This window comes from Zongyangia acetica (genome assembly GCF_038739695.1).
GTDB lineage: Bacteria > Bacillota > Clostridia > Oscillospirales > Ruminococcaceae > Zongyangia > Zongyangia gallinarum.
Genome location: NZ_JBBEWN010000006.1, coordinates 57,672 through 173,014 on the forward strand (window position 1 = coordinate 57,672; position 115,343 = coordinate 173,014).

Sequence of the window (115,343 nt, forward strand, 5' to 3'; positions counted from 1 at the left end):
GGAAACGGCCCTGTCCATGCCTTGGACAAGGCCATGCGCAAGGCCTTAGAGGTTTTCTATCCCGCCCTTTCCCACATGCGCCTTATCGACTATAAGGTCCGTGTCATGGAAACCCACCAGGCCACCGCCGCCAAAGTCCGGGTTCTCATCGAGTCTACCGACGGGCAGAATGTCTGGACCACCATCGGCGTATCGACCGACGTCATTAACGCCAGTGCTACCGCCTTGTCTGATTCCATCGAATACAAACTTTACAAGGACGCTCATCCTGACAAATGAGAAAAAATCTGTTATAATAAATTTTTAGAATTGGTTATTAGTTGCAAGTTTATCTGATAAAAATTGCAGAAGCTATGTTTTCTGTTCAAAGAAAGGAAGGATTTTACTCATGGGTATGACAATGACACAAAAAATCCTCGCCGCTCACGCCGGCAAAGAACGGGTGCGAGCCGGAGAACTTATCAGTGCAAAGCTGGATATGGTACTCGGCAATGACATCACTTCTCCCGTCGCCATTAACGAATTTTATAAGTACGGCTTTGAGCAGGTATTTGATAAGGAAAAAATCTCCCTGGTCATGGATCATTTTACTCCAAATAAGGACATCAAAGCCGCAACACAGGCAAAGCAATGCCGCGATTTTGCAGCAAAGATGGAAATCGTCAACTATTATGATGTGGGACAAATGGGGGTAGAGCATGCGCTTTTACCGGAAAAAGGCTTGGTTGCTCCAGGAGAACTGGTCATCGGTGCTGATTCCCACACCTGCACCTACGGCGCGCTGGGTGCTTTCTCCACCGGCGTCGGCTCCACCGATATGGCCGCCGGTATGGCACAAGGTGTCGCCTGGTTTAAAGTCCCCTCTGCCATTAAATTTAATCTCAAAGGCAAACTGACCGGTTATGCCAGCGGCAAAGACGTCATCCTGCATATTATCGGTATGATCGGCGTAGATGGGGCCCTCTACAAATCTATGGAATTTAGTGGAGAAGGCCTCTCCTCCCTCTCCATGGACGATCGGCTCTGTATGGCCAATATGGCCATTGAGGCAGGAGCCAAAAATGGCATTTTCCAGGTAGATGATGTGGTTCTTGATTATGTCAAAGACAAAGTTCACCGGGATTTTCAGGTCTATGAAGCTGAACCCGATGCAGAGTATGAAAAAGTCTATGACATCGATCTAAGTCAGATCAAGCCCACGGTGGCCTTCCCCCATCTCCCCGAAAACACAAAGACTGTAGAAGAAATCAAAGAGCCTGTCGCCATCGATCAGGTGGTCATCGGCTCCTGCACCAACGGCCGTCTCAGCGACCTTGTAGCCGCCGCCCAGGTGCTCAAGGGCAGAAAGGTAAAGAAGGGTGTACGGGCCATTATCATTCCAGCCACCCAGAAAATCTATCTGGAGGCCATGAAAATGGGACTTCTGGAAACCTTCATCGAGTCTGGTTGCGTTGTCTCCACCCCTACCTGCGGTCCCTGCCTCGGCGGATATATGGGTATCCTCGCCAAAGGGGAAAGAGCCGTCGCCACCACCAACCGCAACTTTGTAGGCCGGATGGGACATCCGGAATCAGAGGTCTATCTTGCAAGTCCGGCTGTGGCTGCCGCCAGCGCTGTGGCAGGCGTTATCGCTACCCCAGACCAGCTGTAATCGACAAAGGAGGTTAGGAACAATGAATGCACACGGCAAAGTATTAAAATATGGTGACAACGTGGATACCGACGTCATTATTCCAGCGCGGTATCTCAACTCCGCAGATCCCAAGGAGCTAGCCTCCCACTGTATGGAAGATCTGGACAAAGATTTTACAAATAAGGTTCATCCCGGCGACATCATTGTAGCAGGCTATAACTTCGGCTGCGGCTCCTCCCGGGAACACGCCCCTATTGCAATCAAGGAAAGCGGCATTTCCTGTGTCATTGCCCGCTCCTTCGCCCGCATTTTTTACCGCAACTCTATCAATATTGGGCTGGCAATTCTGGAGTGCGAGGAAGCCTGTGACAAAATTTCCGATGGTGATGAGGTGGAAATCGACTTTGACACTGGTATCATCAAGAATCTAACAAAAAATGAAGGCTATCAGGCTCAGCCCTTCCCAGATTTTATCAAAGGGATTATCAATTTCAACGGGCTGCTCAATTATCTAAAAAACAACAAATAGAAGGGAGCACCCTACTATGAATAAGAATATTGCGCTGATCAAGGGTGACGGCATTGGACCTGAAATCGTCGGTGAGGCTGTCAAGGTCCTGGACAAAATTGCGCAAACCTATGGCCACCATTTTTCCTACACTGAGGTACTGGCCGGTGGCTGCGCCATTGACGCAACCGGTCATCCCCTGCCCCAGGAATCCATTGAGAAATGCAGGCAAAGCGACAGTGTGCTGTTGGGAGCTGTGGGCGGTCCCAAATGGGATCAGCTAGACGGCAACCTCCGCCCAGAAAAGGCTCTTCTCGGCATCCGCAGCGCTTTGGGTCTTTTCTCCAACATTCGTCCTGCTAAACTCTTCCCTCCGCTGGCTCACGCTTGTCCCCTGCGCCCTGACATTAGTGGCGGCGGACTGGATCTGGTCATCGTTCGTGAGCTTATTGGCGGCGTATATTTTGGCGAGCGGGGCACCACAGTGAAAAACGGGGAAAAATACGCCTATGATACGATGGGTTATTCCGAGCACGAAATTGAACGGATTGGCCGGGTAGCCTTTGAAATGGCAAGGAAGCGCCGGAAAAAGGTGACCAGTGTCGATAAGGCCAATGTGTTGGACAGTTCCCGGCTTTGGCGGGAGGTCATGCATCGTCTGGCCCGGGAATACGGCGATGTGGAATACGCTGATATGCTGGTGGATAACACCGCCATGCAGCTGGTGCGCAATCCCGGCCAGTTTGACGTCATCGTTACCGAAAACATGTTTGGCGACATTCTCTCCGATGAGGCTAGTATGATTACCGGTTCTATCGGGATGATTCCCTCCTCTAGCTTAGGAGCAGGGACTCTGGGCATGTATGAGCCCATCCATGGATCCGCTCCGGATATTGCCGGGAAAAATATCGCCAATCCCATTGCTACCATTCTTTCCGCTGCGATGATGCTGAAATACTCCTTCGATATGGCAAAAGAAAGCGATGCTATTGAAGATGCAGTAGCTACAGTCCTTTCGCAGGGATATCGAACCAGTGATATTATGAGTGAAGGTTGTACCCTGCTCTCCTGCACTGAGATGGGAGATCAGATAGCTTCCCTGATCTAGCTAAAAAATAAAGGGACCAAGGAAATATTTCCTCGGTCCCTTTATTTTTTAGCTAGATTCTTCCTCGCATAAATACCATCCAACCAGTGAATTCTATAGTAGAGCGCTTTTTATATCATCATATTAGATCACTCTCCGCCCACTGAAACACGGAGGTGTTTGGAGGTGCAATATGGAAAAGAAATTGAATTGGTTTCGACCTGCATTCACAGCGATTGTATTGACCTTGGCGGGCATCTTTGTCATCTATCTTGTCTATGATATGCTATTTCTGCCTAAGTTACAGATTTCACAGCGCCAGGTTCTCCACAATTACGCATATAATACCCCTTACTATATCGGCAACATCGCTACAAAAGAAGGATTTCTTTCCCCCACCATTGAAAAAGTCAGCTTTTATGGTGGGACCAACCTATTAAGCTCCCAAGATATTTCGCTTTACCTCTATAAAGGGCAGGAAACTACCCCCTTTCTGACAAGTTCCACTGATGATTTTGGTGGAAATTTGGTCAGCGCAGAGGGAGAGAAGCTTCCTTCTACCCCCTTTCAGCTGATCTATCTTGTTCGCATATCTCCTGAAAATGAAGGCCGCCTGAAAACCATCAACATGCGGATCACCTTCTCTTACTTTGGCATTATTAAAAGAGACCAACACTATACCATCTCTTTTTTCCTCTGACTTTTATTTTTAGGGCAGCCACCATAGCTGTTTTTATTATTTTTAGAACATGAATTTCTTTTCGCGGGTAAAATTGACAGGAAATTTTATCCTGTGCTATGCTATAACAACAAAGCAAAACTTCAAATGAGGCATTGTTATAAAGTCCGATGCTGTCTGAGAATGGAAAGGATCCTGTATGATTACCAATTTTTTTACGTTGGCCTATCTTAACTATGATAGTCCCGACATTATGCGGGATGAAATCATGTGGCATTCCAACGATTCCTCTTGTTCCCACTACCACGATTTTTTCGAAATCACCCTCATCATTCGAGGGAATATGTCTTACGAAACACCCAATTTCAATACCATTCTAGATGAGGGAACCCTGATTATTATCCGTCCTGGAGAAATTCATTATAAGAAATCACTGGACGAGGATATTCTTGCTCATCATTGGGGCTTCTCCTCCTCTATGATGCACTCTATTTTCCAATATCTTTGCAGTCAAGACAAATTGGAATGGCTGCTCCAACAGGGAGAAAACCCTCCTCTCATCCATTTAGATATAGCAACCCTGCGGTATTTTGACCAAAAACTTGGGAATATATCTTCTATGTTCAGTCGCAGCGAGCCCTACGCTATCTTTGAACTTAAGATGGTATTGATGGAAATTATGGCCCGGTTTCTGCCCGCCTTTTCGGTTCGGCAGAAGAGCCCCGTCCCTCCTTGGCTGGAAAAACTGGTTATCAGCATGAATGAAAAGGAAAACTTCGTAGAGGGCATGGACGCTATGCTCGAAATTTCGCAAAAGAGCTCAGCCTATCTCAGTCGTATGTTTAAAAAGCACTATCATACAACACCGACAAAATTCATCACTTCCCTGCGGCTCAATTACGCTGCCCAAATGCTGCTTAACTCAGACTGGAATATTCTGAAAATTTCCATCGAATCCGGCTTCGAAAGCCTGAGTAATTTTTACCACTGTTTTTCAGAGGTGTTCCATATGTCCCCTAAAAAATATCGCAGCACTCATGGTATGATCTGTTGTTCATCATGGCCTTCCAGCTTGAAGGACAAGGAGTAAAAAATATCATCTTTCTGTTTTGAAAAGCAGACCTGTTTTATAGGTCTGCTTTTTTATTTGCGTAAAAAATAGTAAATGTCAAAAATCAACAAAAAAAGGGCAACAGAATGGAAGATTTCGATTTTATGGTCAGTTATACTAAAAAAAACAAAGAAAAGAGAAAACTAACATGAAAAATGACGATTTCTTTCTTTTAATTGGCAGTTATTGCAGTAAAAATGATCCCGGACTATTCTTGCTCTCTCTCCATGACGAGACTCTTTCCGCCCAGATCATTGACACTTTTCAAGGGGTAGAAAATCCCTCCTACCTGATCGGTAACGATCAGAAAGTTTATGCCATCCTCGAAACTGAATGCTTTGATGGAAAGCCTGGTGGGGGTGTCGCTTCCTTTTATATTGAAAAAAACACTATTCAGCTAAAGACCGCGATGTCTACAGGAAGCCCTGGCCCCTGCCATCTTTCTATCGACGACCGGCACAGGTTCCTTTTTGCATCAAACTACCTTGGCGGCAGCCTTTCTATGTTTTCTCTGACAGAAGATGAGAAATTACTTCTCTGCGACCAGAAACAGCATTGTGGACATGGTTCCCATCCTCTGCGGCAGGAAGCTCCGCATGTCCATTGCTGTGTTGTCTCACCGGATCAAACCTTTGTCATGACCGCCGATTTGGGGCTGGATCGGATCTTCTGCTATAAAATTGATGCCCCAAACCGCAAATTAATCCATGACCCATTACGGGATATAGATTTCCCATCTGGCTGTGGAATCCGGCATCTTTTATTTTCCATCCTGGATTCCAAGATCATCTATGCTGTGTCGGAATTAAGTTCCCAGGTTTTTGCCCTAAGGGAAACAGGCGGAAAATATCAAATTTTTCAAACGCTCTCTACTCTGCCCCCAGGCGTACAAAACAGCACCTGTGCTGCCATTCGTCTTTCCCCAGATGGCCGCTTCCTGTATATCTCCAACAGGGGGCACGACAGTATCGCTGTCTTTCGGATTTTGCCTTCCGGCATATTACAGCCGGTCGAAATCGTTCCCAGTCATGGAAAAACACCCCGGGATCTCCATGTTTCCCATAGTTTTGTGGCTGTCGCCAACCAAGATTCTAACAAAGTTAGCTTTTTCCTCCGGGACAAGCATACCGGAGCCTTGACTTTTCAGAAACAGGAAGTCCAAATCCATTCGCCTTCCTGCATCATAGAGCTCACAAAAAGGAGGAATCAAACATGATAAGAATCTCTGAACAGCTTCCCAACACCCCTGACATCGTCTGGAAATATTCTCGTCAATTGGGCGTCAAATACGCCGGTACCCCTTTTCCAGAACTCAACCATAAAGAAGGTTGGGCCTGTCTGTTACGGCAGATGTCGACATTCCGTCATCGCTTCGAAAGCCAGGGATATACCCTAGAAGTCTTTGAGTCTGGGCCTCCAGACGAACTCATCAAGCTCGGGCTCCCTGGACGGGATCAACAGATCGAGGAATATATTACTGATATCCGCCTTGCAGGGGCAATTGGTGTTCCCGTTATCTGTAATAACTTTATGCCTGTCCTGGGATGGACCCGGACCAATCTTACAATTCCAGCCCGAGGCGGTTCCATGGTGACAGGATATGACCATGAAGATATGAGCCATGGGGATTTGACAGAATACGGAGAGGTCACCCAAGAAATGCTCTGGGATAATTTGGCCTATTTCTTAGACGCCGTTCGTCCCGAGTTGGAAAAGAATAACGTAAAGCTAGCCTTTCATCCTGATGATCCTCCTGTGGACTCCATTCTGGGTATCAGCCGTATCCTGACAGGGCAGAAAAATATTCTTCGTCTTCTAGAGCTGGGAAATAGCCCCAACATCGGGATTACCCTCTGTATGGGTACATACGGTGCTATGGATGAGCCTCTTCCAGAAAATATCGAAGTCCTCACCAAAACCGGAAAGGTATTCTTTGCCCATTTTCGTGACATTGTCGGAAATAAATATAAGTTCCGGGAGGCATGGCATGACGAGGGACAAAATGATATGGTCCAATGCTTAAGCCTCTTTGAAGAAAACGGTTTTAACGGGTGCATGCGGGTTGATCATGTGGCCACTATGGAGGGGGAGGATCCCACATTAGCCGGCTACAGCGCTATGGGGCGGCTCTACGCCACCGGGTATCTGCGGGGAATCCTAGATGCCCTGGGATGTGCCCATGAATAAATCAGAAATAAAGGAAGGGCAATATTATGACTTTTTATAATCGAGAGGATGTCATCGCCCTCTCTCCTCACTGGAAAGGCGAACGATTTGACGATGGGCGTCCCCGGGTAAGTGACCAAATCCTGGATCGTTTGCGGGATGCTACCATCGAAGAAGTATGGGCGCCAATGTGGGATCTTGGCTTTAAATACCAATTCGAAGGCAGTCTCAATCGGACCAATCAGAATCGGAAAATGATCGGACGGGCTCTGACCACTGTTATGCTTCCCTCCCGCCCTGATGTCCATATGCAGCTTCTGCGCCATGGACAGAACGAGGAAGGTAGGAGAGGTTTCTTCAACCAATGGGTTGTGGATGAGCTCCAGGAGGGTGATATCCTCGTTGTGGACATGTGCGACAAGGTCTATCAAGGCACATTTGTCGGGGGCAATCTCTCCACCGCCATCAAATCACGGACCAAGAACGGCGGAGCTATCGTTTGGGGAGGCATCCGCGATCTATCCCAAATCATTTCTATTGAAGATTTTCAGCTCTATTACCGCGGCATCGATCCCACTCCCATCGGCGATGTAATGCTGGGTGGGATCAACGTGCCCTGCCGTATTGGAAATGCTATCTGCATGCCGGGAGATGTCGTCATCGGCACAGAAAGCGGCGTCATCTTTATCCCCGCTCACCTGGCAGAGGACGTGGCTGTCCGTTGCGAAAAAACTAAGGTAAAAGATATGTTTGGGTTTGAGAGGCTACAAAGCGGCACCTATAGATCCGCGGATATTGATAGAAATATCTGGAGCAAGGCCGTGTTTGACGATTTTCTCCATTGGTTTTCCACCTCTCCCCTAGCCCAGGATTATCAATATCTGGACTGGACTGCTGAAAAAGAGGAAGTAGAATCGGGGAAAGACGGAGAATTTACCGGCATTGTCACTGTAAAAACCACTGTAGTTTAAAGGGAGGGACAGCATGAAACTGGCACTTAACCTCACCAGAGAGAAACTCAACCGGGAAAATTACCGTTTTGCACGGCAAGCCAGTGCCTCCGGCATTATCGCCCACTTAACTTCCTACAACGGCGCTTGGTCCGGAGCGACGAGCCAAGGCGTTCCCATTACTCGGGGTGGTGATCCTATTTGGAACCTAGACTCACTGCTGTCTATCAAAAAGGAAATGGCCCAGGAGGGATTGGAATGGTATGGCGTTGAAAATTTTGATCCCGGCGATTGGTACGACATCTTACTCGATGGGCCAAAAAAGAACCGTCAGCTCGACCGCATTAAATACATCATCCAGAACATGGGAAAAGCCGGCATTCGGTATATGGGATATAACTTCAGCCTCACTGGCGTATATGGCAGAAAGTTTGAGCCCCTGGCCCGTGGCAAGGCCATGACGCCTCATTTTCTCGCCTCCGATCCAGACAACGATATCCCTATTCCAAAGGGTGAAGTGTGGAATATGGTATATGATCCCGATGCTCCTCAGGGGGTGCAGGAATCCATCTCCAATGAAGAGCTATGGGAAAGATGCCGATTTTTTCTGGAACAAATCCTACCTGTAGCCGGTGAATCCGGTGTCATATTAGCGGCACATCCCGACGATCCCCCTGTGCCCCGGCTCCGTCAAAACGCTAGATTGATCCATACCCACGATATGTTCCAAAAACTCATTGACCTTGTCCCCCATCCCTCCAACGCGCTGGAGCTGTGTATCGGCACTATGGCTGAAATGGATGCCAATGTCTATGATGCTGTCACCTCTTTTGCACAACAGGGCAAAATCGGATATGCTCATCTGCGCAATGTGGTGGGTCAGGTACCAGATTACTACGAAGTCTTTGTAGATGAAGGAGATCTGGACATTTTCCAGGTACTAACCGCACTCAAAAAGGGCGGCTACGACGGAGTTCTGGTTCCTGATCACGCCCCAGCCATGGATTGTAGTGCTCCCTGGCACTGCGCAATGGCCTATCAAATGGGGTACATCAAGGCTGCCATGCAGGCGGCCGGAGTCTATGAACCATAAGAAAAGGAGGTAATAAAATGGATGCCCCACAAGGAAAATTTTCCGGCAAAATTGCGGTAGTCACCGGCTCCAGCTTCGGTATTGGCCGCGCAATCGCTTTAGAGCTGGCGGCCGAGGGCGCTACCGTTGTCGTTACAGGCCGCAACGAAGCCCGAGTCGGAGAAACCGTTCAAATGATTGAAGACGCTGGAGGCAAAGCTATTGGCCGCTGCTTTGACATCAAAGAAAAAAGTGAAATCGACGCCTTTTTTCAGTTTGTCAAAGAGCTGGGCGGTGTGGACATCTTTGTCAGCAATGCCGGCGTCACCAAAGTCTGCCGTTTTCTAGAAAATACGGAGGAAGACTTGGAAAATATACTTCGCACCAACTTTATGGGGGCTGTTTACTGTGTCCAGGCAGCGGGCCGTTTGATGCGTGATCAAAAGAGGGGAGGCAATATCCTCCTGGTCACCTCTGTCAACGCTTATCATCCCCTTCCTACCCAGAGTTTTTATTCCAGTCTCAAGGCGGGATTAGAGGCGCTTTGCAAGGCCCTGGCTTATGAGTTTTATCCCTATGGCATCCGGTTTAATTGTGTCGCTCCCGGCGCTACTTTGACGGGCATGTCCAAGGATATGACGGAAGAGGACTTTTCCAACCTCAACCAAACAGTGCCTTTGGGACGTATCGGTTATCCGGAGGATATGGCCAAAGCAGTGTCTTTCATGGTATCTGAGGACGCTTCTTATATTACCGGTGCTTCTCTGATTGTCGATGGTGGCCTTTGCCTTCGCAAAGATGTCTGATGTGAGGTGAAGATATGAACTCCGGGCTCGAAATTTATGAATATCACGATGAAGGCTTCCAGGTTCTCATGTCCTATGGCAGTTGGAGGATCGCTGCTCTCAACTTCACTCCCGACGCCACCGTTGACCACAGCGATCATATGGAGCGTCATCTGCAAACCGATGAGGTATTCCTCCTGCTCAAAGGCAATGCCTATCTTATTCTTGGCGGATGCGGCGACGAAATTGGTGGCCTAGAGATCATTCGAATGGAACCATATAAGCTTTACAATGTCAAACAGTATCACTGGCACCATACCATCATGGATGAGGGATGCGCAATCCTTCTCGTGGAGGAAAAAAACACCTTTCCTCAGAATACTCCCTACTGCCCTCTCTCGCCTGCTATGATCCAGCAGATCAAGCAAACCGCCGTATTTTAATAATTCTGTCCCATAGTCGGTCCCAGAATGACTGACCAATTTATAAAAAATGGAGGTATGAATCATGAAACTCTCGAAAAGAATCCTGAGCGTAATTCTGGCACTGGTCCTTTTGTTCACACTGGCCGCCTGCTCATCTGGTGGAGGGGAAAGCGCTTCCAATGGAAGCGGCACATCCGGTGACAGCTCTGCCGGCGGGGATGACAGCCTTAAGATTGGCTGCTTGGTCTTCCAAGAAGATATGTTCATGTCCCTGTTTGACGCAGGCGCCCAGGCAGCCGCTGCAGACTATGGCGTAGAAATTAATTCCGCCAACTCCAGCAACGATGCTACCAGAGAATCCGAAATCATCCGTACCTGGACAGAACAAGGGCTTGATGGCGCTGTGGTAATGTCTCCGGATATGTCTACCAGCCTTCAGACCTTCTCCACCGCCATTGATTCCGGTATGACCATCGTCACTGCCGACGATCAATACGAAAAGAACGGCTCCATCGACAAAGGTGTGCTTGCTTCTGTCACTACCATGCCTGAGGGTCTAGGACGTGCCTCTGGTGAAGCTGCCGTTAAATATATTCAGGAAAACATGCAGGGTCAGGATGTAAAGATTGGCATTATCCAGTTTAAATCCCAGGCTGCTATTGCCAGCGAAGGACGTTCCAACGGTTTCCTTGCTGCACTGGATGACGCGGGAATCGAGTACGAAGTTGTTGCTGATCAGGATGCTTGGCTTCAGGATACTGCTGTCACCACAGCAACTGATATGCTGACTGCTAACCCTGACATCAATATCCTGTATGCCGCCAATGACGGCGGAACTGTAGGAACCACCATGGCAGTCCGCAACCTGGGACTAGGGGATAAGGTCGCTGTCTTTGGTACCGATGCTTCCGAGCAGATTTGTGACATGGTCCTTGATGAAAGCTATCGCCTCATTGCCACTACAGGCCAGGACGCCTATCAAAACGGTTATACTTGTGCGGAAATTCTCATCAAAAGCCTGTTGGGAGAGGATGTCAGCGAATATGAAGGAAAACTGACCGCCCTTGAGGGTCTTCCCCTCAGCCGCGATGACCTTGCCAAGGTAGAAGAATACAAAGCGAAATTAGAAGAATTAACCTAAGATAGGCATCCGCTGTAATCAACTGAGGACCGATTCGTCCTCCCATCATGCAACTGCCGGTTATGCCGCCCCTTTTCTGGGGCGGCTTCCATCGGCGGAAAGGGGGAAATTATGGGAAATGTCCTAGAAGCTCGCCATATTGTAAAACAATATCCAGGAACCGTAGCACTGGATGATGTCAGCGTTTCCTTTGATTCTGGCAGGATCCACGCTCTCATCGGGAAAAACGGTTCCGGCAAATCCACCCTACTGAAAATTTTTTCTGGCGCTGAGAAGAAGACCTCTGGAACCGTCAGCCTTGGAGGAAAACAACTCGACATCAAAACTCCCTCTGAGGCCTTTCAAATGGGAATCGCCACCGTCTATCAAGAAATGAGCCTGATCCCCGAATTATCCGTGGCGGAAAATATCTGTATTGGTAACCTTCCCTCCAAAGGTATTATCGTTGACTGGAAGGCCACCCGGGCAAGGGCAGCATCTTTGCTCAAAGAGTTGGAAATTGAAATCGATCCTGATGCCTTGGTTTCCGATCTTAGCGTTGGCGAACGACAAATGGTAGAAATCGCTAAAGCCATCAACTTTGATCCATTAGTTCTCCAATTGGACGAGCCCACCTCAGCGGTAACCCAGGCAGAAGTTCAAACTATTTTTAAGCTTGTCAAACGTCTAAAAGACCGAGGGCTTATTATCATTTACGTGTCTCACCGGCTTCACGAGCTGTGGGAAATTGCTGATACCTGTACTGTACTCCGTGATGGCAAGCTGATCGGCGTCCGGGATATGCAGCAATTGAGTCGTCCGGAATTAGTCCATATGATGTTTGGTGATGTGGAGATCAACTCCCGTCCCGCTGATCTCACAGTGGAAGAAGAAGTGGTTCTAGAGGTAAAGCATCTTTCCTGCAAACACAAATTCAGTGATGTCAGCTTTCAGCTGAAAAAGGGAGAGATTTTAGGAATTGCAGGCATGCTGGGCTCTGGTCGAACCGAACTTCTGCAAGCAATTTTTGGCGCCGCTCCTTTTGACAGCGGTGAAATCTATGTAAGTTCGAAAAAGGTTGAACATCCTACTCCCAATGCAATGAAAAAGCTAGGGGTCACATATACACCTGAAGACCGGCAGGAACAGGGCTTAATTGATATCCACAGTATAGAATCCAACCTGACCCTTGCCAGCTACAGTATGTTGGGCAAACACATAACATTAGAAAACAAAGCTCTTTCCCGCTTGTCTAACAAGCTGATCCACGATCTGCAGATCAAACTCGCCAGCAGTAGTGATCCTGTCTCCTCCCTCTCGGGAGGAAACCAGCAAAAAATTGTGGTTGGCAACTGGATCGGCACCAATCCAAAAATCATGATGTTTGACGAACCTTCTCGCGGTATAGATGTGAGCGCCAAACAACAGATTTTCCAGATTATGTGGGATCAATCTCGAAAAGGCATCAGCAGCATCATGGTTTCTACCGAACTCGAAGAGCTGCTGGAAGTCTGTCACCGGATTCTCATCATCAAAGGCGGCCGGATCATTGGAGAAGTCAAAAATCCAGAAACGGTGACTGTTGAACAACTTTACACAATGAGTATGGGGGGAACTGCAGATGAATAACCTCAAAATTGATAAGCAAAATGTTACTTCCTTTATTTTAAATCACATATTCGAATTTTTGGTCATTGTGATGATTATTACCCTTTCATTTACCGCCAGCGGTTTCCTTTCCACTACCAATATCCTGGGCATTTTTAGGAATATGGCTTTGGCAGGTGTTATCGCCTACGGTATGATGATGGCCATTATTTGTGGCGAAATCGACCTTTCCGTCCCGTCCACCGTAGCGCTAACAGGTATTGTCATCGGCCTGTTCTGTGAATACCTCCCTGCCTACGGTATTCCGGAATGGCTCTGTGTGGTTCTCGGTATCCTGACCATGCTGATTTTTGCGGCTCTGATTGGCACCTTCATCAACTTCCTGGTCTATCGCTTTAAAATGCCCGCTTTTGTCGCTTCCATGGCCGTCATGTATATCATCTATGGCTTTGCGGCCGTAATTTCCAACGGATTCCCCGTCACCACCTTTCCCTCTTGGTATAACGCCATCGGTGCAGGACTGATCTTAGGCATCCCTGTTCCCGCCATTATTACTTTAGTCATGTTTGGCGTCACCCTCTTTTTGCTCAAATACACTAAATTTGGCCGTAGCATCTATGCCATCGGCGGAAATAGCGAAGCCGCACGGCTCAATGGTACTAATATCGTCCGTACAAAAAGATTTGTTTTTATCTATGTTCAAATCTGTGCCGTTCTCAGCGGCATCATGGCCTCTTCCCAGGTCATGTCCGGTAACTTTAACTTTGGCAAAGGCTGGGAGTTTACCGCTATTTCCTGCGTCGTCATCGGCGGCACTGCTTTTACCGGTGGAAAAGGTCGTGTTTGGGGCACCTTCGTAGGCCTATTCTTCTATGGAATCATTACCAACGCCATGACCCTGCTCAATATTAACCAGTACATGCAGTATATTGTCAGAGGCGCATTAATCCTCATCGCTGTTATCATCAATTCCTATAATCCCAAGCACAAGTAGCTTTTTCTGATCTTCCTCTGAGGGCAGGGCGGGTTTCTCTCACCTTTCACCCGCCCTTTTCTCCTCTCTGGGCTACTCTCAGTTTTTTAAAAATGAGGTGTTAACTTGAAATATACTGAACGCTTATCATCCGTACCCGTCATTCCTGTTGTCGTTTTGGAAAACGCAGCAGACGCGGTCCAGACAGCCAAAGCTCTGCTTGCCGGCGGCATTGATGTCATGGAAATCACTCTGCGCACAGCGGCCGCTCTGGATGCAATCCGCTTTGTCTCCAAAGAAGTGCCCGAAATGCTGGTGGGTGCCGGCACCGTGCTTTCTCAAAAGCAAGCACAGGAGGCTGTAGAAGCTGGAGCACAGTTTATTGTTTCCCCAGGATTTGACCGTTCCCTTGTTCAGTGGTGTGTGGAACAGGATATCACCGTGACACCTGGATGCGTTACCCCCACAGAAATCACCTCTGCCCTATCCCTAGGGGTGGATGTTATCAAATTTTTCCCCGCTGGCGTCTATGGCGGACTCAGCGCTATGAAAAGCCTGGCCGGTCCTTTTCCCGGTGTTAAATTTATCCCCACCGGCGGGGTCAACCTTCAAAACATTGCCGAATTACTTCAGTCCCCCTTCATTCTGACTGTAGGGGGCTCCTGGCTCTGCCCGAAACAGGAGATTGCAGCAGGTAATTTTGACTCCATTACGCAGCTGACAAAACAGGCCGTCTCCACCGCTATGGGCTTTGAAATTGCCCACATTGGCATTAATGCCTCCCAGGAAAAAGAGGCGCTGGAAATCGCCCAGACCTTTGCAGATGCCTTTGGTTTTCCTGTAAAAAACGGCAACAGTTCGATATTTTCTGGATCTAAAATAGAGATAATGAAATCCGCCTCGTTAGGACATTATGGCCACATTGCCGTATCCACCAATGATATTTCCAAGGCTCTTTCCTACCTGGAAAAGAAGGGATTTGGCGCCGACCTGTCAACAGCTAAATATAAGGGAAATCGTATGAATGCTGTCTATCTGTCCAAGGAAATCGGCGGATTCGCTATACACCTTCTGCAAAGATAAGGAGGAATCATCCATGAAAGTGCTCACCATCGGAGAAATTATGCTCCGCTTGAAATCCCCAGGTATGGAACGCCTTTTTCAATCCCCCTATTTAGAGGCCACCTTTGGCGGTGGAGAATCCAATGTAGCGGTGTCCCTGTCAAACTACGGTATACAGGCACAGTTTTTAACCGCTCTACCGGAAAATGCTGTTGGAGAGGAATGCATCAAAGAACTGCGCAAATTAGGGGTAGATGTAAGCAAAATTGTGCGCAGCAAAGGCCGTATGGGCGTCTATTACCTGGAAAGCGGCGCCAACCAGCGGGCAAGCAAGGTAATTTATGATAGGGAGGGTTCGGCCTTTTCCCTCATGACTCCTGAAGATGTAGATTGGGATCAGGTTTTTGACGATGTGGGTTGGCTGCACATCACCGGTATCACCCCCGCTATCTCTGAAAACACCATGCGTCTGTCCTTAGAAAGCTGTAAAGAGGCTAAAAAGCGGGGAATTACCGTCTCCTGCGATCTCAACTTCCGCAAAAAACTCTGGAATTACGGTAAAACTGCCCCTGAAGTGATGACAGAATTGATCGAGTATGTAGATATTGCTGTCGGCAACGAAGAAGACTGTCAAAAATCCCTGGGCATTACCGCTGATGTGCAGGTAGAAAGCGGTCAGCTGGATCTGTCCCAGTATAAGGCACTGACCCAGGCAGTATTGGATACCTATCCCAAAATGAAGATGATCGCCATTACCCTGCGGGAATCCAAAAGCGCGGACAGCAACGGTTGGAGTGCCTGTCTCAACGATCGCAATCATTTTTATACCAGCCGTCATTATCTCATCCAGGATATCGTCGACCGCGTTGGTGGCGGGGATAGCTTCGCCGGCGGACTCATTTATGGGCTCAATCACTATGAAGCGCACGACAAAGCCCTGGAATTCGCCGTTGCTGCCAGCTGTCTCAAACATTCCATTCCCGGCGACTTCAACCGGGTCAGTGTGGACGAGGTAGAAAAGCTGATGTCCGGAGATGGTTCCGGCCGTGTGCAGCGCTGATATGGAAAAATTCACACCGATTGCTCTGGTTTTATCTCATGAAGAAGGACCGCTTTGGGAAAAGCGGTCCTTCTTCATGAGACTTCTTTACTTTTTTCGTGCAGAAACTATGAGCATCATGGGTCTTCGCATCTCATCCTTCATTCCCGGTACCGTATCCAGCATAGAAGCCGGCGGCTTTGGTTCCACTATCCGGATCAGTTCAAAGCCATGGTTACATAGGCCTTCTAGGTAGGTCGTCAAGGTCCTATGATACTTGATGACTTTTTCGCCGAGAAAGACCGCTTCCCTCTTTCCCTCCTCATAATAGTGATCCACAGGAAAGTGGAGAATATTCCCCGCATCATCATAAATCCAGTCCTGGTTGCCATATGCTGTAAACACCGGATGCTCCACCGAAAATACAAAGGAGCCTCCCGGACAAAGATAAGCATTCACCTTGCGAACAATTTCTTCATAATCAGCTACATAATGAAGCGCAAGGGAACTGAGCACAATGTCAAAGCTGTCGTTGGGAAATTTCATGTCTTCCATGGTCAAACAATGGTAGACAACCTGGGAAAAATGTGTCTTTTTTCTGGCAATGTCCAGCATCCGTTGAGAAATGTCAATTCCAACTACAGAGTCTGCTCCCTGCTCCATGGCATAAATACAATGCCATCCATATCCGCATCCCAGATCCAATACCTTCTTTCCACGAAAATCCGGCAACAACTCTTTGAGCGTCTCCCATTCCCCTGCTCCCTGAAGTCCCTGTTTGGAGCGGCTCATTTGGCTGTATTTTTCAAAAAATATAGGATCGTCATATTTATTTTCTTTCATTTGTCATTCTCCAATCTTTCATGTAAAATACTTTTATATGGAATATGTTTGTGATGAGGAAGAATTTTTCCGTCTACGTTTCCCCATATATTGACTTGGACCTATACGACATGATATTCTATATTTACACAAAATAATATGTTTTTCGACTTTTGTTATTCTATGAAGGCTACAGACATAAACATCCGTTTCCTTTTATTTTATAACACATTCCAATAAATTTTGTCAATCTGCACAACCTGCACTATTAGTTCGTGGTTTTCTGAAGGAACGTGGTATATTCTTCCTTCTGAGGAGGATTGTACTATGTCCCTGAAATCCATTTTTTCTCACGAGGTATATCGAGCCCGCTCTGAACTGGGTTTAACCCAGCAGGAAGTTGCTGACGCCATTTCTATTTCAGTACGGTGGTATCAATATATTGAAAAGGGTGCATCCATTCCTGGATCTATTGTCATGCTTCGGCTGATCTTGTTCCTCAATCTAGATGTCAACACATTTTGGGATGAATCTGAAATTTGTGTTCCTATACGCTATCGATACAGATATGCTCCTGTAAAAGAGTCCCTGTCTTCTCCTGAACTTGGTTCCTATCATTCGGTGGGACTATCTGCCTATCGTTATTCCGATCACGGGACTTGGGATCATGTCTCTCATATTTCTGATATTTCCACACGGAATACCTTTGTGGCGGATCTTGCTCGGCGTTGTACCTTGGCGCAGCTGGATCCGATCCATTTGCTGGATGTGGTGATGGACTCTATTTAACTTTCTCACTGACGAAGTATTGTCTAAAAGAAACTTAAAAGCGGGGATTGAACAATCCCCGCTTTTTTATTACTTTTTTATTTTTCTGCCGAACGGAAAAGATTTATCATCCAGTTCCAAAAACCATCTACATCGACCTCAACGGCACAGTCCACATTGGGCTTTTTATCCGGGCAGACATTGCGAAAGTCTGCTACTGTCATTCCACGCGTGATCTCCCCTTCTGTCTCCACATCTACATAATAGGCTTTTGTCTGGATGACATCTGGGTAGACGATGGTACAAAATGCTAAGGCGTCGTGGATATTGGCCACATCAAATCCAAATTCCTTATTACGCCGCAAGCTGAAATCCATAATCCGTACCGCCAGTTTGGCATAAGGATTGGATAGTTTCTTTAACTCTTCTATGACCCACAGTGGCAATTCTGTTTTCAGGGTAACATCCAGCCCCACCATGGTCATTGGTATTCCCGCATTGACAACAATACGCAATGCATCAGGATCCACATATGCGTTAAATTCCGATGCCTGGGTCATGTTCCCGCCAATAAGGCAACCGCCCATAATAACCACACGTTTAATTTTGTCCTTAAGATCCGGATATTTCTTCAGCGCCAACGCCAGGTTAGTCTGAGGGCCCACACCAAGATAGACCAGTTCTCCCGGGGCGTCACATGCCGTTTCATAAATGGCATCCTCAATCGTCCTTTTGTCAAACTCCCGATCAGCCGGGGGGATTACCACATCTCCTAAACCGGATTTCCCATGGGATATGGCGCAGTGTAATGGCCTCCGCAGCGGTTTATCAGCGCCCTTGATCACCGGAATATCCTGGCCCATAGCACAGACGATATCAAGCGTATTTTTCGCAGTCAGCTCCAATGGGACGTTTCCAGCTACGGCAGAGATGGATCGGATATCCACCTTGTTCTGGCTCAACAGCGCGCATAAAAGGGCAATTGCATCGTCAATTCCGGTATCAAAATCCAGATGAACTGGTATTCTGTTCATGACTCCATTCCTTTCTTTTTCTCAACTACGGGCCGGTTGGGCTATATCATCCTGTTTTCCAGTAGATTTCACCACTTTTTTCTTTTTGTTGGTTTTATCAAAAATGAAAGCCAAGATAAATCCGACCAGCGCTAAGCCAATCATAATACCAAAGATGTACTTGTATCCAGCTTCAACCGCATCGACATTGGCATCCAAAATTTTCCCGTAAATTGTAAGGATGAATGCATCCGGCACATAAGCCATGACTCCCAGCATACCAATGGCCGTGCCCATATATTTTTCCGGGATATCCAGCAGAGGCAAGGAGGCCCAATAAATGCCGCGGAATGCCTGAATAAACAGAGACGCTAACAACACGACTGTAATCACTAAGTAGAGCAGAGACTGCTGTGCAGGAATCAAAATAAGTACCAGCAAGAGTGCTGCACAGATGAGGAAGTTATACTTCATGGTGCTGACGGCTGATCCCAGCTTATCCACCACAAAGCCTCCGCCAATATTTCCTATGTACTGGATACCATAGGTGCGCACCGAGCCGATAAATGCTGCAATGCCTGCTGCAACCGCAAAGTTGGATGTCAGATAAGGTACCATACGGGCCGCGGAAACCGTCAGGGCATAGGCACAGAACATCATGAAGCCCAGCAGCCAGAATCCCGGCTGTTTCAAAACCGCCTTGATTCCCATCCATAGGGAATCGCCGGAATCCCTTTTCTGCTTTCCATGCACCACGTTTTCGTCTTTGGGAAGGAATATCCAGGACAGGATTCCAATTACTACATAAAGGATGCTATAGAAAATCAGCAGCGCGTTAATATCATCTCCGGCAGCGGTAAAAATCGCGATACCCACTGACGAGAAGATAAACGCCAACAGGCTAAATCCCGCTTCCTTCAGTCCAAAAATACGTCCTTGCTCCTCATCTGCACCTAGCTGTTTTACCGCTTTGGTCATAGCCGGGAAATAGGTCAACACCGTAGTAACCGCCCACAAAACATGGATGATCATCAGTTCTGTATAGGACGGAGATGCCGCAAACCAGAAGCCCAGTACTCCCGTAAGGACTAAGGAAATCGGTATCAGCGCTTTATAGGATATACGGTCAGCCACAATACCGCCAAAGAGATATCCTAACAGGTTGAGCAGGCCATAAACTGACATGAGATTGCCCATTTGCTCATTGGATATTCCAAAGTCAGCCAGCATAACATCATAGAACGAGTACTGCAAATAGGGCAGGATGTATATGATGCCACCGCCCAGGCAGATCACAAATAACAACAGCCATCGCTTTTTATTTTTAGCCATAAAAAAATCCCTCCATACAAATTTACCCATACCTAGCGCCACAAGGCGACAAGGCATTTCTGCATAAAAATGTATTGAGAGATGTGGGATTTTTATTGTCATTTACACTATAAGACAGTTTTTCCCTTTTGTCAACAGTTTTTTATGGATTTGATCCAGTCTCACCTAAACTGCTCATATCTGTGATGTCTCGGCTGATCCCCACCAGACCTATAATTTTGCCCTCTTTGTTATAATATGGCGCCTTGAAGACTTGGAAACGGCGGGCTACTCCATCCGGATAGCGCATCCATTCTATATTGCGTTGAGGCTTGCCTGTTTTAAGCACAAAGCTATCCTTCTGATAGTAAAACGCCGCCTCTTCTTTTGGGAATAGCATCCAGTCCGTTTTCCCGATAATTTGGCTTTTTTCCAATCCCATAATGTTGCAAAACGCTTGGTTGCACCCCTGAAGGATTCTATCCCTGTCTTTATAAAAGATAAGATCAGGCGAAGCGTCGATGATCGTTTCCAGCAGGTTATAAGAATCTTCTTTATACTCCTTGCTTTTGCATCGGAATTCCTCGTAGGAGTAAAGATACTGCTGGCGATATTTTGCCGGAGTCAGTGCGGTCAATTTTTTGAACATTCGTATAAAATGAGAGGCATCACTAAAGGCCAAGCTGTCAGCAATTTCATTGACAGACAGATTGGTGGATATCAAAAGGATACAAGCCCGATTGACCCGCAGACGATTGTAGTAGACAAATGGCGTCAGCCCGGTGATTTGTTTAAATATGCGGATGAGGTGATGCTCTCCTAAACAAAGGCGGTCCGCTACATCCTCCAAATGAAGATGCTCATAAAGGTGAGAGGAAATATATTCAATAGCTTCTTTGACATAGGTGAGATTGCGTTGATTGACCTCATCACTTTTGGGCCCAGCAACAGGCATTCGCTGGACAGACTGAAAAAAAGCAGTCAAAATATGGTTCTCGGCCCCAAAATGTTGATCCGGGGCAGTACGGCGCATTTCCCGCATACTGTCCAAAAGCTTTCCTTGCACAAAGCTGATGGGAAAAGGTCTGCCAAATGAAAAAGCATCACGAAAAATACGATAGGATTCACTGCCCTTGGCAAAGGAAAATACCGTTTTAAATCCATCGATATGTTCCCCGTACATCATAAGTGTGAACTGGGTTCCTCCAGCGAGAAATAACCCCTGGTTCTCTTCGACAATGACATCCTCCTGAGAAAAACTAAAATTAACTTTTCCTTCAAAAATGACATACAGGGTTATCTGCTGTTGTGCCGTGGTATACATACGGTATTGGGTTTCATGGAGCAGTTGATAACTCAGCGGTTCAATACTTTGAATTTTCATCTTCTTCCCTCCCATGGTCCCAACATAGCATGGGATAAAGAAAATGTCAATATTATTCTATTTTAGGTCGATTTCTTCAATAGGCGCTATTTTTCGGCCATGTTAAAATAAAACCAACAAAATGTAAGGGAGAAAGTGGGAAATTATTGTCGTATTGCTCTGTAATTTGTGGCAAACTAATTCAAAAAGGGGGGATGCAACCTTTGTTTTGACTTATTTCAAGAAAGAATCATCAATTGTGGAAGAAAAAAACCGCTGATACGAGGAGAAGAATCCATGAACAAGACTCTAAAAGTTGCCGTTATCGGACTTGGGTTTGGTGCAGAATTTGTTCCTATTTATCAGGACTACAGCTTAACCCAGTGCTATGCTGTCTGTCGCCGTGACCGCCAAAAGTTGGAGGCCTTTGCCGATGAGTTTCAAATTGAAAAAAGATATACCGATTATGACCAGCTTCTCCAGGACCCAGAAATTGACGCTGTACATATCAACACTGCCATTGCAGACCACGCCTCCATGTCCATCAAGGCATTAAAAGCGGGCAAACATGTGGCCTGTACCGTTCCCATGGGTCTAACAGTGGATGAATGCGCGCAAATTGTCCAATTGGAGCGGGAAACTGGTAAGGTTTACATGATGATGGAGACATCAGTTTATACCCGGGAATATCTGTTTGCCAAAGAAATGGTCCAAAACGGGAAGATTGGACGAATCCAATTCGTCCGCGGCTCCCATCAGCAAAATATGGGCCTACCTGGATGGCCGGACTATTGGTACGGATTCCCGCCTATGTATTATGGCACCCACGCTATTGCCCCCGTCGCCGATCTTATTGGCAAACCCATCCGCTCAGTGCGCTGCTATGGCTCTGGAAGAATCAGGGAGGATTATATTCCAAAGTATGGTTCCCCCTATGCGGTGGAAACCTCACAGTTATTGTTTGATACCAGTGATGTTGCCGCTGAAGTGACCCGTTCCCTATTTGATACCATCCGTCAATACCGCGAAAGTTTCGATCTCTATGGTTCCAATATGTCTTTTGAGTGGGAACAATTAGCCGATGAAAACCCTGTAGTTTATAGCGGTATTGAAGATGCCCAGCGGGTCATAGTGCCAGATACAGATCATCTCCTGCCCCCGGAAATCGCAAAATACGCGCTGCGCAACCAGATCATTGATAAGGACCACGTCTCCTTTGTGCAGGGCGCGGGCCATGGTGGTTCCCATCCTCATTTGGTGAAGGAATTTGTTTCCGCAATCCTAGAAGGGCGTCACGCAAAGGTAGATGCAGCTACAGCCGCCAACTGGACCTTGGCCGGAATTTTATCCCATCAGTCCGCCATGGAGGGCGGGAAAGAGATCGTCTTGCCACAATTCTAAATAAGGAGGCTACGCTATGCCATTACAACAAGATTTTTTTGATACAAGTTGGAGCATGGAGCATAAAGATTGGGCGCCTGTTAAGCTTGGCTTTATCGGCGCTGGGGAAATGGCCGAATTTGCCGTGTTACCCGCTTTATACATTACAGAATTTGATTTAAAAGCGATCTGCGATCTGGACGAAAAACGCGCAAAGCTCATGGCCGACAAATTCTGTGGTGGGAACTATTATACTGACTATCAGGAAATGTTTGAAAAAGAGGATCTAGAGGCTGTCAGCATCCAGTTACAACCCGGTGAGGCTCGCCAACGCATTGCCATCCAAGCCATGGAACGGGGGCTGGACGTATTCATGCCCAAGCCTCCCACCCGGACCTATGCAGAAGCACAGCAGTTAGCAGAAGTTGCCCAGCGGACAGGTCGAAGGCTCATGGTCAATTTTGAATCTCGGTTTAGTTATGCTGTGCGGATGGCCAAAAAGATCATGTCCCGCCCGGAGTTCGGAAAGTTAACCCAGGGTTCTTTTTCATTCTGTACCGGGACATACAAAGACCGCATTTCTTATCGCCATGGTAGTCCTTATAAGGACACGGTTCATGCCTATCTGTTAGATTTCACTCCCCATCATCTTGATTTGGCCCGTTATCTGTGCGGTGAGGTAAAACAGATGGCACTCTTCCACAATGAGTGGGAGGGGGAAAGCACCAACGCCGTAGCGCTCCAATTCGCATCAGGTGCTGTTGGAACTCTGCAACTTAACAGCAACCGAATCTGGTGGCGCAACTACGATCATATTGAACTGACCGGACAGGGAGAATATGCGGTACTGGAAAGCCTCTGGAACATTAAACATTATACCTTAGGACAAAATACATTTACAGAAAATTACCGTGATGAACGCAGTGTAGAACTTACCGGAGACGGCTTTGCCATGCGGGAATTTGTCGCATCCATCCGAGAAAACCGGCAACCTATCGCCAATATCGCCGACTGCGCCAAGACCATGGAGCTATATCAGGCGATTTATGATGCGGTTTGTGAGGGACGGGATGGAATAATTCTACAAAAATAATTTTATTCATAGTCTATTTCAGGTGAACGGAGTATTCCGTTCACCTGAACGTGCTTATCAAAGGATGGGAGGAGAGGCTTATGCTTCAGGATATCATCGCCTATTTGGGAGAACATTGGGGAGAATTTGGAGATGCGGTGATCCGTCACATACTTTTGAGCGTCACTTCTCTGGCCGCAGCTTGTCTTATTGCTATCCCTTTGGGAATTCTCTGTGCAAAAAAGAAGCGGCTTTGTGGGCCACTTATCTCCATTTTAACTATATTACGTGTCATTCCCAGCATCGGCCTGCTGATTTTAATTCTGCCCTTGGTTGAAACCGGATTTACATCCACCTGTTTTGCCCTAACGGTGTTGGCATTGCCCATGATTAGCATCCACACCTATGGTGGTTACAGTGAAATTTCTCCATCCATCTTGGAAGCGGCAGAGGGGATGGGCTTGTCAAAAGGCCAGGTATTCCGCAAAATCGAGACGCCGCTCGCCCTTCCTCAAATCTTCACCGGTATCCGCAGTGCTTCGGTGGACATTATTTCCAGTGCTACTGTGGCTGCTCTCATGGGCTCAGGTGGACTTGGGCAATATGTATTTGTTGGAATGCAGATCAATAGTTACACCCAGCTTTTGATTGGCGGCATTAGTGTTGCCGCGATTGCACTGGTCAATGAAGTGATCCTATGGTTTCTCCAAAAAGAATCCATTGGGAATCGTTTACATGGATAAAAGGAGGGATTTCCCCTATGAAGCATAGAAGAAAATGGGTGACAATCCTGCTTGCCGCTATGATGGTAATGACCTGTTTTCCCTCATGTTCCGGCAATCAGAATGTAATACAGGTCGGCTCCAAAGATTTCACCGAGTCGTTTTTAATGGCCGAACTTTACAGCCTTGCTTTGGAAGATCACGGTTTCACAGTGGACCGCCGCTTTAATCTAGGCGGCAGTCCGGTGGCGCAAGCCGCTCTAGAAAAAGGGGATATTGATGTATATCCTGAATATACTGGGACGGCACTGCTTCAAATTCTGAACCTTCCCATCGACACCGATCCCCAAAAGGTTTATGAAACGGTAAAAGAAGAATATAAAACACGCTTTGGTCTTACCTGGCTTAACTACACCCAAGCCAGCAATTCTCAGGGGCTAGCGATGACCAAGGAGGCCTCTGAAAAGTACGGCATAAAAACCATTTCCGACCTACAGAAAAACGCCTCTGAGATCCGCTTTGCTTCTACCACCGCCTTTGCAGAAATTGCAGATGGCCTTCCTCTGCTGGAGGAACATTATGGCGAATTTAATTTTAAAGAGACCCGAGTATTTGATGTTTCCTTAAAATATCAGGTTCTTCTCAACGGGGAAATGGATCTAACTGTGGCGTTTCTGACAGATGGGCAGCTGGCCGATGACCGCTTTGTCGTCCTGGAAGACGACAAGCATGTGTGGCCTCCCTATAATATCGCCCCCATTGTGCGGGATGAAGCATTAGAACAGTATCCAGAAATTGAGGAGATTCTCAATAATGTATCCCAAGCTCTGGACAACGAAACCATGCGTTCCCTCAATTCCCAGGTGGATATCGAACAAAAAGACTATGAAGCGGTAGCAAGGGAATTTTACGAAAGCCATATCAAAGAATAACGTGCAAGGGGGCGAAAGCAATGCAGCCATTTATTGAGTTTCAGCATGTGCGAAAGCAATATGAAAAAGCCGCAAATCCGATCATCGAGGATCTCAGCTTTACCGTGAAAAAACATGATTTTGTTACCGTTCTGGGAAGCTCCGGATCCGGAAAGACCACCATTCTGAAAATGATCAACCGGTTAATTGAACCAACAGATGGGAAGATTTTGCTGGATGGGCAGGATATCATGAAAGCGGAAGTAAATGCACTGCGGCGCAGAATCGGATATGTAATTCAACAGATCGGATTGTTTCCCCACCTGACAGCTAAGGAGAATATCGCCCTGCTTCCCCGTTGCCTGAAGCAGAATAAAGATCAAACAGACAAAAGGGTTGATGAGCTCCTCTCCCTAGTCCAGTTGGAGCCCAAAATATTCAGAGATCGGTATCCCCGCCAGCTTTCCGGCGGACAACAGCAGCGAGTTGGTATTGCAAGAGCACTCATCAACCGTCCGGATCTTCTCCTCTTTGATGAACCCTTTGGCGCCCTGGATGTCAACACCCGCAGCCAGCTTCAGAAAGAAATTCTTGAGATTCACCGTCAACTGGGGACCACTGTCCTTTTTGTCACCCACGATCTTCAGGAAGCTTTTTCCCTGGGGGATAAAGTTATGATCGTGGAAAAGGGAAAAATTCAACGGTATGATTCCCCCCAAAAAATCCTTCTCGATCCATCCACCAATACCGTTGGTACCTTTGCATTTGGGAGTACAGTACAGCGAATGATGATGCTCAAGCCCCTGGACATTGCAGATTCCTTTGTCTCCGGAGACAAAGGCCCTTCCCTTGCTGTCGAAGGAATTACCATGGATCACATTATCTCCATTTTTATCCAGCAAGAGGATGTTTCAACCATCATCCTGACACAAGACGGACTTCCCACATACACCATCCGACGGTCCAAAATATTGGGAGGGGAGAAACCATGATCTCCTTTATTAGCATCTATTATCAGCGGGTGCTCAACATGCTGTTGGAGCATTTTCTTCTGGTGTTTCTCAGTGTATTGATTTCCTTTCTGTTGGCCATTGGAATCAGCGCTTTGATCCGAAAACGCAAAAAAATAACAGCGGCTGTATTGATCCTTTTCATTGCAATCTATTGCATTCCTAGCCTGGCACTTTTTTCTTTTCTCATTCCACTGCTTGGTCTTGGCAAGGTAACGGCTGTGACTGCATTAATTCTTTACAACCAGGCATACCTGATCCGCAGTATCCTGTCCGGTTTTGATTCCATTTCTCCCTCTGTCCGTGAAATTTCCCACAGTATGGGGCTTGGGAGATTCTATTCCCTTTGGTATGTAGAGATTCCTTTGGCTCTCCCTCTGATTCTCAACGGGCTGAAGGTTGCCACAGTATCTACATCAGGTATCGCTGTGATCGCCTCACTTGTGGATGCCGGTGGGCTTGGTGTACTGCTGTTCGAAGGAATGCGCACTCACAACTTTGTCAAAATCGTCTGGGGCATTCTTCTCATTGCATCTTTTTCCTTGTTTCTCAACTGGATCTTAGGTCGTTGGGAACAGCGTGCAAGTGAAAATGCAAAAGGCTATGCAAAAAAAAATGACACCAAACGCCGGTAAGTTATCTCGTAAAAAGCATGTCTATTATGAAGGCCTGCGAAATATTATAAACATCTCTAATTCGATATGTAATAGGATACGTAATAGAAATCTTTTCTCTATTTTCCACTCTTTTTTCACAAAAAAGAAAGACCGAGAAACGGCTTATCTTCGCCATTTCTCGGTCTTTTTTGGTGGAGACGATCGGGATCGAACCGACTACCTCTTGAATGCCATTCAAGCGCTCTCCCAGGTGAGCTACGCCCCCAAGCGACATATGATATTATACATGAATATCTGATAAAAAGCAAGAGGCAAATTGGATTTTTTTGATTTTTTTATAAAAGACGAGTCGCTTTTATGGTTAATCAGTGTTTAAAGATAAAAACTGGCTATTTCATCCTACATTTCCACTCCTTTTATCAAATTTCCGATACATATATAGCGGAGTGGCTGATATTCGAGCTTAAAGCTGGCGTTAACAGTAGAAAAAGGAACAGAGAGAATCAAGATGATTCTCTCTGTTCCTTTTTAATTATTATGAAGTCTTTTCGGATTGATAAGTGACTATATCCTTATCCAAGAATCCTCTTATTTCTTTTTCCGTCTGAAGACTACAACTGCACCTGCAGATACTGCCAAAACTGCCAATGCGATAGGCAGAGCGCTGTTATCGCCGGTAATTGGGTTGTATTTGTCATCATCAGTGTCATTCGAAGAGGAACCAGTTCCACTGCCAGACGGCCAATCCCAATCACTTCCGCCGGTCTGGTCTTCATCAGAACCAGGGATACTGGGGGTATCATTATCTCCGTCGCCACCACCGGCAGCGGTGATAGTTACCTGAATAGGAATCGTAATGGCTGTCACTTCACCATCAACGCTGAGATAACCAGTAGCAGCATAGGTTCCCGCTGTATCAAACTTCACCTGGCTGTAATCCCAATCAGTGACAGTCATATTCACTTTGCTGCCATCGGAGTAGTTGGCCACTACATCCTTCTGCAGTTTGGCAAAGACATCCTCTGCGCTTGTTCCTACCTGCGCAGAAACTGCCAGAGACTCAGGATCCAGGGAAATCAGAGTCACCTCTCCGGTCTCATTGACGATGATGTTGGCATAAGCCTTTACATCCGTTCCATCCAGGGTGCCTTCCACCTGATAAGTACCTTCCTCATCCAGTTTTACATTGCTCAGATCCCATGTCACGCCGACACTGACCTGTACGCCGTCTTCCTGGGTTGCCAGAAGCTTTTCAGGCAGGCGATAAAGCACTTCGTCCATGGAGGTACCAACCTGAACAACGATATCCTCGACCTCTTCTACCGAAACAATCGGAGAACCGGTATTCAGATATACATTGTCAAATTTGGCAGTACCATTGAACACCATAACACCAACTCGTCCTTCTCGGATGGTGCCAGAGTCCACCGTGCCCTGGGCAATAACAGTATCGTCAAAGGTTACGGTGTAGGCGTCGCCAACCGCCTCCACTTTGTAGTGGTGCCACTGGCCCAGCTTTGCCTCGACCCCAGCCGCCGCAAAACCGACGTTCATCACGTCCCGGGCCGCGCCGCCGCCTCTGGGGAATTCGAAGATACGGAAGTTCTTGCCCACCATGTCAAAGTTGAGGACATAGCCGCCAGCGGAATTTGCCGCCGTATCTGCCGCCCGGAAAACAAGGCCCAGCGCCTGTCCATCTACTAGCTGGACGTCACCTTCAAAGACAAAGTCGCCGTTGACTGTCTGCTCTGCCACAGCAAAGGAGTCTCCAGAGCCAACACCTTGATATCCATCCTCAACGACCTGCCAAGAACCACCAGAGGTAGACCAGCCGGAAAGATTGGTGTTAAAGTTCTTTTCAATGACATTAACTGTCACTTCTTTTTCAAGCCCGCCGGCGTTGGTAACTGCTTTAATGGTATATTCACCAGTAGCAGGAGCCCGCAGAGTCAGGGTAGTGTCTGTCTGCTCCACGATGACAAGGCCATCATCGCAGGTCCAGGTAACGCTCTTATTCTCTACGCTGTTGGGCAGCACATTGGCGGTAACGGTAAACTCCTCGTTGACGCCCACGGTACCAGGAGCAGAAACAAGCAGAGAAGTTGGATTCCCATCGGATGAAGTCAAATCGTCCCGATACATGGACTTCATATCCCAGATCTTCAGGGAATCAATGGTCAAATCGCCATTGGTGAAGAATTCCATTCCCGCATTGTCCAGGGAGGTGTAGAAGATGGTGTCGATAGCCGCTTCGCCATCATTGCCGAATACGTCAATGATAGACCAGTCCACCAGGATACGCAGCTTAATCTTTCCATCCGCTGTGGGATACAGCTGATAAGAGCAAACTTCATTTTTACCCCAATTGCCCGTCTGGCTCTTATCTACATAAAGCAGGTCAGACTCTGTGTTGTACTTCACAGTCAGCTGGTTGTCTCCACCTTTTCTCAGGTTGAAACCAAACTCGGTGGCTGTCTCGGGGGTAATGGTTGCCTCAATATCAAATTTCTGTCCGGCTAAGCCTTGGAGAATATTTTCATCGTCGGCGCCGACTTTCAGATTATCTACCTCATAAAAAGGATTCTCAGAACGATAGGCATTGATCTCCTCCGGGGCATAGGAGGTCAGACGGTATTCGCCGTTAATCAGCTTGAGCCCGGTCACCAAAGGCAGGGACTGGGCGCCTGTCCAATCCTTGCCATCCATGGCGGTTTCCTGCATCCAGCTGGTCAGCAGGGTGCGTCCTTTGGGGTCGTTGAACCACTTCATGGTGGCGTACATATCCGGTCCGCCATTGTAAGTGATCTGTCCAGTCAGAGGCTTAAAGGTATATTTCCCACCTTCTTTGACTAGGTCACCTACCACATACCATTTGCCGGAACCGTTGTAGACCCACTTGGTTTCTCCAGTACCCTCAACAGTCAGGGGGTATAAGCCCGGGCACTCAGAGGAGATCCTAGCGCCGTTTTCATAGTATAGGTCGCTTTCCTTTGTCCAGTGGATCAGGTCGGAGGATGAGAAGATCTGGCCGTCGCCGCCGGCCACAATCATCAGCCAGACACCGCCTGCCTCATAATCGTCATCCTCCTGCCACCAGACCTGGGGATCCCGGAAGCCGCCGCCATATTTATTCCCCTCATTGCGCAGAACCGGGTTGCCGCTGTATTTGATCCAGGTCCGGCCATTGTCCAGGGAATAAGCTAAGGATTGTTTTTCGTTGCCATAGGTGGTGTCCCCGCCGCTGTGGGTAAAGATCGCCACCATCCGCTCATCCGGCGGGGTGCTCTCGTCAAAGAGTCCGCTGGTATTGTTCCTATCAATGACGCCGCAGCCAGAGAAAATGGCCCCCAGCTCGTCCGGGGTCATGGTCACCGGCATCTCCGTCCAGGTAATCAGATCTTTGGAAACCGCATGGCCCCAGCTCATATTCCCCCACACCTTGTCATAGGGGTTGTGCTGGAAGTACATATGGTATTCCCCGGTGCTGGCATTGTACATTAAGCCGTTGGGGTCATTGGTCCAGTTATATTCCGGAGTGAAGTGGAACTGGGGACGGAACTGCTCCTGGAAAGCAGTAGCCGGATCAGAAGCCTTTTTGATCTGGATGGTGGTAATGTTGGAAATTCCGGTCTCTTCATCTGTCAGCTTGACCAAGATATCATTGTATCCGGATTCCAGTGCCACTTCTTTAAATTCCCCGACTACAGCCGCCTCATCGTTGATAGACAGACTATAGCCGGCCTCTGCAGAAGCTTTGACCTGTACGCTTTCCACCGTATAGGGGACCTCTGCCGTGTAAGTGTAAAGGGAGGGGGAAAACTCCTCGTTGAGCTCTGCGCCCTCAATCTCCAAGCCGGTGAGCTTGGGGGTGGTGGCCGGGGTATACTCTACATTATTGAACACCACCTTGGCAAAGTGGCTCATAACACCGATATACCCGCCTTCAAACACATCACCGGTCTCCTGCCGGGAACCCACCAGTTCCCCGTCTAAATAGAAGTTGAACATGCCTCCTTCCAGCACCTCGACCCGGAAGTGGAAATTGGTCTTTTCCATCTCATCCTCTGTCAGGTTGCGGGGAATGGACCAAACTTCGGTTCCCGTGTTCTTAAAAAGCTTGGTAATGCGCATATTCTTGTCCACATTGACGCAGTACCAGCAGGAATAGGGATTATCCGGGTCCTTGACGCCGAATACCAGCCCCGCCGCATTACCTTCCAAAAGCTGCATATCGCCTTCCAGGATAAAGGCGCCAGAAGCTGGTACATTCAATTGTGACATATAAAACTGGTCACCGGTGCCCCCGTTGTTAGCCAGGAGGCCGTCCTCCGTCTCCATCCAGATACCGCCGGAGGCCGTCCATTCACCTTCGATGTTGGTGTTAAAATCGCCCTGGACCGGGGCATCGGTATTGTCAGTAAAGGAAAAATCGCTGTATTTGACACTGCGGTTATAGCCGACAAAGCCCACATAACCACCGGCAAAATTAGGCGCTGTGGTGGAAATGACAGGGTTTTCCATGTCGTTGACATAGAACTCCACATTTTTCGCCGCATCTACCGTCAGCTTTAGCCGGAGGTTTTCATAATCCAGCTCGCTGCTGTTAGGGATAGGGGCCACCACGTTAAGGGTATCCGCCCCCCGTTCACAGAAGACCCTGGCTTCGCCATTATTGACCATGGCGCCATACCAACCGCCAGCCGCAGGCTCCATCTCCTGGGCCGGGGCGCCGAAGAGAAGCCCGGCGTCGGCGGTAGCGCCTTCCTGATAACTCATGGTCGTCTCAAAGACAAAAGCGCCTGATTGTGTGGAGGATGCCACATAGTTATTGCCTTGGCCCGTATTGTTGAGGGTAAGGACCCCCTCCTCCAAGGAAAAGTCCCCGCTTCAGCCAGCCAGCTCTACCGGTCCGGCAGCGCTGACCATGGTCATCCCCGCGGGAACGACGCTCATCAGAGCAAAAACCAGGGCAAACAACAGGGAAAATCCTCTCTTTGCTCTCCTTCTCAATTTCTTTTCCTCCTTTTTCATGATCCTTACTTAAAAAAGTAAATGATTAATTCTATCTTATCATCGTCAAAAATTATTGGTAATATTTTTTCACAAACAAGAAGATTTTTTGTTTGTTTTATTTGTTTTTGCCTTAGTGATTTGTGCTGATCGCTGATATCTCCATTTGTTATAGGGATTTTCTTAAGCTTTCCTCCGATAGTGTCCTCCCTATGGGTTAACTTATGAAATCTAAATTCGTCAGAATTTTATCTCATTGAATGCTTCAGAAGAACACAGGAATTAAAGTGATCGTTTTCGATTATTGATTCCCTTTTTGAGGTTGCTTTTCTTTCTTGATTTTAGTTGACCGCTCTGATAGAATAGTAAAAAATGGACTTTCCATCATTGATTCTTTTGTACTAAATCACGGAAAAGAGGGATGGTTTTGTTTTCCGTCGATCGGGAAAAATGATTTACAATTATCTGAAAGAACATGATACCGCAACAACTGAGGTTCTAAGCGAAATTACCGGCGCTTCCCTGGCGACAATCCGTCGAGATCTTAATCAGATGCACCAGCAGGGAAAGATCCTGAAAAAATACGGTGGAGCCCAGTACATTCCTCCAGAAAAAAAGCCAATCTCTCGGCTGGACGGCGAAGAAATTCCTGAAATTTATGCCGACAAGGATGCTATTGCTAGGCTAGCTGCGGAGCTCATCCAGGATCACAATACTATTTTTCTTGGTGCTGGCAAGGTCTGTTCCCTAATCGCTCGCTATATCCGGGACCGGAAGGGTGTCACGGTGGTCACTACCAATATTGACGCAGTTTTGGAACTAGCACAATCCAAAAATGCTAAGATACTCCTGCTGGGTGGTGATGTCAATATCCAAGACAATTTTATCGAAACCATCGGGGAATTCACCACTGATATGTTGCGCAATTTTTATTTTGATAAAGTTTTCATCAATATTGATGGAGTTGATCTCATCGCTGGCTATTCCATTGTCAACCGGCTCCATCTCCCCTTGTATCACTATCTTCTTGATAACTCCAAACAATTTTTCCTTACCGTGGATAAAAGCAAATTCAACAAACGTCATTTTGTCCACCTATGCAACCTGGATCGCATCCGCAATGTGATCATCAACGCCTCTACGGATGCCAGATTTATCCAGTACTATAAACAAAATGGAATTAACATCTATCTAGCGCCGGACAGGAGGTAAAGGTATGTTCCGTAAGCTTGTTGCTATTGAACCTATCCATTTGGATCCCCATTCCGAAAAGGAATTGCAGAAGCTGGCGAAGGAGGTTCAGCTTTATCCCGACCTTCCCACTGATGACCAAGAAATTATCCGTCGCATTGGGGACGCTGACGGCGTCCTTCTCTCTTACACCAGTAGGATCAATGCCCAGGTAATCGCCGCTTGCCCCTCAATTCAATACATCGGCATGTGCTGCAGTCTCTATTCTCCCGAAAGCGCCAATGTGGATATCCGTTTTGCGCAGAGCCGTGGGATCACTGTATTGGGCGTCCGAGATTATGGGGACGAAGGTGTGGTGGAGTACGTTATCAGCGAATTGGTCCGGTTGCTCCACGGATTTGGGCCCCGTCAATGGAAAGACTATCCCACCGAACTAACTGGGGTAAAGGTGGGAATCCTGGGTCTGGGCACCAGTGGTTCCCTTGTGGGCCGCGGCATCCGTTATTTTGGCGCTGACATGTACTATTACAGCCGCACCCGCAAACCAGACATGGAAGAGGAAGGGTTCCAGTACCGAGATCTGGATACCTTGCTGCAGGAAGTGGATATCCTCTGCACCTGTCTCAATAAAAATGTGATTCTTCTGCATGAGCGGGAATTTTCCCTTTTTGGCAACGGAAAAATTATCGTCAACACGTCCATTGGCCCATCCTTTGATCTTCCCGCTCTAAGCCAATGGCTAGCCTGTCCTGATAATTATTTTTTATGCGATACCGAACTTGCATTGGGGGGTCCCTCTTTGAGAGAACTTCCCAATGTTTCCTGCGTAGGCAAATCCTCCGGGGCGTCCATTCAGACGACGCGACGGTTAGGGAAAAAAGTCATCCAAAATATTGAATCATTTTTTGGTACGTCTTCCCGTTGACTTGGTGGTATGATAAAAGAAAACGGAGAAAGGAAGAGATCATATGGCACAAAAACATCTTGCATTTCTGGTGATGGGACCTCACTATAATCCTGAGGAGCACAAAGCAACCTTTGTAACTTCAAAGCGCAACACCATTCTCTGTGGTGTCCGAGATTTTGATGAAGCCTGTGAGATGGTCAAAGACCTTGTTCAGAACAAGGATGTGGGGGCTATTGAACTGTGTGGCGCATTTGGACCTGAAAAATGCCAAAAACTCATTGAGCTGACCGATAACCAGATTCCCATTGGTTATGTGACCCACTTCCCGGAACAGGATAACCTGTTTGACGCCTTTTTCGGTAAATAAGTTTCGCAAAAAGCCATGTGGCAAGTGTGTCCATATGGCTTTTTTATTTAGTCTGATTTTCTCCCACGCCACTCTGCTTTGGGTTTATACATATCTGTATCGGTTTCTTCCATATATATGTAGGGTAGTAAAGAACTCCTATCCCCATAGCTTGGGAAACGCAAAGCAGAAAGGTGGATCTTTCCATGGTGGATCAGCTGATGACGGCATTGACCGCCCTCAACGGTCAAGTAAACAGTTTTGTCTGGGGACCGTTTATGCTGGTGCTTCTTTTGGGAACCGGCGTTTATCTTTCTCTTCGGACCAAATTCTTTCATCTGACCAGATTTGGACGAATGGTCCGATGTACGGTAGGCTCTCTTTTTGCTAGACGGTCTTCAAAACCAACCGGCCAAAAGATCACCCCCTTTCAAGCTATGTCCACTGCCCTGGCCGGGACCATCGGGGTGGGAAATATTGTTGGGATTGCCACCGCTATTTCTCTTGGCGGCCCTGGCGCTGTTTTTTGGATGTGGATCAGCGCCTTTTTTGGTATGATGACCAAGTATGCGGAGGTGGCTTTGGCCGTCCGATTCCGTAGTACAGATGAAAATGGGCGACATTACGGCGGTCCTATGCTTTACATAGAAAAAGGGTTGCATATGAAGTGGCTGGCCTGTATCTTTTCGGCCCTTTGTGCCCTCGCCTCCTTTGGTATCGGCAATATGACCCAATCCAACGCCATTTCTGGTGCCCTAGAGGCATCCTTTCATATTCCTCGCTGGATTTCCGGCGTGGCTGTCGCCACGATTACCTCCGCTGTCATTTTGGGCGGGGTCAAGCGGATTACCAAGGTTACCTCGGCTCTTGTTCCCATCATGTCTATCTTTTATATCCTTGGAACTTCGGTGGTCATCATCCTAAACTGGTCTGAAATCCCCCATGCTTTTGCTCTGATCTTTCAGGGGGCTTTCCACCCTGAATCAGCTGCCGGCGGCATCATCGGATTTACTGTTGCCCAAGCCATGCGTTATGGCTTCGCCAGGGGTGTTTTCACCAATGAGGCAGGACTTGGCAGCGCTCCCATCGCCCACGCGGTAGCGGATACCGATAACCCTGTGGAACAAGGATTCTGGGGGATGTTCGAAGTCTTTGTGGATACCATCGTGGTCTGCACTATGACCGCTCTTGTCCTTCTATCCTCAGGTGTATGGAACAGCACCATTCCCGATACAGCCATGGCTGCCGCTGCATTTTCCCAGGCTTTTGGAAAATTTGGAGGGTACTTTATTTCCATTGCTACTGCGTTGTTCGCCATCTCTGCCCTCTTGGGATGGTGCATGTATGGGGAACATAGTGTCGCCTACCTGTGTAAAAAGAGCTCATTTCCTGTACTCATTTACCGTACCGTCTTTATCTTTTTGACCGTTGTAGGCGCTACCATGAAAATTGATCTGGCCTGGGATATCTCCGATACCCTCAATGGGCTGATGGCGATTCCCAACCTGATCGGCCTGATCGGTCTCAGCGGGGTGGTCATCAAGATGACAAAAGACTATATTCGGGACCCTTCCAGTGTGCTCATGAAAAAATAACAAAGCAGCGGAAGCTTAGTTGCTTCCGCTGCTTTGTTATTCTCGGATGATAAGGATATTCTTTTCGGTTGGTGGCTGTAACCTTTCAGACCGATTTTCCCTTGGGTAACATAGGATTCCTAGGAAAATCAGCAGCAATCCTAACAACACTGTGGCTATCCGGGTCATTATCCGTTTTCTCTGTTTCATCTGCTGCCCCTTTTCTCTGACACAACATATGCTTTCCTAGCACGAAATAGTACGCCTCTAAAGCTTCTTGGAACTATTTCCTCGATAGTAAAATTGCTGTTATGAGGAGGTCGGAAATGAATTGCCCTTTTTGCGACGGTAATCGGCCAATCAAATAAGGAAAGGCCGTCTCCGAATGAAGACGGCCTTTCCTTGTCTATGAATCTATTTGGGGCAAATTTTCAGTTATTTTACATCGCCATAGTAGGCCTGCTTGTAGATCGACTCGATTTCTTTGACCAGAGGATATCTCGGATTGGTGGTGGTGCACTGGTCCTCAAAGGCACGGTAAGAGAGTTTTTCTACCCCGGCCATAAAAATCTTTTCATCAACACCACAATCCTTGATGCAGCTGGGTATATTCAGCTCAGCAATGAGATCCTTCACCGCTTTGATCAGGCTCTCTACTCCCTCTTCGGTAGTACCGCAGGGCAGGCCAAGGAATCTCGCGACTCTGGCATATTTTTTGTCAGCAACAAACTTTCCATATTTGGGCCAGGTAGCAAACTTGGTAGGTTTGCTGGCATTGTAAGCGATGACATAGGGCAAGAGCACTGCATTGGCACGGCCGTGAGGAATATGATATTCCCCTCCTAGCTTGTGGGCCATGGAGTGGTTCAGTCCCAGAAAGGCGTTGGTAAAGGCAAGCCCTGCAATACAGGAAGCGTTGTGCATTTTCTCCCTTGCCTCAAAGTCGGTAGCGCCGTTCTTGTACGCCCTGGGCAAGTACTGGAAGACCATCTCAATAGCCTGCAATGCCAAACCGTCAGTATAATCCGAAGCGAGAACGGAGACATAAGCTTCCAGTGCATGGGTCAAAACGTCCAAACCGGTATCTGCTGTTGCGGATTTGGGAAGGCTCATGACAAACTGGGGGTCGATGATCGCCACATCCGGTGTTAGCTCATAGTCAGCCAATGGATATTTAATGTTTCCATTCTGCTTATCTGTGATAACAGAAAAAGAGGTGACCTCGGATCCAGTACCGGAGGTGGTGGGGATGCAGACCAGCTGCGCTTTCTCTCCCAATTTCGGGAAGTGATAGGTCCTCTTCCGGATATCCAGGAATTTCAGCCTCAATCCACCAAAGTCCGTTTCCGGGTGCTCATAAAACAGCCACATGCCTTTGGCGGCATCCATGGCGGATCCGCCGCCGAGGGCAATGATGACATCGGGCTGGAAGCTGTTCATTGCAGCAACACCGCGCATAATGGTCTCCACAGAGGGATCCGGCTCAACTTCAGAGAATATTTCCGCATGGCAGTACTCTGTCCGCTTGCGGAGATAATAGAGTATTTTATCCACATTCCCCAGCTTCACCATCATCGGATCGGTGACAATGAACGCTCTGGAGATATTGGGCATCTTTTCGAGATACTGGATAGAATCGTTCTCAAAGTAAATCTTGGGTGGAATTTTAAACCACTGCATATTCACTCTCCTCTTGGCAACGCGTTTTTTGTTGATCAAATTGACAGAGGAAACGTTAGAGGTGGTAGAGTTCCTTCCGAAAGAGCCACAGCCCAGGGTCAAAGACGGGGTATTGGTGTTATAAATGTCACCGATGGCGCCCTGGGAAGAGGGAGAGTTGGTGATAACACGTCCCACCTTCATCTCTTCACCGTAGCATTTGCACAGCGCAGGATCATTGGAGTGGATGACAGCGGAATGGCCCAAACCGCCAAATTCCAGCATCTTCTTGGCCATCGCAAAACCCTCTTCGCTGTTTTTGACCACAAAGTATGCCAACACTGGAGAAAGCTTTTCCCTGGAAAGGGGATAATCGGGTCCCACATCCTCCAATCGGGCCAACAGGATCTTGGTTTTCTCCGGGACCTTCACTCCGGCCTGTTCCGCAATCCACCAGGCGGGTTTTCCAACCACCACGGGATTCACGGCGCCTTTCTCAGAATTAATCACAAAATCACTTATTTTCTTGGTCTCTTCTGGATTAAGAAAGTAGCAATCGTAATAGGTCATGATCTTCTCAAACTCAGGAGCGATCTCTTCATCTACAATAGCCGCCTGCTCAGAAGCACAGATCATTCCATTATCAAATGTTTTGGATAGAATTAAATCATTACAGGCGCGGGCTACATCCACAGATTTTTCAATGTAGCAGGGAACATTTCCAGGTCCAACACCTAAGGCCGGTTTTCCTGCGGAATAGGCACTTTTTACCATGCCAGCACCACCAGTAGCCAAGATCATGGAAACTCCCGGATGATTCATCAGCGCGTTGGTTGCCTCAATGGAGGGAAACCCAATCCACTGTATGCAGTTTTCAGGGGCGCCATGTGCCACTGCCGCATCACGGAGTACCTTTGCGGCCGCAACAGAGCACTTCTGTGCAGATGGATGAAATCCAAAAATAATCGGGTTACGGGTTTTTGCACAGATTAAGGATTTGAACATCGTTGTGGAAGTGGGATTGGTCACCGGTGTGACTCCAGCAACAACGCCTACAGGCTCCGCTACCTCCACATAACCTTCCATTTCATTTTCATCAACAATGCCCACCGTTTTCTGGTACTTTATGTCATGCCAGATATACTCGGTAGAAAAAATATTTTTGATGACCTTGTCCTCGAATACACCGCGTCCGGTCTCGTCAACCGCCAATTTCGCTAATTCCTGGTGATGATCCAATCCCGCCAAAGCCATAGCGTGGACCGCTTCATCCACCTGTTCCTGGTCCATCTGCATATACTGTTCAAGAGCGACATTCGCTTTGGCAACTAGTTGGTCAATCATTTGTTTTATGTCAACTTGCAGATTCTCCCGTGACGTTTTTTTCTCAGCCATGTTCTTGTCCTCCTAAATTAACAGTGTTGTGATTGTTTTCTTGAGATTGTTAATTTAATAACAATCTTTGCAGTTTCATTATACAAGATTGTTATTTTTTTGTCAATATATTTTTGACTCTATTTAGATAAATATGCATTTCTATCAAAAAAATACGCCCGCTCAACTGCGGGCGTATTTTTATAACAATCAATAGATAATGTTGCTTTCAATCAGCACTACGGACAAGATCACATTGAACAAGACACTACAGACCAAAAAGCCGATGCGGGCCTTTTTATTCTTAATATTTTTAGACGAAATATAGAGAAGCAACGTAGACAATGCCAAGCCGATAACATCAATGCCGATAAATATCTCATTATAATTTAAAGGGCACCAAGGATGGATCCATTGAGCCAATGGAAGGCTCATAATATGAAAAAGGGGCAGGACACAAAGGGGCAAAACCGTAAAAGCGTACTGGTTTTTATGGGCTTTCAAGTAGACTACACAAATTGCCAAGACTATTAAAATTACCGACCAGCATTCGACCTGCATCCATCTCCCCCCTTTATACCAATACTTTATTTCTTATGCGAAGCAGCCGTCAAATATGTCCTGGGCTCCTGAGGAATCCCCTGCCACAACCAGTGCATAGTAATTGCCTTGGTGAAGGATTGCGCAATTCTCCAGCTTTGGCATTTCCTCCGGAACATAATCTACAAAACCGTCTTTTTGATCCTGTACACGACTGTCGATCGCGTTTTCCAGAGCCTGTGCGTCTCCGCCTTCTTTGAGCTTGAATACAGCTACTTCTTCAGGCGTGGCGCCAGAAGAGCTAACATACACGGTGTATTCTTCCAGATCGTCCGCATTAATTTCATCATACTGGGTGGTCATCCTATCGCCCTCCAGCTGGATCAACTCATCGTCAAAGGTAATTCCATCCATAAGCTTTTGAGCGATATCAGTCGTCGTAGTCTGTTGCTTTGTACTTTCATTAGATGCTGTAGAAGACTGCCCGCTGGCATTTTCACCAGATGTCGTACCAGACTGACTTTCGGAATCCTTACTTGTTCCGCAACCAGCAAAAATCGCCATGACAAGCAAGCATGTCACCATGAGTAAAGTGATTGTTTTTTTCATTTTCTTCATCCTCCATTACTGTACTGTATGTGTTTTTAAATAATCAAACCATTTTTGGTAATACTCAGCTCCAAAATGCATACCATCTTTTGGGCTGGCATCGTCAGGTAATGCCCCTGTATCGTCCTTGAAAGCCTCGGCTACATTGACATAATAAACTTGCTTGTCCTTTGTCATTGACAGAATTGCTGCATTATAATCATCAATCTTGGAATTTGCCATTTCGGGCTTTTCATCTTCGTATTTCTGTGTCACCGGAAGAACAGACTGGATATAGATCTTTGCATTAGGATATGTCTGCTTGATTACATCCACCAATCGGCTGTAATCACTAATAAACTGATCTTTATTTAGCCAACCAAGTCCATTGGCTCCCAGCATGACATACACTTTCTGAGGCTGATAGTCCTTTAGCGCGTCAACTACGGTTACCTCATTGCCCGAGGCATCTTTTACCACTGCTTTGGTAAAAATCGTCTGCGGATTTAGGCCGCGGTCCGCCAATACGGTGGCGTTATCCATCATCTGATACAATTCGATTCCCTGGGAAATAGAATCTCCGATGAATAGGGCATCATCAAAATATTCTGATTTGACCCTTGAGCTTTCTGGAATTGGTTCGCCAAACACTACTTGATCCGCCGTAACAACTGTTTCTAAGTTGCTGCTGGATTCTGTGCTCTGTTGACTATTGCTAGAAGCTGATTCACTATCACTGGTTATAGAAGAACTGCTGCTCTCCTTACTTTCAATGACAGCCGGCAGGCTACTGCTACTTGAAGAGTTAGACTGTGCCAAGAGTTGCTTTCCCTTTTCCTGTTGGTGCTGCCACACAAGGGCAATACCCGCCGCTAAGATGATAGCTAGTAATAGAAATAATAAAATGGGGACCGCATCCGAAAAGTTCTTTCTTCCTCTATTAATATAAACAGGCTTTTTATATGCCATGAGTTAAATCCATCCTTTTATTTCGATTGGACAAACGTCCATTATTTTTGCAAATTCATTTTCTCCACAGAAAATCCTCTATGGAACTTATCTAAATCCTACAGATGTTCTCATTATACTATAAATAACCAATTATTTCATCATATTTAAAGAACAAAATTTGAAAATTCCGTTTCGGATGGAATATGGACCTGTAATATATTACCATAATATATATAATTTTCAAAATAATTTTCATTTCAAGTAGATTTATCTAAGACTTGACGGAATTTCACAGAATTATTATAATAGTATAGCAATCTATCTGCTACTGTGGCTCAGTCGGTAGAGCAGCTGATTCGTAATCAGCAGGTCACCGGTTCGAATCCGGTCAGTAGCTCCATCAGGCTGAGCCTGGACGTAATCTGCGTTCCGGGCTCAGTTTTTCATTTTGCCTTTTCACTCGCGTTTTCAGTGGATATCTATTTTGTCAACACTTCCTACACCTGCGGTGAGCAATTCGCGCTCCAGGCCCGGCTCTTTATTTTGCCGTTTCACCCTCGTTTTAAACTGGAATCTTTTTGCCACACAATCACTGATTAAACCTGGATACATTGCTTTTCAGATTCGTCTTTTGTTTTTGCATACATAATCAAAAAAGCGCTTGGAATTAGACAATTCTAAGCGCTTTTTTACATTGAATTTTAAAAATACGGAATCATTTCTTCCATAATTACTGTCCGGCAAATTCCTTGCCCCAACTTTTGCATGTTTCTAGTCCTACCTCATCCGGCGTCTCGTTGAGGATAAGACCCTCACCCTGGAAAAGTACAGCGCCGGCATCTGTCACTCTATCCTGCCAATTTCTCATCCATTCACCATCTCCCCATCCATAGGAGCCAAAAAGCATAACTTTCTTCCCAGAAAGAGAGTCCTCAAGCGCGGTAAAAAACGGCTCAAACTCCTCCTCTTCCAAAACTTCTGCCCCCATGGCTGGGCAGCCTAACGCCAGCAAATCATAAACAGCAGCTTGTTCCGGCGCAATTTCAGATACGGTAAACAGCTCCGCTTCCGCGCCTGCCTGTACTGCACCCTCCATGATGGCCTGGGCCATCATCTGGGTATTTCCTGTCTGGGACCAATAAATCACTGCCATTTTGCTCATTATTTTTCTTCCTTTCTATATTAAAGAATGTTTATGCGTATCTGCATGCCTCTTTCGAGACATATTCAGAATGCGCGCCACAAAATACCCTTATAATTGAATCTCCCTGTTCTACCCGTCTGTAGATTGCTTTCCTACAGCGGTCATATCGTTCAAATAGCCGCTTTGCCTTTTCCGGATTTGCATACACCTTCCAATGCCCGCACAACAGATAATCCTTGCCCTGTTTTTCCTGGAATCCCAATACATCCTCAATGGGATATCCTAAAAACAGTCCAATTTCATGAGGAAATCCACCGCGGGAGCTAAGACGTTTTTTTAGATGGGTAATCCAGCCGTTTACGCCTTCCTGTAAAGGATATCCCGTCTGTTGAAGTATGATCCGGATGTTGTTTCCTTGTAGACTTTTTTCCAACATCTCTCTACGGAAAACCAGAAGTAACCAGTGGTCTTTGCATCTGCACATAATTTCAAATTGCAGCCCACATTGGCCTAGAAAATAGTTGTATTTCTGGATCTGATCGTTGAGATCGGGATAGGCGGCTTGATCTAGTGAGAGAAGGTTCGCCGGCTTAATTCCTGCCAAAGTAGGTCCACAATGAAACGCTAACAGGTGATCCAAAGTATGGTTCATTCATTCCTCCATCAGTTAGTTTTAGCTAACTATATGCTAAAAAATAAAGAGCTATGCTCCTTTGATCTTCTATCCAGCAGTAGTTTCACAGCGACAATGGTTGCTCAGCAGTTCCTTCAGCGCACAAGCACTGCTGCTGTGGCAGCGGGCAACAACAGAATTTTTTCGATTGGCTTCCTGCAAAGCACAACCAACCATCTTATGAGACACAGTGTTGGTAAAAAGGACCATAAGATCCGGACAGCCAATCTGCTTTTTAAAATCCGCAGGCATCTTTGTAAATACTTTAGCTTTGCATCCAAATTTTTTACAAATCTGTTTGTACTGGCATTCCATCCGTTCATTGCCGCCAATGATGACAATGCTCACTTTCATTCCTCCTATCATATTTAGTTAGCAATCGCTAACTAAACGATATCATATAACCTTTTTCTTGTCAATCCTATTTTTCTAACAAACAAATACGAAATCTTTTCTTGATAGGTCCATCACCGAAAAACTTTGACAGATTTTCTATTTCTCTTCTTTTTCCTTTCGATATAAAATATGTGCTTTCAGGCATTCAAAGGTCTCATCACTGATATCATGTTCAATACGGCAGGCGTCCTGAGCCGCGGTCTCCTCCGACACTCCCAAAGTCACCAACCATTCCGTCATCAGCCGGTGACGTTCATAGATGCGTTGTGCAATCTCCAGCCCTGATTGTGTCAGTTCTATCCATCCGTCTTTGTCAATGGTGATATAGCCATTGTCTTTGAGAAGGTTCACGGCTCGGCTGATACTAGGCTTGGAAAAATTCATATAATGGACGATATCAATCGAGCGTACCACTCCTTTCTTCTCTTTGAGGATCAGTATGGTTTCTAGGTAGTTCTCTGCTGATTCTTGAATTTTCATTGTTCTTATTCCTTCTTTATTGAATTATAGGTTTCACCTTTCTGACATTCTATACAAAAATTTTGATACCAATATGATTACAATTTTATCATACTGTCACAATCATCGCAAGATGCAAAAGCTTTTTCTTAATTATTGACCAAAAAATTCTTTCCAACCCTTGACAAAACAAGTTAGCCGATGTAAACTTATTTCCGGAATGAGGTTAGTCAACACTTACCTCAACTTTAGTTGATAGTTAGTTGTTCCTAACTTTTAAAAGGAGGGTGATTTTTAGTTATGCCGTTAACAATGGCTGCCTCAGGAGAAAGAAACACAGTCAAAAAGATCAACGGTAAGGATGAAGTCCGCCGTTTTCTTGAAAGCCTGGGTTTTGTTGAAGGCGGAGACGTCACTGTTGTCTCCCAAATCGGTGGTAACTTGATTGTCAATGTGAAAGACACGAGAGTTGCGTTGAGTAAAAGTATGGCGAACCGCATCATGATTTGAGAGATGCCGGCCTTCCATTATAACTGAATGAAAGAGGGGATACTGATGAAAACGCTGAAACAGACAAAATGCGGAGAAACTGTGACCGTCAAAAAACTGGGTGGCGAAGGTGCTCTCAAACGCCGAATTATGGATATGGGCATTACCAAAGGCACCTCCATTTTTGTCCGCAAAGTAGCTCCGTTGGGTGACCCGGTGGAAATTACCGTTCGCGGCTATGAACTTTCCATTCGGAAAGGCGACGCAGAGAACATTATCGTTGAATGATTGCAGCGGGATCTTTCCCGCAATTTTTTCAGATTTGAGGTTAGCTTCTTCTAACCATCAGCAAAGGAATGGAGCCAGCAGATACTGCTGAAGGAGGTAAAGAAATGTCGATAAAAATCGCGCTTGCAGGCAATCCCAACTGCGGCAAGACCACCATGTTTAACGACCTAACCGGAGCCAATCAGTTTGTTGGAAACTGGCCAGGCGTTACTGTTGAAAAGAAAGAGGGCAAGCTAAAAGGCCATAAGGATGTCGTTATTACCGATCTTCCTGGCATTTATTCCCTCTCCCCCTACACATTGGAAGAGGTCGTCTCCCGGAATTATATCATTAACGAGAAACCGGATGTTATTCTCAACCTGGTGGATGCTTCCAATATTGAGCGCAACCTGTATCTGACCACCCAGTTGTTGGAAATGGGGATTCCGGTTGTCATTGCCCTCAACATGATAGATATTGTTGAGAAAAACGGCGACCAGATTGATGTAAAAAAACTTTCCGCCGCTCTTGGATGCGATGTTATTGAGACTTCCGCTATCAAAGGACGTGGTTCTAAGCAGGCCGCCGAGCGGGCCGTAGCCATTGCCAAAGAGCATCGTAAGACTCCACATCAGCATACTTTCGATTCTAAGGTAGAGGATGCTCTGATAAGTATTGAAAATCTGCTGAGCGGTCAGGTTCCTAACGATGCAATCCGCTGGTTTGCAGTAAAAATGTTCGAGCGGGATGAAAAGGTGTTGGAAGAATTAACCCTCTCCGCTGACACCAAAGCACAGATTGAAGAAATCATCACTGCTTGCGAACAGTCCGAAGATGATGATAGTGAAAGCATCATCACCAACGAACGGTATAATTATGTGGCTAAACTGATTAAAAACTGCGTACATAAGAAAAAAGTTGGGATGACCACTTCGGACAAAATCGATCAGATCGTCACAAACCGCTGGCTGGCTCTGCCCATCTTCGCCGTTGTGATGTTCATCGTTTACTATATTTCTGTCACAACCATCGGCGACATTGTCACCGCGTTTACCAATGACACCCTCTTTGGCGAGTGGATCAGTCCCACAGTCGAAGGCTGGCTGACCGCTATTGGCACCGCCGACTGGCTGGTGGGCTTGATCGTAGAAGGTATTGTCGGTGGTGTCGGCGCTGTTTTGGGATTTGTTCCCCAGATGCTGGTCCTCTTCCTCATGCTTTGTCTCCTCGAAGAGTGCGGTTATATGGCGCGTGTTGCTTTTATTATGGACCGTATTTTCCGCCGTTTCGGATTGTCCGGCAAGTCCTTTATCCCCATGCTGATCGGTTCCGGCTGCGGCGTTCCCGGCGTTATGGCATCCCGTACCATCGAACAGGACCGGGACCGCAAAATGACCATTATGACCACCACCTTTATCCCCTGTGGTGCTAAAATGCCCATTGTTGCTCTCATCGCAGGCGCGGTCTTTGGTGGTGCCTGGTGGGTTGCTCCTTCGGCCTATTTTATCGGTGTTGCAGCTATTATCGTTTCCGGTATTATCCTGAAGAAAACAAAACGCTTTGCTGGTGAGCCCGCACCTTTCGTTATGGAGCTTCCTGCCTACCATGTCCCCACCATCGTCAATGTGCTCCGTGGCACCTGGGAGCGGGGTTGGTCCTTCATTAAGCGGGCTGGCACTATCATTCTTCTCTCCAGCATTATCATCTGGTTCACCAGTGCTTTCGGTATTGTAGATGGCGCCTTTACCATGGTAGAGGATATGGATAAGTCCCTGTTAGCAGCCATCGGTGGCTTTGTGGCTCCTATCTTTGCACCTTTGGGCTTCGGCAACTGGCAGTCCACAGTGGCCACCGTGATGGGCCTAGTGGCAAAGGAAGAAGTGGTTGGTGTATTCGGTGTCCTCTACGGGGTTTCTGGCGATGCTCTGGCTATGGTCGAGGAAGGCGCTTTCGGCGGGCTCTCGGCAATTGCCGTTCACTTCACAGCCCTGTCTGCATACTCCTTCCTGATCTTCAACCTTCTCTGTGCTCCCTGCTTTGCAGCCATGGGCGCCATTAAAAGAGAGATGAACAACGCCGGTTGGACAGTATTCGCCATTGGTTATCAGTGCATCTTCGCTTACACCATCGCACTGATTGTCTATCAGCTGGGGCTTCTTTTCACCGGTAATGGCTTTGGCATTTGGACCTTTATCGCCATCGTTGTGCTTGCCTTGTATGTGTATCTCTTCGTCCGCAAAGGATATCAGGGCAAAGAATCCATTCAGATTCGCAGCACAAAAGCAGTGAGTAAGGTGTAAGCAAATCCAAAGATTGATTTCTTTCCCCGTCATCTGTGACTTGATAGAAAGGATTCTCTATATGGCAACTTTTATCATTGGTGGAGTTCTTGTTGTGATTGTCGCTCTTGTCATCATTTCTATGCGAAAAAGTGCCAAAAGTGGTGGCTGCTCTGGCAGCTGCGGCGGTTGCACCGGTTGTTGCCATGGTCAGCATGAGCAAGTAGCTCCCCGCAACCAATCTAAATAACTACTTTCTCCTTATATACTCCCACAGTAACCTCTAAAAAACAGGCGCCGTCATAAGACGGCGCCTGTTTTTATACTAGTGCAGATCGAGAAAAGGTAGGACATGTTGGGGCATGACTGGAGAATGCACCACATAGCTTCCATGAGTTTCCCCCTTTAAAATATGCAGCTGGCTTCCCGGAATCGAACGCGCCAAATACTGCGTATGCCGGGTCTTAATCATATCTTTTTCACCCGCCAGCAGGAGAACCGGCAAATGAATAGCTTCCAGCTCCTCTTTGGTAATCTGCGGTTCATCCAGCATCATTTTAAGCTTTGGCTCCCGGGTGAAGAGATAAAACAGACGAAATAGCATCAGATATCTTATTTTAAGCCCGGACGGCGTTGCGTTCGCCCCGCAGGCAATGAGTCGGGAGATGCGCTCTGGGTACCGAATCGCCAAAAGCAGCCCAACAATTCCGCCGTCGCTAAAACCGCAGATAATTGGTTTTTCCAACTGTAATACCTTGATAAAATCTGCCACGTCTTTTGCCATTTCATCATAGGAAATGGTGGACGTCATCTCACTTTTCCCATGGCATCGGCTATCCAGCGCATAAACCGTATACTGTGAGGAAAAAGCCTCCACAGCCTTATCAAATATCTCATGGGTCTCACCGTTTCCGTGAAGCAAGAGGAGAGGAGCTCCCTCCCCCTGCTTTTCATAAAAGATCCGGATACCGTTGGCAAATGCCTCCACTCTGTATTTCCCTCCCTAGTACCATGATATTTATTATTATATCGTTTTCTCCGGCCTTTTGCAAAAACTATAAAAGGATGGGGTGCAGCTCAAGCTGCACCCCATCCTTTTTCATTTAAAGTTGTATAGATAATTTCTTATCTGTCGGTGATATACGATTATTTTTTCCTCCGCCGCAGAACATAGATCGCAGCCGCTGAGATTGCCAAGACTGCCATAGCGGCAGGGATAGCGCTGGCATCACCAGTCTGCGCTGGCAGTTTTCCTGTGCCATCAGAGCCACCGGCATTATTGCCCGTTGTATTGCCGCTTCCCTCCGGCCAATCCCAATCAGAACCGCCTACTTGACCCACATTGGAGCCGGGGATATCGCCATCTCCCTCATCGACCTGACCATTTCCGGTTATTGTTACCTGAATAGGAATGGTCAATTCTACCGGTGTATTATCTTCTGCCAAAGCCAAGGTTCCTGTCGTATCATAGACACCTGCCTTGGCAAAGTCTACCTTGCTCTCATCCCAACCGGTGAGAATCAATGCCACACGCTCTTCATCAGAATAGATGCCCTGTATTTCTTTGGGCAGTTTTTCGAAGACATCCGCCGGCTGGCTTCCCGCTTCCGCAGTAACCTCTAGTCTCTCCGGCTCCGTCTCTACTAAAACCGGTGCCGCTGTGACGATAATATTGGCCTTAGCGGTAATCTCAGTCCCTTCGATGCTACCCTCGACTACGTAGGTGTCCGCCTGAGAGAGATCAACATTGTCCAGGTTCCACGTTACATCAACAGTATCCTCAAGGTTGTTTTCAAATTTTACTGTCACCTGCTGAGGCAGCTGAGCGAGCAGCTCATCTTTGGTTGTACCATCACCAGCCACCACATAGACGTCGGGGATCTCCGTCACTACAGCCGCTATGGGGGATTCAGCGGTGACAAAGACATTCTGGAACCGTACTGTAGACTGGTGGACAATGAGCCCCAAAAGGCCGCTGTTGTACTGCTGGGTGGTGTTGGTATCCGCTACATCAGTAAAGATCTGAACGCCGCCAAATTCCACCGAGAATTTGTTGTCCTTGACCGTCAGCACCACATGATAGGTCTGGCCAATCTCCGGCGTCAAACCGGCATCCGCAAAGGTGCGATTGGCTATATCGCTGGTGGCACCATTGATATAGGGGAATTCAAAAATCCTAAACTTATCCATGTTTAGGTCAAAGTTAAATACATAGGCACCTGTGGTTTTTCCATTGACTCCCTGAGAGTGAAAGACCAATCCGGGACAACGTCCTGCTTCCAGTGTAATATCAGCTTCCAGTGTAAAGTCACCGTCTACAGAGATCTCGGACATGGCGAAATTGTCACTTCCGCATTCCGCCAGCAATCCGTTTTCGTCTACCTTCCAAATACCGTCGGTGGTCTGCCAGCCGGTCAGGTTGGTGGCAAAGTTCTTGTCAATAACCTTGACGGTGACTTCCTTCTCCAGGCCGCCGGCCACAGTAACCGCTTTGATTTTGTATTCTCCGGGTGTCTCTGCCCGCAGGGTAATGCTGTCCTCGCTTTCGCTGACCTTGGTCAGGCCCTCGTCGTAGGTCCAAGTTACAGTTTTGTTCTCCACAATAGTGGGCAGAACATTGGCGGAAACTGTGAACTCCTCGCCAACATCTGCATCCTCAGGAGCGGTAAGGGAAAGCATGGTCGGATCATCTCCCGGCTGGGGTAGATCGTCCCTGTACATGGACTTCATGTCATAAATCTTCATGGAGTTGATGGTCACATCGCCGCCTGTGGAGAAAAACTCCATTCCAATGCTCTCTTTATCCGGGAAGAAGAGGGTATTCAGAGAGGAATCCCCTTCGTTACCGAAGACATCAATGACAGACCAATCCACCAAAATCCGCAGGCTGACAGTCCCATCTTCCTTTTTATACATATCCCAGGATTTCACCGCGTTGAGGGCAGCTCCAGATTTAGATTTGTCCACAATCAGCTGATTGGTTACCTGATTAAACTTAACGATCGTTTCTTCGCCCTCACCCTGGCGCAGCTTAAAGCCAAATTCAGTCGCTGTACCAGGAGTAAAGGTAGCCTCAATATCATACTTTTGTCCAGCCACGCCAGCCAGAATATTGTCATCCCCCTCGTTAATCGTAACATCTTCATCGATGGAGAAAATAGGCTCTGCGGAGCGCAGCTGTTTCACCTCTTCCACCGGATAGAAGCACAGCTTCACCTGGCCGTTCACCGTGCGCAGGCTAGTCTCCAGGGGAAGGGATTGGACACCGTTCCACACCTTGTCAGGCAAGGTGGCCGGAGCTGTGGAATCCCGCATCCAGCTGACGCTGATTCTCCGGTCCTGACCGGTTCCGTCATTGTAGTAACTCTGGGTAGCATACATCTCGGTGACATTGTTGGAAATATCAATCCGATTGGTCTCGGAAACAAATTTAAAGGTTCCATCCTCTTTGACCAGTTCGCCCAGAACAAAGAATTTTCCCGCGCCGAAATACACCCATTTGGTGTTGCTTTCATCGCCGTCGATAGGCAATTCAAACATATCCGGGCATTCAGACTCCAGCGGCGTACCATCGGCATAGGTCAGGTCGCTTTCATGCTTCCAATCGATGAGGTTCTCAGAAGAGAAGATACGAGCCCGTCCGCCTGCTACGATCATCAACCAAATGCCGCCATGCTCATAGCTGGAATCCTCGTACCAGAAAACCTTGGGATCCCGGAACCCGCTGCCCCACTGATTCCCTTTGTTGGAGATAACAGGGTTATGTTCATATTTTGTCCAGGTCAAACCATGATCCTTAGAGTAGGCAATAGACTGTTTTTGCCCGCCGTAATCCGCTGTGTTGCCGCCGGAGTGGGTAAAGATCGCTACCAGTTTGGATTCTCCCTCTTTATTGTTGGTGAAGAAGCCGGAGGTGTTCTTCTCATCCACCACAGCGGAACCGGAATAGATCCGGCCCAGCTCGTCCATCTCCATGGCGGTGGGCATCTGGACCCAGTTGACCAAGTCTGTAGACTGGGCATGGCCCCAAGTCTGGTTCATCATCGAGGGAAGATTGGGACTATGCTGGAAAAACATATGCCAAGTTCCATTGCTGGGATCATAAACCAGTCCATTGGGGTCGTTCATAAAGTTAAACTCTGGGCTAAAATGGAACTGTGGACGATAATCTTCCGTAAAAGCGGTTGCAGGATCCTGGTTGCGTTTCACCTTAATGGTGATGATATTAGAAACATCAGCGCCTGTGCTGTCGGTGATTCTAATATTCACATCGTTATATCCCACCTTGATGGGAAGTTCGTAATACGCGCCATTTTCCGCTTCCTGATCGTTAATGGCAATGGTATATTTGCTGTCTGCCGTTGGTTTGATCCGCAACGTATCCATTGCGTAATCTACTTCAGCTGTATATTCATAGACTGAATCAGAAAATTCCGGCGACAGCTGCACACCCTCAATTTCCAAATCTGTCAGTTTGGGGGTGCTCACTTTATAGTAATATACATTGTCAAAAGAGCAGTTGGAGTAATAAGACATAACGCCGAAATAGCCGCCTGCAAAGGTGGGATCAGAGTTGGAACCCACCAAAACGCCGTCAAGATAGAAGTTCATCTTGCCGCCTTCCAGCAGCTCGACGCGGAAGTGGAAATCTTCTTTGGTCTTTTCTTTCTCTGTTAGGGTCCTCTGAATGGTAAAGCCTTGGGCACCGGATACGTTTTTAAAAAGCTTGGTCACGTTTTGATTACGGTCCACATTCATGCAGTACCAAGCGTCTCCCGGCTTATCTGGATTGGTAACGCCGAATACCAATCCGCCGCCTCGGGCTCCTTCTTCATAAGGCAGATGCATATCGCCTTCATAGACGAAGGTTTCTCCCGCTTCCAGCTTGATGCCGGACATATAGAATTTGTTACCGGTAGAGAGATTGCTGGCCTTGATACCATTGTCTGTCATAACCCAACTGCCGTCAATCACTCTCCAGCCATCCAGATTGTTCTCGAAATTCCCCTGGGAAGGCTGTGAAATAACAGTCAAACTCACGTTATTGAATACAACGTTAGAGTTGTAGGTCATCAGTCCAATGTAGCCGCCCAGATAAGCGGAGGCGAAGTCTTTGAGCAAGGTATATTCTGCCGTCTGGCCCGCCACCTGGATGATTAATTCTTTCTCTTCCGTCACCTCTAGGCGAAGAGGAATCGGCTTCTCAGTATCAACATCGGTCGCGGCGATGGTTCCGCCCTTGATGATGTTGTTTCCCAAGCCGCCGGTGCCGTCTTGGAACAATTTGATGGCGACGGTTTTGTTATTGACATTCCGCGTAAATTCCAGGCCAAAGAAGGTATTGTCCGTTCCCCGGCCAATGTTGGTCGCGTCAAAAGTAGTCGCTCCAAACATAAGGGTCGCGGCGTTGCCTTGTTTGATGGTAACATCAGTTTCCAACACGAAGGCGCCCGCACTACTTTTTGAAAGAGCATAGCTGTTTCCGCTTTGATACGCCATCTCATAGTTGTTATCCGAAATCTTTGTCAATTTGGGACCAGCGAGTTCTTGCAGGTCATCCCCCGCCGCCAAAGGCGAAAGATTTGCTGCCCCGCTGTTTACATCCTCTGGCACATCGATGGCAACTGCTGCCAGTCCTGACGGTATGATACTGGTCAGGACAATCATCAGCACCAAGATCGCTGAGATCCAACGTCTGACACCTTTTTTCATCGTTTTACCGCTTTGCATTTCTTCTCCTCCTTTTTATTCTCGGTGTCTTTTCAAAGAAAAAACATTAATGTAAGTATAACATTATTAGATAAAACAAACGATTCTTATTAACAATCAAAATAAAGAAGCTCATTATATATAAAATAGCCAAAAAGAAAAACTCCATGGTAAAATCACCATGGAGTTTTTTCTTTTTGGCTGCCCGACTAGGATTCGAACCCAGACAAACAGAGTCAGAGTCTGTCGTGCTACCCTTACACAATCGGGCAATCTTTTCAGCAGCAGTTAATATTATACCTCTTTCTCCAAAAAAGTCAATAGTGAAAGAAAAATATTTTAAAAAATATGTCTTTTTCCTCTATCGCTATTGTCTTGTTATTTTTTTGTCTATTATTCTTGTATTCTGTCTCTTTTTTTGCTAGAATAAAAAGAAATGCCTAAGCAGATCATTTCGCTGTACAGGAGGTCACCGTTATGTTGTCCAGACATCTCATCGATCTTGACGATCTATCCATCCACGATCTACACAGTATTCTCAAACTCGCACATGAAATTAAAGAGCGGCCGGGAGATTATTTTGGTGTTTGTCAGAATAAAATCCTTGCCACTCTTTTTTATGAGCCGTCAACTCGAACCCAAATGTCCTTTCAAACAGCTATGCTCCGCCTGGGTGGACAAACCATTGGCTTCGACAATCCTATGAATTCCTCGGTGGCCAAAGGGGAGAATTTAAAGGACACCATTAAAATTGTTAGCGGTTATGCCGATGTCATCGCGGTGAGAAACCCCCAGGAAGGCTTCGCCAAAGCGGCTTCTCTCTATTCCAACTGTCCCATCATTAACGCAGGAGACGGCGGACATCTTCATCCTACCCAAACCCTTACCGACCTGACAACCCTCATGGAGGTCAAAGGCGATCTCAACGGTCTGACCATCGGATTATGCGGAGATTTGAAGTTTGGACGGACAGTTCATTCTCTCATCAAGACCATGTGCCATTTTGGCGCTAAATTTATACTGATATCCACAAAGGAACTTACGGTCCCTCAGTATATCAAAGATATTATGGATGCTGCCGGTTGCGCCTATATGGAGGTTACCACTCTGGAAGAAGCAATGCCGATGTTGGATGTATTGTACATGACACGTGTCCAGCAAGAACGGTTCTCCTCCTTAGAAGAATATGAACGGCTGAAAAATGTCTATGTGCTGGATAAACGCAAAATGGCGCTGGGGAAAAAGGATCTCAGTGTCCTGCATCCCCTACCCCGTGTTGACGAAATTGTGCCGGATGTGGATGAAGACAGCCGCGCTATCTATTTCGACCAGGCCATCTATGGCATGTATGCCCGTATGTCCCTAATCATTCATATGTTAAATGATAAGAATTATTATCCTGTCCACTTTGGAAAACATTACCAAGCGAAATGCTGTAATCCAAGATGCGTCACCCAGAAGGAAACCTATCTTCCCAGCACCTTTACCGACTGTGGGGATATGTTGATCTGTGACTACTGCGACGAGCGAACTTTAATATAATCAATTTGCAGTTTTTCTTGCGTTTTTGTTCGCTTTTTGGCTGTAAGCTTGCAAAAAGGTCGAAAGATGATGTATAATAGATTGCATGATCATTCATTATCTAAAGGAGGTTTTTGAAATGAGTGTTATGCATTTTCATAAAGATAGTTTTGAAAAGGACGTTTTGCTAAGTTCTCAGCCAGTTCTTGTGGATTTTTGGGCTCCGTGGTGTGCTCCTTGTAGAATGCTTGCCCCCATCGTGGAAGAGGTGGCAGATGATCTGGGCACCCAAGCGGTCGTGGGAAAAATCAATGTCGATGAGGAGATTGATCTTGCATCCCGCTATTCTGTCATGAGTATTCCCACCCTGATCCTTTTCCAAGGAGGGAAAGAAATATCCCGGCTGGTAGGTGTCCATTCCAAAGAGGATATTCTGGACATGCTAAAAACAGAATAAGAAGAATTTAAAAGGCTTCACGTAAAAGCGTGAAGCCTTTTTTCATGTTAACACCAACACTATTTCTCTTTTCGCTTGATGATACATCCGCTTAATGGCTGCATCATCAAGTCCACTCCCCAGTGAATAGGGCCGCGAGATTTTGCCTTCAGCACAGATTTCAGCGAAATACTGCCTCCATATTCTGGAAGGGCAGTGTCCAGCAGGACCTCATATTCACCCGGGCGTCCTACATCCAGCATGTAGTTATGTGCCGGCCGGTCGGACAGGTTAAGAACTACAAATATCTTTTCCTCCATGGCACTTCTCTCATAGGCGAAGAGGGCAGGGTATCTCTCCCCTTTGTCAATCCAACGGAAGCCTAGCATATTGTAGTCTTCTCCATAAAGGGCGGGCTGCTCTTTATATACATGCAATAACTTACGATAATACCGCCAAAAAGCCTCATGAGCAGGATAGGTCAGCAGATTCCATCCCAGTTGCTTAGCCTCATCCCATTCCTTAAACTCAGCTAGCTCATTGCCCATAAAGTTTAGCTTTTTCCCCGGATGGGTGTACATATACAGGTAGAGACAACGCAGCTGATCAAACTTCTGGCCATAATCTCCATAAAGCTTGTCGATGATGGTCTTCTTCCCATGCACTACCTCATCGTGAGAAAATGGGAGGATAAAAATATCCTGATAAAAATAATGGAGGGAATGGGTAAACTTCTCTTTGTTAGCCGCCCTCACTTCTGGAGGCAGGGCAAAGAAATCCAGGGTGTCGTGCATCCAGCCTAGACTCCATTTGTAATCAAATCCCATTCCTCCATAGGCCACCGGCGCTGTCACCTTCAGGCACTGTGACGAATCCTCCGCAATGAGCATGACATTGGGATGCCGCTGCCCTATGGTGTAATTACAGTTTTTTAGAAACCACACGCCCGGTTCATTGATTCCTTTTCCCGGATCCCCATCATGATAGATTAGATTCGACACCGCATCATAACGGATACCATCAAAGTGGTAGCGGGAGAGCCAAAAATCAATGGCGGATTTTAGAAAACTCAGGACGTGGGGCTTGGTGAAGTCAAAAAGCGCCGTCCCCCAGGGGCTGTATCTTTTTTCCTCATACTCGCTTTCATAGAGATAGCCACCATCATACATATGTAGTGCATAAAAATCCCGCACAAAGTGGAGAGGTACAAAGTCTAAGATTACCCCGATCCCCGCTTGATGACAGGCATCCACCAGCTTCATCAGCTGCCGTGGTTCCCCATATCGACTGGTGGGGCTAAAATATCCAGCTACCTGATATCCCCAGGAACCGTCAAAGGGGTGCTCGGTCAGCGGCATTAGTTCAACGTGGGTATAGCCTATCTCCTGCACGTAAGGGATGAGCTCTTCTGCCAGCTCATCATAATGGTAAAAACGCTGATCCTCCTGTGCGTCTTTGGTTTTCCAGGAGCCTGCGTGTATTTCATAAATGCTCATGGGACTGTTATAATTCTTGCTGCGGGAATTCATCCATTCCTGATCTCCCCAGGGGTAGCCCTCTACCTGATAGACAATGGAGGCTGTCGCAGGCCGCACCTCACTGTAAAAGGCAAAGGGATCCATTCGATCATAGACTTCCCCCTGGGCCGTGGTAATATGATATTTGTACATATCCCCTTCTTTTGCCCCACCGATAAAGACGCTCCAGATTCCGCTTTCCTCCCGCTGCATCGGCCAGGTTACCCACTGGTTAAAGGAACCGATAATTTCTACCTTTGCGGCTCCTGGTGCATACACGGTAAACCTGACGCCATCCTGGTCATATTCATGGCAGAGATGAGCGCCGAAGACCTCGTATCCGCTGAGAGAATCCCCCTGAAGATAGCGATCAAATTCCCGTATGTTGAGTGCCATGCTCCTTCCCCCTTCTTGGGCAATAGATGTCTATTTCAGATTGACAATGGTCACGCCGCTTTCCCCTTCCCCATAGGTGCCAAGGCGGAAATCCTTGACACTGGGATGCTTGCGCAGATGAGCCTGTACCGCTGCCCGCAGGGCGCCGGTTCCCTTGCCATGGATGATGGTAATGGTGCCAAGCCCTGCCAGCACAGAACTGTCAATATACTGGTCCAGCTCCATGAGGGCCTCCTCCACCATCATGCCACGCAGGTCGATTTCCATTTTGGCCTGCATCTGCATTTTTTTCGCGGAAGTCCGCACATTCCTGGTATTGGAAAAGACCGGTTTTTTAGGCTGGTTTTCAATCAGCCGCAGATTCTTTAAATGCACCTTGGTTTTGATAATACCTGCCTGAACCTGCACATATTCCCCGTCGGGAGGGGCAATGACCGTTCCCCGCTTGTCAATATCCACAATCAGGACCTCGTCGCCCTGTTTGAGTTTTCTAGGGAGTCGGTAGCCTTCATTCGTCTTTGCTACCACCGGATTGGAAGCATCCTCCAGCCGCTCTAATTTGGCCCTCAGCTCACTTTTGGCCTTGGCCGCCATAGCCGCATAGTTTTCGCTTTCCTTCTGCTTGCGGATTTCCTCGATTTCTTCCATCAGCTTCTGGGAATCGTATTTGACCTGATCTACCAGTCGTTTTGCCTGGGATCTGGCCCGCTCCATCTCCTGTTCCTTCTGCTTTTCCAGAGCTTCTTTTTGCTTCTCCATCTCCCTGCGGCGCATTTCCAGCTCCATCCGAAGCTTTCTGGCCTCATCCCGCTCTTGTTCCAATTCCTGACGGGACTGCTCCAGGTCGGAGACCACATCTTCAAAGCGAATATGCTCCCCGCTCATCAGTTCCTTGGCCCGTGCCACAATGTCCCCAGTCAGGCCCAGCCGTTCCGAAATGGCAAAGGCGTTGGATCGTCCCGGCATGCCAATGAGAAGCCGGTAGGTAGGGCTTAAAGTCGCTACATCAAATTCACAGCAGGCGTTTTCTACTCCAGAGGTATTGAGGGCGTACATTTTTAACTCCGCATAGTGGGTGGTGGCCGCAATCCTGCATCCTAACTCCCGCAGCCGTTCCAAAACAGCGGTGGCCAAGGCGGCACCTTCTACCGGATCGGTGCCGGCGCCCAGTTCGTCCAGCAGCACCAGGGTATGGTGATCCGCCACCTGGAGTATTTTGACGATATTGGTCATATGGGCCGAAAAAGTAGAAAGGCTTTGCTCAATGCTCTGCTCATCCCCAATATCGGCCAATATGTTGGAAAATACGTTGATCTCACTGCCGTCAAAGGCAGGGATCATCATCCCACACATGGCCATGGCACAAAAAAGCCCCAAAGTTTTGAGGGATACTGTCTTTCCTCCTGTGTTAGGGCCGGTAATGACCAGAGTATCAAAGCTTTTTCCAATAGAGATGTCGGTGGGTACTACATGTTTAGGGTCAATGAGGGGATGGCGTGCTTTGATGAGGTTAACAACACCATCATTTCTCACCACTGGTACACTGGCTTTCATTTTATAAGCAAGGCGGGCTTTGGCAAAGATGATATCCAACTCGATTACTGCGTCGTAGCTGTCTAAGATTTCATCGGCAAACATGCCTGCCTGAGCGGAAAGGGCCGCAACAATCCGTTCCATCTCGGTCTTTTCTTTGGCCCGAAGGACTTTGATCTCGTTATTTGCTTCTACTACGCTCATGGGCTCAATGAATAAGGTGGCGCCAGAGCCCGATGTATCATGGACCAATCCTTTGACTTCATTTCGATATTCGCTTTTTACTGGAACTACAAACCGACCGTCCCGGATGGTGACGATCTGTTCCTGAAGAAATTTCTGATAGGTGGTGGAATGGATAATTTTATCCAGCACATGGCGGGCATGAAGCCCTGCATTGGTGATCTTCCGCCGGATTTCCTGCAAATCCCGGCTGGCGTTGTCGGCCAGGGTATCCTCGCTGAGGACAGCGGAGGTAATGGCCTCCTCCACCTCCCTGTTGGGAGTAAGGCAGGAAAAGAGCTGGGAAAGTTCTCTGCCCATAGTTTCACACTGCCGCCGCCACTGGCAGAGGCCCCGGACAGTACGCAATACCTCTGCAATATGTAGCAGCTCCTTCAGGCTAAGGGACGCGCCCACCTGAGCGCGTCGAAGGGGCCCCGCCACATTCTGAATGCTGAGAATGGTGGGGGAGCCATAACGCGCCGTCAGGCTGTGGGCGTCCGATGTACGGCGGATGAGCATCTGCACCCGCTCAAAATCGGTGGAGGGGGTAATTTCCAACGCCCGTTCCCGGGCGTCGGAAAAGCTTGTCTCCTCCGCCAGCATCAAAAGCACCTTATCCAGTTCCAGTGCTTTATAGTGTCGTGATAAATTCATGGAGAACCTCCGATTCTATGATAGAAAGTCAGTAACTTTCAGAAAATTTATGATTGTAATGATTGATAAAAGTCCAGGGTGGGCAAAGGGGTATCCACCTGTGCTTTGACAAAACGCTCTGATGCCAAAGATAACTGTTCCAGGGATTCTGGCGCCAGCGTAAACGCAAACAGCTTGGAAAAATCGCTGTAGATAATATGCCGCATAGCCTGTAAGACCGACCGGCTCAAGGGAAACACCGGCGTTACCGCTCGTCCTTTACAATTGCCACAAAGGATTTCCCCGCTTTGTGGCACAAAATACATTTCTACCGCCTCATAGGTGCCGCAGCCGGCACAGCCCACCAAATCCGGCATAAATCCGCAGAGGGTCATCAGACGCAGTTCAAAAATCGCCTTGAGCTGCGTCTGGGGAAGCTTGTCCTTTTCAAGAAGGTGCAAACAGTTTAAAAACAGGCGCAGCGCTTCTTCCTCCGGCTCCTCCACCGGGAGGACAATGCCGGAAAGTTGCGCAAAATATGTAGCCAGGGAGAGCTTCGTAATATCCTCCCTGACGCCAAAAAAGACCTGATTGAGGTCAGCGTTGTTGACACTGTACCTCTCCCGGTTTTTAAATAGCACAAAGCGGGAATAACAAAGAAGCTCGGTAGAGGAAAGCAGAGCGCTTTTCATCCTCTTCGCCCCCTTGGCATAAGCATAAACCACCCCAAGGTCTTTGGTTAAAATGGTGAGAAGGCTGTCATCTGTATCCATGGTCCTTTGTTTGATGACCAGTCCATCGGTCGTAATCAGCATTGGCTGTTTCCTCGCCTTCTCCCAAAAAATCAGCGGTTTCCTCGCCGTTGTCCACATTGTTGAGAAGCTGGCGATACTGCATATAGGCCGCAATACTCCCAGTCTGCTCAAACTTCTTCCATGCGTTCATCGCTCTCAAATCCATTGTCAAAACCGCCTTTCCGTTTTGGAATCCTTTATTAGAATTCTGTCCATTCCATCAGCTGATATCAGCGGGAAAGTACACCACTATTGGCAAAACTTTAGCCTTGACAATGGAGAAAAATTATGTACAAGCCTTCTTATTTTTTCGCTCTTCTCTTAGCCAAATCTATCAGAACCCCTACAACCACACAGGCCAAGAAGACGCCGCCCCAGATGATCCAGCCATTGGAGGTTCTTCCTCCTCCGGGATCGGTGCCATAACTTTGCAGGGCCATGCCGCAGATAAAGCCCAAAGGATAACCGGCTAAGACGGATATTGAAAATATTTTTAGGCCTCCTGCCGCCGCCAGTAAAAGGAAAACCACTCCCACAAGCAGTAAAAGCTGGGGAAATTCCCTCATTCCATGCAGATCAAAGAAAAGGTAGCGGCAAATGAAGTATTCCAAAAGCAAAATGATGAGAGAGAATCCTCCAAAGATCCAGTTTCTTTTTTTATTGCTTTCCATGGCACACCTCTCCTTTTCTTTATTGCGATCTAAAATAATCTTTCGACGACGATTACTGAAAGCCCAATTCCTTGATGATGCGCTCTTTATTTCTCCAATCATCCTTGACCTTAACCCAGCATTGCAGGTTGATTTTGCAGTCAAGAAAGCTCTCAATTTCCACCCTGGCCTCTGACGCTATCTTTTTGAGCATGGCTCCATTCTTCCCGATGACCATCCCCTTATGGCTCTGCTTTTCACAGAGGATGGTGGCGTGGATATCCATCAGCTTTCCTCCCGGTCTTTCTTTCATGGATTCAATGGAAACCGCTGTGCCGTGGGGGATTTCCTGGGACATATTGTTGAGAATCTTTTCCCTGATGATCTCGGCCACAATGACCCGTTCTGGCTGATCGGTCAAAGCGTCGTCTGGGAAAAAGTGTGGGCCTGGTTGGGCACTCTCGATTAAAATTTCTTTGAGTTTTTCTACCCCTTCTCCCGTGCTTGCAGACAAAGGAAGGATATGGGCAAACTCATAGGCCTCCGAAAACGCTTGGATTTTCTCCATCAGATCCTCTTTCTTTTCCAACAGGTCAATTTTGTTAAGCGCCAAAATAGCTGGCAGATCCATGGAAGAAAAATTTTCCATGAGCTCCCTTTCTGCCTTGGTGATCTCCTTGACGGTGGCGTCAACCACCAAAACCGCCAGATCCACATCGGTCACCGAGCCTTTGACCTGCTCCACCATATATTCGCTGAGCTTCGTCCTTGGCTTATGCAGTCCCGGTGTGTCAATAAAGACCAGTTGGGTTTCCCCCTCCGTCAGCACACCGGTAATCCGGGTGCGGGTAGTCTGAGGCTTTGCCGACACAATGGCCACCTTTTCCCCTACCAAGACGTTGAGGAGGGAGGATTTTCCTACATTGGGCTTGCCCACAATGGCGACAAAGCCCGATTTTGTATTGTTACTATCCATCATCTTTCTTTCGATTCCTTTTCTTTCATTGGTTCTTTTTTCTTTGTGCTCATGGCCCAGATGATTCCAGCGGCCAACGTTGCCACAGGAATTACGGGGGACCACGGATAAAGAGTGATAAATTGAGCCATCCGCCCAAACGCTTCCATATCCCAGAAAAAGATGACGCCTACCCCAGCCGCGGCCAGCGCGCAGAGAAGTACCGCTCCTGCCGCCACATCCTTAACCCGTTTTGCCACCGGACTATAGCCAGGATATTGGCCATCACAAAATTCCTCCAGAGCCGTGTTGACCATTTCTGCACTGATGACCAATCCACAGGCTAAACACAGCACCCCATATTCCCCTTTGGTAAAATGATAAAAGGGACTGAGGAGAAATACATGGAACGCGGCTACTAAATGGATGCGTAGGTTTCTCTGAGTTTTGACACAGTGACAAAAGCCCCGCAGCGCGTAGAGAAATCCGCGCCCCAGGGCCGAAAAGCCATATTTACTCATCTTCAAACACATAGCTGGCATCCCGCTGGAGCCCCAGCCTTGCCATGACAGTCTCTTCCTTTTCCCGCATATGGACCGCCTGGATGCCGCCGGCCTCATGGTCATAGCCTAAAAGGTGGAGCATAGAGTGGACTGTGAGGAAGCCCACCTCCCGCTGAAGGGAATGGCCGTATCTCTCCGCCTGCTCCACCGCCTTTTCCATAGAGATGACAATGTCCCCCAGCTGCTGAGCTCCAGTTTCCCGGTTGATATCATAGACGCCGTTTTCTCCCAGCGGAAAGCTGAGCACATCGGTGGGCATATCCTTATGCCGGTATTCACGGTTGAGCTGTCGGATCTGCGCGTTGTTGACAAAGCTCACCGAAACCTCTGCAATGCCCTCGAAATTCTCCAACACCAACACAGCGTTGCAACAACGGCGGATGAGCAGACGCATTCCCGTAGGAATTTTTACTTCCTTCTGTTTATTTGAAATCAGTACCTTTAAGCTTTCCATGTCCGTTCCCTCATTTCTATTTGCGGCGTTTTCCGTCCTCATAATATTTTTCGTAGGCCTTGATGATTTCCTGCACCAAACGGTGTCTCACCACGTCCTTCTCATTAAAGTTGACAATACTGATATCCTCTACCCGTTTGAGGACTCTCGAAGCTTCCACCAAGCCGGATTTACGCTCATCCGGCAAGTCGATCTGGGTAATGTCCCCGGTAATAACCGCTTTAGAGTTAAAACCTAAGCGGGTCAAAAACATTTTCATCTGCTCTGGCGTGGTATTTTGAGCTTCATCCAGGATAATAAAACTGTCATCCAGTGTCCGGCCTCTCATATAGGCCAAAGGCGCTACCTCGATATTGCCCCGCTCTAGATATTTCTGGTAGTTTTCCGGCCCCAGCATATCGAAGAGCGCATCGTAAAGAGGCCGCAGATACGGATCCACCTTATTTTGCAGGTCACCGGGCAGAAATCCCAGCTTCTCCCCTGCCTCTACTGCCGGCCGGGTGAGAATAATCCGGTTGATGTCCCCTTTGCGGAAAGCCCGGACCGCCATGGCGACAGCAAGATAGGTTTTTCCCGTTCCGGCCGGACCGATACCCAGAACAATGGTGTTGTTCTGAATCGCATCCACATAACGCTTCTGCCCCAGAGTCTTAGGACGAAGAGGTTTTCCTTTGGCGGTGATGCAGATACAATCTCCTGCCAAAGCCGCCAGTTTATCCTCGGTCCCCTCTGCCACCATAGAGATGACATAGCGGACATTCTGATCGGTCAAAGCCTCTCCCTTTTCCAATATGGCAAGGAGGCCTTCCACCGCACGACGTGCCTTATCCACCTGTTCTTCGTCACCAGCGATTTTGACTTCTGTTCCCCGGCAGAGGATGGTAACTCCGTATTCCTTTTCTACTATTTTTATGTTCTCATCAAAGTTTCCGAAGAGCGCAACGGCATGTTCCATCCGCTCTACATTGACTATCCTTTCGATCATCCATTCACCTGAATCCCCGTCTGATATTGCAGCGTGTTCCGAATTTTTCCAAAGCCACCCGCATCAAACGAAATTTTCACAAACCTGGAGCAATTGCCCAGTATGTACAGTTTATTATAGCAAATACTATTAAATTTTACTAGGGTTTCTGCAAAATTTACTGAGAATTTTCCGCTTCGGCCGGCTGATCTGTCCATATTTTTTCAGTGGCTCCTATATCTTTCTCAACCACAAACCTTGCAGTAAGGACATAGTGATCCCCATCCACAATGCCATTGACTGTTTTTTCCTTGCTTTCACACTCTCCGATGGCTTCGTTTTCCATCTGCTCCAGCCTTCTCAGGGCCTGGGACTTCGCCTCATTCTGAGAAATTGTCACCTCTTCATAGGAGAAAGAACGATAAGTTTTGACAACATGATACAATGGCAACGGCATTCCAAAAATGGAAAGCTGTTTTTCCTCCACCGAAACCTTCGCATTTTCTCCGGGAGAACCGCCGATGGACAAAGGAATATCTACCCCGCCGCCTCGCAGATAGCTTTTTTGGCTGCTTTCCTGAGAAGGAACCTCGTGACGCTGCTTCAGGGGAATCCGGATGGTCAAGTTTTCCTCATACATGGCTATCACCTTTCCCCAGGCGTGTTTCAGTATATTTTTGCCGCTTTTCGATTCGATGATACCGCTGATTAACAGCTCCCCCTCTTTCACGGCATCTCCCTTTTGGACCATGGCTTTGCCGTCGTGGGCCTCCACCCGGGTAATCATTCCCTCATGCTTCGCTACCACATTACATGGATCATCTAGCGGCAACATTTCCGGCGGATTCACCCTCTCCTGGATTTCGATGGTAGCGCGGCTCCCCTGGATATTGATCGCGATCCAGGAAAGGGTATCCAACTTGATCATGACACGATTTTCAATTTCCCGCGTGTCCAGCTGGCTGCGCAATGCCCCCTCTCTCAGCCCATATTCTTCTACCGCATCCAGGACGGTCTGCGGATCCACCGTTTCACAACCGTTAACTTCGATCTGCCAAATAAACTGGGACATGACGGCCAAAAAAACAAAAAATGCCGCCACACCGATGAGGATTCCCACCCGTTTGCGGTATCTTTTAGCGACAAAAGGCATACCGTATGTGCCGATATGCCGGACCCGGACCCCTGTTTTTCGGGTAAACTTTCGAAAGCACTTGTAATCCCGTAACAGGGCGCAACCGATCACTTTATCTGTGCGACGGCTCAGTCCCCAAATATTGACCCCATCCCGCATGGCTAGGTTGAGAAAGCGTTCCACAAAGTTACCGGTTACCTCGAACTCCACATAGCCGCAAAGCCACCGGAACAATCTGACGATAAACATGATGTTCTCCTTTACTGCAAAAATTTCCTTTGGAAAAACAGGGCAGAGATCCAGCGGCTGTGGTCAGGTTAAAAACTCCATGGACATAATATAGCCCTCCACCACGACACTTTGTGCCGCCATACATCGCAGCTGAAGATTTCTGCCGCAAAAACGCAGCATCATCTTTCCCAGGTTCAAACGGATAACACACTCGTCATATTCCAATATGCCCTGGCACCCTTCCACCACCGCTTCCCGATTTCCAGAGAGCTCGATTTGGGGCTGGGCTGTAAACGCGTCTTCCGGTACACCGATGACTTTGGCTACTTTCGAAGCCATCTTGTCTTTGGGCATCTCCTCTACAGGCAGTTGCCTCCGGTTTCTCCTCTTCTCCCTCGCCAAGTTTCCCACCTCATTTCCTTGGTTGATCCCAGGTTCCTTCCTAACCCCAGCGCTGCCAAACATACAGCAACTCATATCTTTTGTCCGTTTACATATATATTGGAAAAAGGGACCTTTCATACCCAATCCTCATCCCACAAGGGAGGAATCTGCCATCATGAAAAAGTTCAGACATTCCAAACCAATGAAAATCTTTTTGATTCTACTGGCCGCTGGGGCGCTGTGCACTGGTATCCTCCTCTATCCCCAGTCCAGCGCCCAGGGGGCCCGTGATGGTTTGACTCTTTGCGCCGGCGTTGTCATCCCCTCCCTTTTTCCCTTTGTAGTGCTGGCCTGCTTTCTTACAAATTCGGGACTGGGGGAGCTTATCTCCCGTCCCTTTTCCCCTATCACCCGCTATATATTAAAGCTTCCTTCCTCCTGCGGATGCGCCGTCATCATGAGCATGCTGGGCGGCTATCCCGTAGGTGCAAAGATGATTTCCGGGCTTTTGGAGCAGAAAAAAATAGACAAGGCACAAGCCAGCCGGATGCTCTGCTTTTGCGTCAACGCAGGGCCCGCCTTCCTCATCGGAACTGTGGGGCTTTTCATGCTCCACTCCACTGCGCTGGGTGTCATTCTTCTAGTCTCTCAGATATTATCCTCCCTCCTCATCGGCACCTTTCTTGGCCTTTTTCACAAGGTTCCTCCCAAAAATGAGGCAAAACCAGCTCCTCCCATGACTATACCGGTAGCCTTTGTGGAATCGGTTTGCGGCGGCGCTTCTTCCATGTTCACCGTCAGCGCCTTTATTGTCTTTTTAAGTGCTGTCACCTCCCTCCTCACCGCCTCCGGTTGGATGGATTTTTTCTGTCAAAAGCTTTCTTCCTTCGCGGACGGCGCAATAGTAACACCTTTGGTCTATGGATTTCTGGAAGTAACCCAGGGATGTCTCCAAAGCGCTCAAAATGATGTACTCACCGCTTTTACCCTTTGCAGCATCCTTGTCTCCTTTTCCAGTGTCTCCATTATCTGTCAGGTCATTGCCCTTATAAAAGATCACCATCTGAATCTTCTTCCCTTCCTCATCTCCCGTCTGGCCCATGCGGCTATTACCGGTATAATTGCACATCTGATTTTGCGGGCGGTTCCCCTGGCTCTGATCAGCGCCGCATTTGAGTCCTCCCCCCGTCTCGCTATTTCTTATGGGAATATCCCCGCTGCCGTCTGTATCCTTCTTCTCTGCGCAGTTCTCCTTCTCTCGCTTTCCCCAACTTCCGGTGAGGGCAGAAAATCCCGTAGCAAAGCAGCGAAGAATATGATAAAATAAAAAGAAAGAAAACGAGAGGATGTGAACACTTGGCAAAGCTTTTTGGAAACCGCATTGAACCTGCTTGTATCTATTGTGCCTTGGGGCGTCCGGGAAGGGACGATTCCATCATCCTCTGCCCCAAACGCGGTGTTGTTACCCCCTACCACAGCTGCCGGAAATTTAGCTATGATCCTCTTAAAAGAATCCCCAAAAAGCCCCGGCTCCTCACCCAGTATAGTCCTGATGATTTCAAATTATAAAACAGGCAAGTTGTACTAACAACTTGCCTGTTTTTTATCACTTTTCCCGAAAAACTATTTACTAGCTAAAGTTTCTAAGGATTTTTCTTACAAAGTTCCCATATTGTGTTTGATAGAAATTAGTGATATGATCTATAATAAGAAAACTTTAGAATGATCAAAAGGAGGGTTTGCCATGCAATATTTAATCGGCATTGACATTGGTACCAGCGGTACCAAAACCGTACTGTTTGATACGGACGGTAATACCATTGTTTCCAGCACCGTCGAATATCCTCTCTATCAGCCCCACAACGGTTGGGCGGAACAAGATCCTGAAGATTGGTGGAACGCCACCGTCCAGACACTGAAAGACTGTGTCTCCAAAAGCGGCGTCAATCCTGCAGATATCAAAGGCATTGGCTTGTCCGGCCAGATGCACGGCTTGGTCATGCTGGACGAAAACAACCAGGTCATCCGCAAATCCATCATCTGGTGTGATCAGCGCACCGGCAAAGAGGTGGAGGAAATCACTGCCAAGGTGGGCCGGGAAAAGCTGATTGAAATCACTGCCAACCCCGCTATTACCGGCTTTACCGCTGCCAAAATTCTCTGGGTGCGCAACAACGAGCCGGAAAACTACGCAAAATGCCGTCATATTCTTCTGCCGAAAGATTATATCCGCTTTATGCTGACCGGAGAGTATGCCACAGAAGTTTCCGATGCTTCCGGCATGCAGCTGCTGGATGTCCCCAACCGCTGCTGGTCTGATGAGCTGCTAGATCTGCTGGACATCGATAAGTCCCTGCTTGCCAAGGTCTATGAATCCCCGGAAGTCACCGGCACCATTACTGCCCAGGTCGCCGCTATGACCGGGCTGCAGGAAGGCACCATTGTCGTCGGCGGTGCGGGTGATAACGCGGCGGCAGCTGTCGGTACCGGTATTGTAGAGGACGGAAAAGCCTTTACCACCATCGGCACCAGCGGCGTTGTCTTTGCTCATACTTCTGATATTTCTATCGACCCCAAGGGCCGTGTACATACCTTCTGTTGTGCTGTCCCCGGCTGCTGGCACATTATGGGTGTCACCCAAGGTGCCGGACTCTCCCTCAAATGGTTTAGGGACAACTTCTGCCACGAAGAAATCGCGCAGGCAGAAAAAGAGGGTGTGGATCCCTATTACATTATGGATAATATGGCGGAAAAGATCCCCGTCGGTTCCAATCGGCTGATTTATCTGCCTTATCTCATGGGTGAACGCACCCCTCATCTGGATACAGACTGCCGCGGTGTATTCTTTGGGCTCTCTGCTATCCATCAAAAGGCTGATCTCATTCGCGCTATTCTGGAGGGCGTTTCCTACTCCCTGCGTGACTGCATCGAGATCATTCGGGAGATGGGAACTGAAATCAACGACATGATGGCCTGCGGAGGAGGCGGAACCAGCCCCTTGTGGCGTTCTATGTTGGCCGATCTGTTTAACTGCAACGTTTCTACCGTCAATTCCAAGGAAGGTCCTGCTCTTGGTGTGGCTATTTTGGCCGGCGTAGGCGCAGGCATCTATCCCTCTGTGGAGGAAGGTTGTCGCCGGGTCATTAAGAAAAATAAGACACAGGCTCCCAATCCGGACAACATCGACAAATACGAAGCATTCTATCGGCTGTATGTCAAGTTGTATCCATCTCTCAAGGATAATTTTAAAGAATTGGCCACTCTGTAGCGGCTTCTCAAAAAAGAACGCGCTGTATGGATAACAGCGCGTTCTTTTTTCTGCCCAATTTGTGGCCATCTTCCAAAATATTCATTCAATATTCACCCCATTTTTCTCGAAAAAATAGGCGGACTGTGGTAAGATAACAGAGAGGTGATGCGGTGTGAAGAAAAAATATCTGCTCAGTCTTTTGGTCATCATTTTGGTTGTCGGCCTCGGCGCCGGTGCTTTCTTTTTGGTGCGGGATTATCTGCCCATTTCTCTGCAATTTCAGCGGGATACAGTAGAGCTGGAAACCCCTGCGGAGATCCGCAGTTTCTATGTTCAGGGGTTCGGAGAAAACGCGCTGATTCCCGAAGAAGATATGAGCAAAGGGGAGATGCAAGATCACATCGCTTCCATTGTGGAACACGCTGTCACCTATGGCTATAATACCATCTATGTGGATGCTGTCACAGGAGGTGAGGCCTATTATGACTCTGACCTTCTTCCTTCCACCTCACATATTGACGGCAAACAGGACAATCGTACGAAATACGATCCTCTGCGGCTTTTTATCAAGGAGGCTCATCAAAATGGAATCCGGGTCTACGTAGTGGTAAATCCCTATGATTTGGGTGCCATTACCACGACAGATGGGCTCTATGAAAAACATCCAGCCCTTGAAAATCCTCAATGGCTGCTGACCACCACCGACGGCATCCTCAAGTTCGATCCCGCCAATCAAGACTTTCAAAAATTCGTTGGGGATCTGGCTTCGGAAATTGTCGCCAATTACAATGTGGACGGTCTTCATCTCGTGGATATTGGCTATCAGAGTGGTATGTCCAGTGAGTCTGCCTTTGCGGGTCAATCCACCGCTTCCGATCTTACCTCTTTCCACCAAAGCAGCATTATTGCTTTGCTCTCCGCCGTGCATACTGCCACTGCAAATGCTGATGTTTCTTTTGGCATCACCGTCCCTGGAGTCAACAGCCAGATGGATGAGAGTATCCGGGGGAGCGCTGCCTTCGCTGCGGACGATCAGGCTGTTGATGTTGCATCCATCATGGAGCAAGGACTGGTAGACTACATTACCCCTGAGCTTTTTTATAGCATTGACGGTGAATCAGGAGACTACCGATCCCTTGTTCAGTGGTGGGGCGAGACTTCCGATTACTACCGTATTCCTGTCATCACCCTCAACCGTGTAGCCGAAGCGCAAAGCGGAGATCAGTTTGCTTTGGCTGATCAGATTTATCTCAACCGTCTGCAAAATTTTAAAGGCCATATTCTCTCCACATACGCTGATCTCGCCTCTGATAGTCAGGGCGTAAACGTCTACACCGCTTCCATGTATGCCATGCCAGAATCGGAACAGGCAATCTCTGTCGATCTCAGCTATGGGCAGACTTTGGAAATTACCCGGCCCTCAAGTGAAGAATTTACGACCTATTACAGCAAATATTTCATCATGGGCACCTCGGACCCCTCTCTGCCTTTGACCCTTAACGGCGAAGAGGTAGAAGCCCGTGGAGAAGGCGGTACTTTTGGCGTACTAGTTGAACTTTCTTTAGGGGAAAACAGTTTTACCTTTGAACAGGGGGAAAATGTGTCCCGTTCGCTTACCATTATCCGTGAGGAGGAAGGCTCTGGAGAAGTCTCCACCATTTCCTCTATTTTAGAAAGCTCAGTTTTCCCCAGCGCTTCTTATGGCGCCTATGCTGGTGAAGAGGTCACCTTTTCCTGTATTGCTCCTGCCGGCGGGGAGGTCACTGCCATTTTTGACGGCATGCATATACCACTGGAGCAAGTCGCCATTGCAGAGGATGGCGTACCGGCCCTCTTCAAAGGAACCGCAACCCTCGCAGAAGACTATCCGGAAAATGTAACTACCAAGGTGGGGACTGTCAGCTATGTGCTCACCTATGAAGGAAAAACCAGCACTACCTCTTCCCTGGGAGAGATCTACGTTGTTGGTGAGGGTGGCAAATTGGTGATGCAGGCGGCTGAATACATCGGTACCGTCTTTAGTGAAAGCAATACCAATAGTGACATTATTGCCACCTTGAAACAAGGCTGTGTAGATTTGGTCACCGATCAAACCGATGATATGTGCCAGCTTTCCAGCGGAGGGTGGATTCAAAAAAGCACCATAGATTTCGTGGAGGGAGAAGCCTCCTTCCAAAATAATGTCAGCGAGGTTACCATGGAGCAGGCCGAAAATGGAGACCAAACCTATACCATCAAGGGTACAGCCCGTCCCGCTTTTCACGCTGACCTCGATGACGACGTCTTCACCATCACCCTTTATAATACTGTCAATATACAGGAAGGGCTTTTTGAATATGGAGATCTATTCTCCGATATCTCCCAACGGGTTAACGACGATGAAAGTGTAACGCTCCAGTTTACCCTAGGGGAAGGCCTTTCTCTCTGGGGCTATAATGTGGAATTTGATCTGGACGGCAATTTGGTGCTCTCCTTCTTGCTTCCTCCAAAACTTTCCGATAATCCGGCACGGCCTCTGGAAGGCGTAGTCGTTGCTCTCGATGCCGGACATGGCGGAGAGGATCCCGGTTCCTTGGGGCCTGGCGGCAGCAGTGGCGCAACAGAAAAGGATATTAACCTTGCCATTACCTATGAGACACAAAGACAGCTGGAAGCTCTAGGAGCTACTGTTTCCCTGACCCGTTCTAATGACACCCGCCTTTCTTATGAAGAAAGATGCCTTCCTCCCGAAAATATGAAGGTAGATTTTTATATCTCCTTCCATCAAAACTCAGTGGCAGAAACCACCGACTCTTCCAGCGTCAGCGGTACAGAAATCTATTATCATTACAATACTTCTGCTCAGTTTGCGCAGATTCTTCACGACACCATGACACAATGCTTAGGACGAGAGCCAAGAGGCGCCATCCAGTCCACCTATCGGGTAACACGAATGACATTCTGTCCCAGCGTCCTGGTGGAGAACGGCTTCATGTCCAATCCCTGGGAGTATGAGTCTCTCTGTGATTCCTTCACCATCTTCCGTACGGCAAACGCTGTTGCAATGGGGATTGTTGACACCATTAAAGCGGCAAACTAACTCAACTAATTAGGGAAAGTCCAGAGTTTTCTGGACTTTCTTTTTCTTTGTCCGAGCAGTTGACATCCTCCTTTGCGATGGATATAATAATCACTACATTTGTCTTTTACTGTCATAGTGAAAGGGGGTTCGATATCATGGAGAAAGATCGCAAAGAAATGATCCGCGCTTATAAAGAACGTCGGCGGGAAGGCGGCGTTTTCGCCATCAAAAACACCCAAAACGGCAGGCTGCTTCTTCAATGGACCACCGAACTGACCGGGAGTCGTAATCGCTTTCAGTTTGCCCAAATGACCGGATCCTGCGTTGACCGGAAGATTGCTAAGGATTGGGATGCGCTGGGCAAAGATGTCTTTGTTTTTGAAGTGCTCGATACACTACAACAGAAAGAAGAACAAACTGCGGAGGAATTCAAGGAAGACGTCAAAGCGCTCTATGACCTCTGGCTTGAGAAAATTGACTCGGGCCTTCTTTACTAGAATCAACATAATCTGATCCAATATGATTCCTCACACAATGAAAGGGACGGAGTATGATTTTTATATCATACTCCGTCCCTTTCATTGTGCATAACCGAAAAACACCGTTTTTCTATGAACCAGAGATCCATACAGATCTTTCCTAAACCCGGTCATGGGAGATTCCTAGAATCCTTTCCTTCCAAAGACTATAGGGCAAAGCAGTGGTCAACCGGCCCATTGCCCTTTCCAAGATCCAGTCCGGAAGCCAGCGCTCCTGTAATATATTCCTTTGCTTTGGCCACCGCATCCTCCATAGGTTCTCCCTTGGCAAGATATGCCGCAATCGCGGAGGAAAGGGTACAACCGGTGCCATGGGTATTATGGGTATCCACCCTCTTGGTTGGATACCAACGTACCTGTCCGTCCTTGTAGAGCAGATCGTCTCCGCCGTCAAAGTGTCCGCCCTTAATCATAATATACCCGTCGTAAGACTCGGCAATTTTCTGGGCGGCTTTCACCTGTTCTTCTTTGTTTGAAATAGAAAAGCCGCATAGGACCTCCGCTTCCGGCAGATTGGGGGTAATAATATCGGACAAAGGCATTAATTTTGTGATCAGTGCGTTTTGGGCGTCCTCATCAATCAGCCGGTGGCCGCTGGTGGACACCATCACTGTATCCAATACCACGTTTTTTGCTTGATACTGTTTAATCTTTCCCGCAATTGCATCAATAATCGGAATGCTGGATACCATGCCGATCTTGACCGCGTCGGGAAAGATATCCTCAAAAACGCAGTCCAACTGCGCCTCCACCATCGGAATGCTTACATTTTCAATCAGCCGAACGCCACAGGTATTCTGGGCCAACACCGCCGTGATGGCACACATGCCATATACCTTGAGCGCCGTAAAAGTTTTCAGATCCGCTTGCATTCCTGCTCCACCGCTAGGATCAGTACCCGCAATGGTCAGTGCTGTATTCATGAAGTCATAACTCCTTATTTTGAAATTTCGTCTGCTTGTATCCGCATCATCTGCGCGGCCTTCCTAACATCGGGCTGGGCCAGAATGGCAGACACCACCGCGATGCCGGCAAGATTTCTCCCCCGAAGGGCTGCAGCGTTATCCTCGTCGATGCCGCCGATGGCCACTACAGGAATGGGAACACATTTTGCCACCTTGGTCAGTGTCTCCAGGGAGATTTTCCCTGCGTCCCCCTTGGTGGAGGAGCCAAAGGCGGCACCAGAACCTAGATAATCCGCTCCCGCTGCATAGGCAGCCAGAGCTTCCTCCACATTGTGGGCGGACGCCCCGATGATTTTATTCATTCCCAGCTTTTCTCGAACCATGCGGATATCATCATCGCTTTGGCCTAAGTGTACCCCTGCGGCGTCTATCTGCAGTGCAATGTCTACATAATCATTGATAATCAGCGGCACGTTATATCGATCCGTCACCTTTTTGACCCGCTGTGCCAAAGCCAAGAGTTCTTCGCCAGTTGTATGCTTTTCACGTAACTGTACCAGGGTCACGCCGCCAAGAATGGCCTCTTCCACCTGGGATTCCAATGTCCTGCCATGTAGCCACGACCGGTCGGTCACCAGATAAAGGCGCATTATATCCCTATTCACAGACAAGCCGGACACCTCCCATTGCGCTGTCCTTGACCAGGCTCACTTCATCGATCAGCGCCAAGTGATAGCTTCCGGTTCCACGTCCTGCGTGAGCCGCTTTTTCATAGGCCCGCTCTCCACAGATATCGAAAGCTCCAACTGCCGCCGCCACCGCTTCCAGCGGATGGGAACCATCTGCGCCTAAAAATGCACCGATGAGGCAGGAAAGCATACAGCCGGTGCCGGTGACCTGGCCCATCATAGCATGTCCATTAGCAATGGTGAAGGAGCGCTTTCCATCAGTAATGATGTCTTTTTTCCCTGTAACAACTACGACTGCCCCACTCTGGCGGGCAAGATCCATGGCCAAATTTCTTGCTTCTATGGGGCTCTGTGCTGTTATGGCGGCATCCACCCCGGCCCATTCCGTCTGCTTTCCAGCCAAAGCGGCAATTTCGGAGATATTGCCCCGAATAGCGGTAACCCGGATGCCCCTTAAAAGCCGTCCGATTCCTTCCCGTCGAAAGGCAGAGGCGCCGGCCCCCACCGGATCTAAGACAACAGGAAGGTCCAATTCATTGGCCCGTTTTCCCGCCAACTCCATGGTGGAAAACCTATCTGGGCTCGGGGTTCCTAAATTGAGCACCAGGCTGTCGCTGCTTCCAGTGATTTCCGCAGCTTCCTCCGGCGCATCAGCCATGATAGGGGATGCGCCGATGGCCAGCAGCACATTGGCGCAATCTGTTGCCGTTACATAATTGGCAATACAGTGGACTATGGGGTGCTTCTGCCGCACCGCCTGTATATAACCTTCCAGCATGGTTTTCTCCTGATTAGATGACATCGACATTTTTGCCGCCGAGAATTTTATTCATATTGCGCACCGCGCACATTTTTCCGCACATGGTGCAGGTATCGGAATGCTCCGGCGTGGATTCTTCCCGGTAACGCCGTGCCTTTTCCGGATCAATGGCCAGGTTGAACATTCCCTCCCAGTCCAAATTCTTACGGGCGGTGGACATGTTGTAGTCCCAGTCTCTGGCACCAGGTAGTCCCTTGGCTACATCAGCGGCATGGGCCGCAATTTTAGAAGCAATGATACCCTCCTTCATGTCGTCCAGGGTAGGCAGGCGCAGATGCTCCGCCGGGGTAACATAGCACAGGAAGGATGCGCCATAGGTAGCCGCAATAGCGCCACCGATGGCAGCAGTAATGTGGTCATAGCCAGGAGCCACATCGGTAACCAACGGGCCTAGAACATAGAAGGGCGCTCCTTTGCAGATGGTCTGCTGAATCCGCATATTGGCTTCAATCTGATCCAGCGGCATATGACCGGGGCCTTCGATCATAACTTGGACATCCTTGGCCCAAGCGCGCTGGGTCAGCTCTCCCAATGTCACCAATTCCTCAATCTGCGAGATATCTCCGGAGTCCTCAATGCATCCGGGCCGGCAGGCGTCTCCCAGGCTCAAGGTTACATCATATTTCTGGCAGATTTCCAGAATATCGTCAAAATGTTCATAGAAAGGATTTTCATTGCCGGTCATCTCCATCCAGGAGAAGATGAGGGAACCGCCGCGGGACACGATGTTCATATGGCGTTTGGTCTCTTTGAAACGCTGTGCGGTCGACTTGTTGATACCGCAGTGGATGGTCATAAAGTCTACGCCATCCTCCGCATGCATCTGAACAATGTCCAGCCACTCCTGGGTGGTAATCTTATCTAGATCTTTGTTGTAATAGACAATGGCGTCATAAATAGGAACTGTGCCGATAATAGCGGGGCACTGGGCCGTCAAGGCGCGGCGGAACTTTTTGGTGTCTCCAAAGGAGCTCAGATCCATAATGGACTCGGCGCCCATGGCGACAGCGGCATTGACCTTCTCCATCTCCACGTCCATGTTCAGGCAATCGCGGCTAGTTCCCAGGTTGACGTTGATTTTCGTCGTCAAATCCTTGCCGATTCCATGGGGATCCAGGCAAGTATGGTTCTTGTTCGCCGGGATTGCAACCGTACCCTTTGCAACCATTTCTCTGAGGGCTTCTTCACTGATTTTTTCTTTTGCCGCAACAGCCCGCATCTCTTTGGTAATAATGCCCTGTTTTGCAGCATTCATCTGTGTTGTGTAACTCAAAATGACTCTTCCTTTCTTTCCCGCGCGGTGTTGGTGCGCTTCCTACGCGGATATGTATCAAAGTTCCGCCCTGATAAGACGAAAGCTTCAGCATAAATAATAGAATTAAAAAAGGCGCCTGCTCAAAGCCGGCGCCCTATGGATCTGTGATTTGCTTCCCTACGCCAGTATTAACTAACAGGTTCAAAGGGTCAGGTTTTAACCTTCTCAACCGCAATGGTTCCCCCGCAAACGAGTATTCTTTTGTTGTTTCCTATTATAACACTCGAGGTCCACTCTGTAAATAAAAAGAATAAAGGGGGAATAAAGCTCCCCCCTTTTTGCTTATTTCACTTCGATACCAAGAAATTTTTCCAGACAGCTGGTGATAAACATGTGATCCTCCACATGCGGCAGCCCGGAGACGCAAATGGAGCCAATGACACCGGTCCCTTTCAAATACAACGGGAATCCTCCGCCGCAAAGGGCATACTCCATGGGATCCAACAACCAGTCTTTTTCCAGTGTCTTCCCCTCCAACTCCGCCACGGTAAACAGGTGCAGGCTGCTTTCCTGGCGGACAAAGACGGTGTTATGCTTACGGTTGAGCCACTGTTCATTGTGAGCATTGGCTCCCTCCAACACATGGCTGAATATAACCAGATTGTTAACGGTAATCCGAATGGCGATGGGCAGTTTCTTCTCCCTAGCCTCATTGACCATCAAAACGCCCAATTTCCAGGCATCTTTATAGGAAAAATGGTCAAAGCGAAGCAAAGCCTCCTGCTTCTCCACCAGCTCCCGCAAAGCCTTGGTATCATTTTTTGATGTTTCCATGGGAATAACCTCCTCTTTTACCGGGGATTTCTCCCTGTTACCGGGCTTTTCTACGATAACTTTACCATACCATAAAAGCGGAAAAATTCCAATGGAAAATTCTTTCTTTACCTCACGAAAAAATAGTGGAGAATTTAGCTATTTTCACCCGGAATTCCCAGCAGTTCGCAACCATTTTTATAGAAGATCAGCGCTTGCTCTTCTTCGGTAAGACCGGAGGTCTTCACATACTCCACGGCGGCGGCTCCATCGGACCAAGGGCAATCAGTTCCAAACAGAATCCGTTTTACCCCATGATTTCTCACCATCCGGACAAACTGTTCCTTCGGCATATTTCCCATGGCAAGGGAGGTGTCGAGATAGACATTGTTGCGCCCGATCATGTATTTTTCTACGTCCTCCCACATATTAAATCCCCCCATATGGGCCAAAATTACCGTCAGATTTGGGAAATGATCCAATACAGTGACCATGCCTTTCGGCGTTGTATGGACCACTTCCGGAGACAGGGGATCCCAGCCGGCGTGAAAAGCGACCATCAGCCCTAGATCCTGGCATTTTTGGTAGATTGGAAAAATCCGTTCTTCCTCCACAAAAAACTCCTGATAATCAGGGTGGAGCTTTATTCCTCGGAGACCTAACTCTTTAATTCGCTCCAGCTCTTCCAATGCGTTTTCCGCCTCGGGATGCACTGAGCCGAAGGCTCTCGTAGGGCCATCGTTATGGGAGGCGGCAAAATTGTTCACCGATGTCTGCTGATGGGCATTGGTCGCGATATTAAAGAGCACAGCGATATCCGTTCCCCACTCCTTCATAGCGCGACAGGTATCGTCATAAGTGCCGTTGGTCTGGGGCGTAATCCCGCAGATGGAGTAGAGCTTTCCTACCGCCCGCTCAGCAATTTTATCTGGAAAACAATGGGTGTGAAAATCAATTTGCATATATATTCCTCCTATCGAATTTTTTCGAATTCACCGTCTTATCCGATTTATTATATCACAAAATCGGTATTTCGTCGTCTTTCTCCCTCCCTTTTCAACATCACCAAAAACCCTTCTATTTCTTTGGCATCTCCAAATAGCCGGATTTTGTTGAAACCCCGGATTAAAAATTGTAAAATAAATACAATGTCTTTTCTTGCGGACAAAATCTATTGACAGAGGTGATTTTGATGAAAGAATACGGTGTGGGCGTCATTGGTTATGGTTTCATGGGGAAAACCCATTGCTATGGCTATCAGACACTCCCGTTCTATTATCCGGACATGCCCTTTAAAATCAAACTGGTGGGCGTGTGTAATACAACCCTTTCTAAGGCCGAAAAAGCCAAGGATTTGCTGGGTTTTTCTTATGCAACCTCCAACGCAGACGATATTTTTAATGACCCCAACATTCAAATTGTCAATATCTGCACACCTAACGTCTATCACAAGGACATGGTGATTAAGGCCATCAAAGCGGGGAAACATGTCTACTGTGACAAGCCCTTTGTGATGAACTACGCCGAGGCAGAAGAAGTGATTGCCCTTGCGAAAGAGCATCATGTCACCGCCCAGATTGCATTGCAGAATCGTTTCTACCCCATGATCATGAACGCCAAACGGCTGATCGATGAGGGACGGCTGGGTAAAATCACCTCCTTCCGTGGAATTTTCCTCCACGCCAGTAATGTTAACCCCAACAAAAAAATTGGCTGGCGGCATCAAAGCGCTTTGGGAGGAGGCGGCGTCCTCTTTGATCTAGGCTCCCATATCCTGGATCTTGGCTATTATCTCATGGGGGATTACCAAAAGATCATGTGCCAAACTGACAAGCTCTATGATGCACGTCCCGATGCCAATGGTAATATGGTTCCTGTGGATAATGATGATTTGGCGCTGATGATGTGTCAGATGAAAAATGGCGCCTACGGTACCATCGAAGCTTCCAAGGTGGCTACCGGATTTGATGATTCTCTTCGCTTTGAAATTCACGGTGTCAAAGGGGCCATTAAATTTGATATTGCCGACCCCAATCATCTATATTTCTTTGACAATACCATCCCTGACGCCCCTCTGGGCGGCGAAAGGGGATTTAAATGCATTGAATGTACCCAACGGTACGCACCTCCGGCAGCTGCGTTCCCCGGTGCTATGTGCTCTGTCGGCTGGATCAGGGCTCACGTTCACTGCCTCGCCACCTTCCTTTATCATGTGGATGACGGCACCCAGCCCTCTCCCTCTTTGGAAGAAGGGGCATACATTCAAAAGGTCATGGAACGCGCCTACGAATCCGACGCCAAAGGCGGCGCTTGGGTTAGCATTGACTGAGTTCGCAGCAAACTTTTAAAAGACGGCCTGCGGATGTTCCTCCGCAGGCCGTCTTTTCTACGCTAAAAAATCTAGGCCAGGTTTGAAATAGGAAATTCCGTCAATGATGATTCATAGAACAACATATAATCATACATTTTCCATTTGATTACGCTAACACCACATGATGAAATAACCGTTGCGGCGGAGAAAGGCTGAGCATATGAAGGTTGACAACGAACTCAAACAAAGCATTATTGACTGGATCGATGTCCACAAAGAGCAGATGATCCGAGACATCAACACATTGGTCTCCATCGAAAGTGTTTCCACAAAAAGCGAGGGGGAGCATCCTTTTGGAGAAGGGCCCGCGCGAGTATTGGACGCCGCCCTGGAAATGGGAAAAGATTATGGCTTTCGCACCCAGAACCACCAGTACTATGCTGGAAGTATCCTCATGGGCAATGGTCAGCGGGAGCTTGGCATTCTCACCCACCTGGATGTGGTTCCGGCTGGCCCCGACTGGGAATATGAACCCTTTCACTGCACCCTTAAGGATGGCAAACTTATCGGCCGCGGCGTTGCCGACGACAAAGGGCCTGCGGTAGCAGCCCTTTATGCCATGCGTTGTCTGTATGAGCTGGCTGTCCCCATGGTCCATTCTGTCCGGCTGATTATGGGATGCAGTGAGGAAACCGGCAGCGCTGATATGGCTTATTATGTAAAGCACTGCAAAATCCCCGACTTTTCCTTCGTCCCGGATGCGGAGTTTCCCGTCTGTAACGGAGAAAAGGGAATCCTATCGGCCGATTTGGTCGGCCCTCAGCTTTCTGATAAAATCGGAGAACTTTCCGGCGGTGAGGTATCTAATGCTGTGGCTGCCCATGCAAAGATTACCCTCAAGAGCCAATCTATTGACCAGGTTCTGCAAAAGCTAGGGGATAACAAAGGAGATCTGGTCGTCTCGGAAGGTCCTCACGATGTCACCATCTCCGCCAAGGGCATCCCCTCCCATGCTGCATTTCCCGAGGGCTCTGTCAATGCCATCTACAAACTGTGCAAAGCCGTGGTGGACTGTGACCTTTTGGAAGGCGAGGACAGGGACGCTCTCGCTTTTGTAGTAAAGGTATTGGAAACTACCGACGGCGCAGGCCTTGCCATCAAATCCCGCGACGATATTTCCGGGGAAACCACCTGTATCGGCGGCCTGCTCAGCGTTAAAGAGGGCCGGATTGTCCTCAATGTCAATATCCGCTACTGCATCAGCACCGATTCCCAGCAGCTGCGGAACAAAATATCCCAGACCTGTGAGGAACACGGATTTTCTATGGGCGACTGCTTTGAAAGCAAACCGTTGTATATCCCCGCAGATCATCCTGCCGTAGCCTTTCTCACCGAAACCTACAATGACCTGACCGGCCAGGACCTAGCTCCCTATGTAATTGGCGGCGGTACCTACGCTAGGGAGATGCCAAATTCGGTTGCATTCGGTGCCGGACGGCCCGGCAGCATGCTCCCCACCGAAACCGGCCGGGGCGGCATGCATCAACCCGATGAATCCATTGCCGTAGAGGATCTGGTCAATGCCGCCAAAATCTACGCCATTGCTCTCTTGCGCCTTGACGGCATTGATTTTACCGCCCAGTAATTCTATAAAAAGAGGAAAACAATATGAGAAAAATTTGTGTGCTGGGAAGCATCAACATTGATACCACCTATTATGTCTCCGCCCTTCCCCAGGTGGGGGAAAGCGTGGTCCCCACCGGACGTTCCAGCTCCCCTGGTGGCAAAGGCTTTAATCAGGCTGTTGCCGCCAGGCGGGCCGGCTGCCAGGTTTCCTTTGTGGGAAAATTGGGGCCTGATGGCAACTCCCTTATTGACCTTCTGTCACAGGAAGGCATTGACCACAGCTGTACCTTCCAAGACTCAGATATTCCTACCGGTTCCTGCGTCATTATCACCGATCAGGAAGGTCGGAATATGCTTCTTGTAGACGTGGCTGCCAATAAGGCTATAACTGCTGCAGAAATAGAAAAGTCCTATCCGCTCATTGAAGGGTGTGACGTCGCTGTGACCCAGCTGGAGACCAATATGGAGGCTGCAACCCTCTTTCTGGAGCACGCCAAGGCCTGTGGGAAGGTCACTGTCCTCAATCCGGCACCGGTGACAGATCTGCCCGATGCGCTGCTCAAAAGCACCGATATCCTGGTGCCCAATGAAACGGAGCTTGCCTATCTGATCGGCGCTCCGGTCACCGATCACTATCAGCTACTATACAGTAAAATGGCTCCGTTTTTTGATGCGGGAGTGAAATTTTTCCTGGTGACCCTTGGGGATAAGGGCGTTCTGCTCTGTGACCGATATGGGTTTGACCATCTGCCCGCCCAAAAGGTTGCCGCCGTGGACACGACTGCGGCGGGTGATTCCTTTATCGGCGCTTTTGTCTCTCGGATCAGCTTATCCTCCTGGGAGGATCGCGCTTTCCTTCACCCAGCCATCAGCTATGCGCAAAATTTCGCTGGATATGTGGTTCAGCACCCGGGAGCTTATCGTTCCATGCCCCCTGTTTCTCTCGCGGATTCATTTTGACGCTACATAAAAAAAGGCCCGGGACATTTGTCCCAGGCCTTTCGCCTTATTCCAGGCCATTATCAGCCCTATATTTTGCCAAAAGCAGGTCTACAACCCGGCCGTAGCTCTGTACCCCGTCCGTCTGATTCTGGGCCTTGAGGTAAGTATCATTGATATTGTCGGCGATTTCCGCCACCTGGCCCTCAAACTGCTCCCAGTAAGCGTTGTTGGCATCAAAATCCCGCTGTGCTTCTTCGCAAAGGTTGCTCATCAGCTGGGTATGTAGCTCTGGATCAATGTCAAACAGAGCGTTACCTGCGTAAATCATCGCCATTGCCGCTCCGGAATACTGAACCCTGACATCATCAGAGGCAGAGCAGCAGAGATAAGCGATGAAATTCGCCTCATCCTCCCGCATAAATCCGGCTAGATGGGACAGCTCATGGGCAGCGCTGAAGGGAATGCTGTAATGGGCCACGTCCCCGTTAATGTTGGCTTCAAAGGTAAAGGGGAAGAAAAATCCAACTAGATTCGTGTAAGACATATAGTGAGAGCAAAGTAATGGTTTGGGCAGTGCGTTCACATTGTTGATAAAGTCTGTGCCCTGAGAAAACTCTCGGTATTCATCCCGCATGGTTTGCGCCATATCGGATACTGAGCCATCAAAGGTCATAATCCCGTTCTCGTCCTCTGGCACCTGGGCCCGCAGCTCGTTGACTTCCTCGATAAGGTCCTCTACTAGGGCCGCCAGCTCCTCTTTGGAGGATTCCCGCACCTGAAGCCCCATCAGATCCGATACCGGATACCGGTGATAATTGATAGAGCAAAACAGGGTCAGCAGAAGAAACAGGCAGGAAACAATTGCGCAGAGATTCATCACTGCCTTATAGATCCGCAGCTTTCTCCCCTCTTGGTGGCGGACCGCTTTCACAATGACCACAATAATATAGACGAGCACCGCAATGATGGCCCCGGGCGCCAGCCATTCTACCAAAGAAAATGGCACCAAAGAAGTGATAAAAGAAATTCCCCGCATAAATACAGGGTAAATATGGGTGACATACCATTCTGCAAAGACGTGTCCTGAAGATGCTATAGCAAGGAGCAGCAGAGCAATTGGAATCCCCAGCAAAAGCCACATCCTTTTGAGGGCATAGGGGCTTTTCAAAAAGGATCGAATCTTGTTCATCTTACAATAATACGATGGTAACCCCATCGTTTCTCCTTCCATAGTCGCTGTCTTGGGAAAGCCAGGGCAATCTGGCGACTGCATCCCGGGCAGCCACCGAATAGGAGGAAAAATCCTCCCCATAAATAATCCCTTTAATCCGCCCTAGTCTCCGCTTATTCTGAAGCTCACTTCTAGCCTTTGTCCGGATACCTCCACCCACGCCGCTGGAACCGTAGCCGTGGATAACTTTGGCCGCTTTCATCCCTCTGCCCCGGGCGGTAGAAAGGCCCATATTCATCCGGCGGATCGCCTCTTCCACAGTGGGCATGCCCCGCTCAATATTGATAATTTCCATCTTACTCATGATACACATCCCTCTAAAATAAAAGGCCCCGATTGGGCTTATTTTTTCTTTTATTTTATCACCCTGGAAAAGGGGACGCAACGCAAGAATGTGAATACACTGCGATAAAACCGCAAAAAAACCATGAATTTCCCTTTTTCACTCTGGCAAAGGGAGAAAAAAACTGCTATAGTAATAAAGTAAAAATCATTGAGAAGGTGAGTTCTTGCGATGGTAAAATCGAAGCTCTTTGTGCGGATCCTCTGTCTGATTCTGGCCGCCGTCTTTGTCATTTCCATGATGGGGGCTGCATTCACTACCCTGTTTTAATCGATTTTGTCCCAGGCCCGGAGAATATCCGGGCCTTTTTATTGTCTTTTTTGAATGTTCACTGGGGTATTGACAAATCTACTCATAGAGTATACAATAAAAATACACCCCACGGGGGTATTGTGTTGCGAGGTGATCTCAATGAAAGAAAAATTCGATGTAACCGGTATGACCTGTTCGGCCTGCTCGGCGCATGTGGAAAAAAGCGTCCGGGCCCTTTCCGGGGTTAAAGAGGTCAGTGTCAACCTGCTGCAAAATAGTATGCAGGTAGAATATGATGAGTCTGTCCTAAGTGAGGGGGACATCATCAAAGCTGTGGAACATGGAGGATATGGCGCCGCTCCCCATCAAAAGCAGGGACAGGCAAAGCCCCTTTCGGGAGAAACGCCCACCAACAGCGCAAAGGAACAGACCAAAGCCATGAAACACCGGCTGATTTTATCGATCTGTTTTCTCGTTCCTCTGATGTATATCTCCATGGGGCATATGATGGGACTTCCTACCCCTTCTTTTTTCCATGGAACCGAGAATGCGCTGATCTATTCCTTCACCCAATTTCTTTTAACCCTTCCCGTCATCTATCTGAATCGTAAATATTATCAGGTTGGATTTCCCGCCCTCTTCCGTGGAGCTCCCAATATGGATTCCCTCATCGCCATCGGCTCCTCGGCCTCGTTGATCTACGGTATCTTCGCCATTTATCAAATTGGCTGGGGTCTGGGCCACGGCGATTTGGATCTGGTGAACAGCTACAGCATGGACCTCTATTTTGAGTCCGCCGCTATGATTCTGACCCTCATCACTGTGGGGAAATTCCTAGAAACCCGCTCCAAAGGAAAGACTTCGGAAGCGATTGAAAAGCTGATGAATCTGGCGCCTAAAACCGCCACTGTCATCCGCGACGGCGAAGAGGTTCAGATCCCGGTGGATGATGTCTTGGTCGGCGATATTGTAGCAGTACGTCCTGGTCAGAGCGTACCGGTAGACGGCGTCATCTTGGATGGCAGTTCCGCTGTGGATGAATCTGCCCTGACCGGAGAAAGCATTCCGGTGGAAAAAGGGCCTGGCGACAAGGTCATTGCCGCTACCATCAACAAATCAGGCTTCTTTACCTTTAAAGCAACCAAGGTGGGAGAAAACACCACCATCTCTCAGATCATCCAGCTGGTGGAGGATGCAAATGCCACCAAAGCTCCCATTGCCAAGCTGGCCGATAAGGTCAGCGGTGTGTTTGTCCCTGTAGTCATCTCTATCGCCATTCTTGCCACCATTGTATGGCTGTTGGTAGGCGAACCCTTTGACTTTGCTCTTTCCATTGGTATTTCCGTTCTGGTCATCTCCTGCCCTTGTGCCTTAGGCTTAGCTACCCCTGTGGCAATCATGGTGGGCACAGGCAAAGGTGCCCAAAACGGTATCCTATTTAAATCTGCAGAAGCCCTGGAAACACTGCACAATGTTCAGACCGTAGTACTGGATAAAACCGGTACCATCACCCAGGGAACTCCCTCAGTTACCGACGTTATTCCCGCATCCGGCGTTACATCGGAAGCTCTGATTGCTATCGCTGCGGCCCTGGAACGCCCCTCGGAACATCCTCTGGCTCAGGCTGTAATCACCTATGCTGATGGACACAACGCCCCCCTACTCTCCCCACAGGATTTTACCGCTGTCACCGGCAGCGGTGTACAGGCGGTTGTCAATGGTACCCTTTGTCTTGGCGGTAACCGCAAGCTGATGGAGGAAAACAGCATAGATCTGGCGTCTTTGGAGCAGCAGGCGGATGATCTTGCCAATGATGGAAAGACGCCCCTATTCTTCGCTGCGGATGGAAAGGTTCTCGGTCTGATTGCTGTGGCCGATGTAGTCAAACCCACCAGCAAGGCAGCCATTGACGCCCTGACCCATATGGGCATCGATGTCATTATGCTCACCGGCGACAATGAGAGAACCGCACGCGCTATTCAGCGTCAGCTCGGCCTCTCTAACGTCATTGCCGGTGTTCTTCCGGCAGACAAAGAAAAAGAGGTCCGCCGGCTTCAGGAATCCGGCAAACGGGTGGCCATGGTGGGGGACGGCATCAACGACGCCCCGGCTCTGGCCCGGGCGGATGTAGGAGTTGCTATCGGCGCCGGTACCGACATTGCTATTGAATCCGCCGACGTTGTACTGATGAAAAGTGACCTACTGGATGCTGTCACCGCCATTGAGCTGAGTAAATCCGTCATCCGCAATATTAAGCAAAATCTATTCTGGGCTTTCTTCTACAACGCTATCGGTATCCCTCTTGCAGCTGGCGTCTTCTACAGCTTCCTGAGCTGGAAACTCAGCCCCATGTTCGGCGCCGCCGCCATGAGCTTGAGCTCTGTTTGCGTTGTCAGTAATGCCCTGCGTCTCAAATTTTTCAAACCCCGGCACGCGGTACCCGCTTCTGCCGGAGAAGATAGAAACATGATTACAACTACTGTGGAAAAAGGAGAAAAGACAATGAAAAAAGTAATCACAATTGAAGGCATGATGTGCAACCATTGTACTGCCCATGTAGAGAAAGCCCTCAACGCTATCGACGGCGTCAGCGCTGTTGTCAGCCTGGAGGACAAAAACGCAACCGTCACCCTCTCGAAGGATGTCAGCGATGATGTTCTGACGCAGGCAGTGACAGACGCCGGCTATACCGTCGTTTCCATTGCCTAAGGAGGGGTTCCATGAAAGCGGATCATAAGCAGATTGTCCGTCTGCTCAAAACCGCCCGCGGCCAAATCGATGGTATTTTGGGCATGGTGGAGGAAGATCGATACTGTATCGATATCTCCAACCAGCTGATGGCCACAACATCCATCCTGCGCAAGGTTAACCGGGAAATTATCAAGGCCCATCTTTCCGGTTGTGTCAAAGAAGCTTTTGAACACGATGATGAGTCGCTCAAAAACGAGAAGATTGAGGAAATCATCTCCATCTTTGAGAAGCTGGATAAATAAGGGGGATCAAATGGACTACAAAAGCATTCATGATTTGCCTCGAGAGAAACTGCTTGAGCTCTGCACCAATTTTGCAAAAAACTGGTTAGCTATGGATGGGCTCTGGTTTCAAGCAGTAGAACGGGATAGCGGCATGGACAAAGCCATGGAGTACGATTATACCGTTTGGGAACAGTTTACCCAGATTGAAGCCCGCAGGATAAAAAAATTGTTGGATCTTCCGGATCGCGCCGGTCTGGAGGGCTTGGCACAGGCCTTAGCTTTCCGTCTCTATGCGCCTCTCAATGAAGACAGCATAGTCAGGGAAGGCAACACCCTCACCTATCGGGTTCACAATTGCCGTGTACAAAGCGCTCGATTCCGAAAAGGGATGCCTTTCCATCCCTGCAAACAGGTTGGTGTAGTGGAATACGATGGTTTTGCAAAGGTCATCGATGATCGCATCACTGCGGAAGCGGTCAGCTGTTATCCCGACATCACCATCCCTGACTGTGCCTGCGTTTGGAAGTTTACCCTCCACCTTTGATTTGATAAAAAAGCTGTATGGCCGAGGCCATACAGCTTTTTTCTTTGGAGAAAGTACCTATCTTCTCCTTCTTCTCTTGTCAAACTCGGGATTAAAAGCATAGAAGTTTTTGCTATCCAGATGATCTTGGGTGGTTCGCAAGGCTTCGCCGAAACGCTGGAAATGAACTATCTCTCTTTCTCGAAGAAATTTGATAGGATCGCGTACATCGGGATCATCAACTAAACGCAAAATATTATCATAGGTAGTTCTCGCTTTTTGTTCTGCCGCTAAATCCTCTGTTAGGTCTGTAATCAGATCGCCTTTAGACTGAAAATACATAGCGCTAAAAGGGGTGCCTGAGGCCGCAATGGGATACAACCCTGTGGTATGGTCAACAAAATAGGTATCAAATCCCGTCTTCTTTATTTCGTCTATCGTCATATTACGGGTCAATTGATGGACAATGGCACAAATCATCTCAATGTGGGCTAGTTCTTCCGTACCTATATCGGTCAGTGTTGCTTTGACTTCATCATAGGGAACAGAATACCTCTGCGCCAGATACCGTTGACTTGCCGCCAATTCTCCGTCTGGTCCGCCAAATTGAGTGATGATCACTTTTGCCATGGCGGGATTGGGCCGGGAAATTTTTACCGGGTACTGTAACTTTTTATCATAAGTCCACATATGCTACGCCTCCTCATCAAGTTCCCAGGGCCAGGGGCCGTCAATCCAGTTCCACCGGTTTCCTCCGGTAAAATCTGTATGACGTAGCGGGCCATACCTTTTGACATACATTTCTCTTGCTTCTCTCTGCATATCTAAATATTTTTGATAGCATTCCAGAGCTTCTTTATTTTGAGGATTATTGTCCAAAAAAAGGGCAATTTCCTGCAAAACAAAATCGCAGATGCGCACCCGGTTTAAAAGCACCTTTCTGTCATCCACGGGGGAGCGCCTCCTCTCCGATAAATGGGAGATCTAAATCCCTAAAAAAGGTACCGCGATTGAACGCTACCTCCGGTTCATATAAATTACCCCAAGGCTGTCTTGGTACATAGGCCATAGCCAAGGGTACATTATTGCAAAAAATGGGATCACGGACCGGATGAGATCCGTTGTTCATATCTGTCAAAGTAAACCCTCCGTTTGCATATGATCTGCGCAACCATTTTAGGTTGCATCCATGTCTTTGAAGAAAGCATGCTTTCATTCCATAGGGACATGGGAAAGCTAAGACGGAATGTCCGCCTTGCTACAATCTATGGTTGTTTTGCAAACAGGGTTCAATGCCAGTTTTAAGTCTTTTTATCCTTTGCCTATAAACCCTGTCTAATCTTTCCTCCTTTTACTACTCGACTATCCAAATTGCGTTAAAAAAATTTTTTATCTTGAGTAGAGCCGAAAACAAAAAGTTAACCGTCCTCCTCAAAATGGAAAAGGGAATGGAGAAATCTCCATTCCCTCTTCCATGCTGTGATTTCTATTGATTGGCCAGAAGTTCGCACACCAGATCAGTGTATGCCGTCGGATCATCCAGTGAAAAACCTGCAATCAGTTCTGCCTGGCTATACAATACCTGGCTCAACTTAGCCGCACGCTCCTTGTCCCCGTCTGCAAAAGCTTTTTGCAAAGCCGTAAACATCGGATGGCCGGCGTTAAATTCCAAGACCCGCTCTGCTTTGACAACTGGTTCATTCTTCATCTGAGCAAAATACTTTTCCATCTCCAGTGTAATGCCGCCTTCACTGGAGAGGCAGACCGGATGGGTTCCCGGTTTGGTGGAAACCTTTGCTTCCTTGATCTTTCCATCCAAACTTTCTTTGACAAAATCAAGGAGCTCCTGATTCTCTTTGGTTTGTTCCTCCGCTGCCTTCTGATCGCTCTCATCCGCAATATCATCACTGCTGACCGATTTAATTTCTTTACCGCTTTCCTCGTGAAGCATCTGCATCACAAAGTCATCCACTTCATCGGTAAGATACAGTACCTCATAGCCTTTGGCCTTAACCGCTTCTGTCTGAGGCAGACGGTCCACCTTGGCAATGGTCTCTCCACAGGCATAGTAAATGTATTTTTGATCTTCCTTCATCCGGGATACATATTCCCCTAAGGTAGACAGTTTTTGCTCTGTGGAAGAATAGAAAAGCAGAAGATCCTTGAGCATCTCTTTATGGGTACCATAATCACTGGCAACACCGTATTTCAGCTGGATTCCGAAATTCTTGAAAAATTCCTCATATTTTTCCCGGTCATTTTCCAGCATCTTTGTTAGTTCCCGTTTGATCTTTTTCTCAATGCTGGAGGCAATCACCTGGACCTGGCGGTCCTGCTGCAGCATTTCACGGGAAATATTCAGTGACAGGTCCTGAGAATCCACCACACCGCGGACAAAGCGGAAATGCTCTGGCAGCAGATCAGCACATTTCTCCATAATCATGACACCGCTGGAATAGAGCTGCAGCCCTTTTTCATAGTCTTTGGTAAAATAATCCCGCGGCATATGCGAAGGGATGAAAAGCAGCGCCTCATAGGAAACGACGCCCTCCGTACTAATATGGATGGTCTTAAGTGGGTCCGCATAGTCAAGGAAACGTTCCTTATAGAACTGGTTGTAGTCCTCGTCGGACACCTCGCCCTTTTTCTTATGCCAGATAGGCACCATATCGTTAATGGTTTCCATCTCCTGATAGGTCTCATATTCTGGCGCTTTGCCCTTGTCATCCTCGTCTTTCTTTTCAATCGGACGGCTTTTTGTTACCATCATCCGAATGGGATAGCGGATATAGTTGGAATATTTTTTAATCAGCTCCCGCAGAGGATATTCCTCCAGATACTGAGAATATTTCTCATCCTCTGTGTCGGCCTTGATCTTCATGATAATATCCGTGCCCACTGTGTCCTTTTCACATTCGGTGATGGTATAACCGTCAGCACCGGAGGATTCCCATCGATAGGCAGTGTCACTGCCATAGGCCCGGCTGATAACGGTTACCGTGTCGCTGACCATAAAAGCGGAGTAAAATCCTACGCCAAATTGGCCGATGATATCAATATCGTCGTTTTTCTGCTCGTCTTTTTCGAGGTTTTCCTTAAACTGCAGAGAACCACTTTTGGCGATGACACCCAGGTTTTCCTCCAAAGCCTGTTTGTCCATGCCGATACCATTATCGGATACCATCAAAGTGCGAGCCTCTTTATCCTGTTGGATGGTGATGGCAAAATCACCGCGGCTCATACCTACGTTTTCGTCGGTCAAAGACAGATAGCACAGTTTGTCAATGGCGTCACTGGCATTGGAAATCAGTTCCCGCAGAAAAATTTCCCGGTTGGTATAAATAGAATGGATCATCAGATCCAAAAGGCGTTTAGATTCCGCCTTAAACTGTTTTTTGGCCATGGTTGGTCTCCCCTTTTATTGTATTAGCAATCACATGCTTAGAGTGCTAATATAAACTATACACTATACCTATCCGGTGTTTCATTAATAAATTGTGAACTTTTTGTGCCTGTTACAAAACAATCTACAATCTTGCAAGACGTAGCTTAAAAATCTAACCCTTACTAAAAAAGGCGGCCAGCTGGCCGCCTTTTTCATTGCTATTCCTTCACATTGATATGGATGCTGCCTAAATCCGCTTGAAGATCCAGGTCGTTTTCCGCCCCTGTGTCAAAGGTCAAACCACCCTGTTCTTCCCCATTCATATAGATTTCCCCCATCTCACAGTGGACATCATAGTTGTATTCATTCTTTCCCAAGGTGGTGGTAACATGGATGCTGCCCATCTCAGCATCAATTCCCGTACGGCCTCGAAGGGTACCCTCGACAACCACAGAACCATTATCCGCTTCAATCTGTAGTCCATCCGATTCCAGGCCCTGAATATCCACTTCTCCCATGCTGCAGGAAATCTCAGACTGCCGCAGCAGGCTGTTACGGATACTCAGACTGCCCAAATCTCCTTGAAAGTTCATTTGATTGGCAGTGATACCGCTCAATTGCGCTTCTCCAAGTTCGCACTGAATTTCCAGCGAGCCCACCGTACCGTTTGATATATTCAAGGAACCACTATCATGGTGAATTGTTAATTTCTCGGCCTCTATGTTTTCATAAACGCCATATCCAAGATCGAGGGAAAAGTCCGCTGTCTTCGCCTTTATATCCTTTACCGTCAGCTCACCCAAGCTGTTTTCTACCTGCACCGTATTAAACTGGGTTCCCTCTGGATAATAAATTGCAAGATAGGTCTTCTGCCGGTTCATCCATCCAAACAGGTCTAGGTTAAAGTGGATTCCCCCATTCGACCCTTGGGTCACATGAAGCGCGCCGTCTTTCACTTCACAGGATAGCTCTCCATCAGAACGGTTGAGCTGATACTCCACACCGTAATGGTCGGAGGGCACAAGACGGATCTCACTCACCCCTGCGTCAACATAAAGTGATTCAAAGGACTCCAGCACTTTTTGATCCTGAATCGTTTCTTCTTTTCCCATATCCATTACTTTTGTTTCGGCAACCTGAATTCCGTTGCCACCAATTACCACACCTGTACTGGCCCCGGCCACAATGGAAATTCCCATGGTAACAACTCCAACAGCGGACAGAATCCCGCCGATAATCAACAGATATTTAGAACTCTTTTTCATTGTACCTCCCCCTTTCTCGTCAGTCTACGGAACATTCTTACAACCCCATGCCAACTGATCACCATCAAACGCTTAACCGGGACAAAGAGGAGCAGTCCAATACCCGCGGCCAGAAGCCCTTCCCCCAGAACCATAAAGCCTGTGGGAATATTGATCAGCATTACGGCAATACCACCCAGGAAATAGATGACACCTCCTGCCATAAGGGATACCGGAATTATAAAAATCGCAAACAAAACCGCGGCAAACGCTATCAAAAGGATAAGGATAATGGGGCACAGGATGATACCGAGGATAATTTTTACAGCTAACGGCATCCCTTTCTTTTTGGGATACATCATCGGTGCTTCCGCGCCATTCTTGTAATAATAATCGGCGACAATCTCCGCTCCCAACTTTTCTGGCGATCCTAATTCCTCCAATACCTTTTGTTCATTTTCAATGCCAGCATCTGCAAAATAATCCCGGTAATAGGCCAGCGCATTCTCTCTTTCCCCTGGCGGCAGCTGCCGAAGCTGTACATCCAGCCTTCTCAAAAAATCACTTGCACTCATGATTGATTCCTCCACTCAAAACAAGATCTACTTTTTCCTTATACTCGCTCCAGTCCCGCATATATTGTTCAAGGCGCTGTTTTCCCTCTTCGGTAATCCGATAGTACCGCCGGTTGCGGCCCTGACAGGGCTGATCATATGTGGTCAGGCAGTTGTCCTTTTGCAGCCGCCGCAGCACCGGATACAAGGTGGATTCCGATATCTCGATGATGCTGCGGATATTTTGGGTCAAAATATATCCGTAGGTATCCCCTCGGGCCAGTACTGCCAACACACACGCCTCTAGAAGGGAAGCCCCCAACTGAAACGCCATGTCCTCACCTCTATTCTTATATCACTTTCTATATTATATTTAATATAATATAATTTGTCAATCTATATTATATTAAGCTATAAAAAAGCCCGGGATCATAGGATCCCGGGCTTTTTTATAGCTCTTCTGATGTATTAACTGTGGAAACGGTGAACTTATTCCGATCCCCCCGATATCTGGCAATAGAGTATTCCACCGGCCGGTCATAACAGTTATAGCCTGTCGTTCGAAACTGCAAAACCGCATGTCCTCGTTTGATCCGAAGGTGACGGGATTCAAAGGGCCCCGCGTTAATAGCTTCTATGGTTCTTTTGGCACGAACTACCTCTGTCTGAGGGTCAAGACTGGTAAACTCTGTCAAGGACCGCACCGACATGTCCATCTTCAGGATCGGAGCGCACAATTCATAAGGCAGATAGGTATCCACAATGACAATGGGATCCGATCCTGCGTAGCGGAGACGGGACAGCTTGATGACCTTATCATCCTCGGTAATCTCCAACGCCTTCATAATGGAGTCTGTTGGATTTATCACCTCAAATTCCAACACTTCGGTTTTAGGTTCCAAACCGGCACGAGCCATTTGGGAACGGAAGTTATCCAGCTTATAAACAAATTCCTGGGAAATCTTCGGCTTGGATACAAATGTTCCCTTACTTTTAAGCCGGCAGAGATATCCTTCATTGACAAGTTCCAAAATCGCTTGCCGCACTGTGGAACGGCTGACCTTATACATTTGGGAAAACTCAACTTCAGTGGGGATCAGATCTCCCGTCTGCAAATTTCCGGATAAAATTTCGCTGAGGATGATTTCCTTGATCTGAAAATACAAAGGAACCGGACTTGTTTTGTCAATATGGTGCTTCACAAAGTCGATCAAACCAATTCCTCCCTTTCATCAAAAAAAACATACAGATATATCAAATCACTTCCATACATATCATACAACTATTGTAAAAACTCAGTGGATTTGCGACTTTTTTATTATAACACTTGTATATTTTTACTGTCAATTTTTCTTCCGCTACTCTATAAAAAATCCCGACATATACGTCGGGATTTTACAATGATTTACAATGCAAAAATTAAAAAATACTGTTGAGGAATTCCCTGGTTCTTGCTTCCCGGGGATTGCCAAAAATCTGCTCCGGCGTGCCACTTTCCAATATCTCACCATTGTGCATAAAGAGGACCTGATTGGAAACCTCCCGTGCAAACGCCATCTCATGGGTCACAATAATCATGGTCATGTGCTCCTGGGCCAATTGTTTCATTACCGCCAGAACCTCGCCTGTCAGCTCCGGGTCTAGGGCGGAAGTGGGTTCGTCAAACAGGATGATTTCGGGTTTCATCATCAAAGAACGGGCGATCTCTACCCGCTGCTTCTGACCGCCAGAAAGATTAGAGGGATAAGCATCGATTTTGTCCGCCAGTCCCACCTTGGTCAACAAATTAATACACTGTTCCAATGCCTCTTCTTTTGGCATTTTCTTTACTGTCATCGCTGGCATCAATAAGTTCTGCTTAACCGTCATATGCGGGAACAGATTGAAAGATTGGAACACCATCCCCATCTTCCGGGTGATCTGCTTCACCTGCGCTGAGGGTGCATAATGTCCATCGCGGATCATATCCTCCCCATCTACAGTGACTGTACCACCATCAATCTGTTCCAGGTTAATAAGACAACGGAGAATTGTACTCTTTCCCGAACCGCTGGAACCAATAATGGAAACTACGTCACCCTTATCCACATTAAAACTAATATTCTTTAGGACTTCTAACTTGCCAAAAGACTTTTTCAGTCCCTGTATCTCAATTAACGCCATGACATCTGTTCCTTTCTTCCACAAGCCTATTTAAAACTGAATTTTTTCTCCACCTTTTTGAAGAAAAAGGTGAGCAGCATTACCATCACCAGATAAATAATCGCCGCTAGAATAAATGGAATCGTTGTCATATCCCGGCTTACCGCAAGCTTTGCGTAGTGAAGCACTTCGGGTACAGAAACCGCGTATAACAGAGATGTATCCTTCACCAAGGTAATGGATTCGTTGGCAATAGAAGGCAGGGCCACCCGGATCATCTGGGGGATAATCACCTTCATGGTGGTCTGCACCTTGCTCAGGCCCAGCACCTTACATGCCTCATACTGGCCTTTGTCAATCGCTAAAAGGCCTCCGCGATAAATCTCTGCAAAATAGGCCGCATAATTGAGGACAAATCCGATACAGGCGGCTGTAAAACGGCCAAATTTCAAATATTCGCCAATCACTGGTAGAATGGGGAGTCCAAAATAAATAAAGAATAGCTGAAGCAACAATGGTGTTCCCCGCATTAGCGTAATGTAGGCATTACCAATCCATCGAAGCACACGGAACCGGCTGCGCACCATTCCTGTAAACACAAAGCCTAGAGGCATCGCCAAAATTATAACGATAAAAAAGAGCAATATCGTTGTCTGCGCACCGAGCAAAAGTGGTTGCGTCAGTGTCCATATGTATTGCAAATCCAAAATATTCCCTCCTGCAAAGGCGTCCGTACCGCCGCTGTTTTTCTGCTATTCGTTCTAAAATGATACCATGTTATCAAACGAAAGCCACTGGGAATATCATACCATAAAAGATAAAAAAACAAAACCGGTTTTGTAAAAAAACCGGTTTTGTTTTCACACTTTGTCACTTTTATAGTCGATGGGGTTATTTGAGGACAATATCCTTTCCAAACCATTTCTCAGAGATTTCAGCTGCGGTACCTTCGGCAACAACCTCATCAAAGGCCTCCTGAACCTGCTGTGCAAATTCAGTATTATCTTTTTTAAAGCCGATAGCGTATTCCTCTTCCTGCAGAGACTCTTCAATAATGGTGAAGTTTTCCGGTTCCATCTCTACATAATAACGTGCAACGACTTCATCGATAATAACCGCATCAATTCTGCCGATCTTCAGATCATTCAGGGCAGAGACATAGTCGGCCATGGAAACAACCTCAGCTACCTCATCTTTAATGGGGTCATTGTTCAGTGCCAGCTCACCAGAAGAATCTGTCTGAACTGCAACAATCTTTCCTGCCAAATCTGCTTTTGTCGCAATGGGAGAATCCTTCGCAACAACAATCAGCTGGTTGTTTGCCATGTAGGGACGGAGGAGCAGCATATTTTCTTCTCTTTCCTCAGTTACTGTCATTCCATTCCAAATGCAATCAATGTTGCCGTTGTTGAGCTCCATCTCCTTGGCAGCCCAATCGATAGGCTGTAGCTTCAATTCCAGGCCCAATTTTTTGGCAACCTCTTTTGCCATGTCGATATCGAATCCGACAATTTCGTTATCTTCGCTCATAAATCCCATAGGCGGGAAGGAAACGTCCAAACCCACAATGAATTCTGTCTTTTCACCGTTCTGAGCGCCAGATTCGCTTTGGGACTGTGAACTGCTATCAGATTGGGAATCCCCTGCTGTAGAGCTTTCCCCCTGCGAGGCGCATCCGGCAAATACGGTAATGCACATAAGCATCGCTAACAAAAACACACCAATTTTTTTCATATTCTTTTCCCCTTCCTGCTCAGATGTCATCCTCCAAGCACGTGACTTATTATATACTTTATCGTGCTAAAATGCTACCTTGGCAATTTGAAAATATTCCTCAAATATTAAAAATACCGCTTAGTTTCTCTTTTTTTCACTGTTTTACTCAGTATTTCTTTTTTTACCTCCTATAAATAAAAAGGGACGCTCAAGCGTCCCTTTTTATGCAAAACAGCTTATTTTAGAAGTAATTGGCCGGATTCATATAGCGTCCGTTAATACGGATCTCGAAGTGCAGGTGTCGGCCATAGGCGTTACCAGTCTGGCCAACCTGACCAATCACCTGGCCTTGGCTTACCTGCTGTCCCGCTGTAACATAAAGGGCATTACAATGGGCATACAGCGTATAGACACCATTGCCATGATCGATCAGAATATGCCGTCCATAGCCTGTCGTCTGATTTCTCGCGTAGACAACCGTTCCTGCCATACTCGCATAAACTGGTCCATTGCCGGTTCCTGCGATATCAATAGCATAATGGCCTGCATAGCCGCCGTAACCACAGCTAATATAACCACCATTGGCTGGCCACAAAAATCCGCTAGCCGAGGCGGAACCAGAGCTGGAACTAAAGTTATTGCTGTTACTGTAGGAGGTCAAATTGCTGGCGCTGCCCACAATGACCTCTTGGGTCACAGGTTCCTCAATAGTTGTGGATTCAATAACCTCTCGGTCGACCTCAACTCCATCTACGTAGGTAACATTGGCAGTAACTTCAGCAGTACCGTTTTCACCCGCCGTTTTCACCTCGGAATAGCCTCGATAGTAGCGGTTGTCCTCGGTTTCCTCTGTCTGATAAGGAATCTCTTCCATATAGGTTTCAGTACGTGTTACCTGTACCCCAAGGAAAGGCTCCGATTTAGAAATGAGCACCTCCTGGCCGATCAGAAGAGATTCTTCAATGCCAGGATTCAGCGCTGTCAACTCTGTCAGGGATAGATCATTTTTCTCCGCAATGCCCCACGGATCGTCACCTTCCACTACCTCGTAGACCTTTTCTCCTTCTACATCGGAGGTAATGACCGTTTCGATATTCTTTAGATCAACAATGCTAGATTCAGGATACAACCCATCCTTTGTCTCGACATCGCGAATAAAGTCGACTTCCTCATTTTCCGCACCCGTCCTATACTGGGCTAACATGCCGTCAAGGAGATTTTCCAATTCCGCGCCCTTTTGGGTCGCTCCCATAAATTTCCCATCAACATAAAGCCCGGTAGCCTGATTAATGACGCTTCCAGAGGCGGCGATAATATTGTCGCACATTTTATCTACCGACAACACCTGCGTCGGTTCCACTACTTCTAATGTAAATTTAGGCGTCGTATTGATGGGGTCTTGATCTTCCTCATACACAATACGGCCCTGCATCATTTTTTCCGCCTGATCAAAGGAATCCTCGTTTTCAATATACCCCATTTCCATTCCCTGATATTCTACGTTGAGTGCGTAATCAAGGTTGGAAAAATAGGAAATTGTATAAACGAGCAGAAATGCCGCGCAAATTGGCGCCGCGTAATTCAAGAAGCCTTTGATGATGCGCATGTTGGCCCGCGCACCGCAGAAGAATACATAGAAGAACTCGCCAACAGCCCCTAAAAAGCCTTTCTGCCGATAGGCACCGGATACTTGGTTCTTAATGAGAACGCAGGAAGAACCCAGCTTTTTAAAGGGGAAGGTAAAATTCCTCCATATCCGTCTCCAGCCGATCCGAAAACGGTCTTTAAAACCGGCAAAAAAGTCTCGGTTAGCGTGGACAGCACGGAAAAATCCCTCGCGGTATTTGCTCTTCAGTTTTCTCAGAAAACGGAAAAACTGACAGCCAACAACATAAGACAGTTTATAAAAATACTGAAAAAGTGTCGAAAAAAATGCAGATAATATCGAAGCTGTCTTCTTTTCTGTTACGCTTTTTCTGTCGCGTACAGTTTTTTTCTTCTCTGTACAACCACAGTTTCTGCGTATCACAAACATCGCTCCTTTCTTATTTGCTACGAAGCCTGCACCTTCGTTTGAGCAGTTCTGAGAACTCCTCATTTCATCCACTCATCTGTGAACGATCATATTTTATTATACATAAATTCGTAAGAATTGCAAGGATTTTAGCCATTTTGAAACCTTTTGTACAACATTATTCATATAATTAATAAAAATTACAGAAATATTTTCATACATATTTTATATAAAATATGTATTATATTTTAATAACATCTTATGTCTGGATTCATTTTTCGGTTTATTTTTTGTCAAAAATATAACAAAATTCACTAATCCTAAGCGATTCCTACTATCTCTTCCATCACATTGTTCTCACCAGCCTTATGGAGATTTAGCCGCAATTCATTGGGCCTTATTAACCATACCACGGTCATGTGACAATTTTGTGACGGTTCCCAGAAAATACCGAAGCAAGAATGATTGTTATGTATCCTAACAATAACAGGACCCTTACCTGTTTCGGCAAGGGCCCTGCGGTTGACTATTTATGTGTTATAAAACTTTGGAAAGAAAATCGCGCAGACGGGGATGTTGAGGATTGGCAAAAAACGCTTCTGGTTCCTGCTGCTCCAAAATGAGGCCACCATCCATAAATAGCACCCTGGTTCCCACCTCACGAGCAAAGCCCATTTCATGGGTGACAACCACCATGGTCATCCCTTCCTGTGCCAGCTCTTTCATTAATTCCAGTACCTCTCCTACCATTTCCGGGTCCAAAGCAGAGGTGGGTTCATCAAACAGCATGACGTCGGGATTCATAGCCAAAGAACGGACAATAGCAATACGCTGCTTCTGTCCGCCGGATAGTTGAGGAGGATAAGCATCCGCTTTATCGGACAAACCGATTCTCTCCAGCAATTTCAGCGCTGCTTCTTTTGCTTCTTCTGGTTTTTGCAGCCCCAGTTTGATAGGCGCCAAAGTAATATTCTCCGCTACCGTCAAATGAGGGAACAGGTTGAAATGCTGAAACACCATTCCCATTTTCTGACGCAGTTTGTTAATATCACATTTGGGATCAGTAATCTCCTGTTCCTCAAACCAAATCTGCCCCTTTGTCGGCCTTTCTAGAAGATTTAGGCAGCGCAAAAAAGTACTTTTACCAGAACCAGAGGGCCCTACGATGACAACTTTTTCGCCCTTTTCAATCTCTTCATTAATACCTTTGAGTACAAGATTGGTGCCGAATGCCTTCTCCAATCCTTTAACGCTGATCATTCTTCGCCATCCTCCTCTCAAAGTGCCTCAGTACACGGGTCATACCAATGACCAAAATTAAATAAACAATGGCCGTGGCATACAGGGGGGCATTGTTATAGGTTCGTCCACGGATCAAATTCGCCGCCGATGTAATATCCATCAGGGCAATATATCCAGCAATAGAGGTTTCCTTCAGCAAAGCTATGAATTCATTGCCCAACGCTGGGAGGATATTCTTGATTGCCTGTGGCAGTACAATATACCGCATGGTCATACTCTGAGTAAGGCCCAAAGAACGACCAGCCTCTGTTTGACCCCGATCCACCGCCAGAATACCAGAGCGGATAATCTCTGCCACATAGGCGCCGGAATTGATACCAAAAGTAAGAATCGCCACCGGAATTGCCTCGGTAATAAAGGCAAAGATGGAAAAATACATGATCAGCAACTGTACCACAATCGGTGTGCCTCTGATCACTGTCAAATACAGGTCGCAGATAAAATTAAGCCAGCCCAATTTTTTATTTTGGGCGGCGGCTACCTTCGCAATAGCTACCAGCAAGCCGATTGCCACACCAATCAAGGTCGCAAATACAGCAATTACCAATGTATTTCCTAACCCCTGCAATAACAGTTGCCAGCGATTTTCTTCAATCAGCCCTTCATATAGATAATCCCCTATGGAGGCAAAAAATTCTAGCATGGCGTCCTCCTCAACTCATTCTTGTCATTTCACCTAATCCATAATAAAACAACCGAACGGCAGCGGGCACAAATTCCCGCTGCCGTTGATTTTTTACAAGTAAGAGCAGCTATTTATGCGGCTGCACCCATATGATTGAGCACATACTCATCAATTTTGCCCTCATCCATCAACCGCTGCAAGGTAGCATTGATGGCTTCCAGAAGGGTGTCATTGCCTTTCTGTACCGCAATGGCATATTTTTCCTCAGTCAAAGGCTCAGCAATCAGCTCAAGATCGTCATTTTGCGCTACGATAGACTCCGCTGGAAGCTGATCGATGATTACACCGTCGATTCTACCGTTTTTCAGGTCGTTAGCCGCTTCCAACGCAGTCTTATATTTCTTGACCTGATCTTCTGCCATGCCGTTGTCATCCACACAGAAGAATTCGCCAGTTGTGCCAGCCTGTACGCCAATAGTCAGATCAGGAATCTGATCCGCAGTGATCCCACTATCCTTCTGGATAATCAAATACTGGGAAGACGTTACATATTCAATGGAAAAGTCCACCTTCTCCTGGCGATCGGGTTTGATGGTGATACCCGCTGCGCCGAAAGAACCTTTTCCAGATTTTACTGCATCAATAATGCCGTCAAAATCCATATTGACAACTTCCAGCTCAACACCCAGATCTTTGGCAATTTCGTTGGCAATATCTACATCAACGCCAACAAACTCATTATTGTCCACATACTCAAAGGGCGGGAAAGCAGCGTTAGTCAACATAACCAGCTTACCGTCCTTTTGGATTTGCTCCACAGTTGGTGTTTTTTTACATCCCGCCAGCGACAATACCATAAGAACTGCCAAAGCCAGCGCAAGAATTCTCTTCATAAAATACCCCTCCAAAATGTTACAAAAAACAATAAATTATTTGATGCTTAATATTATACAATCCCTGTAGAAAAAATCAAGGGGTTCATGCAAATAAATTCAGAAAAACTTCGATTTTATACATCATTATTGCATAAATATTCTTTTAGCAGCAAATTCATCATATCTTCTTCCAACGGCGCTGTCACCTCGACCCAATTCCGCAAAAATGGCTGAAAAAACCTCATCCAACCACAGTGGAGCGCTTGCCTTCCGATGTCATCCCGTTCTCCTCCATAAAGATCATCTCCGGCTAACGGATGGCCTAAATAAGCCATGTGCACCCGAATTTGGTGGGTCCTCCCGGTCTCCAATTCACAAGAAATGAAACTATATTTATTATTTTTGCATAAACACTCATAGTGGGTGCAGGCAGCACGTCCATCCAGCCGTACCGCTCGACGCACCTTGCTCCCTTGCTCCATACCAATAGGGGCATTAATAATGCCTCTTTTCCCTTCCAAAGCTCCTGAGACAATGGCCATATACCTTTTTTGTACCTGACGGGGATCTAGAGAAGCGGCCAGTACATGTTTTGCGCAGAGGACCAAACCAGAGGTATCCTTGTCCAGACGGTTAATGGGATGAAAGACCGGAGTAAAACCCAGCCTTTTTTCCATAATATGAGCCCACACATTGCCTAAAGTTGCCTCCTGATGTTGGTGAGCCGGATGAACCGGCATGTGGGCAGGTTTATTAAAGATAAGGAAATCCTCATCCTCATATATGATGGGGACGGGTAGAGTACATTGGGCCAGCACCGTCTCCTCCCGAGGAAGCTGAAGGCGAAGAATGCTCCCCTCCTTCACCCGATCAATGACCCGAGCAGGCTTGCCGTCTAGCTGAATTCCATTCTCTGTATTTTTCAGCATTTTTATGACAGTGGAGGATATATGAAATTGCGAGCGAAGCAGATCATAAATCTTCTTTCCATATTGTTCCTTTGTCATCTTCCATTCCACAGTTTTCACATTCCCACCTCCAAAAAAAGCCGGCGGAAAACGGCTGTTTTCCGCCGGCTTTTTGCCTTAATCTATTTATTTGACTTCTACAATCCAATTGTAGCGATCCGGAATTCTACCCCACTGAATGCCAGTTAATTCATCGTAAAGTTTTTGAGAAATCTCACCAATTTCATTGTTGTTAATATCCATGACAAGATCTCCCCATTTAATATGGCCAATGGGAGAAATAACCGCCGCTGTGCCAGTGCCGAAAGCCTCATTCAGTTTTCCAGCTTTGTAGGCATCAGCAACCTCTTGGATAGAAAGACGGCGTTCAGTTACCTTATAGCCCATATCCTTCAGCATCTCAATGCAGGATTTTCTGGTAATTCCCGGCAGAATAGAACCTACCAACGCAGGAGTAATAACCTCTCCATCAATGACAAAGAAGACATTCATGGAGCCAACTTCTTCAATATATTTTTTCTCCACTCCATCCAGCCAAAGCACCTGAGAATAATTCTGGTCATTTGCCTCAACCTGAGCTTTGAGAGAAGCAGCGTAATTGCCTCCTGTCTTCGCCATACCTGTACCGCCCCGGACTGCTCGGACATAATTGTTCTCTACATACAGTTTTACCGGATTCAGTCCCTCTTTATAGTAAGGACCAGAGGGCGACAGGATGATAACAAATAGATATCTATTTGCAGTGCGGACACCCAAGTGAGCGTCTGTTGCAATGATAAAGGGACGAATATACAAAGATGTATCCTTAATATGAGGAATCCAGTCTTTTTCGATTTTTAAAAGTTCGATGAGAGCCTTAAGGGCAAATTCCTCGTCAATTTGAGGAATGCACAAACGCTCATTCGAACGATTGAGCCGAGCAAAATTTTCCTGCGGTCTAAACAACAAAATTCTGCCATCCTCAGCCCGGTATGCTTTCATACCCTCAAAAACTTCCTGGCTATAATGTAGCGCCATTGCGGCTGGATCCAGCGGCAATGGGCCATAGGGGACGATGCGGGCATCATGCCAACCCTGTCCCTCATCGTAGTCCATCAAAAACATGTGGTCTGTAAAGATATTTCCAAAGCCCAATTTGGTCTCATCCTGAGGCTTCGGCTTGAGATTTTTCGACAATTCGATTCTCAAGTTTTCCATGTCCGTTTCCTTCTTTCTTCTATTTTACCCAGATTGCGGGTATTTTTACTCTGTACCGTTTTAAGTATACCAATCCCGTTGGCAGAAAGCAAGGGGATCCTCCACAAATGCACGGAATCCCCAGCAAAATGCCGGGGACCCCATCATTATGAAAAGCGAATCACATTAATAAGCGACGCCCTGTGCCATCATGGCATCTGCCACTTTGATAAAGCCGGCAATATTGGCACCCATGACCAAGTTGCCTTCTGCACCATACTCTTTGGATGCATCATAGGCGTTGTGGAAAATATTGACCATGATGTCATGCAGCTTGGCATCCACTTCTTCGGAGGTCCAGCTGTAACGCATGGAGTTCTGGCACATCTCTAAGCCGCTGGTGGCAACGCCGCCGGCATTGGCAGCCTTGGCCGGCCCAAAGAGAACGCCGTTTTTCTGGAAGACTTCCACTGCCTCTGGAGTAGAGGGCATGTTCGCGCCTTCGGCAACTGCCATGACACCGTTGTTGACCAGCATCTGTGCCTCTTCGCCATTGATCTCATTCTGGGTTGCGCAGGGCAGAGCCACGTCGCATTTGATGCTCCAAATACCACGGCAGCCTTCGGTGTAGGTGGAACCAGGTACGCGTTTTGCATACTCGCTGATTCTTCCACGCTCTACCTCTTTGATCTGCTTAACAACATCCAGCTGAATGCCGTTGGGATCGTAAACATAACCGGAGGAATCAGAAAGGGCAACAACCTTTGCGCCATACTCCTGTGCCTTTTCGGTAGCGTAAATAGCCACGTTACCAGAACCGGAGACGACAACAGTTTTATCTTTCAAGGTTTCATTCTTCATGCACTGGAGCATTTCCTTGGTGAAGTAGAGAAGTCCATAGCCGGTGGCCTGGGTACGGATCAGAGAACCGCCATAGGAAAGGCCCTTGCCGGTGAGAACGCCTACAAACTCATTGCGCAGACGTTTGTACTGACCGTACAGGAAGCCGATTTCCCGTGCGCCAACGCCGATATCACCAGCCGGCACATCGGTGTCTGCACCAATGTGTTTGGAAAGCTCGGTCATAAAGCTCTGGCAGAAACGCATGATCTCGCCGTCGGATTTGCCCTTGGGATCGAAATCAGAACCGCCCTTGCCGCCGCCCATGGGAAGGCCGGTGAGGGAATTCTTAAAGATCTGCTCAAAGCCCAGGAATTTGATGATGGAGGCGCATACAGAGGGATGGAAACGCAGTCCACCTTTGTACGGGCCGATCGCGGAGTTAAACTGGACGCGGAAACCACGGTTAACCTGAACCTTACCGCTGTCGTCAACCCAGGATACACGGAACTGGATAAATCTCTCCGGCTCCACAATACGATCGATCACGCCGGATTTTACGATGTCAGGGCGTTTTTCTACCACTGGCTCGAAAGATTCCAGAACTTCCTTGACAGCCTGCAAAAATTCGGGCTCGCCGCTGTTTCTTTTGCATACTGTTTCGTATACGTTATTGAGGTACTCACTTTTAAACGCCATAGCTTAGCTCCCCTTTATCAAATTTGGTTATTATTATAACTACTTTAACGCGATAATGCAAGAATTTTTTGCAACTTTTTTTTAAATTCATGCAGATTCTCAGGATTAATCCTCAATTTTTGCGAAGAATGTAAAGTTTTACACAATTTATATGCAAGATTAAATTTTTTCGTTTCACCTTACTCTGTGATTTCATAAAAATGAATCAAAATTCAAACGCAGCTTTCCGAGAAAACTTGTATAATTTCCCGCCGTATGTTATCATATCATCCATGAGCAGGCAAGACAACGGCGGGAACAGTGCCGTAAGGCCGTTTCCGAGGAAAGTCCGAGCTCCAAAGGGCGGGATAGCTGCTAACGGCAGCCGGAGGCGACTCTAGGGAAAGTGCAACAGAGAGATACCGCCAAAGCGTGGTTTTCCCCGCTGGCAAGGGTGGAAAGGCGAGGTAAGAGCTCACCAGCGTCCAGGAGACTGGACGGCTATGTAAACCCTATCCGGAGCAACACCACAGGGAGGGCATCAAGCGCCGGCCCGGCGTGTCCTCGAGAAGGTGGCTGGAGCCTTATGGCGACGTAAGGCCTAGATAGATCGTTGTCAAATACAGAACTCGGCTTATATGCTTGGTCATGCTACAAAACAAAAAGGCGTCCGCTTAAGCGGACGCCTTTTTGTTTTGGGAGATGTAAACACAATGCTGTATAGTAATTAGCCGATGTCAATTTTCCGGCTTTCAGGCTTTTGCTCTGCCAGCTTGGGCAGCGTCAGTTCCAAAATGCCGTTGTTATAGGCGGCCTTGATATTTGCCGCATCAATGGTGGAGACATCGAAACTTCTGACAAAGGAACCGTAGCTGCGCTCCCGGCGGATGTAATTGTCCTTCTTGTCTTCCTTGCTGGCTTCGTGTTTGGCGCTGATGGTCAATGTATCGCCATTGATATCGATGTCAATATCTTTTTTATCAAAGCCTGGCAATTCGGCTTCCAAGAGATAACGGTCCCCTTTGTCCATAATATCGGTACGGAATGCGGAGATCTGATCTCCCATTTCACCGAAGAAGTCCTTTCCCCAGTCACCAAAGAAATTCATCATATCATTTCTTCTGCGTTCAAACGGTAACAGATCAAACATAAGTCATACCTCCATTTATATCATTTGGTTCTTTTATGATTTTGTCTTTCGGATGTCCTTCATCCTTTTGACAATTGTCATTATAGGCCCCACCTGTTACAAAACAACACATAAAATAAGAACAAACCTTTAATTTTATCACTCATATAAATAGAGTGCTAAAATTTGCAAAAATCAGCAAAACAAAAAGAAATCCAGAGGAAGACCAACGTCTTCCTCTGGATTCAAATCTGCTTTTTCATGTGAATGTGAGGACAATATTCTTCATAGTACTCATCCCCATATGCTATGTAGCCGCACTTTTCATAAAAGCCACGAGCCTGCTGTTGAGCGCCGATCAGCGCTTGCTTTCCACCCAAGGAAACCGCCTTTTTCTCCAGCTCCTCCATGAGGATCCGGCCTAGGCCTTGTCCCCGCCATGGCTTGCGTACAGCAATGCGGCCAAATTTATAGCTGTTTTCTTCCCAAGGGAGCATCCTCGCTGTGGCGACTGGCTGGTTTTCCTCGTCATAGATGACAAGATGCAGCGCTTTCACTTCCATATCGTCATATTCATCCTGAAATTTCTGCTCCTTGACAAAGACCTCATCCCGAATCATCTTTGCATCTTCCGGCAGATGGAGGTCCTCATACCATTTGGCTTTGAACATCCTGTCACATCCTTGCTCTATTTTGTCCTTTTTTATTATAGCAAATCTTCTTTAGATTGCCCAGACAAAATGTAGGATAGACATGGTCACCACTCCAGGCAGCCCTAAAAGGGCTGTCACCAGACAGGTAAATAGATTGATTCCGATGGCAATACCGGTGTATCCTGTAGTCAGATGAATCGCTGCGAGACCCAAAAATCCACAAAGGGCATGGGTAAAATAGGCGGAAACCGGGTTTTTTCTTCTGGCATACAAGGCTACCAGCATCCCTGCGGACAAAAAAATGGCGGCGATGAGGACGATTTCACTTATCCCATGAGCTATACACCCCTTCCAATTGAATTCCATGTTGGGCGGGGTCCCAGGTGATACCCTTGCGTTTGGCTTCCTTGATCAAATAGCGATATCGAGCGGCCAGAGCTTTGTTTTCATAGATACAAGCCTCCAGCAGGTCTTCGTCCTGTTCCTGATTAAAGCGCTGTTCCGCGCGATCAATCATTTCCAGCACGGCCTTGATATCCTCAATAATGCGGTTGGTTTCTTCTGCTCTGGGCGTGGATATTCCTTTGCTCCATGGCATGATTTTTGATCGGAGAATACCTTCCATGATACAAGCCCACCCTTCAATTTCATTGTATGTGGGTAGCCTTGGCTGATATGCAAAAATTATACAGGATCACTGTAAAAAACTTCCTAACAACAAAAGGCTCCGAACCCAGTTCGGAGCCTTTGCTTATACAAATTCAAAATCAATTTTTCCCGCTGAAACATCGGCTCCCAGCACCTTGACCGTAACTGTATCTCCAATACGGTATCTTCTGGGGGACATCATATCCTTATATTCCATCCGCCCATCATACTGGAAGGTTTCGCCCAGGGTCTGAGCCCGCACCAGGCCCTCCACAGTATTGGGCAGCATGACATAGATGCCGAAATTGGTGGTGGAGGAAACAACGCCCTCCAACTCTTCCCCTAGGTGGCGGAGGATGTATTCCGCCTTATAGCAGTCCTCACAGTCTCGCTCGATGGTCATAGCGATGAGTTCCCGCTCACTGGATTGATTGGCGGTAGGACCTGCCACCTTGCCAAAGCGCTTTTGCAGCTTTTCCTCACTGGAACCTGCCAAATATGCCGACATAACCCGATGGATAAACAGGTCCGGATAACGGCGGATAGGTGAGGTAAAGTGTGCATAGTTTTGAAGCACCAGGCCAAAATGCCCGATATTCTTTTCACTGTATTTTGCCTTGGACATGGTGCGCAGCATCTGGCTGTTCACAATCATTTGGTACTTGGTTCCCCGGACACCCTCCAGCACCTGAGCCAGACGGGTCGGAGAAACGCCAGGCTGGATGTCCCGCTTACTCTGTCCGATGGCAGCAAGCAACTCCGCGAGATTCTGGAGCTTGTCGGGAGAAGGCGGTTCATGAACCCGGAAGCAGAAGGGAAGGCGCTTTTCCAGCGCAAAGGTGGCTGCTGACTCGTTGGCCAGGAGCATCATCTCTTCAATTATATTCTCACTGCGCCCAGTCCCTCGGGGCTTGATTTCCTTGACATTCCGGTTTTCATCCAAAATAATCTTGGATTCACTGGTCTCCAGATCCATGGCCCCTCTTTCCCGCTTCTTTTTCAACCGGAGGCTGCACAATTCATCAATCAGATGGATGGAGTCCATAACGGCACTGTATTTTTCCAGAATTTCCGGGGTTGCCTCTCCTGCCAGGATGGCGTTGATCTCGCTGTATACCCCCTTGACTCTGGAACGGATCAGTGTCTTTTTAAAATCAAAACTGACGAGATTCCCCTGGGTATCCAAATTCATAAAGCAAGAGAATGCCAGCCGGTCCTCCTCCTCGTTGAGGGAGCAAATCCCATTAGAAAGGGCCTTGGGCAGCATGGGGATCACCTGATCAGCGTAGTAGATGGAGGTGCCCCGGGCATAGGCTTCGTTATCCAGGGGGCTTTGAGGATGAACATAATAGCTTACATCCGCAATATGGACCCCCAGTTCCCAGCCATCCTTTGTCTTTTGGATGGAGACTGCATCGTCCAGATCCTTGCTGTCCGCCGAGTCGATGGTAAAAATGATCTCGTCGCGCAGATCCAATCGGCTGGCCCGCTCTTTGGGGTGGATTCCAGCGTCGTTCAACCGCTGCGCCGCCTCAGATACCACAGCCGGGAATTCTATGCTAATCTCATTTAACCGGATCAGGGATTTTGCACAGTTGTCCGCTTTCAGGGAAGATCCAAAGACCTCTATGACCTTAGCTCTGTGATTATAGTGGCGGGAGCCCCTAGAGACAATTTCACAGAGGACCTTGTCCCCTGCTTTGTATCGGCTGGATTTTCCCGATACCAGCCGCACTGGAAACCCCAGCATCTTATCCGGCACCACCTCAAGAAAGTCCTGGTTCTGTGAGACAACACCGGTAAAACGGCAGGCTGCTGCTTTGGCAATGGATACTACCTCACCTTCCCCCAAAGAACCCTCTTTCCGAGAAGGATAGGTCCTTAGCAGCACCACATCTCCCGGCAAGGAACCCATGAGAGCCCGACCGGGAACAAACAGGTCACCGTCCGCACCCACAGGGCGGGCAAAGCCGTAGGTACTGTTGACCCTCACCACCTGCGCAGGCGTCAGTCCCACTTCCCTTGGAAGGACAAACCCTTTCCGTTTATAATATAGCTCCCCAGCCTCTACCAACTGGGTCAGTTCATGCTCAAATGCCTTTTCCCCTGTCTTGGGCACCTTGAGTTTTCTTGTGAGTTCTTCCACACTCACAGGATTTCGCTTTCCCTTGGCCACAATGCCAAGGATTTTTTCACCATATCCGGGTTGATCTATATTTTTCACCATATTTCCTCCACACCGGTCTCTCCGGCTTTGTCACGCGTCAATCTCTGTCTTCATTCTAGCCTATTACCTTTGAAAAGGCTATCATTTTCTTATGCTCAACACCAGTTTTCCCAAAATTTTACCCATTCATTATAAATTCTATAGAAAGACAGAGACGTAAAAAAACCCTGCGGATTTCGCAGGGTTTTTAACAGATCGTCTTCTACATGAAAACGGCGATTGCATTTACTGCAATGGTCACGATAACAAAAATAATCGCTACCACTCTTGTAATGCGTCTGAGCATAGCGTCATAGGTACGGCTGTTGTTCTTGCCAAGGTAAGAATCTGTCGCACCTGTCATCGCGTTCATTCCACTGGAATTACTCTCCTGGAGCAATACAACGATAATCAAAATAATGCTGGTAAGAATGAGCAGTATGCCACCGGCTATCTCAAGAGGTCCCATTGTATCACCTCCAAACCCCAATGCTACCGAAAGCTAACTTGTAATATAATAGCATAATTCTCTTTACTTTGCAAGAGAAAAACTCACTTTTTGATATTTTATCTGGGAGTCCTCCCATTTTTTACTTGACTAAAAAGCACGAGGAGACACATACTATTACTGGCCTTACACATCATCCACTGCGTTTGCACGATATGTAAAGCTATCATCGGGCGGATCCGGTTATGCCGGACCGTCCGATTTTTTTGTTAGAAGGTCAACTGCTCTCCCAAATCCTCTGCCTTTGGCAGTGCACCGGCAGCTGGGTAGTTCTTTGCCCGGTAGCGGTGGGGGCTTGTGAGCATATCGTCCTTGTATTCTACCGCTTGCTCCACAAAAGCATTTTTCCGCAGTGTCATCACCTGAACGCCTTGGGTGCTCTTGGTTGTCTTGACGGGAATCAGCGCAGTATTCACAAGAAGCATTCGCTGGCTGGACGCCTTGAGCAAGAGTTCGCAGTCCGCTTTGACATAGAAAACCGCCACAAGAGGCGACTTGTCACTGTATGCAGTTGTCAATTTTTTCCGGCGGGTTTTTGTTTCATAGGCGGAGAGGGGCACCTTGGCCGCCTTGCCGTTTTGGAAAACAAAAACCAAGTATCCGCTGTAATCGGTGGTGACGATCATGGCCGCCACACTCTCTCCCTCGTCCATTCCCAGACGAGCAGGGATATATTCACCCAGGACACTGGCTTTTTGGTCATCAAACTCACAGGCTCTGGTCTTGTAAACTTGCTGACGATCCGTAAAGAAGAGAAGCTCAGCCGTGTTCGTGCTCTCCACAGAAGTGCTGATAGCGTCGCCCTCTTTGAGCTTCTGTTCGCCACCCATCCGCAGGGAAAGGGGGGTGATTTTCTTAAAATATCCCTCCTGGGTCAGGAAAAGGTTGACTGCATAGTCGGGAATTTCCTCCTCCACCTCGGTTTCCTCTGCTTCATCCACATAGATAATCATGGTCTTTCGAGGCTGAGCGTATTTTTTCTTGACCGCTTTCAGCTCCTCAATGATGACCGCCTTGATTTTTTTCTTATCCGCTAGGATCTCTTCTGTGCGCTTAATATCCGCTTTAAGATCCTCTACCTCCGCGGTCCGCTTGAGAATATATTCCCGGTTGAGGTGGCGCAGCTTAATTTCCGCCACAAATTCAGCCTGTACCTCGTCGATACCAAAGCCGATCATCAGGTTGGGAACAACTTCTTCCTCTTCCTCGGTTTCCCGGACAATCCTCACCGCCTTGTCAATATCGAGGAGGATCTTGGATAACCCCAAAAGCAGGTGGAGTTTATCCTGTTTCTTTTTGAGATCAAAGTAAAGCCTGCGCTTCACACATTCCAGCCGGAAGGCCACCCATTCTTCAATGAGTTCATAAACCCCCATGACCTTCGGTGTGCCGCCGATGAGCACATTAAAGTTAGCGGAAAAACTGTCTTCCAGGGGGGTCATCCGGAAAAGTTTCTGCATCAGCTTTTCCGCATCTACCCCTCGTTTCAGGTCGATGGTGATTTTCAGTCCCGACAGGTCCGTCTCGTCCCGCATGTCTGAGATCTCTCTGATCTTACCGGATTTGATCAGATCCACTACCTTGTCCATAATAGCCTCTACCGTGGTCGTAGGGGGAATCTCGGTAATTTCAATCCGGTTGCCGGACTTATCATAGGTATACCGGGCCCGTACCTTTATGGAGCCACGGCCGGTACGGTACATCCGTTCCAGTTCCTTCTCATCATAGCGCATGAACCCGCCGCCGGGAAAATCTGGTCCCTTCAGGGTTTCAAACAGGTCATGCTCTGGATTTTTCATCAGGGCAATGGTGCTGTCGCAAACCTCCCCCAGGTTAAAGGGACAGATGGCGCTGGCCATTCCCACGGCGATACCCACGTTGGAGTTGACCAAAATGGAGGGAAAGGTAACCGGCAGAAGGGAGGGTTCCTTCATGGTGTTGTCGTAATTGTCTACCAGATCTACGGTATCCTTGTCAATATCAGCAAAAAGCTCGGCCGCAATTGGAGCCAGCTTGACCTCCGTATAGCGGGAGGCGGCATAAGCCATATCCCTCGAATATGCCTTGCCAAAGTTTCCTTTCGAATCAATATAAGGATGCAGCAGGGCTTCACATCCCCGGGTCATCCGGACCATAGTTTCATAAATGGCCTGATCGCCATGGGGATTGAGCTTCATGGTTTGCCCTACTACATTGGCAGATTTGGTTCTCGCTCCGTTTAATAACCCCATTTTATACATTGTATATAAAAGCTTCCGATGAGAGGGTTTAAACCCATCAATTTCCGGAATGGCGCGGGAGAGTATGACGCTCATGGCGTAGGGCATATAGTTTTTTTCCAGGGTGTCGGTAATGGACTGTTCCACCACTACCCCTGCATTTTCCAGGTGAGCCTTAGCGTTTGTCTTCGGCCTCTGGGGCATCTTTTTTTTTGGAGACATGTTGTTCCTCCGTCCGATGAAATTAAGAGACGTCCGCAGCGTCTAAATAGAGATAGCCATACTGGGAGATAAAGTCCTTTCTTCCCGCTAGGTTTTCTCCCAGCAGCAGGTCGAACATCTCGCTGGTGGCCTTGGCGTCATCGGGACTGACCTTGATGAGCCTTCTGGTCTCCGGATTCATGGTGGTCAGCCACATCATATCCGGCTCGTTTTCACCCAGCCCCTTAGAGCGCTGGATGGTGTACTTATTCTTCCCGATTTTCTCTAGGATCGACGCTTTTTCCGCCTCAGTATAGGCAAAATAAGTTTCCCCCTTGGAATTGATCTCATACAGCGGAGATTCCGCAATGAAAACATAGCCCTGCTCAATGAGGGTGGGGGTCAAGGTATAGAGCATGGTGAGAATCAGGGTCCGGATTTGGAAACCATCCACATCGGCATCGGTGCAGATGACAATTTTGCTCCATCGGAGCCCTTCCAGGTCAAAGGAAGAGAGGTCTTTATTGGCCTTGCTCTTGACCTCGACCCCACAGCCCAGCACCTTGATAATATCGGTGATAATGTCATTTTTAAAGATCTTATCATACTCTGCTTTCAGGCAGTTGAGGATCTTTCCCCGCACCGGGATAATAGCCTGAAACTCGGCATCCCGCCCTAATTTACAAGCGCCCAAGGCGGAGTCTCCCTCCACGATGTAGATCTCCCGGCGGGAGGTATCTCTGGTGCGGCAGTCGACGAATTTCTGGACCCGGTTTGCCAGGTCAATGGTTCCCGCCAGCTTCTTTTTGATGTTGAGCCTTGTCTTTTCCGCATTCTCGCGGCTGCGCTTGTTGATCAGCACCTGTTCAGCAATCTTTGCCGCATCATCCGGATTCTCAATAAAGTAAATTTCCAGCTGGCGCTTGAGAAACTCGGTCATGCAGTCATAGATAAATTTATTGGTGATGGCCTTCTTGGTCTGATTTTCGTAGGAGGTCTGGGTGGAGAAGGAGGAAGAAACCAGAATCAGGCATTCCTCCACATCCACAAAGGAGATTTTCCCCTCGTTTTTTAGGTACTTACCGCTCTGTTTGAGATAGGCATCAATTTGACTGACAAAGGCCTGCTTTACCGCCCGCTCCGGCGAACCGCCATGTTCCAAGTGGCTGGAATTGTGGTAATATTCGATCAGCTTGGTGCGGTTGGAAAAGCAGCAGGCCACCTGCAATTTTACCTTGTATTCCGGTTTGTCCTCCCGGTCCCGGCCCTTTCTCTCCCCAGTCCAATACTGAACCGGCGTCAGGAAATTTTCGCCGGCAATCTCTTTGACATAGTCCACAATGCCTTCTTCATAAAGGAATTCCTGTTCGTCAAAGCCCTTGTCTGTCTGTACCCGCAGCACAAAACGAAGTCCGGCGTTGACCACTGCTTGACGCTTGAGTATTTCGGTGTAGTATTCATCCGGCACATCAATGTCGGTAAAAACGTCCAGATCCGGCTTCCATTTGATTCTGGTACCCGTCCGCTTTTTCTTTACCTCTTGTTTCTGTAGTCCTCCGACATTTTCGCCTCTTTCAAAATGCAGATTATATTGATATCCATCTCGGAAAATTTCCACATCCATATATTCCGACGCATACTGGGTCGCGCAGAGGCCCAGTCCATTGAGTCCCAGAGAGAATTCGTAACTTTCCCCTTCATTGGTCCTGTACTTTCCCCCTGCGTAGAGTTCGCAGAACACCAGCTCCCAGTTATATTTCTTCTCATTGTTGTTATAGTCCACCGGAATGCCTCGGCCAAAGTCCTCCACTTCCACCGAGTGATCCAGGTACTTGGTGATGACGATCTTATCTCCATAGCCTTCTCTCGCCTCGTCAATGGCGTTAGAAAGGATCTCGAAGATGGAATGCTCACAGCCTTCAATACCATCGGAGCCAAAAATAACGGCAGGACGCTTACGCACCCGGTCGGCGCCTTTGAGAGCCTGGATGCTGTCGTTGCCGTACTCTGCTGTTTTTCTTGCCATGAATTTTAACCTCCCCGCCCCGGCAGCTTCCGGAGCAGCTTTCGCTTCTATCACTTGAAAGGATACCCACTTTTATCACAAATACTTTTTACTTGTTTCAATGGTTCTTTTTTCATATCCTCACACAATTTATTTTTCATTGTAACCCAAAGTTTTCCATCCGTCAAATTCGCCGGTTACCCAGCAATACAAAGGTTGTGGAAAGCACAAACAAAAACCGGCTGTTTTCACAAACATCCGGTTTTTTGTTTCTTATTCCATCGGTTAAATGATGGGGGGCTCTTCTTCGGGCCGCTGTCCCAAAACCTCACCTGCATCAGCGCCCTCTTGGAAGGTGTCTCCGCCGTTTTCCTTCTTGGGCGCGCCGTTGGTGGTGAAATACTGCTCTGGGTCGCCCTCAATAGCACCAAACTGAGGATCCTCCATCAGCTTTTTAAACTCAAGGCCTTCAATTTTCTCATGTTCAAAGAGATAGACTGCCACTTTATGGAGCTTATCCATATGAGTAGAGAGAATGTCCTTGGTGTTTTCATAGGCAGTATCGATAATCTCCCGGATCTCCGAGTCGATTTCCGCCGCCACATTCTCCGAGTAATCCCGGTTGTGGGCAATATCCATTCCCAGGAATACCTCGCCCTGGTCCTGGCCATAGACGATAGGCCCTAGCTTCTCACTGAAGCCGTAGCGGGTCACCATGCTCCGAGCAATGCTGGTGGCTCGCTCAATATCGTTGGAGGCGCCGGTGGAGATATCTTCCAGCACCAGTTTTTCCGCTACTCGTCCACCCAGCAGGGTCACAATCTGCTCCATCATTTCCTTTTTGCCTACATAACTCTTATCCTCAGAAGGCAGGCTCATGGTGTAGCCGCCAGCCATTCCTCGGGGAATAATGGAAATCTGATGAACAGGGTCCTGGGTAGGACAATAGTAGGTACAGACGGCGTGACCCGCCTCGTGGTAAGAGGTGAGTTTCTTATCTTTGTCTGTAACCTTATGAGAGCGCTTTTCAGGGCCTGCCACCACCTTGATGGTCGCTTCCTCGATCTGCTCCATAGTGATGGCCTTGAGGTTCTTTCTCGCTGCCAGAAGCGCCGCCTCGTTAACCAGGTTCTCTAAATCCGCACCGGTGAAACCCGCTGTGGACTTGGCAATGACAGATAAATCCACATCCGGTCCAATGGGTTTATTGCGGGTATGCACCTTGAGGATATCCTCCCGCCCTTTGACGTCAGGGTACCCTACCACGATCTGCCGGTCAAAACGGCCAGGCCGCATGAGCGCAGGGTCCAGAATATCCCGGCGGTTGGTGGCTGCAATAACAATGACGCCGGTATTCATCCCGAAGCCATCCATCTCCACCAGCAACTGGTTGAGGGTCTGCTCCCTTTCATCGTGGCCGCCGCCCAGGCCTGCACCTCTGTGCCGACCCACCGCGTCGATCTCGTCAATAAATACAATGCTGGGAGCGTTCTTTTTCGCGTTTTCAAACAAGTCCCTAACACGGGAAGCACCTACACCTACAAACATCTCCACAAAGTCAGAGCC

General features: G+C 47.7%; 107 protein-coding genes, 3 tRNA genes, 1 other RNA gene and 1 riboswitch (2 of these 112 cut by a window edge). Of the genes, 47 read left to right on the forward strand and 64 right to left on the reverse strand.

Translation table 11 applies throughout. The annotated features are described in order from the left end of the window. From cimA to WGC32_RS06965, 17 genes are all read left to right on the forward strand, one after another. A protein-coding gene (cimA, locus tag WGC32_RS06885) for a citramalate synthase (RefSeq protein WP_191510323.1) crosses the window boundary here: on the forward strand, positions 1-279 show its 3' portion. 1,299 nt of this gene lie to the left of the window's left edge; 279 of the gene's 1,578 nt are visible here — the last part of the coding sequence; its start codon lies off the left edge, out of view; it ends in the stop codon at positions 277-279. A 109-nt stretch (positions 280-388) separates the two neighbouring features. Further along, positions 389-1,651, forward strand: a complete 1,263-nt coding sequence (gene leuC, locus WGC32_RS06890) for a 3-isopropylmalate dehydratase large subunit (protein ID WP_342681156.1) — start codon at positions 389-391, stop codon at positions 1,649-1,651. Positions 1,652-1,673: 22 nt separating this feature from the next. Continuing rightward, positions 1,674-2,162 carry a 3-isopropylmalate dehydratase small subunit gene (gene leuD / locus WGC32_RS06895; protein WP_342681157.1) on the forward strand — a complete coding sequence of 163 codons (489 nt, stop codon included), beginning with the start codon at positions 1,674-1,676 and terminating at the stop codon, positions 2,160-2,162. A gap of 16 nt (positions 2,163-2,178) precedes the next feature. Next, positions 2,179-3,249: a 3-isopropylmalate dehydrogenase gene (gene leuB, locus WGC32_RS06900; protein ID WP_342681158.1), complete on the forward strand. Its 1,071-nt coding sequence runs from the start codon at positions 2,179-2,181 to the stop codon at positions 3,247-3,249. A 172-nt stretch (positions 3,250-3,421) separates the two neighbouring features. Then, positions 3,422-3,928: a hypothetical protein gene (locus WGC32_RS06905; RefSeq protein WP_342681159.1), complete on the forward strand. Its 507-nt coding sequence runs from the start codon at positions 3,422-3,424 to the stop codon at positions 3,926-3,928. A 178-nt stretch (positions 3,929-4,106) separates the two neighbouring features. Then, positions 4,107-4,997 (forward strand): helix-turn-helix transcriptional regulator, encoded by an 891-nt coding sequence (locus WGC32_RS06910; RefSeq protein ID WP_342681160.1) that lies wholly within the window; start codon positions 4,107-4,109, stop codon positions 4,995-4,997. Positions 4,998-5,166: 169 nt separating this feature from the next. Next, complete coding sequence (locus WGC32_RS06915) at positions 5,167-6,234, forward strand: lactonase family protein (RefSeq protein ID WP_342681161.1); 1,068 nt, start codon at positions 5,167-5,169, stop codon at positions 6,232-6,234. Continuing rightward, on the forward strand, positions 6,231-7,205 hold the full coding sequence (locus tag WGC32_RS06920) for a mannonate dehydratase (protein ID WP_342681162.1): 975 nt from the start codon (positions 6,231-6,233) through the stop codon (positions 7,203-7,205). The genes WGC32_RS06915 and WGC32_RS06920 overlap by 4 nt, the downstream gene beginning before the upstream one ends. A 26-nt stretch (positions 7,206-7,231) precedes the next feature. After that, a complete protein-coding gene (locus WGC32_RS06925) occupies positions 7,232-8,155 on the forward strand; it encodes an RraA family protein (protein ID WP_342681163.1) in 924 nt (307 codons plus the stop codon). Positions 8,156-8,168: 13 nt separating this feature from the next. Next, entirely contained in the window at positions 8,169-9,227 is a 1,059-nt protein-coding gene (locus WGC32_RS06930; RefSeq protein ID WP_342681164.1) for a mannonate dehydratase, read from the forward strand. Positions 9,228-9,244: 17 nt separating this feature from the next. Next, positions 9,245-10,012, forward strand: coding sequence for an SDR family NAD(P)-dependent oxidoreductase (locus WGC32_RS06935; RefSeq protein WP_342681165.1), 768 nt, complete (start codon positions 9,245-9,247; stop codon positions 10,010-10,012). A 14-nt stretch (positions 10,013-10,026) separates the two neighbouring features. Further along, positions 10,027-10,434, forward strand: a complete 408-nt coding sequence (locus WGC32_RS06940) for a hypothetical protein (protein ID WP_342681166.1) — start codon at positions 10,027-10,029, stop codon at positions 10,432-10,434. A gap of 64 nt (positions 10,435-10,498) precedes the next feature. Next, positions 10,499-11,557 (forward strand): substrate-binding domain-containing protein, encoded by a 1,059-nt coding sequence (locus WGC32_RS06945; RefSeq protein WP_342681167.1) that lies wholly within the window; start codon positions 10,499-10,501, stop codon positions 11,555-11,557. A gap of 111 nt (positions 11,558-11,668) precedes the next feature. Further along, positions 11,669-13,165 (forward strand): sugar ABC transporter ATP-binding protein, encoded by a 1,497-nt coding sequence (locus WGC32_RS06950; RefSeq protein WP_342681168.1) that lies wholly within the window; start codon positions 11,669-11,671, stop codon positions 13,163-13,165. Next, complete coding sequence (locus WGC32_RS06955) at positions 13,158-14,138, forward strand: ABC transporter permease (protein ID WP_342681169.1); 981 nt, start codon at positions 13,158-13,160, stop codon at positions 14,136-14,138. The genes WGC32_RS06950 and WGC32_RS06955 overlap by 8 nt, the downstream gene beginning before the upstream one ends. Positions 14,139-14,243: 105 nt before the next feature. Further along, the gene (locus tag WGC32_RS06960; RefSeq protein ID WP_342681170.1) at positions 14,244-15,200 is read left to right on the forward strand and encodes a bifunctional 4-hydroxy-2-oxoglutarate aldolase/2-dehydro-3-deoxy-phosphogluconate aldolase; all 957 of its coding nucleotides are present in this window, start codon (positions 14,244-14,246) and stop codon (positions 15,198-15,200) included. Positions 15,201-15,213: 13 nt separating this feature from the next. Beyond that, positions 15,214-16,239, forward strand: coding sequence for a sugar kinase (locus tag WGC32_RS06965; RefSeq protein ID WP_342681171.1), 1,026 nt, complete (start codon positions 15,214-15,216; stop codon positions 16,237-16,239). 87 nt (positions 16,240-16,326) lie between these two features. Here the strand turns inward: WGC32_RS06965 and WGC32_RS06970 are convergent, their stop codons facing one another. Further along, complete coding sequence (locus WGC32_RS06970; protein WP_191482789.1) at positions 16,327-17,061, reverse strand: methyltransferase domain-containing protein; 735 nt, start codon at positions 17,059-17,061, stop codon at positions 16,327-16,329. 306 nt (positions 17,062-17,367) lie between these two features. Here WGC32_RS06970 and WGC32_RS06975 point away from each other — a divergent pair, with 306 nt between their 5' ends. Further along, positions 17,368-17,829, forward strand: coding sequence for a helix-turn-helix transcriptional regulator (locus WGC32_RS06975; protein WP_342681172.1), 462 nt, complete (start codon positions 17,368-17,370; stop codon positions 17,827-17,829). A 77-nt stretch (positions 17,830-17,906) separates the two neighbouring features. On the opposite strand, the gene WGC32_RS06980 is transcribed toward WGC32_RS06975, so the two are convergent. The 3 genes from WGC32_RS06980 to WGC32_RS06990 form a co-directional block, all read right to left on the reverse strand. Further along, positions 17,907-18,842: a nucleoside hydrolase gene (locus WGC32_RS06980; protein WP_342681173.1), complete on the reverse strand. Its 936-nt coding sequence runs from the start codon at positions 18,840-18,842 to the stop codon at positions 17,907-17,909. Between the two features lie 21 nt (positions 18,843-18,863). Beyond that, positions 18,864-20,153 (reverse strand): MFS transporter, encoded by a 1,290-nt coding sequence (locus tag WGC32_RS06985; protein WP_342681174.1) that lies wholly within the window; start codon positions 20,151-20,153, stop codon positions 18,864-18,866. 142 nt (positions 20,154-20,295) lie between these two features. Beyond that, the gene (locus tag WGC32_RS06990; protein ID WP_342681175.1) at positions 20,296-21,516 is read right to left on the reverse strand and encodes an AraC family transcriptional regulator; all 1,221 of its coding nucleotides are present in this window, start codon (positions 21,514-21,516) and stop codon (positions 20,296-20,298) included. A 276-nt stretch (positions 21,517-21,792) separates the two neighbouring features. On the opposite strand from WGC32_RS06990, the gene WGC32_RS06995 reads away from it, so the two are divergent. From WGC32_RS06995 to WGC32_RS07020, 6 genes are all read left to right on the forward strand, one after another. Then, positions 21,793-22,896 (forward strand): Gfo/Idh/MocA family oxidoreductase, encoded by a 1,104-nt coding sequence (locus WGC32_RS06995; RefSeq protein WP_191482795.1) that lies wholly within the window; start codon positions 21,793-21,795, stop codon positions 22,894-22,896. Positions 22,897-22,912: 16 nt separating this feature from the next. After that, positions 22,913-23,968: a Gfo/Idh/MocA family protein gene (locus WGC32_RS07000; protein ID WP_342681176.1), complete on the forward strand. Its 1,056-nt coding sequence runs from the start codon at positions 22,913-22,915 to the stop codon at positions 23,966-23,968. 80 nt (positions 23,969-24,048) lie between these two features. Continuing rightward, positions 24,049-24,690 (forward strand): ABC transporter permease, encoded by a 642-nt coding sequence (locus WGC32_RS07005; RefSeq protein WP_342681177.1) that lies wholly within the window; start codon positions 24,049-24,051, stop codon positions 24,688-24,690. Between the two features lie 17 nt (positions 24,691-24,707). Continuing rightward, the gene (locus WGC32_RS07010) at positions 24,708-25,601 is read left to right on the forward strand and encodes a glycine betaine ABC transporter substrate-binding protein (protein WP_342681178.1); all 894 of its coding nucleotides are present in this window, start codon (positions 24,708-24,710) and stop codon (positions 25,599-25,601) included. 20 nt (positions 25,602-25,621) lie between these two features. Beyond that, positions 25,622-26,572, forward strand: a complete 951-nt coding sequence (locus WGC32_RS07015) for an ABC transporter ATP-binding protein (protein ID WP_342681179.1) — start codon at positions 25,622-25,624, stop codon at positions 26,570-26,572. Next, on the forward strand, positions 26,569-27,225 hold the full coding sequence (locus tag WGC32_RS07020) for an ABC transporter permease (RefSeq protein WP_342681180.1): 657 nt from the start codon (positions 26,569-26,571) through the stop codon (positions 27,223-27,225). The genes WGC32_RS07015 and WGC32_RS07020 overlap by 4 nt, the downstream gene beginning before the upstream one ends. A 171-nt stretch (positions 27,226-27,396) precedes the next feature. Here WGC32_RS07020 and WGC32_RS07025 read toward each other — a convergent pair. The 3 genes from WGC32_RS07025 to WGC32_RS07035 form a co-directional block, all read right to left on the reverse strand. Beyond that, positions 27,397-27,472 (reverse strand) — tRNA-Ala (locus WGC32_RS07025). 323 nt (positions 27,473-27,795) lie between these two features. Continuing rightward, positions 27,796-32,079: a GH32 C-terminal domain-containing protein gene (locus WGC32_RS07030; protein WP_342681181.1), complete on the reverse strand. Its 4,284-nt coding sequence runs from the start codon at positions 32,077-32,079 to the stop codon at positions 27,796-27,798. Between the two features lie 15 nt (positions 32,080-32,094). Beyond that, positions 32,095-32,217: a hypothetical protein gene (locus tag WGC32_RS07035; protein ID WP_342681182.1), complete on the reverse strand. Its 123-nt coding sequence runs from the start codon at positions 32,215-32,217 to the stop codon at positions 32,095-32,097. A 450-nt stretch (positions 32,218-32,667) separates the two neighbouring features. On the opposite strand from WGC32_RS07035, the gene WGC32_RS07040 reads away from it, so the two are divergent. The 4 genes from WGC32_RS07040 (at position 32,668) to WGC32_RS07055 (ending at position 36,256) form a co-directional block, all read left to right on the forward strand. Next, entirely contained in the window at positions 32,668-33,429 is a 762-nt protein-coding gene (locus WGC32_RS07040) for a DeoR/GlpR family DNA-binding transcription regulator (protein ID WP_342681183.1), read from the forward strand. Positions 33,430-33,433: 4 nt separating this feature from the next. Next, positions 33,434-34,333: an NAD(P)-dependent oxidoreductase gene (locus tag WGC32_RS07045; RefSeq protein WP_342681184.1), complete on the forward strand. Its 900-nt coding sequence runs from the start codon at positions 33,434-33,436 to the stop codon at positions 34,331-34,333. A gap of 43 nt (positions 34,334-34,376) precedes the next feature. Then, positions 34,377-34,682, forward strand: a complete 306-nt coding sequence (locus WGC32_RS07050; RefSeq protein ID WP_342681185.1) for a DUF6506 family protein — start codon at positions 34,377-34,379, stop codon at positions 34,680-34,682. A gap of 185 nt (positions 34,683-34,867) precedes the next feature. Continuing rightward, on the forward strand, positions 34,868-36,256 hold the full coding sequence (locus WGC32_RS07055) for an alanine/glycine:cation symporter family protein (protein ID WP_342681186.1): 1,389 nt from the start codon (positions 34,868-34,870) through the stop codon (positions 36,254-36,256). Positions 36,257-36,670: 414 nt separating this feature from the next. On the opposite strand, the gene adhE is transcribed toward WGC32_RS07055, so the two are convergent. The 4 genes from adhE to WGC32_RS07075 all read right to left on the reverse strand — a co-directional run bounded on the left by adhE (position 36,671) and on the right by WGC32_RS07075 (position 41,365). After that, complete coding sequence (gene adhE, locus WGC32_RS07060) at positions 36,671-39,289, reverse strand: bifunctional acetaldehyde-CoA/alcohol dehydrogenase (protein ID WP_342681187.1); 2,619 nt, start codon at positions 39,287-39,289, stop codon at positions 36,671-36,673. Between the two features lie 189 nt (positions 39,290-39,478). Then, positions 39,479-39,829, reverse strand: a complete 351-nt coding sequence (locus WGC32_RS07065) for a hypothetical protein (protein ID WP_191481983.1) — start codon at positions 39,827-39,829, stop codon at positions 39,479-39,481. 33 nt (positions 39,830-39,862) lie between these two features. Then, the gene (locus tag WGC32_RS07070; protein WP_342681188.1) at positions 39,863-40,417 is read right to left on the reverse strand and encodes a DUF4358 domain-containing protein; all 555 of its coding nucleotides are present in this window, start codon (positions 40,415-40,417) and stop codon (positions 39,863-39,865) included. Positions 40,418-40,432: 15 nt separating this feature from the next. Further along, a complete protein-coding gene (locus WGC32_RS07075; protein WP_191481981.1) occupies positions 40,433-41,365 on the reverse strand; it encodes a GDSL-type esterase/lipase family protein in 933 nt (310 codons plus the stop codon). A 306-nt stretch (positions 41,366-41,671) separates the two neighbouring features. Between WGC32_RS07075 and WGC32_RS07080 the strand changes: the two genes are divergently transcribed. Then, positions 41,672-41,747: transfer RNA gene (locus tag WGC32_RS07080), tRNA-Thr, on the forward strand. Between the two features lie 330 nt (positions 41,748-42,077). Here WGC32_RS07080 and WGC32_RS07085 read toward each other — a convergent pair. From WGC32_RS07085 to WGC32_RS07100, 4 genes are all read right to left on the reverse strand, one after another. Further along, positions 42,078-42,509: a flavodoxin gene (locus WGC32_RS07085; protein ID WP_342681189.1), complete on the reverse strand. Its 432-nt coding sequence runs from the start codon at positions 42,507-42,509 to the stop codon at positions 42,078-42,080. A 31-nt stretch (positions 42,510-42,540) separates the two neighbouring features. Continuing rightward, positions 42,541-43,143, reverse strand: a complete 603-nt coding sequence (locus WGC32_RS07090) for a DUF3793 family protein (protein ID WP_342681190.1) — start codon at positions 43,141-43,143, stop codon at positions 42,541-42,543. A 69-nt stretch (positions 43,144-43,212) separates the two neighbouring features. Beyond that, positions 43,213-43,512: a DUF2325 domain-containing protein gene (locus WGC32_RS07095; RefSeq protein WP_191481978.1), complete on the reverse strand. Its 300-nt coding sequence runs from the start codon at positions 43,510-43,512 to the stop codon at positions 43,213-43,215. A 144-nt stretch (positions 43,513-43,656) separates the two neighbouring features. Then, positions 43,657-44,040, reverse strand: coding sequence for an iron dependent repressor, metal binding and dimerization domain protein (locus tag WGC32_RS07100; protein ID WP_191481977.1), 384 nt, complete (start codon positions 44,038-44,040; stop codon positions 43,657-43,659). A gap of 279 nt (positions 44,041-44,319) precedes the next feature. On the opposite strand from WGC32_RS07100, the gene WGC32_RS07105 reads away from it, so the two are divergent. From WGC32_RS07105 to WGC32_RS07120, 4 genes are all read left to right on the forward strand, one after another. Further along, a complete protein-coding gene (locus tag WGC32_RS07105) occupies positions 44,320-44,529 on the forward strand; it encodes a FeoA domain-containing protein (protein WP_191481976.1) in 210 nt (69 codons plus the stop codon). Positions 44,530-44,574: 45 nt separating this feature from the next. Next, the gene (locus tag WGC32_RS07110) at positions 44,575-44,796 is read left to right on the forward strand and encodes a FeoA domain-containing protein (RefSeq protein ID WP_191481975.1); all 222 of its coding nucleotides are present in this window, start codon (positions 44,575-44,577) and stop codon (positions 44,794-44,796) included. Between the two features lie 104 nt (positions 44,797-44,900). Then, on the forward strand, positions 44,901-47,075 hold the full coding sequence (gene feoB, locus WGC32_RS07115; RefSeq protein ID WP_342681191.1) for a ferrous iron transport protein B: 2,175 nt from the start codon (positions 44,901-44,903) through the stop codon (positions 47,073-47,075). A gap of 61 nt (positions 47,076-47,136) precedes the next feature. Further along, positions 47,137-47,304 carry a FeoB-associated Cys-rich membrane protein gene (locus WGC32_RS07120; RefSeq protein WP_342681192.1) on the forward strand — a complete coding sequence of 56 codons (168 nt, stop codon included), beginning with the start codon at positions 47,137-47,139 and terminating at the stop codon, positions 47,302-47,304. Between the two features lie 75 nt (positions 47,305-47,379). On the opposite strand, the gene WGC32_RS07125 is transcribed toward WGC32_RS07120, so the two are convergent. The 3 genes from WGC32_RS07125 to WGC32_RS07135 all read right to left on the reverse strand — a co-directional run bounded on the left by WGC32_RS07125 (position 47,380) and on the right by WGC32_RS07135 (position 53,035). Then, positions 47,380-48,042 carry an alpha/beta fold hydrolase gene (locus WGC32_RS07125; RefSeq protein WP_342681193.1) on the reverse strand — a complete coding sequence of 221 codons (663 nt, stop codon included), beginning with the start codon at positions 48,040-48,042 and terminating at the stop codon, positions 47,380-47,382. Positions 48,043-48,200: 158 nt separating this feature from the next. Next, positions 48,201-52,784 carry a GH32 C-terminal domain-containing protein gene (locus tag WGC32_RS07130; RefSeq protein WP_342681194.1) on the reverse strand — a complete coding sequence of 1,528 codons (4,584 nt, stop codon included), beginning with the start codon at positions 52,782-52,784 and terminating at the stop codon, positions 48,201-48,203. Between the two features lie 177 nt (positions 52,785-52,961). Further along, positions 52,962-53,035: transfer RNA gene (locus tag WGC32_RS07135), tRNA-Gln, on the reverse strand. Between the two features lie 205 nt (positions 53,036-53,240). Between WGC32_RS07135 and pyrB the strand changes: the two genes are divergently transcribed. Both pyrB and trxA read left to right on the forward strand, forming a co-directional pair. After that, positions 53,241-54,305, forward strand: a complete 1,065-nt coding sequence (gene pyrB / locus WGC32_RS07140) for an aspartate carbamoyltransferase (RefSeq protein ID WP_342681195.1) — start codon at positions 53,241-53,243, stop codon at positions 54,303-54,305. 118 nt (positions 54,306-54,423) lie between these two features. Then, the gene (gene trxA / locus WGC32_RS07145) at positions 54,424-54,741 is read left to right on the forward strand and encodes a thioredoxin (protein WP_342681196.1); all 318 of its coding nucleotides are present in this window, start codon (positions 54,424-54,426) and stop codon (positions 54,739-54,741) included. A 59-nt stretch (positions 54,742-54,800) separates the two neighbouring features. On the opposite strand, the gene glgB is transcribed toward trxA, so the two are convergent. The 11 genes from glgB to WGC32_RS07200 form a co-directional block, all read right to left on the reverse strand. Further along, positions 54,801-56,633, reverse strand: coding sequence for a 1,4-alpha-glucan branching protein GlgB (glgB, locus tag WGC32_RS07150; RefSeq protein WP_342681197.1), 1,833 nt, complete (start codon positions 56,631-56,633; stop codon positions 54,801-54,803). A gap of 30 nt (positions 56,634-56,663) precedes the next feature. Beyond that, a complete protein-coding gene (locus WGC32_RS07155; RefSeq protein WP_342681198.1) occupies positions 56,664-59,045 on the reverse strand; it encodes an endonuclease MutS2 in 2,382 nt (793 codons plus the stop codon). Between the two features lie 47 nt (positions 59,046-59,092). Next, on the reverse strand, positions 59,093-59,839 hold the full coding sequence (recO, locus tag WGC32_RS07160; RefSeq protein WP_342681199.1) for a DNA repair protein RecO: 747 nt from the start codon (positions 59,837-59,839) through the stop codon (positions 59,093-59,095). Continuing rightward, positions 59,784-59,984, reverse strand: coding sequence for a hypothetical protein (locus WGC32_RS07165; protein ID WP_191481966.1), 201 nt, complete (start codon positions 59,982-59,984; stop codon positions 59,784-59,786). Before WGC32_RS07165 ends, recO begins: the two co-directional genes overlap by 56 nt. A gap of 136 nt (positions 59,985-60,120) precedes the next feature. Further along, positions 60,121-60,489: a hypothetical protein gene (locus WGC32_RS07170; RefSeq protein WP_342681200.1), complete on the reverse strand. Its 369-nt coding sequence runs from the start codon at positions 60,487-60,489 to the stop codon at positions 60,121-60,123. Positions 60,490-60,541: 52 nt separating this feature from the next. Continuing rightward, complete coding sequence (era, locus tag WGC32_RS07175) at positions 60,542-61,447, reverse strand: GTPase Era (RefSeq protein ID WP_342681201.1); 906 nt, start codon at positions 61,445-61,447, stop codon at positions 60,542-60,544. Next, positions 61,444-61,944, reverse strand: a complete 501-nt coding sequence (locus tag WGC32_RS07180; RefSeq protein ID WP_342681247.1) for a diacylglycerol kinase family protein — start codon at positions 61,942-61,944, stop codon at positions 61,444-61,446. Before WGC32_RS07180 ends, era begins: the two co-directional genes overlap by 4 nt. After that, positions 61,937-62,440 carry an rRNA maturation RNase YbeY gene (gene ybeY / locus WGC32_RS07185; protein ID WP_191481962.1) on the reverse strand — a complete coding sequence of 168 codons (504 nt, stop codon included), beginning with the start codon at positions 62,438-62,440 and terminating at the stop codon, positions 61,937-61,939. The genes WGC32_RS07180 and ybeY overlap by 8 nt, the downstream gene beginning before the upstream one ends. Before the next feature lie 16 nt (positions 62,441-62,456). Then, positions 62,457-63,425 carry a PhoH family protein gene (locus tag WGC32_RS07190; RefSeq protein ID WP_191510421.1) on the reverse strand — a complete coding sequence of 323 codons (969 nt, stop codon included), beginning with the start codon at positions 63,423-63,425 and terminating at the stop codon, positions 62,457-62,459. Positions 63,426-63,582: 157 nt separating this feature from the next. Continuing rightward, positions 63,583-64,788 (reverse strand): sporulation protein YqfD, encoded by a 1,206-nt coding sequence (gene yqfD / locus WGC32_RS07195; protein WP_342681202.1) that lies wholly within the window; start codon positions 64,786-64,788, stop codon positions 63,583-63,585. Positions 64,789-64,851: 63 nt separating this feature from the next. Continuing rightward, positions 64,852-65,109: a YabP/YqfC family sporulation protein gene (locus tag WGC32_RS07200; RefSeq protein ID WP_191482001.1), complete on the reverse strand. Its 258-nt coding sequence runs from the start codon at positions 65,107-65,109 to the stop codon at positions 64,852-64,854. A gap of 220 nt (positions 65,110-65,329) precedes the next feature. On the opposite strand from WGC32_RS07200, the gene WGC32_RS07205 reads away from it, so the two are divergent. From WGC32_RS07205 to WGC32_RS07225, 5 genes are all read left to right on the forward strand, one after another. Further along, positions 65,330-66,481, forward strand: coding sequence for a hypothetical protein (locus WGC32_RS07205; RefSeq protein WP_342681203.1), 1,152 nt, complete (start codon positions 65,330-65,332; stop codon positions 66,479-66,481). Between the two features lie 29 nt (positions 66,482-66,510). After that, on the forward strand, positions 66,511-66,723 hold the full coding sequence (locus WGC32_RS07210) for a hypothetical protein (protein ID WP_191481958.1): 213 nt from the start codon (positions 66,511-66,513) through the stop codon (positions 66,721-66,723). 175 nt (positions 66,724-66,898) lie between these two features. Continuing rightward, a complete protein-coding gene (xylB, locus tag WGC32_RS07215) occupies positions 66,899-68,422 on the forward strand; it encodes a xylulokinase (RefSeq protein WP_342681204.1) in 1,524 nt (507 codons plus the stop codon). A 154-nt stretch (positions 68,423-68,576) separates the two neighbouring features. Then, positions 68,577-71,483, forward strand: coding sequence for an N-acetylmuramoyl-L-alanine amidase (locus WGC32_RS07220; protein ID WP_342681205.1), 2,907 nt, complete (start codon positions 68,577-68,579; stop codon positions 71,481-71,483). A gap of 137 nt (positions 71,484-71,620) precedes the next feature. After that, positions 71,621-71,962, forward strand: a complete 342-nt coding sequence (locus tag WGC32_RS07225; protein ID WP_342681206.1) for a GIY-YIG nuclease family protein — start codon at positions 71,621-71,623, stop codon at positions 71,960-71,962. A gap of 188 nt (positions 71,963-72,150) precedes the next feature. On the opposite strand, the gene thiD is transcribed toward WGC32_RS07225, so the two are convergent. From thiD to WGC32_RS07255, 6 genes are all read right to left on the reverse strand, one after another. Beyond that, complete coding sequence (gene thiD / locus WGC32_RS07230) at positions 72,151-72,927, reverse strand: bifunctional hydroxymethylpyrimidine kinase/phosphomethylpyrimidine kinase (RefSeq protein ID WP_191509974.1); 777 nt, start codon at positions 72,925-72,927, stop codon at positions 72,151-72,153. 14 nt (positions 72,928-72,941) lie between these two features. After that, positions 72,942-73,574 (reverse strand): thiamine phosphate synthase, encoded by a 633-nt coding sequence (gene thiE / locus WGC32_RS07235; protein WP_342681248.1) that lies wholly within the window; start codon positions 73,572-73,574, stop codon positions 72,942-72,944. After that, positions 73,567-74,376: a hydroxyethylthiazole kinase gene (gene thiM, locus WGC32_RS07240; protein WP_342681207.1), complete on the reverse strand. Its 810-nt coding sequence runs from the start codon at positions 74,374-74,376 to the stop codon at positions 73,567-73,569. The genes thiE and thiM overlap by 8 nt, the downstream gene beginning before the upstream one ends. A 13-nt stretch (positions 74,377-74,389) precedes the next feature. Continuing rightward, positions 74,390-75,691, reverse strand: coding sequence for a phosphomethylpyrimidine synthase ThiC (gene thiC / locus WGC32_RS07245; RefSeq protein ID WP_342681208.1), 1,302 nt, complete (start codon positions 75,689-75,691; stop codon positions 74,390-74,392). 138 nt (positions 75,692-75,829) lie between these two features. Continuing rightward, positions 75,830-75,928, reverse strand: a riboswitch (TPP riboswitch). An 87-nt stretch (positions 75,929-76,015) separates the two neighbouring features. Next, positions 76,016-76,507: a heme-degrading domain-containing protein gene (locus tag WGC32_RS07250; protein ID WP_191481950.1), complete on the reverse strand. Its 492-nt coding sequence runs from the start codon at positions 76,505-76,507 to the stop codon at positions 76,016-76,018. 134 nt (positions 76,508-76,641) lie between these two features. Then, a complete protein-coding gene (locus WGC32_RS07255) occupies positions 76,642-77,448 on the reverse strand; it encodes an amidohydrolase family protein (protein ID WP_342681209.1) in 807 nt (268 codons plus the stop codon). A gap of 230 nt (positions 77,449-77,678) precedes the next feature. On the opposite strand from WGC32_RS07255, the gene WGC32_RS07260 reads away from it, so the two are divergent. The 3 genes from WGC32_RS07260 (at position 77,679) to WGC32_RS07270 (ending at position 81,383) form a co-directional block, all read left to right on the forward strand. After that, positions 77,679-78,815, forward strand: coding sequence for a Gfo/Idh/MocA family protein (locus tag WGC32_RS07260; RefSeq protein ID WP_342681210.1), 1,137 nt, complete (start codon positions 77,679-77,681; stop codon positions 78,813-78,815). Positions 78,816-79,017: 202 nt separating this feature from the next. Next, positions 79,018-80,442 (forward strand): Sapep family Mn(2+)-dependent dipeptidase, encoded by a 1,425-nt coding sequence (locus WGC32_RS07265; protein ID WP_342681211.1) that lies wholly within the window; start codon positions 79,018-79,020, stop codon positions 80,440-80,442. A 23-nt stretch (positions 80,443-80,465) separates the two neighbouring features. Then, positions 80,466-81,383, forward strand: coding sequence for a ribokinase (locus WGC32_RS07270; RefSeq protein WP_342681212.1), 918 nt, complete (start codon positions 80,466-80,468; stop codon positions 81,381-81,383). A gap of 46 nt (positions 81,384-81,429) precedes the next feature. Here WGC32_RS07270 and WGC32_RS07275 read toward each other — a convergent pair whose 3' ends face one another. Both WGC32_RS07275 and WGC32_RS07280 read right to left on the reverse strand, forming a co-directional pair. Beyond that, on the reverse strand, positions 81,430-82,581 hold the full coding sequence (locus WGC32_RS07275) for a DUF3810 domain-containing protein (RefSeq protein WP_342681213.1): 1,152 nt from the start codon (positions 82,579-82,581) through the stop codon (positions 81,430-81,432). Further along, the gene (locus WGC32_RS07280; protein WP_191481944.1) at positions 82,556-82,900 is read right to left on the reverse strand and encodes a hypothetical protein; all 345 of its coding nucleotides are present in this window, start codon (positions 82,898-82,900) and stop codon (positions 82,556-82,558) included. Before WGC32_RS07280 ends, WGC32_RS07275 begins: the two co-directional genes overlap by 26 nt. A gap of 450 nt (positions 82,901-83,350) precedes the next feature. On the opposite strand from WGC32_RS07280, the gene WGC32_RS07285 reads away from it, so the two are divergent. The 3 genes from WGC32_RS07285 to WGC32_RS07295 are packed head-to-tail and all read left to right on the forward strand — an operon-like array spanning position 83,351 to position 86,710. Continuing rightward, complete coding sequence (locus WGC32_RS07285; protein WP_342681214.1) at positions 83,351-85,900, forward strand: heavy metal translocating P-type ATPase; 2,550 nt, start codon at positions 83,351-83,353, stop codon at positions 85,898-85,900. 11 nt (positions 85,901-85,911) lie between these two features. Beyond that, complete coding sequence (locus tag WGC32_RS07290; protein ID WP_191481942.1) at positions 85,912-86,184, forward strand: metal-sensing transcriptional repressor; 273 nt, start codon at positions 85,912-85,914, stop codon at positions 86,182-86,184. A gap of 10 nt (positions 86,185-86,194) precedes the next feature. Next, entirely contained in the window at positions 86,195-86,710 is a 516-nt protein-coding gene (locus WGC32_RS07295; protein WP_191481941.1) for a DUF6125 family protein, read from the forward strand. A gap of 57 nt (positions 86,711-86,767) precedes the next feature. Here the strand turns inward: WGC32_RS07295 and WGC32_RS07300 are convergent, their stop codons facing one another. The 18 genes from WGC32_RS07300 to gdhA all read right to left on the reverse strand — a co-directional run bounded on the left by WGC32_RS07300 (position 86,768) and on the right by gdhA (position 104,229). Continuing rightward, complete coding sequence (locus tag WGC32_RS07300; protein ID WP_191481940.1) at positions 86,768-87,379, reverse strand: manganese catalase family protein; 612 nt, start codon at positions 87,377-87,379, stop codon at positions 86,768-86,770. Between the two features lie 3 nt (positions 87,380-87,382). Further along, positions 87,383-87,640 carry a spore coat protein CotJB gene (locus WGC32_RS07305; RefSeq protein ID WP_342681215.1) on the reverse strand — a complete coding sequence of 86 codons (258 nt, stop codon included), beginning with the start codon at positions 87,638-87,640 and terminating at the stop codon, positions 87,383-87,385. Further along, a complete protein-coding gene (locus tag WGC32_RS07310) occupies positions 87,633-87,905 on the reverse strand; it encodes a spore coat associated protein CotJA (RefSeq protein ID WP_342681216.1) in 273 nt (90 codons plus the stop codon). Before WGC32_RS07310 ends, WGC32_RS07305 begins: the two co-directional genes overlap by 8 nt. A gap of 270 nt (positions 87,906-88,175) precedes the next feature. Continuing rightward, complete coding sequence (gene htpG / locus WGC32_RS07315; protein ID WP_342681217.1) at positions 88,176-90,092, reverse strand: molecular chaperone HtpG; 1,917 nt, start codon at positions 90,090-90,092, stop codon at positions 88,176-88,178. 200 nt (positions 90,093-90,292) lie between these two features. Next, on the reverse strand, positions 90,293-91,339 hold the full coding sequence (locus tag WGC32_RS07320; RefSeq protein WP_342681218.1) for a DUF4097 family beta strand repeat-containing protein: 1,047 nt from the start codon (positions 91,337-91,339) through the stop codon (positions 90,293-90,295). Next, positions 91,336-91,893 carry a DUF1700 domain-containing protein gene (locus tag WGC32_RS07325; protein WP_342681219.1) on the reverse strand — a complete coding sequence of 186 codons (558 nt, stop codon included), beginning with the start codon at positions 91,891-91,893 and terminating at the stop codon, positions 91,336-91,338. The genes WGC32_RS07320 and WGC32_RS07325 overlap by 4 nt, the downstream gene beginning before the upstream one ends. Then, on the reverse strand, positions 91,880-92,206 hold the full coding sequence (locus tag WGC32_RS07330) for a helix-turn-helix transcriptional regulator (RefSeq protein ID WP_191483068.1): 327 nt from the start codon (positions 92,204-92,206) through the stop codon (positions 91,880-91,882). Before WGC32_RS07330 ends, WGC32_RS07325 begins: the two co-directional genes overlap by 14 nt. A gap of 115 nt (positions 92,207-92,321) precedes the next feature. After that, on the reverse strand, positions 92,322-93,086 hold the full coding sequence (locus tag WGC32_RS07335) for a GntR family transcriptional regulator (protein ID WP_224771635.1): 765 nt from the start codon (positions 93,084-93,086) through the stop codon (positions 92,322-92,324). Positions 93,087-93,291: 205 nt separating this feature from the next. Further along, positions 93,292-94,035 carry an amino acid ABC transporter ATP-binding protein gene (locus WGC32_RS07340; protein WP_342681220.1) on the reverse strand — a complete coding sequence of 248 codons (744 nt, stop codon included), beginning with the start codon at positions 94,033-94,035 and terminating at the stop codon, positions 93,292-93,294. A gap of 26 nt (positions 94,036-94,061) precedes the next feature. Next, complete coding sequence (locus tag WGC32_RS07345) at positions 94,062-94,721, reverse strand: amino acid ABC transporter permease (RefSeq protein WP_342681221.1); 660 nt, start codon at positions 94,719-94,721, stop codon at positions 94,062-94,064. 184 nt (positions 94,722-94,905) lie between these two features. Next, a complete protein-coding gene (locus tag WGC32_RS07350) occupies positions 94,906-95,748 on the reverse strand; it encodes a transporter substrate-binding domain-containing protein (protein ID WP_191483065.1) in 843 nt (280 codons plus the stop codon). Between the two features lie 223 nt (positions 95,749-95,971). Further along, positions 95,972-97,759, reverse strand: a complete 1,788-nt coding sequence (locus WGC32_RS07355; RefSeq protein ID WP_342681222.1) for a peptidoglycan DD-metalloendopeptidase family protein — start codon at positions 97,757-97,759, stop codon at positions 95,972-95,974. Between the two features lie 522 nt (positions 97,760-98,281). Further along, the gene (locus tag WGC32_RS07360; RefSeq protein ID WP_342681223.1) at positions 98,282-99,004 is read right to left on the reverse strand and encodes an amino acid ABC transporter ATP-binding protein; all 723 of its coding nucleotides are present in this window, start codon (positions 99,002-99,004) and stop codon (positions 98,282-98,284) included. Further along, a complete protein-coding gene (locus WGC32_RS07365) occupies positions 98,991-99,689 on the reverse strand; it encodes an amino acid ABC transporter permease (RefSeq protein ID WP_342681224.1) in 699 nt (232 codons plus the stop codon). The genes WGC32_RS07360 and WGC32_RS07365 overlap by 14 nt, the downstream gene beginning before the upstream one ends. 113 nt (positions 99,690-99,802) lie before the next feature. Next, the gene (locus WGC32_RS07370; protein WP_342681225.1) at positions 99,803-100,564 is read right to left on the reverse strand and encodes a transporter substrate-binding domain-containing protein; all 762 of its coding nucleotides are present in this window, start codon (positions 100,562-100,564) and stop codon (positions 99,803-99,805) included. A gap of 116 nt (positions 100,565-100,680) precedes the next feature. Further along, positions 100,681-101,574: an RluA family pseudouridine synthase gene (locus WGC32_RS07375; RefSeq protein ID WP_342681226.1), complete on the reverse strand. Its 894-nt coding sequence runs from the start codon at positions 101,572-101,574 to the stop codon at positions 100,681-100,683. Positions 101,575-101,640: 66 nt separating this feature from the next. Beyond that, the gene (locus WGC32_RS07380) at positions 101,641-102,711 is read right to left on the reverse strand and encodes a branched-chain amino acid aminotransferase (RefSeq protein WP_191483059.1); all 1,071 of its coding nucleotides are present in this window, start codon (positions 102,709-102,711) and stop codon (positions 101,641-101,643) included. 165 nt (positions 102,712-102,876) lie between these two features. Beyond that, positions 102,877-104,229: an NADP-specific glutamate dehydrogenase gene (gdhA, locus tag WGC32_RS07385; protein ID WP_342681227.1), complete on the reverse strand. Its 1,353-nt coding sequence runs from the start codon at positions 104,227-104,229 to the stop codon at positions 102,877-102,879. A 273-nt stretch (positions 104,230-104,502) separates the two neighbouring features. Between gdhA and rnpB the strand changes: the two genes are divergently transcribed. Next, an RNA gene (gene rnpB, locus WGC32_RS07390) (RNase P RNA component class A) lies at positions 104,503-104,861 on the forward strand. A gap of 74 nt (positions 104,862-104,935) precedes the next feature. Here rnpB and WGC32_RS07395 read toward each other — a convergent pair. The 9 genes from WGC32_RS07395 to ftsH all read right to left on the reverse strand — a co-directional run. Beyond that, complete coding sequence (locus tag WGC32_RS07395) at positions 104,936-105,358, reverse strand: Hsp20/alpha crystallin family protein (RefSeq protein WP_342681228.1); 423 nt, start codon at positions 105,356-105,358, stop codon at positions 104,936-104,938. A 224-nt stretch (positions 105,359-105,582) separates the two neighbouring features. Continuing rightward, positions 105,583-106,008, reverse strand: coding sequence for a GNAT family N-acetyltransferase (locus WGC32_RS07400; protein ID WP_342681229.1), 426 nt, complete (start codon positions 106,006-106,008; stop codon positions 105,583-105,585). 51 nt (positions 106,009-106,059) lie between these two features. Further along, entirely contained in the window at positions 106,060-106,356 is a 297-nt protein-coding gene (locus WGC32_RS07405; RefSeq protein ID WP_342681230.1) for a pro-sigmaK processing inhibitor BofA family protein, read from the reverse strand. After that, positions 106,313-106,615 (reverse strand): DUF2508 family protein, encoded by a 303-nt coding sequence (locus tag WGC32_RS07410; protein ID WP_191509725.1) that lies wholly within the window; start codon positions 106,613-106,615, stop codon positions 106,313-106,315. The genes WGC32_RS07405 and WGC32_RS07410 overlap by 44 nt, the downstream gene beginning before the upstream one ends. Positions 106,616-106,741: 126 nt before the next feature. Next, complete coding sequence (rnr, locus tag WGC32_RS07415) at positions 106,742-108,862, reverse strand: ribonuclease R (protein ID WP_342681231.1); 2,121 nt, start codon at positions 108,860-108,862, stop codon at positions 106,742-106,744. A 205-nt stretch (positions 108,863-109,067) separates the two neighbouring features. Further along, positions 109,068-109,313, reverse strand: coding sequence for a preprotein translocase subunit SecG (secG, locus tag WGC32_RS07420; RefSeq protein ID WP_191509727.1), 246 nt, complete (start codon positions 109,311-109,313; stop codon positions 109,068-109,070). Positions 109,314-109,561: 248 nt separating this feature from the next. Beyond that, positions 109,562-111,793 carry a DNA topoisomerase (ATP-hydrolyzing) subunit A gene (locus WGC32_RS07425; RefSeq protein ID WP_342681232.1) on the reverse strand — a complete coding sequence of 744 codons (2,232 nt, stop codon included), beginning with the start codon at positions 111,791-111,793 and terminating at the stop codon, positions 109,562-109,564. 22 nt (positions 111,794-111,815) lie between these two features. Further along, entirely contained in the window at positions 111,816-113,798 is a 1,983-nt protein-coding gene (locus WGC32_RS07430; RefSeq protein ID WP_342681233.1) for a DNA gyrase/topoisomerase IV subunit B, read from the reverse strand. Positions 113,799-114,062: 264 nt separating this feature from the next. Further along, positions 114,063-115,343 carry the 3' portion of an ATP-dependent zinc metalloprotease FtsH gene (gene ftsH / locus WGC32_RS07435; protein ID WP_342681234.1) on the reverse strand. The gene runs 693 nt beyond the window's last position, so the window shows 1,281 of its 1,974 coding nt (coding positions 694-1,974); its start codon lies beyond the right edge, outside the window; it ends in the stop codon at positions 114,063-114,065.

What these genes read in the sequence shown, in the direction of transcription:
- leuC (WP_342681156.1), top strand. Translation starts at nt 389, where the DNA reads ATGGGTATGACAATGACACAAAAAATCCTCGCCGCTCACGCCGGCAAA.
- leuD (WP_342681157.1), top strand. Translation starts at nt 1,674, where the DNA reads ATGAATGCACACGGCAAAGTATTAAAATATGGTGACAACGTGGATACC.
- leuB (WP_342681158.1), top strand. Translation starts at nt 2,179, where the DNA reads ATGAATAAGAATATTGCGCTGATCAAGGGTGACGGCATTGGACCTGAA.
- WGC32_RS06905 (WP_342681159.1), top strand. Translation starts at nt 3,422, where the DNA reads ATGGAAAAGAAATTGAATTGGTTTCGACCTGCATTCACAGCGATTGTA.
- WGC32_RS06910 (WP_342681160.1), top strand. Translation starts at nt 4,107, where the DNA reads ATGATTACCAATTTTTTTACGTTGGCCTATCTTAACTATGATAGTCCC.
- WGC32_RS06915 (WP_342681161.1), top strand. Translation starts at nt 5,167, where the DNA reads ATGAAAAATGACGATTTCTTTCTTTTAATTGGCAGTTATTGCAGTAAA.
- WGC32_RS06920 (WP_342681162.1), top strand. Translation starts at nt 6,231, where the DNA reads ATGATAAGAATCTCTGAACAGCTTCCCAACACCCCTGACATCGTCTGG.
- WGC32_RS06925 (WP_342681163.1), top strand. Translation starts at nt 7,232, where the DNA reads ATGACTTTTTATAATCGAGAGGATGTCATCGCCCTCTCTCCTCACTGG.
- WGC32_RS06930 (WP_342681164.1), top strand. Translation starts at nt 8,169, where the DNA reads ATGAAACTGGCACTTAACCTCACCAGAGAGAAACTCAACCGGGAAAAT.
- WGC32_RS06935 (WP_342681165.1), top strand. Translation starts at nt 9,245, where the DNA reads ATGGATGCCCCACAAGGAAAATTTTCCGGCAAAATTGCGGTAGTCACC.
- WGC32_RS06940 (WP_342681166.1), top strand. Translation starts at nt 10,027, where the DNA reads ATGAACTCCGGGCTCGAAATTTATGAATATCACGATGAAGGCTTCCAG.
- WGC32_RS06945 (WP_342681167.1), top strand. Translation starts at nt 10,499, where the DNA reads ATGAAACTCTCGAAAAGAATCCTGAGCGTAATTCTGGCACTGGTCCTT.
- WGC32_RS06950 (WP_342681168.1), top strand. Translation starts at nt 11,669, where the DNA reads ATGGGAAATGTCCTAGAAGCTCGCCATATTGTAAAACAATATCCAGGA.
- WGC32_RS06955 (WP_342681169.1), top strand. Translation starts at nt 13,158, where the DNA reads ATGAATAACCTCAAAATTGATAAGCAAAATGTTACTTCCTTTATTTTA.
- WGC32_RS06965 (WP_342681171.1), top strand. Translation starts at nt 15,214, where the DNA reads ATGAAAGTGCTCACCATCGGAGAAATTATGCTCCGCTTGAAATCCCCA.
- WGC32_RS06970 (WP_191482789.1), bottom strand. Translation starts at nt 17,061, where the DNA reads ATGAAAGAAAATAAATATGACGATCCTATATTTTTTGAAAAATACAGC.
- WGC32_RS06975 (WP_342681172.1), top strand. Translation starts at nt 17,368, where the DNA reads ATGTCCCTGAAATCCATTTTTTCTCACGAGGTATATCGAGCCCGCTCT.
- WGC32_RS06980 (WP_342681173.1), bottom strand. Translation starts at nt 18,842, where the DNA reads ATGAACAGAATACCAGTTCATCTGGATTTTGATACCGGAATTGACGAT.
- WGC32_RS06985 (WP_342681174.1), bottom strand. Translation starts at nt 20,153, where the DNA reads ATGGCTAAAAATAAAAAGCGATGGCTGTTGTTATTTGTGATCTGCCTG.
- WGC32_RS06990 (WP_342681175.1), bottom strand. Translation starts at nt 21,516, where the DNA reads ATGAAAATTCAAAGTATTGAACCGCTGAGTTATCAACTGCTCCATGAA.
- WGC32_RS06995 (WP_191482795.1), top strand. Translation starts at nt 21,793, where the DNA reads ATGAACAAGACTCTAAAAGTTGCCGTTATCGGACTTGGGTTTGGTGCA.
- WGC32_RS07000 (WP_342681176.1), top strand. Translation starts at nt 22,913, where the DNA reads ATGCCATTACAACAAGATTTTTTTGATACAAGTTGGAGCATGGAGCAT.
- WGC32_RS07005 (WP_342681177.1), top strand. Translation starts at nt 24,049, where the DNA reads ATGCTTCAGGATATCATCGCCTATTTGGGAGAACATTGGGGAGAATTT.
- WGC32_RS07010 (WP_342681178.1), top strand. Translation starts at nt 24,708, where the DNA reads ATGAAGCATAGAAGAAAATGGGTGACAATCCTGCTTGCCGCTATGATG.
- WGC32_RS07015 (WP_342681179.1), top strand. Translation starts at nt 25,622, where the DNA reads ATGCAGCCATTTATTGAGTTTCAGCATGTGCGAAAGCAATATGAAAAA.
- WGC32_RS07020 (WP_342681180.1), top strand. Translation starts at nt 26,569, where the DNA reads ATGATCTCCTTTATTAGCATCTATTATCAGCGGGTGCTCAACATGCTG.
- WGC32_RS07040 (WP_342681183.1), top strand. Translation starts at nt 32,668, where the DNA reads ATGATTTACAATTATCTGAAAGAACATGATACCGCAACAACTGAGGTT.
- WGC32_RS07045 (WP_342681184.1), top strand. Translation starts at nt 33,434, where the DNA reads ATGTTCCGTAAGCTTGTTGCTATTGAACCTATCCATTTGGATCCCCAT.
- WGC32_RS07050 (WP_342681185.1), top strand. Translation starts at nt 34,377, where the DNA reads ATGGCACAAAAACATCTTGCATTTCTGGTGATGGGACCTCACTATAAT.
- WGC32_RS07055 (WP_342681186.1), top strand. Translation starts at nt 34,868, where the DNA reads ATGGTGGATCAGCTGATGACGGCATTGACCGCCCTCAACGGTCAAGTA.
- adhE (WP_342681187.1), bottom strand. Translation starts at nt 39,289, where the DNA reads ATGGCTGAGAAAAAAACGTCACGGGAGAATCTGCAAGTTGACATAAAA.
- WGC32_RS07065 (WP_191481983.1), bottom strand. Translation starts at nt 39,829, where the DNA reads ATGCAGGTCGAATGCTGGTCGGTAATTTTAATAGTCTTGGCAATTTGT.
- WGC32_RS07070 (WP_342681188.1), bottom strand. Translation starts at nt 40,417, where the DNA reads ATGAAAAAAACAATCACTTTACTCATGGTGACATGCTTGCTTGTCATG.
- WGC32_RS07075 (WP_191481981.1), bottom strand. Translation starts at nt 41,365, where the DNA reads ATGGCATATAAAAAGCCTGTTTATATTAATAGAGGAAGAAAGAACTTT.
- WGC32_RS07085 (WP_342681189.1), bottom strand. Translation starts at nt 42,509, where the DNA reads ATGAGCAAAATGGCAGTGATTTATTGGTCCCAGACAGGAAATACCCAG.
- WGC32_RS07090 (WP_342681190.1), bottom strand. Translation starts at nt 43,143, where the DNA reads ATGAACCATACTTTGGATCACCTGTTAGCGTTTCATTGTGGACCTACT.
- WGC32_RS07100 (WP_191481977.1), bottom strand. Translation starts at nt 44,040, where the DNA reads ATGAAAATTCAAGAATCAGCAGAGAACTACCTAGAAACCATACTGATC.
- WGC32_RS07105 (WP_191481976.1), top strand. Translation starts at nt 44,320, where the DNA reads ATGCCGTTAACAATGGCTGCCTCAGGAGAAAGAAACACAGTCAAAAAG.
- WGC32_RS07110 (WP_191481975.1), top strand. Translation starts at nt 44,575, where the DNA reads ATGAAAACGCTGAAACAGACAAAATGCGGAGAAACTGTGACCGTCAAA.
- feoB (WP_342681191.1), top strand. Translation starts at nt 44,901, where the DNA reads ATGTCGATAAAAATCGCGCTTGCAGGCAATCCCAACTGCGGCAAGACC.
- WGC32_RS07120 (WP_342681192.1), top strand. Translation starts at nt 47,137, where the DNA reads ATGGCAACTTTTATCATTGGTGGAGTTCTTGTTGTGATTGTCGCTCTT.
- WGC32_RS07130 (WP_342681194.1), bottom strand. Translation starts at nt 52,784, where the DNA reads ATGCAAAGCGGTAAAACGATGAAAAAAGGTGTCAGACGTTGGATCTCA.
- pyrB (WP_342681195.1), top strand. Translation starts at nt 53,241, where the DNA reads ATGTTGTCCAGACATCTCATCGATCTTGACGATCTATCCATCCACGAT.
- trxA (WP_342681196.1), top strand. Translation starts at nt 54,424, where the DNA reads ATGAGTGTTATGCATTTTCATAAAGATAGTTTTGAAAAGGACGTTTTG.
- glgB (WP_342681197.1), bottom strand. Translation starts at nt 56,633, where the DNA reads ATGGCACTCAACATACGGGAATTTGATCGCTATCTTCAGGGGGATTCT.
- WGC32_RS07155 (WP_342681198.1), bottom strand. Translation starts at nt 59,045, where the DNA reads ATGAATTTATCACGACACTATAAAGCACTGGAACTGGATAAGGTGCTT.
- recO (WP_342681199.1), bottom strand. Translation starts at nt 59,839, where the DNA reads ATGCTGATTACGACCGATGGACTGGTCATCAAACAAAGGACCATGGAT.
- WGC32_RS07165 (WP_191481966.1), bottom strand. Translation starts at nt 59,984, where the DNA reads ATGGATTTGAGAGCGATGAACGCATGGAAGAAGTTTGAGCAGACTGGG.
- WGC32_RS07170 (WP_342681200.1), bottom strand. Translation starts at nt 60,489, where the DNA reads ATGGAAAGCAATAAAAAAAGAAACTGGATCTTTGGAGGATTCTCTCTC.
- era (WP_342681201.1), bottom strand. Translation starts at nt 61,447, where the DNA reads ATGATGGATAGTAACAATACAAAATCGGGCTTTGTCGCCATTGTGGGC.
- WGC32_RS07180 (WP_342681247.1), bottom strand. Translation starts at nt 61,944, where the DNA reads ATGAGTAAATATGGCTTTTCGGCCCTGGGGCGCGGATTTCTCTACGCG.
- ybeY (WP_191481962.1), bottom strand. Translation starts at nt 62,440, where the DNA reads ATGGAAAGCTTAAAGGTACTGATTTCAAATAAACAGAAGGAAGTAAAA.
- WGC32_RS07190 (WP_191510421.1), bottom strand. Translation starts at nt 63,425, where the DNA reads ATGATCGAAAGGATAGTCAATGTAGAGCGGATGGAACATGCCGTTGCG.
- yqfD (WP_342681202.1), bottom strand. Translation starts at nt 64,788, where the DNA reads ATGTTTATCGTCAGATTGTTCCGGTGGCTTTGCGGCTATGTGGAGTTC.
- WGC32_RS07200 (WP_191482001.1), bottom strand. Translation starts at nt 65,109, where the DNA reads ATGGCTTCGAAAGTAGCCAAAGTCATCGGTGTACCGGAAGACGCGTTT.
- WGC32_RS07205 (WP_342681203.1), top strand. Translation starts at nt 65,330, where the DNA reads ATGAAAAAGTTCAGACATTCCAAACCAATGAAAATCTTTTTGATTCTA.
- xylB (WP_342681204.1), top strand. Translation starts at nt 66,899, where the DNA reads ATGCAATATTTAATCGGCATTGACATTGGTACCAGCGGTACCAAAACC.
- WGC32_RS07225 (WP_342681206.1), top strand. Translation starts at nt 71,621, where the DNA reads ATGGAGAAAGATCGCAAAGAAATGATCCGCGCTTATAAAGAACGTCGG.
- thiD (WP_191509974.1), bottom strand. Translation starts at nt 72,927, where the DNA reads ATGAATACAGCACTGACCATTGCGGGTACTGATCCTAGCGGTGGAGCA.
- thiM (WP_342681207.1), bottom strand. Translation starts at nt 74,376, where the DNA reads ATGCTGGAAGGTTATATACAGGCGGTGCGGCAGAAGCACCCCATAGTC.
- WGC32_RS07250 (WP_191481950.1), bottom strand. Translation starts at nt 76,507, where the DNA reads ATGGAAACATCAAAAAATGATACCAAGGCTTTGCGGGAGCTGGTGGAG.
- WGC32_RS07255 (WP_342681209.1), bottom strand. Translation starts at nt 77,448, where the DNA reads ATGCAAATTGATTTTCACACCCATTGTTTTCCAGATAAAATTGCTGAG.
- WGC32_RS07260 (WP_342681210.1), top strand. Translation starts at nt 77,679, where the DNA reads ATGAAAGAATACGGTGTGGGCGTCATTGGTTATGGTTTCATGGGGAAA.
- WGC32_RS07265 (WP_342681211.1), top strand. Translation starts at nt 79,018, where the DNA reads ATGAAGGTTGACAACGAACTCAAACAAAGCATTATTGACTGGATCGAT.
- WGC32_RS07270 (WP_342681212.1), top strand. Translation starts at nt 80,466, where the DNA reads ATGAGAAAAATTTGTGTGCTGGGAAGCATCAACATTGATACCACCTAT.
- WGC32_RS07275 (WP_342681213.1), bottom strand. Translation starts at nt 82,581, where the DNA reads ATGGGGTTACCATCGTATTATTGTAAGATGAACAAGATTCGATCCTTT.
- WGC32_RS07280 (WP_191481944.1), bottom strand. Translation starts at nt 82,900, where the DNA reads ATGAGTAAGATGGAAATTATCAATATTGAGCGGGGCATGCCCACTGTG.
- WGC32_RS07285 (WP_342681214.1), top strand. Translation starts at nt 83,351, where the DNA reads ATGAAAGAAAAATTCGATGTAACCGGTATGACCTGTTCGGCCTGCTCG.
- WGC32_RS07290 (WP_191481942.1), top strand. Translation starts at nt 85,912, where the DNA reads ATGAAAGCGGATCATAAGCAGATTGTCCGTCTGCTCAAAACCGCCCGC.
- WGC32_RS07295 (WP_191481941.1), top strand. Translation starts at nt 86,195, where the DNA reads ATGGACTACAAAAGCATTCATGATTTGCCTCGAGAGAAACTGCTTGAG.
- WGC32_RS07300 (WP_191481940.1), bottom strand. Translation starts at nt 87,379, where the DNA reads ATGTGGACTTATGATAAAAAGTTACAGTACCCGGTAAAAATTTCCCGG.
- WGC32_RS07310 (WP_342681216.1), bottom strand. Translation starts at nt 87,905, where the DNA reads ATGAAAGCATGCTTTCTTCAAAGACATGGATGCAACCTAAAATGGTTG.
- htpG (WP_342681217.1), bottom strand. Translation starts at nt 90,092, where the DNA reads ATGGCCAAAAAACAGTTTAAGGCGGAATCTAAACGCCTTTTGGATCTG.
- WGC32_RS07320 (WP_342681218.1), bottom strand. Translation starts at nt 91,339, where the DNA reads ATGAAAAAGAGTTCTAAATATCTGTTGATTATCGGCGGGATTCTGTCC.
- WGC32_RS07325 (WP_342681219.1), bottom strand. Translation starts at nt 91,893, where the DNA reads ATGAGTGCAAGTGATTTTTTGAGAAGGCTGGATGTACAGCTTCGGCAG.
- WGC32_RS07330 (WP_191483068.1), bottom strand. Translation starts at nt 92,206, where the DNA reads ATGGCGTTTCAGTTGGGGGCTTCCCTTCTAGAGGCGTGTGTGTTGGCA.
- WGC32_RS07340 (WP_342681220.1), bottom strand. Translation starts at nt 94,035, where the DNA reads ATGGCGTTAATTGAGATACAGGGACTGAAAAAGTCTTTTGGCAAGTTA.
- WGC32_RS07350 (WP_191483065.1), bottom strand. Translation starts at nt 95,748, where the DNA reads ATGAAAAAAATTGGTGTGTTTTTGTTAGCGATGCTTATGTGCATTACC.
- WGC32_RS07360 (WP_342681223.1), bottom strand. Translation starts at nt 99,004, where the DNA reads ATGATCAGCGTTAAAGGATTGGAGAAGGCATTCGGCACCAATCTTGTA.
- WGC32_RS07365 (WP_342681224.1), bottom strand. Translation starts at nt 99,689, where the DNA reads ATGCTAGAATTTTTTGCCTCCATAGGGGATTATCTATATGAAGGGCTG.
- WGC32_RS07370 (WP_342681225.1), bottom strand. Translation starts at nt 100,564, where the DNA reads ATGAAGAGAATTCTTGCGCTGGCTTTGGCAGTTCTTATGGTATTGTCG.
- WGC32_RS07380 (WP_191483059.1), bottom strand. Translation starts at nt 102,711, where the DNA reads ATGGAAAACTTGAGAATCGAATTGTCGAAAAATCTCAAGCCGAAGCCT.
- gdhA (WP_342681227.1), bottom strand. Translation starts at nt 104,229, where the DNA reads ATGGCGTTTAAAAGTGAGTACCTCAATAACGTATACGAAACAGTATGC.
- WGC32_RS07395 (WP_342681228.1), bottom strand. Translation starts at nt 105,358, where the DNA reads ATGTTTGATCTGTTACCGTTTGAACGCAGAAGAAATGATATGATGAAT.
- WGC32_RS07400 (WP_342681229.1), bottom strand. Translation starts at nt 106,008, where the DNA reads ATGTTCAAAGCCAAATGGTATGAGGACCTCCATCTGCCGGAAGATGCA.
- WGC32_RS07405 (WP_342681230.1), bottom strand. Translation starts at nt 106,356, where the DNA reads ATGGAATTCAATTGGAAGGGGTGTATAGCTCATGGGATAAGTGAAATC.
- WGC32_RS07410 (WP_191509725.1), bottom strand. Translation starts at nt 106,615, where the DNA reads ATGGAAGGTATTCTCCGATCAAAAATCATGCCATGGAGCAAAGGAATA.
- secG (WP_191509727.1), bottom strand. Translation starts at nt 109,313, where the DNA reads ATGGGACCTCTTGAGATAGCCGGTGGCATACTGCTCATTCTTACCAGC.
- WGC32_RS07425 (WP_342681232.1), bottom strand. Translation starts at nt 111,793, where the DNA reads ATGTCTCCAAAAAAAAAGATGCCCCAGAGGCCGAAGACAAACGCTAAG.
- WGC32_RS07430 (WP_342681233.1), bottom strand. Translation starts at nt 113,798, where the DNA reads ATGGCAAGAAAAACAGCAGAGTACGGCAACGACAGCATCCAGGCTCTC.